This window comes from Salinicoccus sesuvii, assembly GCF_042648145.1.
Lineage (GTDB): Bacteria > Bacillota > Bacilli > Staphylococcales > Salinicoccaceae > Salinicoccus > Salinicoccus sesuvii.
In genome coordinates this window covers 55,552-168,867 of record NZ_JBHRWV010000002.1, presented here as the reverse complement: position 1 = coordinate 168,867, position 113,316 = coordinate 55,552, and the positions used below count along the sequence as shown (strand labels likewise).

Here is a 113,316-nt window from a genome sequence, read left to right as displayed (position 1 = left end):
AGGATTGTACTACAGCCTTTTTCACTCAATATCTGCATTCAATAACGCTGGTTTCTCAATCTGGTCTGACAGTCTGATGGTCTACGTCGGAGATCCAATAATTAACCTTATTATCACTTTTTTGTTCATCACCGGCGGAATTGGATTCACTGTGCTTATTGACTTGTGGCATAAGCGCAGTTATAGAAGACTTACACTCCATTCCAAACTGATGATTGTAGGCACTCTCATCGTAAATGTAGGTGCGATGTTGGTATTCTTCGTTCTGGAATACCAGAATCCGAATACACTTGGTACCCTCACATCATGGAAAGACCAGCTCTGGGCTTCCTATTTCCAAGCGGTCACACCAAGAACAGCAGGATTCAACACCCTTGATATTAGCAGTCTCAACGACTCGACGATTACCATGATGCTACTTTTAATGTTCATTGGAGCAGGCAGTGCTTCAACCGGCGGTGGCATCAAACTGACATCTTTTTTAATATTGGTGCTATCCATCATTCCCCTGCTACAGCAAAAAAGTCAGATTAATATCGGTCGGCGTTCAATAAAACCAGCCATCATATTCCGTGCGCTTTCAATCTCGATACTGAGCGTGCTGTTAATCCTGACTGCCATATTTATCCTGACAATCAGCGAGGATGCACCATTCATTAAAATCGTTTTCGAAGTGGTATCCGCTTTTGGTACAGTCGGGCTCTCCATGGGCATTACAGCTGAGTTATCGCCCCTTGGCAAACTCATTATCATTTTCGTCATGTTTTTCGGCAAATTAGGTCCATTGAACCTGGCTTTTTCACTCTCAAAACCGAAGCAAGATAAAGTCAGGTACCCTGCAGCGGACATCCTTACAGGGTGACAACTTTTTTGCATATCGCCAAGCAACAATGATTTTATTGATGCTTCTCCCTTCTCTTTATGGGTATAGTATTTTAAACAGTTTTGGGGGATGACCAGATGGATAACGGTACAGGAGAAGCAAAGGCCAGAAGAGAAGCAGCGAAACATACAGGCGTCGAAGGTAGCTACGAAAAGAAAAAAAGATCGGGTCTTACAGGGTGTCTGATCATTGCGATATCCCTCATTGTGCTGATAGCTGTTCTCGGTTCATGTACAGGCGTGTTCTATGGAGATGAACAAGACGAGGAAGTCACAGAAGATCAGGGACTACTACCAAAGGGAGCCGATTTAGACACTTCACAATTAATGTTTGACTCATACACAGAAATTACATTGGAAACAACAAAAGCCACCTTAAAGGTGGCTTTTGTTGTTTTAATAAAACTTTGTCACATCAATCATTTTTTTGCTTTAGTGTCTGAAGTGTATCGATAGCCACTTGTGCCATCGCTTCAATACCATATGGAATTGCCGCTTCATTGAATCTGAAGGATGGATTGTGAAGTGGTTTCTGACCCTCACCGACAGAGCTGCCGAGCCAGTAGTAGACACCTGGATACTTTTGCAAGAATCGACTGAAGTCCTCTCCCCCGAGACTTGGCGTCAGACTCGGCAGTGCTGCTTCGCCATACATGCGATCCACTGTAGAATACACCTGTGCCGCCCATTCTTCATCATTGACCGTTGCAGGGTATCCATCCATGTAATCAATCTCCACTGCCACACCCATGGCAGCTGCAGCGTTCTCGACCACGTCGAAGAAACGTTGCTTCACCTTATTTTTCATTTCATCACTCTGTGTTCGAATTGTGCCTTCAAGTTCCGCAGTTTCAGCAATAACATTGTATTGGAAACCGGCATTGAACTTCCCAACAGTGACAACTGCCGGGTCAAATGGATTGGCATTTCTGCTGACAATTGTCTGTAGCGTAGTGACAATCTGATTGGCGGCAACGATGGCATCTACTGTATCATGCGGCATTGATGCATGACCGCCAGATCCTGTAACTGTAATTTTGAAGCGATCCGAGTTACCCATAATCGGGCCTGCCATGACGCCAAACTGACCGACAGGGAGCTGTGGCCATATGTGCTGTGCAATCAGCACTTCCGGCTCATATTCGTCAAAAACACCATCTTCCATCATCTGTTTCGAACCACCGGTTGGCGACTTTTCTTCGGCCGGCTGGAAGATGAGCAGAATTTTCCCTTCGATTTCATCACGTCTCTCAAGCAGATATTTCGCTGTTCCAAAAAGCATTGCCGTATGGGCATCGTGTCCACAGGCGTGCATCACACCTGTCGCTTCAGAAGAGAATGTTTCACCTGAGCTTTCAGTGATGGGAAGCGCATCAATGTCCGCTCTGAGACCGATAGTCGGCCCTGGCTGGCCTCCTTCGATGACGCCAAGCACGCCTGTCTGTGCAAACCCTGTGCTGTAGGGGATTCCGATATCATCCAATTTTTCCTGAATGCGCTTTGATGTTGCATGTTCTTCGCCACTGAGTTCAGGATGGCTGTGCAAATGTCTTCTGAATTCAACAACTTCTTCTATTATTCGTGGATCAAGTGTCATGTCAAAACACCTTTCATAGGATATTTAAGAATTCACTTATAAATACTAACATACTATTATTATGAATTTTCATACGCATGTGAAAACTACATTTTCTTTTCTTGTATGAAGAATCCCGTCTCTCTGCCCCACTCCGCAAAAAAGACATTATCAAGAGCATGCCCTGTATCTTTCCTAATTTCTTTCCTGAGCCATTCAATATCACGGTCTATTTCGCCCAGAGCAGCATATTCCACCTTGCCTGCATCTACAAGCAGGTAGGTTATCTCATTCCTATCACAGCCCTTTTGATCTTTGCCAGACGCAGTAGATTCTTCTCTATCGTAACGGATTACAGAGAGCCTGCCGCTATTTTCCAGAATAGCATACTTGACACTCCTTAATGAAAATACATTCTGCATACGTAACAACTCTCTGACCTCATCGACGTCCATCATGTTCCTGTTCATCACTTTGACATTGAGCTCACCATTGTCAATCAGCATCTGCGGTGTACCTTTCGTAAGTTTTCTGAAGCGTTCATTTTTGAGCGCAACAATCTCTATGAAATAAATGAGGAGTGCCCAGTATGCCAGTGCGAACAGCATTTCATAAAAAGGCATTGTCGTCTCGTAAAGTGATTCTTCGATGATACTTCCCAAAATGAGTGCGTAGACGAAATCAAGGGGGGGATCTGCGCCAGTTCCTTTTTCCCAAGTAGCCTAAGAATATGACTCCAATGAGACCAGCAGTAAGCTTTACAGCATAAGTAGGCATATCATCCATATTTAATACAACACCTTCCATCCACGGAGGTTATATTCAATTATCCCCCACACAATATGTGCGGGGGATAACAATTGGTATGAAATTTTTCTATTCTAGACTCTGCTGTATTTTCTGTGGCGCGCAACTGGTCCGTTCTTTAACAAATAGATGTGGAAAAGATATTCTCCTACTACAATAATTACTGCAGAAATGATTGCTGCGACTGCTACTTCGCCTCCGGAAAGATCTGTCAACCATAGACCCATCAGCCATACTACAAGGAAAGTAAGCACCAGATCTGAAATTGTAGCGGTGATATTGCCGGCTGCTGGTAGAATAATCAAATCACCTGCAAAGTAAGACAAAATACCAAGTACGATGGTTGTGCCAAGAATCATCGGCCAGAATTCCATCCCATAAAAACCACCAAGAACAATCCATAATACCGCAAGCGTCATGATGACTTTAATTAGCATAGCTATCACATGTTCCATTGTTCATCCCCCATCCTTTGTTAGTGTTATTCTTCACTACACCCATCAATATATGCACAAAACATATTGTTTGATGGAGCGGCGTTGAGGATATACACCGAGTAAAGGATGGAGGGATATTATGAAAGAAGAACTATTGAAGTATACTGAGGGTCGGAATGCGCCACTGCCAGTGGGTTCTTGGACCATGTACCAGAGGTGGGAAGACTTGATGTGCATACATATTCCTATAGAGCCTGAAATGATTTAACCCCATGTCCCTGATGAACTCGAACTCGACATATATGATGGTGTTGCATGGCTTTCCATATTCTCCTTTAACGTACGTAACATGCAGTTTCGGGGAATCCCAAGATTTCCATACTTTCATCAATTCTTGGAGCTCAATGTCAGAACATATGTTAGGTATCGAAATATCCCCGGCATCTATTTCTTTAGCTTGGACGCTGCCAAAATCATTCCAGTCATTGGTGCACGGCTTGGTACATTGCCGTATTCCAAAGCCCAGATAAAAGCAACAAAACGAAACGGATGGACTCACTTCTCAAGCCATCGGCAACATGATACGTCTGCTTATTTCAAAGGGAGATATAAGTCCATATCGGCATCCACCATAAGCCCTGGAACCCTGCGTACGCCTCAGTTTATTACGAAAAAAGCGGTGTACGTTCCCTACTGCCCGGGGATATTGAAGGCGAACCTGTACTCGCCCACTATGTTGAGGCACTGGACGTCTTATTCTGGCCAATTAAAAATTCCAATCACTTTAGCCTTTGAGCCACTCGTAGGCCTGATCGACCTGAGCCTTATCAAACTGTTTGACTTCAATGCCCGGCAAGATACCGACCAGCTTTGCCCCAATTTCTTCCCATGCAACATCAGTGACAACCGCAAATTTCTTATACTGATTCCAATGACTGATATCCATCAGCGTACCCTTCGCCATGCCAACAGGGCCGACCCCTCCAAAATACTTAATGTAGACGAGTGCGCTGAGTGGCTTATCCTCTCCGTAATGCTCATTTATGAATGTCATGGACTTTTCTGCATCTTCTTTCGTCACTTTTCCGTCCACCTCAATCCGAATAACGTTTTCCAGCTCGGTCTCTTCAAGTGTAATCATATTGTGACCTCCATTCTGTATTTGTTATTCGCTACCCTATCAAATGATTGGGAAACATCAAAGTCTGCAGATTCATGCAGAGCCAATTATAAAGTAAAAGGGCGCAGGATTTATCCTGCGCCCTTTTACTTTGGATAGTAATATATATGCTCTCCATCAAAACTACTTCCTATAAAGGTATTTCCTTTAGTCATCATCCAATCTGTATCACTGAAATGAATCTTTTCTGCTTGCCCCTTGGGTTCGAATGGATGATTCAGACCTAAATGCATGATATGTCGTTTTTTTCCATTATACTTATAAGTTGTCTTAAGGATTTTGAAACCGAGACGGAACTTGTCTTTTAGACTCGGTATATTTTCAGGCATCACTGTTGTGAGTATATTCTCAAATCGCCTTTCCTTGCGCACTTTTTCTATTAGTTCTTTTCCCATCGCAGTCTGCATACCTCTCCCTCGCTTCCCAGGGTCGATAAAGGTGATTTCTGAGTAGATAACACTTTTCTTATCTTTTATACCGACATCGTCAGCAAGATGCCCTTCTTCACCCACTGAAGGCACATACATGGAACGAGAACCGACCAATCTGCCCGCTTCATAGGCACCAAGAATGAAACCTTGCTCGATAATCTGCGCGAACTCACTTTCGGACAGTGTTTGCAGTACTTCTTTATTCTCCAGAGCATCGTAAACTTTCAGTTGTAGTTCAAGCAATTCAGACAAATCCCCAGGGCTCAGTATTCTAAATTCCATCGTTTCATCCTTTCAAATTAAGTTGTACACAATCTAATACGTTTATTACTCCAGAATTCGGTTATATATTAGTAGAGGAGTTGGTGCATATGGCGATCTTGGTGAAGGTTAAAGACAGCACGAACGACAGGACGGATTTCACGGTCATACAAAATGACAAGATGAGCGAATTTAACAAGTCAGAGTACATACTCCAGGAGACTACACCTGACGAAGACAAATTCATCCAGTTCATCTATCCGGGACATACAGAGACATTTACACAATTTAAGATCCATTATATAAAAAGACGCTGAATAGGCGTCTTTTTTTAATGCAGTATTTCCTCGAGCCAACTGAACATAAGAGACGTCCATTGTGCTGCACGTGCATCCGCCATACCTGTCGTTTCAGTAGCCAAGCTCAAGCCATGGCTGCCGCTCTTAAAAGTATGGAGTTCCCAAGGGATTTGATAAGTTTCCAGTGTCTTGGCAAAGTCGAGAGAATTTTCTACAAAGACCAACTTGTCCTCTACTGTATGCCATATGAAGGTCGGTGGTGTATTTTCTGAGACATGTGCTTTAATATGCGCGCGGTCGACAATCTCATCTTCAATTGTCGGGCCAAAAACCATCCTCGAAGCAGTAGACATGTACTTCGGGTCACCGATGCCTCTTGATTCCGCAATTTCCTTATTGAGCATGTAGTCCAAAATTGGATAGGCAAGAATCTGGAAATTTGGACGGTACCATCTCGATTCCGTACCTGTCAGATCACGCAGCCACTGGGCATTCCAGTGGACACCTAAACTCGCTGCCAGATGACCGCCGGCGGAAAAGCCGATTGTCCCAATCCGGTCCGGATCCACATTAAACTCATGACAGTTTTCACGAATAAAAGAAATTGTCTCAGCTAATTCAAGAAGAGGGCCTGGAAACTCTGACCCGAGTACTGTATCCTGCTCGACCATTGCCGCAGCCTTATAGAGCTCATCTCGATTAATTCTACCCTTTTCTTTCTTCATAGTCGTCCCGATAGTTGAATATCTAAGTATGAATACACGATAACCTTTTGATAGAAACTCATAGCCGACGGGCTCTGCTTCCCTATCCGATACATACATATAACTGCCGCCCGGACAAATGACAACCGCCGGTCTGCCCTCTTTCTTATGAACAGCATCCTCTCCGAGCATCATGGTCACTTCAGCGTGTTTGTTGCCAATGTTAAAATGTTGCACATTCACGATTTTCCTCTCCTTTCCAGATGCGTCAGCCTATAAAGATAAATTTCGTTTCTGTACTCACCATCGATGAGCAAAGCATCAATTCGCTCTCCCTCTTTAAGGAAACCAAGAGCAGTGTATAACTCAATCATCTCTTCAAAGTCATCACGTATAGACAACTCAAGTCGATGTACCCCGTTTTCCTCTGCCCATACGATACCGGAATTAAGCAAGTTCCTGCCAATACTATTTTGTTGGTCTGTAGATACTATCCCTAGTGAAATATTTGCCCGGTGCTTTGTCATGTCGCGTTTATTGCCCGATAGACTAAGGTATCCCATCATTTCCTGTTGATTGATGGCAACAAATATTTGCCTTTTAGGATCCTGGAGAACAGAAGTCAGAAGTGCTTCTGTATACGAAGTATTAAGTACAGGTGTTTCATGCAGTCCCGCTTCACTCGGCGTACCGAGATCTAAAAGCAAATTGAGGAATGGTTCAATATCTCTCATTTCTATGGGTCTTATTTCCATATTCTAGCCTCTCTCCTTAAGAAGTACATTCATAATGAAGTCCAGTGCTGGTGGATTTTCTTGCTTGAGACCTTCGATGAAACCGTTGCGGTCATAAGGTACTTGTCTGTGAACAAGGTTGATAGATTCCTTATCGATTTCAAGAATTGTATAGGGCGCATATTCACTGAGTGTAATGCCAAGCGCCCCTGGATTGATAAAAACCTTTTGGCTTGATTCAAAATGATAATGCAAGTGGTCATGCCCGAACCCGAACATGATCATATCATAACTTTTATCTTTATATATGGCATCCAGTGCTTCCACTGAAGGAGACATATTGATTGAACAGTATGTATTATCTGGGTTCAGATGATAGTGAGTAAGTAGCATATCATAATTCGCAATTTTTTTATCCATGCTTAGTGGCATGGATTCAAGAAACGGCTTAAACCGTCCATCCAGATGCCTCGCTACCCATAGATGATGATTGTGCTCCTCTCCTGTTATCCGTGTCGGGGCACCCTTCAATACTTTTATCACTTCATCGTCGTGGTTGCCTCTGATTATGGAAAGGTTATCGAGCTTACACAGCATATCTAACACTTCATTTGTCTGGTGCCCCATAGAGATGATATCCCCCAAGCAGAAAATCTCATCCACTCCGAACTTTTCCATGTCTTCCATTACCTTAGATAGTGCATTGAAATTACCATGTATATCGGAAATAATCGCAATCCTTGTACTCAATCCACCTGACCCCCGTTTATTTCTTTTATAATTCATTCTACCAAAAGACTCCAATCCAACCCATCATTTCAATCTCATGGTATCATATATGTAAAATATGATTGAGGTGCATTATGACAAGACTTTGCCTAGTAAGACATGGATTGACGGAATTCAACCGATTAAAGAAGCTCCAGGGTGCATCGGATATCCCCTTGAATGAGGAAGGTGAGTATCAGGCGCGACGGGCCGCTGACAAGCTCAGAGAGGAACAATTTGATGCCATCGTCTCAAGTCCGCTTGGACGTGCCTATCGTACGGCCGAGATCATAAACGAATATCACAATCTGCCGATAGAGACAATGAATGAGCTGAAAGAACAGCATTTCGGTGAGCTTGAAGGTCATCATATCGATGACATTATGGAGAAGTACCCGCACGGAGAACTGCCAGGGGCTGAAACATTCGAAGCACTAGCGGAACGAGTGCAGATAGCACTCGATCATATACTTGAACATCATAGGAATCAATATGTGTTGGTGACGGCCCACTCCCGTACCATCAAATCCATTCTTTCACTTTTCAGCAAGGAGATTGATATGCTCGGTACAAAGCTTGACAACTGTAGTGTAAGTTATATTGAATATGTAGATTCCAAGTGGCAAGTACATGAATATAATATACCCACTTATACGGGCAACGAACAGATATGAAATAGATAGAGCATACCTCACGGTATGCTCTATCTATTTCATCTAATATGTGGTTTTTGACTCTGCCGAGATGGGATAATCGATGGGGAATGCTTCGGCCCCTACTGTCTTTTTATATACACTATAGAAATGCATACACCATAGAACAGTCAGTACTGCTCCGCCTGCATATGAAATATTAATGTCCAAGCCAAAGCCCATCTCTTCATAAAGAATGTACGTGAAGACATTGAATGTCATGAAAACAGCAGGAATCAATGCCACCCAGTAATTCTTTTTGGCAAGAAGCAAATACATCACCCCGATCCACAAAGCGATGACAGCTGTCGTCTGATTGGCCCAAGAGAAGTATCTCCATAAAATTGTAAAATCGATCAGCGTTAGACAATAACTGATGACAAGCATCGGTATCGTAATGCTAAAACGTTTCCACACTTTCCTTTGGGAAAATGAAAGATAGTCTGCAACAATCATCCTCGCACTTCTGAATGCCGTGTCACCACTCGTAATCGGCAAGATAATCACACCGAGTATCGCCAATGTGCCTACTACTGAACCAAGCAGCAGAATGGAGGCCTCAGGCACAACAAGTGCCGCTTCACCTTCGGCAAGGACTTGAGCCAATCCGCCATATCATCAAAAATGCTCATTGCTGCAGCGGCCCAGACCATTGCGATAATACCTTCAGCAATCTGCATACCGTAGAATATCTGACGTCCATTCGACTCCTTGGCAGTTGTCCGTGAAATGATTGGCGACTGTGTTGCATGAAATCCAGAAAGTGCGCCACAAGTAATCGTGAAGAAAAGGAGTGGGAAGATGGGCAGATTGTCAGGATGCATGTTGGAGAGTGTAAGCTCAGGGATCTGAGCCCCTGTCTGAACAAGCCTAAAGCCAATTGCTGCTGCACTGAACAAAAGAATCGCCCCAAAGAACGGTAGACCTTCCCGATAATCTTATCAATCGGCAGAACGGTTGATAGAATATAGTAGAGGAATATTACGCCGAGTATGAGACCGAGTGCTACCCTGCCGTCCATGAGCGAGTGCAAGAGTATAGCTGGAGAAGTGACAAAGACTGTCCCCACAAGTAAGAGCAAAAGTAGTGTGAATGCATTGACGATATGCTTCATCCCCTTGCCGAGAAACTTGCTTGCGAGCGCAGGAAGATGAGCACCCTGATTTCTAATTGATATCATGCCTGTGAGATAATCATGGACAGCTCCCGCAAAAATTGAATCAATGACAATCCAAATGAATGCTACAGGTCCGTAGTGCGCTCCCATGATGGGACCAAATATGGAACCGACACCAGCGATGTTAAGAAGTTGAATCAGTGAATTGCGCTCCTTTACCCATCGGAATAAAATCGACGTTGTCACGCTGATGATTTGCAGGCGTAGGACGATCATTTTTCGGTCCGAACATCCGATCGATATACTTGCCATATGTAAAGTAACCAAAAATAAGTAGGACAATAGATACAAAGAATGTTATTATCAAGCAACCTCCGCCAATAGAATATTTTAAAAACTAAAAAGAACAAACCAAATACTAAATGAGAGCGTTTTTAAATTCAACAAGGAGAAAATAAAATGCAGAAAATTAGCGCAAAAGTTCATACTTTCAGAGGCAGTCACTATGAGTACGGGATTGAGCAGGGAAGGCTGCTTGCTCAGACACACTATATGGATAACAGAAATTACGAATGGATTAAGCGACGCCCTAAATTTGCCTTAGACTTCCAAAAAACGAAAGCACTGTACATGCATTTTGCACCACATATCTGGGAAGAAGTCATGGGACTGCAGGAAAGCCTCAAACTCAATGATCAGGACGTACTGCTTAATCTCGCCCACTATCGCATTTCACCAAGAGACAGCGGGTGCAGCGTATACGTGGATGGTGACATCTTCATAAGGAATTATGATTACCATCCGAATACATACGACGGCATCTATAAACTTTTTCAACCGGACCAAGGCTACGCGCATATCGGCCCCGCTTCAAGAGTAACAGGTAGGATGGACGGGATGAACGAACATGGTCTAGTCATGGCCTATAACTTCATGAATAGAAAACAGCCTTCAGATGGTTTTACTTGCTTCATTATTGGCAGGTTCATTTTGGAACTATGCAGAACTGCAGAAGAAGCCAGGCAACTTCTTCTCGACCTTCCCCACCGTGGGGGGTTCAGCTATATCGTTCAAGATAGCGATAACCACTCTTTCCTAGCCGAAACTTCTGCCAGAGGACTGGCATTTAGAGATGCCAATATATGTACCAATCATTACGAGAGCCTCACCGATGAAAACAGGAGATATCTAGTCGATTCGAAGGAAAGGCTTGATATACTCCGAACACTCGACAGACCCACGCGCTCGGAACTATTGGAATTATTCACAGATCGCCGCCATGGACTTTTTGTAGACAACTATAAAAGCTGGGCAGGTACGATCCACACCTCGGCTTATGATAAACGTAATCTTACGGCAATGATAAAACTCGGTGAAAATGGATCTTTACATGAATTCGACTTCTCCCGTTGGATTCATGGAGAATCAATGGATCAAGAGGCCATCCATGGCTACCTGGGTACAGACCTTAAATTTACGAATGCTGATTGGCAGGGTAAAACCAAAATTTAGAATAAGCGGTGATAATTATGTCTTTCGACAATCTCATATTCGATAATTTTAGTGTCATTCTAAGGACCATACTCATCGGAATCATGGCCTATCTGTCACTGGTCGTCATTCTCAGAGTAAGCGGTAAACGTACACTGACCAAGATGAATGCGTTTGATTTCATCGTAACAATTGCGCTCGGTTCCATTCTTGCAAGTGTCATTACAAGCAAAGATATCACAATTGCTCAAGGTGTCACTGCCTTTTTGGTACTAGTGATTATGCAGTACATCATCACCAAACTGTCCGTAAAGAGCAAAACTGTCAGCAAGCTCGTCAAGTCACAGCCCGTACTCCTTTATTATGAAGGTGAATACTTGCTTGATAATATGAAAAAGGCACGAGTGCTGGAAGCTGAAGTCAGACAGTCGGCTCGGTCTAGTGGCAAAAGTGACCTCTCTCAAGTTATGGCAGTAGTTATGGAGACTGATGGCAGTATTTCGATTATCAGCAAACAATCTGAAGCGCAAAATCTCGATAAACTTTTCAGTGATGTAAAAAAATAAGAGCTTACGGTCTTATTTTTTTATGTCGAATATTTTAAGGTAAGTCAGCATCCTCCAGACCCATTCGAGAGGGCCGAAACGGAAATGCTTCATCCACAGATGGCTAATTATAATCTGTAAGGCGAAAGTGAGAAGAACAATCAACGGGAACCACACGGCATCTATTTTATCAAAAAGTCCGAAACCGAAAAATAGAGTGACCATCAATATGCTCTGTCCGATATAATTGGACAGTGCCATTTGCCCTACCGGCTGAAGGAGAGTTGCGAATTTACCGACACGCTTCATGATGAGTATCAGCAGCGCAACGTAACCCAATGACATGAGCGGTCCCCCAATCGTATAGGCAAGCATAGAGGCCATCGACCACATCGGATCTGCCATGCCGTACGTCATTGCGTAACCTGTCAGAATTTTTATTGGTAGGCCGATGAGTATACCGATGAGGGCCACTTTCCACAAAAGACCATTAATTGATTCGAGCCGTTCGAAGTAGCCTTTCTGTCCAACGTAGAGCCCAATTAAAAACATTGCTAAAACAAACGGTGCCATGATGATATTGCTTGTCGCCATCAACGAAAGTACCGAGAGGTTCAGACTGATGATATCCATATAAGAGCCACCAGCTACTGTCATCATGTCAAATCCACTACCTACGGCAGCCATTTCCCCCATATCCATGTCACGTACACTAAACATCAACAACGTCAAAAGTAATACGAATACAGTCCCAAGAATAAGAAGAACGACGGCTACAATGAGATTCACCACTGGCTTGAAACGATAGAAGAACATTAAGAATAGTCCAGTAACTGCATAAAGCGTAAGTATATCTCCATACCAAAGGAATACTGCATGGACGATACCGAAGCAGAGCAACACAATCATTCTTCTCGTAAATAATAAGTATGTAGATCCTGGCTTTTTCTCTGCTCTAGAGAGAAAGATAAAGAAACCAAGTCCGAAAAGGAAAGAGAACATTGTATAGAAGTTGGAAGTAACCAGTACATTTATCAGAAGAATGACGATGGCATTACTACCGGTGTAGATGTCGCTTGTCTCCATCGTCATCTGGCCCTCAATCTGAGGTCCGGCGAAGCTCATGATATTCATCATCAGAATACCGAGCAGCGCAAATCCACGCACCGAATCAATCTCATAAACTCTCTCAGATGACTGGATCGGTGTATAGTTATGTTGCATAAAGTACCTCCTGTAACAAGTATTTGCATTAATGATAACATAGAAGATATTATCCAAATTAAATTATTTCAATTTGGGTATAGCAAAGAAAAATTAGTACTGAATCATAAAGCATATTTAGAAGTCACTTCTTCATAGCACTAAAAAATTGTCGATATAAAACAGCAGAACGAAAAAAGACGCTCAAAGCCATTGAGCGCCTTTTTGAATCCAGTCCATATCAAAGAGTTCCATCGGGACTCCTGTTAGGTATGAATATATATAGTAGATCCCGAATGCTACAAGCGGTAGGAATACGAACACAAATAAGATGAGTTTTAGGAATTTCGTAAAGACACGATACAGCAGGCTGAGCACTATAAGTGCTACTGCGGTGATAGCCACCGAGCGGAAACTATAACCGACATCCGCCAAATCGAGGTAGTTGAGTCCATATATGACGAAGAACGAAAGTGCAATGACCAGTATCAGTCTGATGAACATTTGATCTCACATCCTTTATCTTGGCTTATTGAAATGATTGATCTGTTTCTTTGATAAACACAGTACATAACAGTCCGATGGCAATGATGAAGACACTCAGCCACGGTGCAAAGCTGATATCGAACCAGTTGATGTAAATACCGCCGATAACCGCTCCAATACCAATGCCGAGGTTCAATCCAGACATGTTCCAGCTGAAGACATTAGCTGCTGAACCCTGTACGTTTTCAACCAATCCACTTTGGACTGTCGGACTCGTACTCCACTGGAAGAGGCTCCAAAGGAAAAGATTCGTGTAGAATAGTCCTGGAACACTGTATAACAGTGGCATGAGCGCCATGGTCAACATGAACAGTGACAACATAATTGCCAATGTCTTTTTTGTGCCTATACGGTCCACCATGTTACCACCAAGTACCGTACCAAGCATGCCGCCGGCACCGGCAATGAGAAGTGCAATGGAAACACTGCCGAGGGTGTAGCCATTCGATGTCATAAGTGGGGAAATATACCCAATAACAATATAGTTACCAATCAGAACGGACATTGTTACACCTATGTAGAGTGCAATATTTTTCATATTCAATATTTTATCCGGTACCGGATCACCGAGGTCGTCACCCTTTTTATTGGGGGTCAAAAGAATGATGCCCAAACCGACAAGAACAGCAAGCAGTATGACCAGCCAGAAGATGACACGCCATCCGAACTGCTGACCGACCAGCGTACCGATTGGAATACCGAATACATTGGCTGCACTAAAGCCCATGTAAACTAAGGCAATCATACGCCCGCGTATGGCCGGCGCTGAGAGGAGCACAGTCATGTCCATAATCTTGACGATGAACACTGCAGCTGCCAATGCTGTTACAACACGACCCACAGCGAGCATCAGGAAGGTGCTGGAGAGCCCAAATATAAGATTGCCGATTATAAAAACGACAAGTGATGTCAAGATTACAGGTTTGGGTCTGAATTTTTCTGTCGCTTTGACAAGTATGGGGCCGAAAATGGCAAAACTCACTGCATAGACGGTAATCAATTGGCCCGTAAGTGCATTAGAAATGCCGAGGTCCGAACTCATAAGTTCCAATATACCCGAAATGATAAGTTCCATCATGCCAAGAAGAAATACCCCAATTGTAAAGGTTAATAGTAGTTTTCTATTCATTATAATCACCTATTCAAAAAAGTCAACTTGACCAGTATACATCATAATTCGACGCATATAAACATATACGTGTTAAAATACTATTGAGGTGGTATGATGAAGAAATTAATTCCTGTTTTAATATTCTTACTTCTTGCAGGCTGTGCTCAAGGCAATCAGGATTCACTCGATGACCTATATGAAGCTTTCGAGAGGAACCACGATTCTCTCCAAGCAGAATTTAGCGAACTAATGGGTGAAATGGAAGAAACAGAAGATCGAGAAGCTAAAATCCGCATTATATATGAAGAAGCACTTCCCAAAATCGAAGATCTAAGAAGAACCATTCACAATTACACTGTTACAGGCACGGAACACGAGCAGTTGAAAGAAGAAATGCTGACATATACCAATTCACTCGAAAATCTTGTTGAGTTATATGGTGAATTTAATCGAACCTTCGTCAACTATAACCCGCTCGGTGCTAGTGATTTCAGAGAAGAAGTGGATGAACGGCTTGACGAAATTGAATCTCAAGAAGAATTGGTTCGGCAACGTTATGAAAGCATCCAAGAAGACTACGCGCAATTGACTTCAGAAAGCAGTTCATAAAAAGACTTGTCTATGACAAGTCTTTTTCTACGTAGTTCGACAGGAAGTTCTCATGCGTCATCTTTCTCGCAAATGACTCCCCATAATGTTCTACCAATGCCTCAGCGAGATTCTGATACATACCGGCATCTTCAAGTTTTTCGACATATGAAGCAATGCCGTCGAAATCCGATCCAAGACCGATAGCGTCTTCTCCGACAAGATCGATAATGTGATCAATGTGTGGGAACAAATCTTCTATTCCGACAAATCCTTCTTTAATGAATGGCGGATTAAAGACAATATTAACCATCCCACCTTTACTCACCAGTGTTTTGATCTGATCGTCGCAGAGATTTCTTGGATGATCGAATACTTCCCTCGCATTTGAATGAGTGGCGATGACACGTTCTGCCTGGTTCATAACCACATCCACACCTTCCGGATTCAAATGACTAATATCCACAAGCACACCATGAGTGTTGCAACAGTCAATAAATTTAAGGCCAAACTCCGTCAGCCCCGTGTTCCGCGTCTCTCCTACGCCATCAGCCACGAGGTTGGCATTGTTCCAAGTCAATCCAACAGAAAGCACACCCAATCTAAACAGTGTACGTAGTTTCATCAAATCATTTCCAACAGCATCTGCACCTTCAAGCGTAAGTACCGCTCCAACCTCACCTTCACCGAGCCGATTGATTTCATCGAATCTTTTAATATGGATAAAGTGCTCCTGACTCAGGACTTCGTTATAGAAACAATCCACTTGCTCTAATGCGTGTTGCCATTTTTCATTATCCGGCAGCTGTGGTGGTATAAAGATGGCAAAAAACTGTACTTTAACCTGCCCCTTTATCAGTCTTTGTGCGTTAGTTTGAATCTCATTTCCATGCTTAAAATCAAGCAGTTTTTCCTCGAATGAATAAGTTCTTCTATAGTCCATCTGTAGTTTCATCAGTGCATCACAATGTGTATCGATAATATTCATAAAATGCCTCCCTTTTACTGATTATATCAATCCTTAGAATACTCTTGAAATAAAAAGGCGAGAATTAGATTGCATAACTATGAAGCGAAGTATAAAATATAAACAGCTTATGAAAACGGTTTTTAAATATTTGTGATTTACAACGGTTACTTGGCATGTATAATTATTAAATAAGGAGGTCTTTTTATGCATAGAACTGCAACTTTATTTAAATTTATTATCCCTTCGCTAATTGGGATATTAATGTTTCTTTTCCCAATAAAGGTTGATGGGGACACTACTATACCTGTTGCCTACCTCGCTAATGGGCTGATTGACTTATTGGGCGCCAATACTGTGATTCTTATACTTATAATACTTATAACCGTCTCTGCTCTGCTGAGCATACTGTTTAGCTGGGTGATTGAGCCTGATTCGGAGTTTTTAGGTAATCTGTTCCGAACAAATACTATTTGGGTCATTCTGCGTACCGTCGGTGCCATATTTGCACTGATGACCTATATTGTCATTGGACCAGAAGCCATCATTTCCGATGTCACAGGCGGAATGATACTTAATGATCTACTACCAACACTATTCGCTGTATTCCTATTTGCAGGCATCCTGCTCCCCTTGCTACTAAACTACGGACTGCTCGAGTTTGTCGGATCTATATTTGCAAAGATTATGCGACCATTATTCACATTGCCTGGTCGTTCCACAGTCGACAATCTGGCATCTTGGGTTGGCGATGGAACAGTCGGTGTACTTCTAACAAGTAATCAATATGAAAAAGGATTCTATTCTAAACGAGAAGCATCGGTTATAGCGACGACGTTCTCTGTCGTCTCCATCACATTCTCTATTGTCATACTAGATCTGATCGGATTGATGGACTACTTTGGCCTATTTTATATGACCATCATCATTGCAGGTGTTATTGCAGCATTGATAATGCCAAGAATTCCGCCACTATCGCGTATTAAAGACGACTACTACGTGGAAGGCAAAGAAGTCGATGAAGCAATTCCCTCAGGCTATAACCCTTTCAGTTGGGGCTTTAAAAAAGCTCTCGATCGCTCTGAAAAAGCGGAAGGATTTGTTGATTTTCTCAAAGATGGTGTCAAGACTGTTGCAGATATGTGGTTCGCGGTTCTACCAATTGTCATGGCAATTGGTACGCTAGGCACGATGCTCGCTGAATACACACCGTTATTCTCATGGATTGGCGCACCATTCGTTCCCCTTTTAGAACTAATGGGGATACCGGAAGCACAGGCAGCTTCAGAAGCACTATTCATTGGTTTTACAGACATGTTCCTACCAGCCATACTGATTGAAGGGGTATCGGCAGACATGACACGCTTCATCATCGGCGCACTGAGTATCACACAGCTGATCTATCTTTCAGAAGTGGGCGGTGTCATACTTGGATCTAAAATACCGGTTGGACTTGGAAAACTGTTTATCATCTTCCTACTTCGCACGGCTATTACACTTCCAATCATCACGCTTATTGCACATCTTATATTCTAAAAAAATGTTCTGTGGAAATCCACAGAACATTTTTTATGTCTTCAATTTAGAAACCTCGACCAGCGCCGCCACCGCCGCCGGAACCACCGCCAAACCCGCCGAATCCACCTCCGCCGAATCCGCCGCCGCGAGAACCGCCACCAGAAGGTGGGAAGAATACAACAGGTCCGCCTCTACGGCGCCTGCGACCGCCACCTCTTGGAGGTCTGCCGCCACCACCCATAATTTTGAAAAGTAGATAGATGACCGCCATCGCAAAGAGTAACCTGAAAATCGAACCTCCGGTACCCGTCGTTTCTCCTGTTTCCGCCTGTATAGATCCATCTGTCTGCGGGCTATCACGGGTAAATTCTCCATTTTCATACCCATATGCCTCAAGGGATTCCTGATACAGTGCTTCGTAGAGTTTTGAAAGTCCTTGAGCATAATAGGTAGCTGCTTCAGCAGAACCCTCGTCTGCTTCAGTTGCTGCAACAAAATCTTCTATTGCAACGTCATCGATAATCCTGCCGATTTTGGCGTCATTTAGGTATCCTTCGACACCATATCCCACTTGGACTTCCACACCCCGGTTATTGTACTCATTACCGTTATCCAGATTTAGTAGAATGACAATGCCATTGTCTGATTCCTCTTTGCCGACACCATATTCACGCAGTGCTCTGAGCGCGTAGTCCTGACGATGCTCCTGCCCAGTCGAAGGCATGGTGAGGAGGAGCATTTCTACGCTGGTACCTTCTTCGAGATATGCCCCTTTTTCGTTCAGCTCCTGCACTGCAGTGTCACTTAGTACACCCGCGTTATCCTGTACAAAGTAATGGGAGGTGTCCAAGGAAGGCAGGGCGACCCGTGCCTGTACCGGCATACTGAAAAAAACAAACAGCATCAGGACTAGTATGATCAGCCGTTTCATCACTCTCCGTCCTGTTCAGTGTTGAAGTCTACTTCAGGCACTTCTCTGGCTGAATCGTCCGCTTTGAAATATGGTTTTTCATTGAAGTTGAAAAGCCCAGCAATGACATTGCCCGGGAATCTGCGTGTATTCTGATTATATTCCTGTACCGATGCATTATAGTCTTGTCTTGCTACAGCAATACGATTCTCAGCCCCCGCGAGTTCATCCCGCAGACCTGTAAACTGTGTACTCGCCTGAAGGTCAGGATAATCTTCTGAGATTGCAATCAGCCGAGATAGAGCTGATGTGACTTCACCATTGGCTTCAGCCATCTCTTCTACCCCTTGCGCACCTGACAGTCGACTTCTTGCTTCAGCAATGTCAGTAAATATCTCTTGTTCTTGTGATGCATACCCTTGTACTGTGTTTACAAGGTTTGGAATCAAGTCTCCCCTTCTCTGTAACTGAGTCTCAATCTGCGACTCCTGCTGATTCACTTGTTCTTCCAAACCGATAAACTGGTTATATTTCGGAGCAAATATCATCGCAAGAATGATGAAAAATCCGATGATGACGCCTAGAGGTATCAGTAATTTTTTCATTTTATCTTCTCCTTTAGTAAACTTTTATTTCCTATATAATAGCATGAATGCAATAGTTTAAACATTGGTTATCATCAAAGCTATTAAAATGGAGCGGATGCGATGCATCCGCTCCATTACTATTTATGAGTATTTGACGACGTGGTATTTCTTTTTACCTCTTCTAATGACAGTGAATTCACCATCAAGCTTATCTGTTTCGTCTATCTCATAGTCTACATCTTGTTGGCGCTCACCATTAATGTAGATAGCACCATTCTTGATGTCTTCTCTGGCTTGTCTGCGTGATGACGAGATTCCAGTATCGACAATCACTTTGACAATATTCTTATCTTCATCTGTATAGGAAGCAGAAGGTACGTCTTTGAATGCATCTTTAATCTGATCCACAGAGAGTGATTTGATATCGCCATTAAAAAGCGCCTCTGTAATATTTTGTGCTTCTTCCAGAGCTGCATCTCCATGGATGAAAGCCGTAATGTTTTCCGCTAGACGTCTCTGTGCATTTCTGAAATGCGGTTCGTTTCTAACAGACTCCTCAAGCAATTCGATCTCTTCTCTATCTAAGAATGTGAATAGTTTGATGAATTTGATGACATCCGCATCGCTCTGGTTGATCCAGAACTGGTAGAATTCATAAGGAGAGGTCCGCTTCGGATCAAGCCATATATTACCTGACTCCGTTTTACCGAATTTCTTGCCGTCTGCTTTCGTAACGAGTGGAATAGTCATGCCTTCAGCTTCTGTTTCACCATAGACCCGTCTCATTAGGTCGAGGCCACTTGTGATATTACCCCACTGGTCTGAACCACCAATCTGCATCTTGCAGTTAAAGTGCCTATTCAGGTGTCCGAAATCAATTGCTTGTAAAATGGTGTATGTGAATTCTGTATAAGAGATACCTGTTTCAAGTCTTGACTGGATGGCGTCTTTGGCGAGCATATAGTTTAGGCTGACATGCTTTCCGTAGTCTCTTAAGAAACTGATGAGACTGATTTCCTGCAACCAGTCCTTATTGTTAACTAGGATTGCCCCATTTTCATCGGAAAAATCAAATATAGTTTCCATCTGACTCCGGATGCCAGCGACATTGGCATCGATCTGGTCTTCAGTTTGGAGGTTTCGCTCTTCACTTTTAAATGATGGATCTCCGATCATTCCGGTTCCGCCGCCAATCAGCACGATCGGACGATGGCCATGTTCCTGAAATCTTCTAAGCGTCAGGAATGGAACAAGGTGTCCAATGTGAAGGCTGTCTGCAGTGGGGTCTGCTCCACAGTACAATGAAAGCTGTCCACGATCTAGTAATTCTTCAATCTTTTCTTCGTCGGTCATCTGGTAAATGATGCCTCTGTATTTTAAATCTTCTAGCAATGTGCTCATTATTTTCCTCCCGGATATCCTTTATTTTGAAAATTGATATAAAAAAGCACCCCTACATTGAGTAAGGGTGCTGAATACACGGTACCACCAAACAGTTTCTCTCTATGGGCTAAAACGTCCGCCCAGACGTACGAATGTGTGATGCAGTGTATTCGTCTGGTTGCGTGCACTGATTCCCACCATCCATCAGCTCTCTGTATTCCGCCACACCAGCTACTTCTCTGCCACTCGAATAATATCAATTTATAGAAATGATATTATTCTGGTGGTGAAAAGTCAAGGCTTACCTAAGTATGTTAATTTTTATGACCTTTTACTGCTCAGAAATCAGCTTCATAAAACAGTCACAGCCGACCTTCAATCATTTACTCTAATTGTTTCGGATGTGTTATAATGACCGATGATAGGAGGTAACAATGAAGAAGAACAACGACTTTTTAAATTATATTAAAAACCTTTTTTCTCGCAGAGATACAGAAGCGAAAGCTGAGCCTATAAAAGGGGCCACTTTCAAAGAGAAATTCAATAGTGTCACTTCACGTTTCAAAAGGACCGGCTCCCCTCTTAGAATTTCATTCTTCACAGCGTATGACACTATCTGGAACATCATCCTGTTCTCGGTACTCGCACTTGCTCTGGTCGGAATACTCGGGCTCAGTATTGGCCTGGGCTATTTTGCAGCACTTGTTAACGATGAAGAGATTCAGCCTGAGGAAGAAGTGAGGACGGCTCTAACAGAGATGACGGAGAGTACGACGGTGGCCTTTGGTTCGGGAGAATCTCTCGGTACGCTTCGGGCGGATCTGATACGTGAACGAATCGACTACGATGACGTCTCACCGTATGTGATCCAAGCCTTGGTTGCGACAGAAGATGAATACTTCTACGAACATAATGGTGTCGTACCCAAAGCCTTCATGAGAGCCACCCTCCAGCAAGTAGCAGGATCAGGTTCAAGCACTGGTGGTAGTACGCTGACACAGCAACTTGTCAAGAACCAGTTGCTAACGGATGAAACCACTTTCGACCGTAAGGCAACAGAACTATTGCTTGCTTTTCGTGTTGAAAAAATGCTTTCGAAAGAAGAGATACTGGAAGCATATTTGAACGCCGTTTCATTCGGGCGTAATGCCAACGGACAGAACATCGCTGGTATCCAAGCGGCTGCGGATGGCATATTCGGCAAGGATGCTGCAGATTTGAATCTTGCAGAGAGTGCATTTCTTGCAGGTGTGCCACAAAATCCATACGCATACACACCATTCTTGCAAGGTGGTACTGTAAAAGATCCGGAATTGCTTGAAGCAGGTCAAAACAGACAGAGATTTGTACTGGAACGCATGCTCACTGAAAATGCGATTACACAAGAAGAGTATGAAGAGGCACTCGAATATAATCTTTACGACAACCTCACAGATAGTGTGACAGTGCCGAACCAGAACTATCCGTTCCTTACCGATGAGCTTGAAAGACGTAGCATTGAGATACTCAAGTACTATCTCGCTGAGGAAGACGGGCTGGCCAGAGAAGATGTCGATTCCACACCACTCATTAACCAGCAGTATACGAATGAAGCTAACATTGCATTGAGAAACCAAGGATACCATATCGAAACAACAATCGATAAAACAATCTATGATACAATGCAAGATGTTGTAAATAATTCCAACTATTACTATGGATCAAGAAGTATTGCAGATGCCACAGACGCAACAGATGAGGAGCAAGAGGAAGACGATGAGGTTCTGGAGCACGAAATTGGTGCTATAATGAAAGATAATGAGACTGGTAAAATTCTCGGCTTCGTCGGCGGACGCGATCATGAGCGTTCTTCAATCAATCATGCTACTCAGACAAGTCGTCAGGCAGGTTCCACAATGAAACCGCTGATTACTTACGGCCCGGCAATTGATAAAGGCATCATTGCACCAGATACTGTACTGTTAGATGAAATTTTTACCATTCCGAACCCTTATGGTGAGGATTACAGCCCGCGTAACTACGATGTAGATGAAGAATTCGGACTGGTATCTGCCAAGCATGCCTTAAGCAACTCCTATAACTTGAGTACGCTAAGACTATGGGCAGATGTAAGACAACAGAATCCACAGGAATATTTCGAGAGAATGAATCTCCCAATTGCAGATAATTTCTACTCAGATGAAAACACTTTGATTCCTTCAATGCCTTTGGGTTCAAACGATCTATCAGTTGAAGAAAATACAAATGCTTTCTCTACATTTGCTAACAATGGTGAACTGGTGGATAGCTATATGATTGCTTCCATCACCAGCCCGAGTGGCGAAGTCATCTATGAACATGAAAGTGAAACTACTCAAGTATTTAAAGATTCTACAGCATATCTGATGACAGATATATTGAAAGAAACGTTCCAGACCGGATCTGCCTACTACATCCAAGATTATTATAACAGTGTGAGCGACACTTATGACTGGGCAGCTAAAACCGGTACATCCAACGGCTTTGTAGATTCATGGTTCATGGGATATAATCCTAAGGTCACTTTAGGAGTCTGGATGGGTTACGACCGCAATATTCCTCAAGTTGAAAATGCCGATAGTGAACAACACATGCATATCTACAACTGGCGCGACCTTGCACAGGCTATCAGCGAAGTAGCACCTGAACAGCTCGGTGCCAACGAACGTTTCAGCCGTCCATCTTCTGTTAGGGAAGTTGAATATTGTGCACTGACCATGGAACTTGAAGACGACTGTGAACGCAACCTTGATCGACCTGGAGAAGGTCTGATTGCTGAAGACACACTTCTGAATGACAAAGATAGTCTCAGTGACCCTGAAATTCTTGCTAGAATGGGTNAGTGTCGGCAGCGGCAGCTCTTCGAATGATGACGATGATGATGATGACGACGATTGAATAAATTAAAAATGGCGGCCCTTTCCTAACATGGAAAGGGCCGCCATTTTATATATCTTTAGAAGAGGCCTCTAGAGTTACCATCAGCATCTACATCCATATGTACAGCTGAAGGCACTTTCGGCAGTCCTGGCATGGTCATAATATCACCTGTCAGTGCCACCACAAAACCAGCTCCGGTTTTTGCAACTACCTCCCTAACAGTTACCTTAAATCCTCTGGGACGACCGAGCAGAGCAGGATCATCACTTAGTGAGTACTGCGTTTTGGCCATGCAAACTGGGAAATCCCCCCAGCCATGACGATCAATTTCAGCTAATTGTTTTTTAGCTTTATCTGTGAAGATGACGCCATCCCCACCATATACCTCTGTTACTATCGTTTCTATCTTCTGATCGATAGACATTTCATCTTCATAAAGATGGTGGAAATTTTGAGGCGTTTCGAGCACTTCAAGTACTTTTTCTGCCAGATCTGTCCCACCAGCACCGCCATGCTCCCATACTTTTGTCAACGATACTCTGACATTCTGTTCTTTACACCAATTAAGTACAAAATCTCTTTCTTCGTCTGTATCGGTAACGAAGTCATTAAGTGCAACAACAGGCTCCACACCGAACTTACGTGCATTTTCAATATGTTTGTCAAGATTCACAATACCAAGTTTCAAAGCTTCCAGATTCGCTTCGCCAAGATCTTTTTTAGCTACACCGCCATTCATCTTCAATGCACGGATTGTCGCGACAAGCACAAGTGCGTCAGGTGCAAAATTTCCTTTACGCGCTTTAATGTTCATGAACTTCTCTCCACCAAGATCGGAACCGAACCCACATTCTGTCACTACGATATCCGCCAGCTTTCTCGCGGTATTCGTTGCGATAAGAGAATTACAACCATGTGCGATGTTGGCGAACGGTCCGCCATGTATAAGTGCAGGAGTACCTTCCATCGTCTGCACAAGATTCGGTTTCACCGCTTCCTTGAGCAACAGTGCGAGCGCACCCTCTACTTCAAGTTGCCCGACAGTGATTGGCTCCTTGTCGTAAGTGTAACCAATGACGATTTCAGAAAGCTTTTTCTTCAGATCAGTGAGATCACTTGCCAGACATAGCACAGCCATAATTTCGCTTGCAACTGTGATATCGAATCCATCTTCTCTTGGTACACCCCGCGTCACACCCCCGAGCCCAACAACAACCTGTCTAAGTGCCCGGTCGTTCATGTCCATAACACGCTTCCAAGTGACGCGTCTTGGGTCAATATTGAGTGCATTGCCGTGGTGTATATGATTATCAATAAATGCAGATAAAGCATTATTTGCTGTTGTAATAGCATGCAAATCTCCATTGAAGTGAAGATTTATTTCTTCCATGGGCAGTACTTGTGCACGCCCACCACCTGTCGCCCCACCTTTGATACCCATAACGGGACCAAGAGACGGTTCACGGAGTGCAACCATTACATTCTTGTCGAGTTGATTGAAAGCATCAGCGAGCCCCACTGTACAGGTGGATTTACCTTCACCGGCTTGGGTTGGGTTCATTGCAGATACAAGCACTACTTTCGCCTGCTGACTACTTCCTTTAATCTTATGTATATCTACCTTTGCCTTATACTTCCCATACATTTCTAGTGCTTCATAGGGAATCCCTGCTTTTTTAGCGATATCTTCAATTGGTCTGATGTCCGCCTGACTTGCGATTTCTTGATCTGTCATGTGTACCACAATATCATCTCCTCAATAGAAATTCGATTATCACAATTCCATTATGCCATAACAAATAAAAAATTGCCCCTGCAATTCGCAAGGACAATCTTTACTTTTCTCATATTTTCTTAATCATCGTCCATTGAAGAAAGATCACCAGCTGGTAGATCGAGTTCCCACGCTTTCAGCACTCGGCGCATGATCTTACCACTTCTTGTCTTTGGTAGCTTATCTTTAAACTCGATTTCTCTTGGAGCCGCGTGAGCAGCTAGACCTTCTTTGACGAATTTTCTTATCTCCTCTTTCAATTCATCTGTCGCTTCATATCCTTCTCTCAGAGAGATAAATGCTTTAACAATCTCTCCACGTAAAGGATCCGGTTTACCAATAACACCGGCTTCTTGAACCGCCGGGTGCTCCACGAGCTTGGATTCGATTTCAAATGGTCCGACACGTTCACCGGCCGTCATGATAACATCATCTACACGACCTTGGAACCAGTAGTAGCCATCCTCATCTTTATAGGCGGAGTCTCCTGAAATATACCAGTCACCGATGAAGTAAGACTGGAATTTAGCATCATTTTTCCATATTTTGCGCATCATGGATGGCCATCCACTCTTCATCGCCAAATTACCCATACGGTTTGCTGGAAGTTCGTTACCCTCATCATCAATAATGGCAGCCTCAACACCTGGCAACGGTTTGCCCATCGAACCACCCTTTATATCCATGGATGGCATATTAACAATCATGTGTGCCCCAGTCTCTGTCATCCACCAAGTATCATGAATTCTTAAGTTGAATACTTTCATTCCCCATTTAACGACTTCGGGGTTCAATGGTTCTCCTACAGAGAGGACATGGCGCAGGGAAGATAGATCGAATTCGTTTACAATCTCGTCCCCTGCTCCCATGAGCATACGAAAAGCCGTGGGTGCACTGTACCACACCGTAATGTCCAAATCCTGTATCGCACCATACCATGCTTCAGGGGAGAAGCGTCCCCCAACGACGACATTGGTTGCCCCATTTAACCAAGGTGCAAAGATACCGTATGATGTACCTGTCACCCATCCCGGATCCGCAGTACACCAGTAGACATCATCCTCTTTAAGATCTAAAACATACTGACCTGAGATGTAGTGCTGGACCATTGCATGCTGTACATGCAAAACACCTTTCGGTTGACCTGTGGAACCACTTGTGTAGTGCAGAATAAGACCATCTTCCTTATCTAGCCACTCTATATCGAACTCATCGGAAGCGCTCTCATAATACTTATTGAAATCTATTTGATCTGCTCCGACATCCTTCCCAACGACCACAACTTTCTCAAGGTTCGGCAACTCATCCACTGGAATTCTCGGCAAAAGTTCAGGAGTGGTGATGATGACTTTCGCTTCACTGTTCTCAAGACGGTCTCTGACAGCCTTTTCCATGAATGCTTCGAAAAGTGGTCCGACGATGGCACCGATTTTCAATGCACCAAGCAGTGAAAAGTAAAGCTCTGGGCTTCTTGCCATAAATATAAACACGCGGTCCCCTTTAGTTACATCGGCTTTATCTTTTAAAACATTGGCAGCTTTGTTCGATGCCTTCTTCAAATCATTGAATGTATATGAGCTTTTACTATCTCCATTTTTATAGTGAAGTGCGACTTTGTCTGCCTTCCCATTTTCGACGTGTTTATCTATGCATTCGTAAGCCATGTTGTACTTTCCAGTTTCATACCAGGAAAATTGTTTCTCCACTTCACTCCAGTCATGGTGCTTCACTGCCTCATCATAATCCTTCAAGTTAGGATTCTGATCTGTTGCTTCATAGAGATCTACCTTCATAATTTAACTCCCCTTTGTGTTTTCTCTTTTACATCTCTTATTATATAATAGAATAGAGCAATTTTTCAAAATAATTGAAATAAAATTTAGGAGGTCTTTTTTTGGACCATAGAAAGACTTATTATAAAGAGGAGTTTGAAACGGAAAGCCATTCTTTTGTCGTAGAGGGTCCTTTATCCGCTAAGGCACTTTCCAGTTTCACATTCGATGATGGGCTCAATGCCTTTCGCCCCCCTAAAGATCAGTTTGAAGCCATCATGGAAATTGCAGACCTTGACGAAGGGAGAATTATAATCGTTCGTAAAGCGTCCCATATAGTTGGTTATGTTACATTCCTGCATCCAGATCCTATGGAACGATGGTCTGATGGAAATCTGCCCTATATTATGGAACTCGGTGCTGTCGAGATCAGTCTGGACTACCGCAGTTTCGGTTTAGGCAAGAGCCTTCTCAAGCTCGCCATGCAAGATGATTATATGGAGAACTATATTATTATCACAACCGAATATTATTGGCATTGGGACCTTAAAAACAGCGGTCTTGATGTGTACGCATATAAGGAACTGATGATTGGTCTGATGGCAAGTGTAGGTTTTGAAGTTTTTCAAACCAATGATCCAGAAATTACAGGACATCCAGCAAATACTCTAATGGCACGCATTGGAAGTAATATTAAGGAAGAACATATAATGGCATTCGATAAACTAAGGTTTAAAAATCGATTTTTCATTTAGGAGGAATAACATGTTGGTCGAGAGAATTATGACCGCACCGGTCAAGACATTGACACCCGAACATACGATTGAGGATGCTCTTAATATGATGAGCAAGAATGCTTTCCGGCATATTCCAATTGTAGATCAAAACACACGACTCGTCGGCATCATTTCAGACAGAGACATTAAACTGACCTTACCATCGGTATTCTCGGAAGAAGATCCTGATTTCACACTAAATGTCCCTATCTCGAGAATTATGCGAAAGCGGGTAACCTACTGCCATCCGATGGATTTCGTAGAGGAGATTGCGCTTGATTTCTACCACTACTCTATTGGTGCGATACCTGTACTTAGGGATGATAAGGTGGTTGGCATTGTCACACAGAAGGATATGTTAAACACTTATCTTGAACTCACCGGGATGACAGAACCGGGTTCGATTATAGAAATAGATATAGAAGACCGTACTGGCGTCATCTACGATATCGGCAAAGTTTTTAACGAATTGAATATCAAGATTATCAGTATCTCAGTCTATAAAAATAAAGAAAAAAAAGGATACAAAACCATCCTGCTCAGAGTCCAAGCTATGAATCCGAGAAAAGCCATCGATACACTCAAAGATAGAGGGTTTACAGTACTTGAACCTTCACATATGGGCCAATGACCAAGCCCGTCTATATTTATGATGATGCTCTGCTCAAGTATCGATTCAACTCCACTCATCCCTTCAATCAGATGCGACTGAAGATGACCACTGATCTGTTGATGGCGTCGGGTCATCTTAAAACCACTGATATTATAAAACCACGTGAAGCAACGGATGATGAGCTTGGTCTTGTTCATAAGAAGGATTATATTGAGGCAGTAAAACTTGCAGGTAAAGGTGAACTGTCGCCAGATAAGCTCGAAAATTTTGGGCTTGATACAGAAGATACTCCAAGCTTTGAAGATATGCATGAAAAGAGTCGCATGTTGGTCGGCGCGACACTGACCGCTGTAGAGGCGGTGATGGAAGGTAAGTGCAACAAGGCACTCAACCTTTCCGGAGGCTTACATCATGGTTTCAGCGGACGAGCTGGTGGGTTCTGCGTTTATAATGACACTGCAGTCGCTATTGAGTATCTTAGAACAAAATATAATAAGCGCGTGCTCTACGTTGATACTGATGCTCACCACGGAGATGGTGTGCAGTGGATCTTCTATCATACCAATGAAGTGATGACCTATTCCATCCACGAGACAGGCCGATATTTGTTTCCGGGGACAGGCAGCCTGACAGAACGTGGCACCGAGGAAGGCTTCGGGTACGCTGTTAATCTTCCAATCGATGCCTTTACGGAAGACGATTCATTTCTACCGATTTTCAAAGCAACTCTTGAAGCGACCATAAAAAAATTTAAACCTGATATTATATTCAGTCAGAATGGTGTTGATGCACATTTTCGCGATCCGATGACGCACCTATCGTTGACTGCCCGTACTTTTGAGGAAATTCCCCGCTTTGTTAATGAAATGGCCGATAAGTACACAGAAGGCAAATGGATTGCGGTGGGTGGCGGTGGTTATAACATCTGGCAAGTTGTCCCACGAATGTGGGCGCAAGTATGGCTAGCGATGAACGACCAACAACCGCTCCGAGGCAGACTGCCTAAATCCTATATTGAGCAATATGAAGAAAAATGTCCGGTTGAATTCCCGCTTTACTGGGAAGATGATCTAAAAGATTATATGCAAATACCAAGACGCAACGAAATAGATGAAAAAAACCGCAGTATGATGTCTCGCGCCATGCGATATCTGGAACAAGAGTAATATACAAAGAGCCCCCTGATTATAATCAGGGGGCTCTTTGTACTTCCGAATAGACAACTACTTTGTTGTACCGCGGTATTCAATTCTATAGGGAAGGATGACGTTTGCTTCTTCCACAGTCTCTTCGTTCATATATTTTGTCAGCAGTCTCATACCGACTGCACCAATATCGTATAGTGGCAGTGCGATACTCGAAAGCTGTGGACGCACCATATTGACAAGGCGGGTATTGCTGCAACTCAATATTTCTAACTGATCGGGGACAGAAATACCTTCATCCATTGCCTTATGCAAGAGGCCGATTGCTGTTTCATCACTCATCGTGATAACAACATCTGCGTCCAATTGACGGATGGTATCATGTAATTCATTACCCGACTGGTAATCTGCACCGGTGGATAGGATATACTGCTCATCGAAAGCTCTGTCGTGTTCTTTATAGGCTGCCTTAAGCCCCTCTACAATATGACGCTCCAATTGCTCGGAATACGAGCCTTTGACAAATGCAATTTGTTTCGCGCCCTCTTGCAAAAACTTTGTTGCAACTTCTTTAATTGCCTCATTGTAGTCGATGTTAACCGAAGGCATATTCTCATCTTTCTCACTCGTCCCGCATATGACAACCGGAAGATGGGACTTTTTAATATCTTCCAAAGTCTTTTCATTTAATGCGCCACCGAGGAATACTATGCCATCAACCTGTTTGCTGACGAGACCAAGGAAAGCATCCCTTTCCTTATGTGGATCGTTATCAGTATTTGTGATAATGATTTGATAATTATACATTTCAGCAATATCGTCAAGACCTCTTGCCAATGCAGAATAATAAAGATTGGAAATATCCGGAATGATGACACCAACAGTCGTTGTCTTCTTACTTGCCAGACCACGTGCTACAGCATTTGGACGGTAGTCCAATCGCTCTATTACATCTTTAACCTTTTTCCTTGTTTCAGGCTTAACATTAGGGTTTCCGTTAAGCACTCTTGAGACGGTTGCCATAGAAACTTTAGCCTCTCTAGCAACATCATATATAGTAACCGTCATATTGCACCTCCGCACGCTTCTGAAAACGCTTTTTGTACTATAATAACATGACCAACGGTTTTAGTCATGAAAAAATCATTTCTACAATGAAATTAACATTCATCCGCTCTATGATTTGTCAAAAAAATAACCACATGAATGAACATGTGGTTATTCTTCATAATATCCTATCATGACTTCTTGTCAGCTTCAGAACTTTCAGCGAATTTCGACATATCTACAGAGTTCGCATTTTCTCTATGCGGTTCATTAACTTCTTCGTGGATCGCATCTTTCTGCGCCTTGACTGCAGATTCATCAAGAGATTTGACGCGCTTTTGCTCTTCTTTCTCACTCTTCTTCGCACTCATATCATCTTTCTTTTCTTCCACTTTACCACGAAGTTCGTCGGTCTTGTCCTGTACTTTTTCTTTTAAACCTTTATCTTCTCCATTGCTGTCGCTACTTGAACTCTTGGAGAGTTTCTGAGTTTGATCTGAAATGTCATCTCTTAGAGCGTCTCCGGACTTCGGTGCAAGCAGTAGGCCGCCTACCGTACCTACAAGAAGACCAACGATTAGGCCGACAGAGAAATCTCTGCCCGTAGTTTGGTTGATTTGTTCCTGGTATTCCTCAACTCCGTGAAGGTGGCGATCGCGATTATAGGTTTCCATACAAGAACCTCCTATTGATTTCTTTCGTCATTAAGTCCAGCGTTTACACGGTCTTCATCAATATTGTCATTTGTAGTTACGGAACGATTAACAGCAACCGGAAGATTGTCCGGGTCACTCTCAGCCGTCGTAGAATATTTCGTGTTGAATGCGCTATTACGCTTCTGACGCATCTGCCATTTGTCTGCAACTTCCATTGCAACATTCGACCATTGAACAACTTGGGAAATCTTTTCTTCGTTTTGTGATATGTTGTGGGTAATTGAGTTTGTAACTCTGTCGACTGAAGAATTCAAGTTGTTCATTGATTGTCCGATACCTTGTACAGCATCCACTACTGAATTCAATTTTGCAGATTTGCCCTGCACATCTTCTGCCAGACGATTCGTCTTATGCAGTAGATCAGTGGATTCTCTTGTGATGCCTTGAATTTGTCCTTCTACACCGTCAAGTGTCTTTGCAACATGATCTAGATTCTTCTTAACTGAGAACAGTACAATCGCTATCGCAATACAAAGAATCAGGAAAGCAATTGCGGCAACACCAGCGGCAATATATAAAATAATCTGCCAATCCATTATAACGCCTCCATCTATATCTATTTTTGTTATTCTCTCTATAAATTAACCCAATTGGATGTGCTATAAACATCTTTTACGATTATCAGGATAATAACTCTGTAAATCTCTTCTCATATTTTTGTATATCTCCTGCACCCATAAATATAATGACAGCGCCTTCGTGCTTGTTGAGTTTTGCAATGTCATCACTTTCCTCCAGTAATTCAGCACCCGGAATAAGCGCAACCAAATCGCGGCTTGAAAGCTCTCCTTCGTTCTCGCGAGCAGAACCGAATATATCCACAATATATGCTTTATCGGAAGCAGACAAAGTGTCCGCAAATTCATTCAAAAACTTCTGGGTTCTTGAGAATGTATGCGGTTGAAATACCGTGACTATATCTCGCCCACTATACTTCTTCCTCGCTGTTTCAAGCGTCGCGCGTATCTCTTTTGGATGATGCGCGTAGTCGTCAACAATAACCATGCCATTTCTAAATGTTTCGCTAAAACGTCTTTTGACGCCACCGAAAGTCATGAACGCTCTTTTGATATTTTCCATATCAAGGTTTTCCAGATAGCCTACAGTAATGACTGCGAGAGAATTGAGGACGTGGTGATCGCCGTACATCGGAATTGTAAACGTATCAAGAAGCCCTTCTCCAACATAAACATCAAACCGCGTCCCGTTAGAAACGGTTTCTATATTTGAAGCCCGGACATCAAAATCCCCGTCAATTCCGTAGAAGTAGACAGGTACTTTATAGTCCAGTTCTCTTGCATGTGCATCCCCTCCATAAGCTATGATGGCTTTCTTGACCTGATCCGCCATCTCCGAAAATGCATTGACGACGTCATCCAAATCCTTAAAATAGTCTGGGTGGTCGAAATCGATATTGGTTATGATAGCGTAGTCTGGATGATAGCTTAAGAAGTGACGCTTATACTCACATGATTCGAATGTGAAATACTTACTGTCCTCCAGTCCGAATCCGGTCCCATCACCAATGAGAAAGGTTGTATCCACATCGCCATTCATTACATGGCTGAGCAGACCGGTTGTAGATGTCTTACCGTGAGCGCCAGTTACGGCGATTGAGGTGAACTGGTTCATGAACTGGGAAAGGAATTCATGATATCGGATGACCGGATACCCTTTTTCAAGTGCTGCCTTGATTTCAACATGATTATCATCGAAGGCGTTGCCAGCGATATAAGTAAAACCCTCCACTACATTTTCAAGACCAAAAGGCAGTATGCGAATTCCTTTATCTCTGAGTTGGTGCTCGGTGAAAACTTCCTTTTCGATGTCGGCTCCCTGAACTTCATGACCAAGATCATGGAGTACTTGCGCCAGGGCACTCATACCTGCACCCTTGATTCCTATAAAATGATATTTATCCATGCGTTCACCATACTTTCATAAATTGTTTCGTCAGCTCATGCCTTTCAGATGGGAAAGGACATTTTCTTTTATTTTTTGATCCAGTATACCAGCATTCACTCTAAGTGGCTTATTGGATGTTGGAATCTGAATGAGCATATCATTGCCTTCTACCAGTTCGTCACTGTTATCCACTACACGTGATTTTTCATCTTTAAAGGAAATTCTAGTCTGCATCATTTGAAGTAGCTCAAATCGAATGCTTACATCTTTCCTAGAATGGTTCATTACCAGATGCATACCGAGTGGCTTACCCTTTTTTAAAATCTGTACGATACTCCGGATCGCTTCCGGGTTGTTATGCTCGAACAATTCGGCAAGATCGTCAATGACAACTATGATCATGCTTTTTCTTGCATCCGTTTTGACCCGTTTGTTGTAGCTATCGAGATTGCGTACATGTGCTCTTCTAAACTGGTTATGCCTGTCATTAAGCTCTTCTAGTACATCACTTAGTACATCCTTGTCTTTTAAAGACCTAGGTTCATTAAATGCATAAGGAAGCGAACCATATGCAATATGATCATCTTTGTCGGAAGCTACCATTATCTCAAGCTCTCTCGGACTATGGTTCATCATAAGGGAAACCAGAACATTATCAATGACTGAGGTTGAATGAATTTCTTCTCCACCATAAATCAGCATATGTCCGGCCTTCTGTAACGGGAAGCTGAATATCTGATCATCTACTGTTTTACCTATAACGAACTTAAAATCGTTCTTTCTAGATCCAAGAGAACTAGACTTGAAGAGTGTACTGAATGGTATCGGATGAATTACAGGCAAAGCAAACTCGACACCTATGTTGCTTGTACCGACAATCGGCGCAATAACTTTGACATTATCGAATGGAAGTACCTCGACCAAATGAGCCTTTAGCTTCCCAATGACATTTAGACGGAAGTTTCTTTCAAGCGAAAGCTCATAACGTCCGATAATACCATTCGTTCGATAGGCAATGACTTTAGTTGGCACACCAATGGCGTCAAAAGCAGCAACTACTTCGTCAGCGTATGACTCGCCTGAAGTTTCGTAAGCGCTGTCCTGACCTTCGCCCAGTATATGTAGGGGTGGCAAAGTATTCTTAGGGCCACTCCGCTTAACTGTATTCTGTTTGGATATATGCTTATTTTTATCGTAGGGTGTCATAATGACATTAAAAGGAGAAGTAGCCTTCTTACCTTCACTATTTTCTTCATTCTGATTCAAATCTGAAGGTTGTGGCTGTGCCGCTTCGGAAGGTCCTGGATCAAGAGAAGTTGCATGGGTTGGAATCGTCTTTTTTTCATTGCTTTGAAGACGTTGTTGTTTTCTTTTCTCACGGCTCTCCCGCTCTCGTTTCAACTGTTCGACAATTGGTGAAACATATCCTGGTGTTTTATCGTCTGCAGATGAATCTTTATGTTCGCCTACTCTTGAACCTGGATTCCCTTTTGAACCATGAATCGCCGAAGGCACCTGACGTGCTTTAGTAATAGTATTCTTTTTCGGCCGTTTACGATTGAAGCGAGTATCATCTAACAGTGACTGTTGCTGTTGTCTTCTTATTGGATCATTATCTTCTTTGATTCCAGCGTTAGACTCTTCTTGTACTTTTGTCGTCTCGTTTTGTATCGATTCATCCATGTTTAATGGGAATCTGAACCTTTCCTTATCGGAATGGTTCTCCTCAACATTATAACCGAACTGTCTTCTCCTTCTTGGTCTGTTCATCGAATCACCCTTATTTCACTTCGAATGGTTGTGCGACTTCATAGTTGTCATCAAGCACGTAGATGCCTTTGCTCCCGCCATCAGAAAGATTCAGTTCCTTTTTGGAACAGATCATTCCTTTCGAATCAACACCCCTTAATGTCGAAGGTTTAATATAGAGCCCATCGGGCATTATTGCGCCGACTTTAGCAACTACCACTTTTTGTCCGGAATCAACATTGGGTGCCCCGCAGACAATCTGCAACTCTTCATCCCCGACATCCACTTTACATATATTCAGTTTATCTGCATCTGGATGCTTCGATTTATCAATCACTTTGCCCACGACGAACTTTGGTGAGAGATCCGGTTGAATTGTATCGATGCTGCTAGCTTCTAATACCGCATTTATTTCTCTAATAATAGATTCGTCTGGTGTTACATTTACGTCTTCTGAGAGGGAGATTTTCTTTGAAGCATCGAATATATTCAATCCGATGATTTCATTACCTTCCCTAATGACTGTCACGCCTTCGTGATGCTCATATGACGGATTTTCTGTTTTTTTCAAAGTTACAAGCAGCACATCTCCAACATGCTGATGGTTATAAGTCAGTTTCATTCTTCTCTACCTCTTTTATGATTCTTTTGTTTACCCAGTATGAAGACCGGTTCCAGCTTTTTGTCACGATATGAAAATGACAAGGACGTAATCGGTGTTAGTCCTTCTGCAAAATACTGCATCATCATCTGAGCCATGATATCATATCCAACACTGTTCCTTACATTTGCGATAATAAGCACATCTTGATGCGGAAGGCCTACTAACATCTCACCGTCAAATTTTTCATGCATACTATCAAGCATTTCTTCGTTGAGAATGCGTGTAGCATCATAACCATCATTGTGATTGATGAAATAAAAATCATTCTCTTGTATAGTTTCACCTTTATGAGAGACAGGTAGCTGTTTCATATTTTGATCAGCAAGTTTACGAAGAGCCTCCTTGTCGAGACCCAGAGACTTAATCAGCTTTTCATCAATCAGTCTGTAGCTGTTTTGAAAATCTACTGCGTAATATATATTCGTTTCGTTAGTATGGTCATCGACGATGAATGCATCGCCGTTCTTGTTTTGCTTATGGAAGCTTGTAGAACGTATTACTGGATAGATGCTCGCCTCATCGAGTCCAATATCCTCTTCCTTCATACGGTCCAGCGTTTCATTTATATAATATACGATTTCTTCAATGAAATTTTCATCATTCTTTGCCTTGTCCACTGCTTTTGAAAGCGCAATGTCCAGACCTTTACCGTTATCTTTCCTCTCGACTCTGAGCATTTCCTCTTTGCGGTTGAAAGAAGTCAGGAAATCATCGCGTTTTTCTTCAAGTTTTTCCACAATTTTATTCTTCAATTGGAAAATATTCATCAGATTTCCTCCGTTCTAATCTTTTGCACCCAGTCTCAGTTTCTGGTCGCCTTCTTTGATTAATCCTGTGCGTTTCAGCAAAGTATAGAATACCAAAGTTACCACAACAGGTAAAACAATTTGGAACACAATAATAAGTATCCATACTCTTAGTGAAGGGCCCATTGTTTCGATGGTCATAATCTGACCAACAAATCCACTCGTACCCATACCAGCGCCCGCTGCATTGTTTTCCATTGGGAAGAAGACCGTCATAACAGGCGCAATTATGGCGCTAGCCAAGACAGGCGGTACTAGAATAAAGGGATTAAGCAACACATTTGGTACTTGTAGCATTGATGTTCCAAGACCGATGGACAAAACACCTGAAAAACCATTGTCCTTGTATCCGGTGGCTGCAAGTCCTACCATATGACAGCAACAACCGATAACAGCAGCGCCTGCTGCAAGCCCACTGATATCTAGCATAAGGGCAAGCGCCGCACTGGAGAGTGGCGCAGTAAGCGTAATGCCGAATATGACCGCAACAAGCATTCCCATAATGAAAGGACGTTGATCTGTTGCGAACACAATGATGTCTCCCATACTCGTCATAAAGTCTCCGATGACAGGACCGATAAAGCGCGCAGCCACATAACCGAGGACAATCGTGAATAATGGTGTAATGATGATATCAATCTTAGTTCTGCCTGCATAAAGTCTGGCAACTTCTATCGATATAATACTTGCGATGTAACTCCCGGCGGCTCCGCCCATATCATATGCCGCATAACTGACAACGATCACTGAAAATATGACCAGTGGCGAAGCTTTCAATCCGTACGCAATCGCGGCACCAATTGCCGCCCCTGTCATACCCATGGCAACTGCGCCAATTTCTTTCAGGTTTTCAAGGTATGGCACATAGGTACCGAGCGTATTTATAATCAGACCAATGATGAGTGAGGAAAACAGACCGAGCGCCATGAAACTCATGCCATCAATGAACCATCTTCTAAGGAATGCTTTCATTTACTGGCCTCTAAGTTCTATGACTTTATCATGATCTATTCCCCTAACCAGTTCAGTCAGCATCGCTTTAGCGTGCAAGTAATCTTCTGCATTAATGATCGAGTGGGAAGTATGGATATAGCGTGCAACAATCCCAACAACTGCACTGACGACTCCTTCGTTAGAGACGTGGATGCTTCCTGCATCTGTACCACCTGGAGATTGGTAATACTGGAATTTGATATCGTGCTCATCTGCTGTTTTAAGCATATAATCTCTCATCGGTTTCGAAAGTATCATCGTGCGGTCCACAATACGGACTAATGTCCCTTCTCCAATTCTACCAATATCATCCTTGTTACCGAGCATGTCGTTTGCTGGTGAGCAGTCCACTGCAAATGCAATATCCGGTTTGATCATATTCGAACTTACTTTGGCACCGCGCAGACCGACTTCCTCTTGAACGTTGGCACCGACATATAAATCGCAGTCCAGCTCTACATCAGCCAGAGCTTCTAGCGTCTCTATCGCAATCAGACAACCATATCGGTTATCCCAAGCTTTGGCGAGCAATTTATTATCTTGCTCAAGCACTTCAAAATTGACGTCCGGTACAATGGAGTCTCCTGGACGAATGCCCATCGTCTCTAGATCTTCTCTGCTATCTGCACCAACATCAAGTAACATGTCATCGAGCTGAACGGGCTTATTTCCTTCACCCTTTCTGAAGTGGACAGGTACACTGCCAATAACGCCGGTAATTTCCTTGTCTTCAGCCGTCCTTACTTTAAATTTATGGCTCAGTAGGACATCATTTGACCAGCCACCAAGTGGGGTGAACTTAATCATGCCATTTTCGGTAAGCTGTGTAACCATGAACCCGACTTCATCCATATGTCCTGCGATCATGACTTTCGGAGCATTTTCTACCTTGGATTTTTTCAGCGCAAAGAGGCCACCTAGCCCATCTTGGAGAATTTCATCAGCAAACGGTGCCATTTCTTCTTTCATATAGTTCCTTACCTGATCTTCAAACCCAGGTGCCCCATGCAATTCTGTCAATTTTTTCATTCTTTCTAGTGTCTTATCTACAAGTTTCATCTATATTCCCCTTTTATAATCATATGACTTAAAAATATGCTAAACTGAGTGCGATAGGAGGTCTTGCTCATGATACAGAAAATTATCAGAACCATACTTCTTTTGTCACTTCTAATAGCGCCTGCGTTTATTTGGTTTAAGCAGAATAGACATGTTCAACCCGAATCAATTATTAGCATGCTGCACAAAAAATATGAAGACATTACTTTCATTTCTATTGATCACGAGATCGACAGAAGTAAGTTCTTGGGTCTTGATCGCGATGTCTATAAAGGGCGCCTTCATATTAAGGCTGACAACGAAACTGCACGTTACCAGTTCACTGCCGATGCCTATACAGGAGAAATCATGGAAACTACCAAGTTGTAGAATCCGTGGTTTCTTCTTTATATATGTGTTATGCTCCCGCCCCCTTCTCAATTTTGGGCACGTTCTAGATACTCTTTCACTCTTTTATCGTAAGGTGACTGATTGCCCAGATTAGTTTCTTTATGCTTAAAAAGATGCTTTAGTACGCATCCTCATTTTATCATTCTTTCGTAATGAAATACATGACATAAAAAAAAGCATCTTTAAAAAGATGCTCTAATTCTATATATCTTATTTCCTTTAGCTGAAAACTTTTCTTCATACTCAGTCCGAATGTTGTCTTCCGGCTCATCAGCATGAAGATCGAGTTGCACTTCATGGAAGTGCATGCCTTTCGTATTCATACTAACAAGACTGAATTCAAAGAGGCCTCTATTGTCCGTCTTGAACTGTAGAATTCCTTCTTCTTTCAATATGGCACCGTACTTTTCAAGGAAGGTACTTGAAGTCAGGCGCCGTTTCTCGTGACGGGTCTTTGGCCAAGGGTCCGAAAAGTTGAGATAGATTCTAGATACTTCATCATTTCTGAAGTACGTATCTATCGCATTCGCATCCAGCAGAACCAACCTAACATTCCCAAGATTTGCTTCAATTACTTTCTCGACAACACGGACTATGACATTCTTATCCAGTTCAATCCCGACAAAGTTGATTTCTGGATGCCTTTTTGCCAATTCAGTTATAAATGTACCCATACCAGTACCCACCTCTATATGAAGTGGTCTTGTTTCGTCAAAGAAGGCTCCTACTCTTCCGGAGTAGGTGGAATCAATGTCTACGATATTATTGTTTTCTTCTAGAAAATCCATTGCCCATGGTTTGTTGCGCATTCTCATTATCTTTCTCCACCTGCTTGCTATCGCTTGAAAATTTAAAAACTAAATAAAACGGTCTCTCTGAATCACTTTATTAAGGAAAATGATCCAGTCGTTCATATCCTTGAAACGCTTATGGTCTTCATACCATTGAATCATAGTAATGGCTTGTACGAGGGTATACCACTTCATTCGTTTCATCAGATCGCGATCCAGCGGCTTACCATACTCACTAAGCCAGCTCTCCCACTTATCTATATCTACATACGTATAAAGTATCATGCCAAGGTCAATTGCAGGATCGGCAATCATGGCCCCTTCCCAGTCCACCAGATAAAGCTCATCTTGATCGGATAAAAGCCAATTGTTATGGTTGACGTCGCCATGGCACACTGTACAGAATGCCTCGTCTATAACCGGCATCTCATTTTCCAAATATTGAATTGCCGCACGGACAGTGTGGTGGGCATTTACCTTTGGAGACAGTGATGTCTGTATTTTATTCAGCAACAAATCAGGTAGCATGGGTTTCATTCCAAGCTTTTTCAGCATGGTGAGGAGTGGCCTTGACGAATGGATTTTCTTCATCAAAGAGGCCACTCTCTCCGAGCACATCTCTTCACGAGTCAGCTCCCGGCCATTTTTCCAATGTTGTGCTGTCACTACTTCTCCGGTCTCTATTCTTTTGGTCCAGACCAGTTTCGGTACAATACCTTCAGCAGACAGCGCTGCAAGGAAAGGGCTGGCATTACGTTTCAGGAACAGCTTCCTGCCATCTTGCTCTGCCTTATAGGCTTCACCAGATGCTCCACCCACAGGGTCAAGTGTCCAGCCGAGCTGATAGAAATGCTCCAAATTCCACACCTCTTTTCATCGTCAATGAAAAAAGCGCTAAATATTAGAAAATAAGATAGCGCCGATTTCTGTTCGTAGTTATAAATTTTATAGGGTTTTACCGTTTATTTCAAGGACTATTGTCCATTCATTTTATGACAACAGGGCGTTACGTGTCTACAAAACCATACACTGTAAGCGTTGAAGGACCATAAATAAATTAGGGTAATTTTTCAGGTTAACATTATTTAACCAGGTTTAATTTATGGATTCTCTCATTGAATCCTTCCTGCAAGGCATTTGTTACTTTGCCTTTCAATCCTTTTCCGATCATTTCGCCGTCTACTTCGATGACAGGTGTCACTTCTTGAGTGGTACTGGTGATGAAAACTTCTTCTGCTTCCATCAGCTCTTTAACAGTGAATGTCTTTTCTTCATATGCAATGTTTCGCAGCTCTGCCACCTTAAGTACTTCAAGTCTCGTAATTCCGTTCAGTATCATATTATCGGCAGGATGAGTGATCAACACACCGTCTTTGACAATGAATACATTTGTAGAAGAACCTTCAGTGACAATGCCTTGACGATTAAGGATGGTTTCATGGGCTCCTGCTCGTACAGCACGTTCTTTCTCCATGACGTTAGCTAATAGGTTGAGACTCTTGACGTGACACTTCAGCCACCTGTAGTCTTCCGCTGTAATGGCACTAATTCCCTCTTCCATTTGATCAGTTGGGCGTGCGGTTTCATTCATGTAAGCAAGAACGACTGGTTTTGTATCCAGTGGATAGGCATGGTTCCTCTTACCAATTCCTCTGGATACTTGGATATAGATAGAGCCATCGGATATATTGTTTTGCTTATTCAACTGAGTAACAATCTCAACCATTTTCGAACGGTCAAGGTCTTCAATGCCAATCTCCGACGCACTTCTTATGAGGCGGTCCATATGTTCATCCAGCGTAAAGAATTCATTGTTATAGACTCTTACGACTTCGTATACACCATCGCCAAAATAGAATGCACGATCGTTGTAATCTACCGTAATTTCATCATCATTTTTGAATTGTCCATTGTAATAACTAATCTTCATCCATCTCACCCTTTATACAGATTCTATGAAGTGCCTCCAGATAAATTTCTGTCGCCTTCAGCAGTTCTTCAACCTTCATGCGCTCATTCTTCTGGTGCATCGTATCAGCAGTATCTTTGAACATCGCTCCAAAAGCGACTCCCTTTTCCAAAGTGCGGGCGTATGTGCCACCACCGATTGTAAACGGCTCCGTGCGGTCATCTACATGATTACGGTATGCATCTGTTAGAATCTTTACTAATGGATCTTCCTTATCTACGTAGTGTGGAGGTTGATATTCCAGATCTTCGATGGTGAAGCCCTGTTCTGTTATATCTTCTTTCAACGCATCCATCTTCGCATCAAAATCAATGCCTTCTGGGTATCTCAAATTCACTCCAAAGATACCGCCATCAACTTCGGTGTAGTTGATCATACCGACGTTTACCGAAGTTTCACCCATCTCATCATGCGAATAGTCCATACCGAGTTGGGCACCATCCGTCCTACCCACAAACCTATCAACTGCAAATCCGGCAAATGCTTTCGCATTATTATCAAGGTCAAGACGTTTTAAAAATTGAATTAGGATTAATCCAGCATTCACTCCAGCCTCAGGCGTGGAACCATGCGCACTTTTACCCTGGATGCTCAACTTAAGAAAACCATTATCAACCTCATACGACCCTTCTGCTTTTGTTTCTCTCAGAAAGTCTTCGTACGACTGGATGACTTCACTCATGTTCTGCTGAATTTTCAACTTAGCTTCTGCATCTTCTGGCACCATATTATATCGTTCACCAGAGATGAGTGCCTTCAGTTCTATCTTTGGTTCATCCTCATCCAAAGCAGTCTGCTTCTGAACAAAATTGAATGTGGAAATACCCTTCTCTCCATGAATGAGTGGGAACGCTGCATCTGGTGCGAAACCGGCTTGAGGCATCTCTTCTGCGTTGAAATAGGCTTCTGTGCACTGCCAGTCGGATTCTTCATCTGTTCCTATAATTAGACGTGTACGGTACTTGAATGGCGCTCCCTGCTGATGCAGGATCTTCATAGCGTAGTACGCGGCCATGGTCGGACCCTTATCATCTTGGATGCCTCTGGCTACGATTTCATCACCAAGAATTTCCGGATTAAAAGGATCGGTGTCCCAACCTTTGCCAGGTGGAACCACATCAACATGCCCAAGTATGCCGAAAAGTTTTTCACCTTTTCCAGATTCAATATGACCTGCAATGTTCTCTACATTCAATGTGGAAAAACCGTCACGGCGGCCGAGTTCAAGCATATAGTCGAGGGCGCGTTTTGGCCCTTCGCCGACCGGAGCATCTTTTGAAGATTCTCCTTTGACACTCTCTATCTCAAGTAGTCCGAACAGATCTGCAACTAAATCATCTTTACAGGCTTCAACCAGAGCTTTATAGTCCATCAGTATGCTCTCCCATCTTATGTACGCAATCTTTTTTACAATGATAAAGAAAAAGAAATATAAAAACAAGGGAACAGTGCAATAATAGCACTGTTCCCTTGAGAAAACTGATTATTTTTTATTGTTATTCTTGTTTTTATTGCTGTTCGACTTGTTGTTGTCGGAGTTTTCATTGTCGCTGTCAGTTACTACGTGGATATTGTGGTTTTCATCCTTATCACCTTGGTCATCCACTACATCAACATCGTTGACGTTGTCTTTATTGAGACCACCGAAAGATACGTCATCCTGAAGATTCTCATCAGGGTGCAGACCACCTTCGGAAATCCACTCATTGTTCATCTGCTCAGCCGTAAGTTGGCCTTCAGCATCCATCCTATCAGGCTTTGTAGAATGTTCTTCACCATTGTCGTCTGTGCTGCTGTTGCCCTGGTTCAGTGAAATCTTGTCGTTTTGATTATTTTCTTCATTCTCATCATCAGAAGCCTGTTCAGACTCTGCGTTGTTCATTTTGGATTTAACCTTGTTCTGGGCATCGCTTGCATAGCCCTTCGGATCTTCTTTGGCCTTGTTAAATTCTTCCTTGGCTCTCTCTTGGTATTCACCAGCTTGCTTAGTAAATTTCTCCTGATAGCCTGAAGCTTGCTCAGTGACTTTGTCCTGCACGTTCTGAGCATAGCCTTTCGGATCTTCCTTTACTTTCCCATATTCGTTCTTGGCCATCTCCTGGTATTCACCAGCTTGTTTGGAAAGTTTGTCCTGCACGTTCTGAGCATAGCCTTTCGGATCTTCTTTCACTTTATTATATTCATTCACTACTACATCACGATTCTCTTTCTTGGACAATTGCTTTGCTGCTACTGCAAGTCCAAGCATTGCTGCTAACTTCAGTAATCCTCCGGTTTTTCTAGCCATATCCAACACCTCTTACGTTTTTTTTACTTACCTGATTCATATTTACCCATTACTCTCTGAGCTAAACTTTTTTAATAAGTTCCAACTCATTTTCGTTCAACCTTCTGTAGCCGCCTTTTGGCAGACTGTCATCAAGAACTAGGTTGCCAATATGGGTCCGATGAAGCCCAATCACTTCGTTTTCTAGATAACGAAACATTCTTTTGACCTGATGGAACTTGCCCTCGGTAATTGTAAGCCGTACCGTTTTTGCTGAGATTCTAGTTGCTTCTGCAGGTGCAGTAGTGAAGTCTTTCAGTGGAATGCCATGCTTTAGTTTCTCAATATCGGATTGAGAAACTTCTTCTCTTAATTCTGCCACATAAGTTTTTCCTACTTTATGTTTCGGACTCATTAGCTCGTGGGCAAACTTACCATCATTGGTGATTAAAAGCAGGCCCGTCGTATCCTTGTCCAGTCTACCTACAGGGAACAGCTCATCTTTCTGATGATGGTCGATTAAATCTATCACTGTAGATTCCTTGTTTTTTTCAGTTGAAGATATTACACCTTCTGGCTTGTTGAGCATCAGATAAATGTACTGCTCGAGAATTACGCGCAAGCCATCAAGTATCACTTCACTGTCATGGTTAGTAGTGGTCTTTGGGTCTTTTACAACTACCCCATCGACTTGAACCCGTTTATTTTTGATCATCGCTTTAACAGCACTGCGGCTGCCGACACCGGCATTTGACAGATACTTATCCAGTCTCATTTAGAGTACCTTCAGTTTTTTTCTTATTTTATCCGCTCGGCTGCCGAGTATCTCATCCGCTAAACCGCTTCTGAACGATAGTAGCATATAAACAATTCCCCCTGCTGGTACGGCAATAGCCATAATAAGAAGAGAATCCACTTTATGATCGACTTCGAGATTGAAGATGAGTGCGTAATAGATAAGTTCTACAACCAATAGCATAGCCAGACTGTAGACGACAATCTGGATGAGCGGTTTAAGCAGTGGTCTGAAATAGAATCTGCCGTAACGTTTGATGATGATGAAGTTGATGAGCGCACCAATGCTGAGAGCTATCCCTGTCCCCATAACAGCTCCAACTGTACCAAACTGAATGATTAGCGGTATATTGATGGCCGCTTTTATAACAAGCATGATAAGCACAACATACAGCGTCAAGTTCTGCTTATCTATTCCTTGCACGACGGAACATGTAATGGTGAACAGCGAGATTGCGATGCTGACAGGAGCATAGAACAATAGTATCTTTATGCCCATTTCGTTGAATTCATAAAACGATGTATAGAGCGGCGCAGAGAGTACCATCATACCAAGTGCCGCAGGGATAACGAAGAAGAGCAGCATGAGCACCATCATCTTAATCTGCTGATGAACCCCTTCCATATTCCCTTTTTGGTAGTTCTTCGTAATAAACGGAAGAATTGTAATTGCAAAGGCCGAAGCGAAGGCCGTCGGAATCATGACAAGTTTATGTGTTGTAAGGTTCAACATGCCAAACCATGCATCGTGGTACTCCTCTGGTACACCACCGAGTGCAAGTCCGTTATTATGCGTCAGCTGATCGATGAAAAGCGTCAATGGGATGCTGATACTGACAATGATGAAAGGAATGCCATAACGGATAATCTCCGCGTACATCTCACGGTAGGAAAAGTCATAATCGGTATCATCTGTAGCAATCATTTCATCGATATGTTTCTTTCTTTTTCGCCAGAAGTAGGATAACGTCAGCATGGAGCCGAGTACACCTACGAAAGCTGCGAATACTGCGACTTCATTCGCTCTCTGTACAGAACCGCCCCAGACGTTGAGGACAAGGTAAGCACCGGCAAGCAAGAAGACGATTCTCACTGCCTGCTCGATGACTGCGGAAACACTCGTCGGCCCAAATGATTCGAATCCTTGGAAGATACCGCGCCACGTCGCCATGAACGGCACAACAATGACGGCAACACTAACCACGCGAATGATTCGTGTAACATCTTCAGCCGACCATCGGTGTGCGCCCTCTCCGGCTGCAAGCATTTGTAGATCTGCGATGTAAGGTGCTGCGATGAAAAGCGCTATAAACGCAATAATACCTGATCCCATCATGACGATCAGGCTTGAACGGTACAATTTTTGACTAGTAGCGTAAGCTCCTAGTGCATTGTACTTTGAAATATATTTGGAAACCGCACCTGGAACACCAGCTGCTGCAATAGAAAGCATTATGGTATATGGTGTATATGCGTAACCATACAGAGCGAGATTTTCTTCCCCGCCCATAATGCTGTAAAATGGAATGAGGTACAGCATCCCGAGAAGCTTAGTTGCAAACGTAGCAATGGTGAGCAGGAAAGTACCCCGTACCAAATTATTCGAATCAGACATTTTATAACCCTCTTACATTAAGAATAATATTCATTATAATCGATAGCATACCAGTTTTAAACAAAAAGGAGAACATTTCATGTACCATACCATTATTGTCGGGGGCGGCGTGAGCGGTCTTATGGCTGCTTATGCATCCTCTGAGACCGGCCGGCGTGTACTGCTCATAGAGAAGAACAAGTCACTCGGAAAGAAACTTCTGATATCCGGGGGCGGACGCTGCAACGTGACCAACCGACTACCTTATGAAGAAATTATCAGTCATATACCGGGGAACGGGAAATTTTTGTATGGCCCCTTCAGTACATTTGATAACGAGAGCATTATCCGGTTCATCGAGTCACGCGGCATCGCACTCAAAGAGGAAGACCACGGACGGATGTTTCCAGTAACCGACAAAGCACAAGATATTTTGAATGTCTTTATGTCTGCGCTCGACGAAAATCAGGTGGAGATCAGAACCGAAACAACCGTTAAAGAAATTATGGTCGATAAATCACAAACAACAGGGATCAGACTGGAGGATGGCACTGTGATCGAATCATCCAATGTCGTCATTACCACTGGTGGAAAGAGTGTGCCACAGACCGGTTCGACAGGTGATGGTCACCGCTTCGCAGCTTCTGCTGGACATAGGATTACAGAACTGTTTCCAACAGAAGTTCCCATCACTTCTCCCGAACCCTTCATCAGGGAAGGTAGGCTGAAAGGTTTGAGCCTGTCTGATATCTCGCTTTCAGTGCTTAAAAAGAATGGTAGACCAAGAGTAACACATAGAATGGACATGATATTCACTCACTTCGGTGTGAGCGGACCTGCCGCCCTCCGTTGTAGCCAATTCGTCTACAAAGAGAAGAAAAGCCAGAAGAAAGAGCAGATTTCCATGTCCCTTGATTTTTTCCCTGACGAAAGTATTAACCAAATGCGTATTCTAATTGAAGAGAAAATCTCTAACAATCGTGACCGTTCGTTGAAGAATACATTGAAAACTCTAATGCAAGAGCGTCTTGTCCTTTTCTTGCTGGATTTCCTCGAGGTAGATGGTTCCGCCAATGGGCACCATGTAACAAGGGAAAGCATCGACAAAATTGTCAACTTTTTAAAAGATTTCCGATTCAAGGTTGACGGTACTCAGTCTATAGAGAAAGCTTTCGTGACAGGGGGTGGCGTATCTCTGAAAGAAGTCACACCCCAAACAATGGAAAGTCGCGTGACAAAGGGTTTATATTTCGCTGGAGAAGTTCTGGATATACACGGCTACACGGGGGGTTATAATATTACCAGTGCACTTGTGACCGGATATGTAGCTGGTCATAGTACCACCATGTGAAAAGACCTCCCGAACTCGGGAGGTCTTCTTTAGTTGGCAACAATATTGACGAGCTTACCTGGAACGACGATTACTTTCCTCACCGTCTTTTCCCGGATGGCCTCTTGTACACGATTTGACTCAATCGCGATACGTTCCAGATCTTCCTTGCTGGCTTCAGCTGGTACGTTCATCTTTTCTTTCACCTTGCCATTGACTTGAATGACAATTTCAACTTCATCTTCGACAAGTTTCGATTCATCGAAGTTAGGCCAAGTCGAGTAAGCAATGGTGCCGCTATGCCCAAGCGTTTCCCACAGTTCTTCCGCAATGTGTGGCGCTACAGGGGACAACAGTTTTACAAATCCTTCAACGTAATCGCGATTCAACTCTTCCTGCTTGTAGCATTCATTGATGAACACCATGAGCTGCGAAATAGCTGTATTAAAGTTCAAGGATTCGAAATCCTCACTCACCTTTTTGACAGTGGCATGATAAACCTTATCAAGTTCAGGTGTCGCACTTTCGATGATATGTCCTTTCAGCTGTCCATTCTCATCGACAAGCAGTCTCCACACTCGATCCAAGAATCGGCGTGCACCATCGAGACCATTATCACTCCAGGCAATTGAAGCATCGAGTGGTCCCATAAACATCTCGTATAGTCTAAGTGTATCTGCACCATGTGAAGCGACGATATCATCAGGATTAATGACATTGCCCTTAGACTTGCTCATCTTCTCATTACCTTCTCCAAGAATCATGCCTTGGTTGAATAGCTTCTGGAACGGCTCCTTCGTTTCTACGACACCTACATCATATAGTACTTTGTGCCAAAACCTAGCGTATAGTAGGTGCAGTACAGCATGCTCTGCCCCACCGATATAGAGATCGACAGGCATCCAGTGCTGGAGCTTTTCCTTAGAAGCAAGTGCTTCGGTGTTATGTGGGTCAATGAACCTGAGGTAATACCAGCAACTACCTGCCCATTGTGGCATCGTATTTGTTTCCCTGCGGCCTTTGACGCCATCTTCCCTAGTGACAGTTAGCCATTCTTTGTTATTGGCAAGCGGAGATTCCCCTGTACCTGAAGGCTTTATCTCTTCCATCTCGGGTAACATGAGCGGGAGTTCCGATTCATCAAGCACACTCATTGTGCCATCCTCCCAGTAGACAACCGGAATCGGTTCACCCCAGTAGCGCTGACGTGCAAAAAGCCAGTCGCGTAGCTTATAAGTTGTCTTTTGCTCTCCGGCACTTTGGGATTTGAGAATCTCTATCGCTTTTGTGATGGCCGTTTCCTTGTCGAGACCGTCAAGCGCACCTGAATTGATGTGCACACCGTCTCCGGTATATGCTTCCTTCTCAATGTCTCCGCCTTCCACAACCGCCTTGATTGGGAGATTATACGCATGTGCGAATTCGTAATCTCGCTCGTCATGTGCGGGTACTGCCATGATGGCACCTGTGCCATAAGAGGCAAGCACATAATCAGCAATCCAAATCGGCATTTTATCACCTGATAATGGATTGATAGCATAAGCGCCAGTAAATGCCCCCGACTTCTCCTTCGACAAGTCAGTACGTTCTAGTTCACTTTTTCTAGCAGCTTTCTCCTGATAAGCTTCAATCTCTGAGCGATATTCCTCTTTTGTAATGACATCAATCAGTTCGTGTTCTGGTGACAGAACGGCATAAGTGGCCCCATGGATGGTGTCTGGACGTGTTGTAAATGCAGTAAAGGATTCGTTTGTACCGTCTATCTTAAAGGTGATGTTCGCCCCTTCTGATCTGCCAATCCAGTTTCTTTGCATATCTTTGAGTGATTCCGGCCAGTCCAAATCTTCCAAGTCTTCAAGTAGGCGGTCCGCATAGGCTGTAATCTTGAGCATCCACTGCTTCATCGGCTTTCTGACAACCGGATGTCCACCGCGCTCCGACACACCATCGATGACTTCTTCATTGGCAAGTACTGTGCCTAGTGCTTCACACCAGTTCACCGGTACTTCATCAACGTAGGCGAGGCCCTTGTTGTAGAGCTGTATGAAAATCCATTGTGTCCACTTGTAGTAGTCCGGATCTGTCGTATTGATTTCACGGTCCCAGTCGTAGCTGAAACCGAGTTCCTTGATCTGGCGACGGAAGTTATCGATGTTCTTTTCATTGAACGCACGAATGTCATTCCCTGTATCGATGGCGTACTGTTCAGCTGGCAACCCGAATGCATCCCAGCCGATTGGATGCAACACATTATAGCCCTGCATCCGCTTCATTCTCGAAATGATATCTGTTGCCGTATAGCCTTCTGGATGCCCAACATGCAGGCCCGCTCCTGATGGATATGGAAACATATCGAGCGCATAGAACTTCTTCTTGTCATACTCTTCCTCTGTCTTGAATATCTTTTCTTGTTCCCAATGGGTCTGCCATTTCTTTTCAATTTCCTGATGATTAAACGCCATAAAAATCCTCCTTGAATATAAATAATCCCATGCCTGTATAAGCATGGGACGATCATATATCTATACGACCGCGGTACCACCCGCATTCACCGTTAAGTGCAACTTCATTCGATAAGATTAGTTTGGATTTGGACAAGTTCGTATACTTCTACTACTGGTTCACACCATCCACCAGCTCTCTTGAAATGCATCCGTATACTACTGACTCCAACACTTATAAATATAGATTATATTCATTCAATTGGCAAGGCGTATCTTCAAGTCCCCTTAATATCGACACCTTCCACCTGAAGCAACCCCCGCTTTTTATCAAGTCCCCCCGTATATCCACCAAGTGAACCATCCGAAGCAATGACCCGGTGGCATGGCACAATAATTGAGATGGGATTTTTACCATTGGCATTCGCAACAGCTCTTGAATGATTCGGTCCACCACAGTCTGCAGCCAATTGCTTGTAACTGATGGTCTCACCATAAGGAATTTCAGTAAGACGCTGCCATACTTTCTGCTGGAAAGGGGTGCCGGTAGTAAATCTGAGAGGCACAGAGAAATGCGTACGTTCCCGGTCGAAGTACTCATTAAGCTCCTCGACACATTGTCTGATTACCGGAGAGCTTCTGTTCGAATTATTTACTTCCGTTGCTTCCACTCGACCCGCGTGGTCAAGCCCGACAATATAATCCGTTTCGGAGCGAATTTTAAGCCATCCGATTGGCGTGTCCATATAATAAATGTCCGTCATAACCATCAGTCCTTATAAGTAATATTAAAACCAACATCGTATCTCCTAGCCACTTTGATGAGTACGAACCAAGAGGTAGCTACACATACAATCAGAAAACCGATGACAAGCATCGTACCATTACGTAGGCCGCCCTGTCCCATTGCGTCCATGTCTGCAAGAAAATTTGATAATGCAGAAACTAGCATGTAAACAAAAAATATTGTGAATCCGATGATGACGTTACTTAATATATCAAGGCGTTTCGACGGATTCTTACGACTGACGACCGGGTTGGCACTGCCGATCAGCATCCCGAGTGGCGTAGCAACGACGCAAACCAGCACAATACATAGAAGCACGTAAAGTAACATGTTCACGCTAGCTGTTGAAAAGTACCATACACCAGTGAAAATAACCATAAGAAAAGGCGCGGTCACCAGAAAATTGAACACATATTTTGAACATGCTATAAGCCGGCCGGACACAGGTAGTATGTCCAGGAAATGAAAGTGCTCTGCATCTCGTGCGGTATGGTGGGCACTTATATATAGTCCGGTAATCAGTGCACCACCGGCAGCTGTAGCGAGCAACTGGCTACCTTCGACGATCAAAGAGAGCGTCCCCTCCTCTGTTGTCGAAGAAATATACACAAGCACAAGCGGCAGCATGAATATAGGAAGCAATGCCGCGAGCTCTCTCGGGTTGCGGTATGACAGTTTTATATCTTTGACAACCAGCATGTGGACAGGATTTCTGATTTTATCTCGCCTTGCTTTTGAACTTTTGGATGAATGTCCCTCTATAATCCCTATTCTATCAACCGATTTTACTACGATAAACCGTGTTGCGATTACTGCACCGAGTGCTAGCACCAATAGAAGGCACGGCACAATGATACCGATTAAAATAGTATAGTCATATAGAAAACCGCTATAGGATACCGGCACCTCCGGGAAACTTGAGAATACATTACTCAATGCATCATTTGTGGCAAATAGGACAACATAGATCAGAAGGAATGATAAACCGCCCAGAAATGACAGTGTGTTACTAACCTTCTTAATTGGTAGTGCATTCGCCGTAAGAAACACAACACTAAAGGATACAGATGTAAAAATAATACCGAGTGCTATAAAATACGCTATACTGCTGATGACGAGCAGCCATTGATGGTCTCTTAAAGCGAGCGCCGCCCCTACGATTATCGACAATGGCAAGAGGATTGACGTAGCGTATAACGCATTGTGTTTGATAAACTTTGCCCAAAACAGCTCGCCTGATGAAATTGGATATGTTAAATAGAGCGCTATATGGCCATTTAAAATCACATCTTTGATAATGAAGTGAATGGACAGCAGGATAATTACGATACCACTGGCAAGCGTCAGCAGCAGCAGGTAAGTATCGATATTGACCTTGTCAACTGAAGTAGTGATTGAAAAAAGGACTATCCCCACAAAGGGCACGAAAAAAAGTAGAACTAACAAGCTGAGCAGTATGTAACCAATCCTGCGTCCATCGCCGAGTACTCTCCAGTAGTTTGAGAATATACGACGCTCTGTATCAAGTATCAGACGAATCATGTGGTTTCACCTCTGTTAACCCAAGGAAGATATCTTCGAGCCGAGCCGACTGATCTCCTATCGTTTCTCTGAGTGCTTTAAGTGTACCATGGGCCATTTTTTTGCCCTTGTAAATGATGAAGATATCTGTCGCTATCTCTTCGGCTAGCGACAGGTTATGCGTCGTTAAAAAGACAGTCCGACCAGACTTTACATATGCTCTCAGATAGTCCTTTAGATTACGGTTGCTTTTTGGATCAAGTCCCACTGTCGGTTCGTCAAGAAACAGAATATCAGGCTCGTGAATGAGTGCACCGATAAGTGCGACCTTCTGTTTCATACCGTGAGAGTACTCTTCTATCAGCCTATCGAGTTGCCCTTCCAAATCAAAAAGCGCTAAAAGTTCTCTTTTCCTTTCTTTAAAGGTGGTGGTATCGATTCTGTAGGCGCTCGCGATAAAATTTAGATACTCGCGGCCGGTCAATTTGCCCATTAGATCCGGCGTATCTGGAACGAAGCTTATTCGTTTTTTAAGATGCGTTTTATCAGGCGCCATCACCTCTTCGAATAGTTCTATGGAACCACTTGATGCCCTGAGCAGACCCGTTAGCATTCGTATTGTCGTCGATTTGCCTGATCCATTCGGACCGATGAAAGCAAACAGTTCCCCACCCCGAACCGTAAAACTCAAATCTTCCACTACGGGACTGCCACCATAACTTTTGTTCAAACCTTCAACTTTGAGCATAACTTCTCCTTAGTGTGATAAATTTTTTAGTATTTCGCTCCTCCATACTACAATAAATTTCCAGTTTTATAAACTGCCGTAAAATCCGTGCTTATATTAATTGGTATGCTGTCATACCATAATGATATGGTACAATGCCAGTTAGGAATAAGAGGTGACGATAATGACAGAATTCAAATACAGTTTTAACGATAAAAGATATCACACGCTGAATTATCATTTTAAAAATACATTCAATGAAAAAATCTTCAAAGTAGCACTGGATGCTGGTTTTGATTGCCCGAATCGCGATGGTACCGTAGCTTACGGAGGATGTACTTTCTGCTCCGTTGCAGGGAGCGGTGATTTCGCCGGTAGTCGCGTCGACCCAATCCCCGTGCAGTTCGAGACAATCAGAGGACGCATGCAACAACGTAAATGGAAGAAAGGTAAATACATCGCCTACTTCCAATCATTCACCAACACTCATGCGCCTGTCAGTGTGCTCAGAGAAAAATTTGAAGCAGCACTTGAAATAGATGGTGTTGTCGGACTCTCGATCGGCACGAGGCCAGACTGTCTGCCAGAAGACGTCGTCGAATATCTTGCCGAGCTGAATCAGCGTACTTATCTTTGGGTTGAACTCGGTCTTCAGACTATACACGACAGCACAAGCCGTCTAATCAATCGAGCCCATGATATGAAATGCTATCATGACGGAGTAAATAAGCTCAGAAGTCATGGTATCAAGGTATGTAGCCACATCATCAACGGACTGCCTGAAGAGGATTATGATATGATGATGGAGACTGCTCAAGCTGTTGCGGATATGGATGTGCAAGGCATCAAAATCCATCTGCTACATTTACTCAAAGGCACACCGATGGTCAAACAATACGAAAAGGGTAAACTTTCGTTCCTAAGCCAAGATGCATATATTAATCTCGTGTGCGATCAACTTGAGATACTGCCCAAAGAAATGATTGTTCATCGCATCACAGGCGATGGCCCCATCGATCAGCTCATTGGGCCGATGTGGAGTACTGATAAGTGGAATGTCCTAAACAGCATCGACGATGAACTGAAACGAAGAGGCTCGTATCAAGGGACTCACTACAAGGAGAAGACAAATGCTTAAACGTATTCTGCCGCAGGCAAAGTTTTTCGCTCAAGAAGTCATCAAGCAAGGTGACACCGTCATCGATGCGACCTGTGGAAATGGACATGATACCCACTTTCTTGCAGAATGCACCGGAGAGAGGGGCAAGGTCTACAGCTTCGATATCCAGGAACAAGCACTCGCCAATGCACGGGGCCTTTGTGAAGAAAAAAATAATATCGAATTCATCCTAGATTCCCATGCTAATGTCGATAAGTATATCGGAGAGGCAACTATAAAAGCAGCCATGTTTAACTTGGGTTATCTGCCTAAAGGCAATCATTCAATTACCACTAGCCACGTCTCCACGCTACCTGCCATCGATAAGATATTCAATCGACTTGAAGTGGGCGGGCGAATCGTCATCGTCGTTTACCATGGTCACCCGGCTGGAAAGACTGAAAGAGACTGTCTCCTTGATTTCTTGTCCAAGTGGCCCCAGAAAGATGCACAAGTGCTCAACTACCAATTTATTAATCAGAAGAACGACGCACCATTCATCATCTGCATCGAAAAAAACAGGCATACCTGAAGTTTCAGGTGTGCCTGTTTTCCTATCCTGTAAAACCGATTCTAAACAATTGTGCGTTCAAAAAACGCTCCAAATGATAGTAAGGTGTGTCAGTATCTTCCCTTTGGAAGATACTGTGCTCGATATGATTCAGCATGTGTAGAGAAAATTCCTTCGTATTCATTTGCTTGATGTATTTCGCAGAAAGGAACGGCTCAATAATTTCATTATCCCGGCTCAGCATGGCGAGTACAGGAACATCTGGAAAATCGTCCATGAATTCGGTCGTTGTCTTCATCTGATTGATGACCGTTCGGTACCAGTGGTAGCTTACTTTTCTGACGAGCAGTTCGTCATTTTCGTACTGCTTTAGAAAGAAATCATCCGCAGTGAACTGGCTGAAATGAATACCAAGATCAAAACGCGTTGTATCACTCGTTGTTCTTATGCTTGTACGTATCGTGTTCTTCCTATTCATGAATGACTGTTTGAATGCTAGCATCGGATTAAGTAGTATAGCACCGTCTGTATCAATGAGGTTCTGACGCAGTGCTTCTGTAATGATAAGTCCACCAAGCCCCTGACCGATGATAAAGGTTGGTAACCTATAGGCACGGGCTACTTCATACCATTCCCGCACACGGTCGGTGTACTGGCTGAAATCAGTAATATGTCCTTTGTTGATCCTTGTCGTCTGTCCATGGCCCGGAAGGTCTCCACTAACAACATGATATCCAGAATTTTTAAGCTGTGATACTAGTTGCATATAGTATTCATGATGCTCGAGCATATCATGTACAATCACGATGACACCTTTAGGCTGTCTATCCGTTTCCCATTTCCACATTGCCATACTCCTAACGTACTATAATTCTTTTTTATATGATAGACTTATTATATCAATCGAATTAAAGAAAGGACATGAGAAATGATTATCGACTATAAAGGACTTACCCCAAAAATAGATGAAAGCGCTTTTATAGCGCCGAATGCCACTGTCATTGGCGATGTTGAACTCGGGGCATATGCTTCCGTATGGTTTGGTACAGTATTGAGAGGGGATATTGCGCCGATTCGCATCGGCAACTACACAAATATACAAGATCTATCTGTTCTCCATGAAACACCCGATATGCCATTAGTCATAGAGGATTATGTGACAATTGGGCATAAAGTGACGCTTCACAGCTGTACCATCAAGAAAGGAGCATTAATCGGAATGGATTCCACGATACTTGATGGTGCGGTCGTTGGAGAGAATGCTTTCATCGGCGCCGGCAGCTTGGTGACACCTGGGACAGAGATTCCCAAAAACACTATGGCCTTTGGCAGGCCTGCAAAAGTCGTCAGGGAACTGACGGAAGCGGATAAAGTGGAAATGAAAAGGATAAATGAAACTTATGTTTCGCACATTCCCCACTACAAATAACAGATTTTACACAGATTTAAGTTGTCAAAAAATTATGATCAGGAGTAGAATATAGAGTGTAAGAAGATTCAGGAGGTAGAACATGCCATTATTAAGAGATATTTTCATCGCATTATCGGAGAATGACACATTGAACGATGCAAGTAAGAAGGTTGGTTTGAAATTCGGAGCCAGTAAAGTTGTTGCTGGAATTACCGTAGAGGATACTATTGAAAGAATCAAGGACATCAATGCTCAAGGCATGAGTGTCAGCTTCGACAATCTTGGGGAGTTTATTACTGAGAAGACAGATGCACTTGAAGAAAAGAACATCATTCTCGAAATGATCCAGGCAATCGGGGACAAAGGTCTTGACGCTTCGGCATCCATCAAATTGACCCAGATTGGACTGCATATCGATTATGACTTCTGTCTGGAAAATATCAGAGAGATTGTCCAAGCTGCAAAGATGCAGGATATGTTCGTCAATATAGATATGGAAAACTATGCATCCTATGGCGACACCATCCGTATCGTAGATACGCTAAACGAGGAGTACGATAATGTAGGGACAGTACTGCAATCCTACCTCTTCACTGCCAAGGATGATGTCTATAAATACAAAGACAACAGAATTCGTTTTGTCAAAGGTGCTTATAAAGAATCACCGCAAGTGGCATTACAAGAGAAGGAGGATATCGACAAGGCGCTCGAACTATTAATTAGATTGCACTTGACCAACGGTAGCGGCTTTACTTCGATAGCCACGCACGATCACAACATCATCGAGAATGTCATCGAATTCATCAAGGAAAACGATATTCCGAATGATCGATTTGAATTTCAGATGCTTTTTGGGTTCCGTAAAGAGCTGCAGAGGGAGCTTGTAGAAAGAGGCTACAATGTATGTGTCTACATTCCTTTTGGCAGTGACTGGTATGCCTACTTTATGAGGAGGCTTGCAGAGCGCCCTCAGAATATAAACCTTGTTCTTAAATCAATTACTAAAAGTCCAACATTCAAGACCGGAGCAACTGCTGCTGGAACTGTAGTGGCCGGACTCGCACTGTTGAAACTATTTAAAAAGTAAAGAGAGAGGCAACGGTCGTTGCCCCTCTCTATTTTGTTTGTGCATAGAACTGTTTCACAATCTTTTCTGCACTGCGATTTAGTAGATGCACAGATTGAGAGAGATAGTTCGAACCGTATGTCAGTGCTCCAAGTACGAACATCTCCCGAACTGTTCCTGTTCTTGCGCTGATGATATGATGATTCTGATCGACAAGCAAACCGCCGAATTCATCTGGTGATGCAAGAAAATGTTCTAGGATGCTACCGATGACACCACCATCATCTTTTTGAACCTTCACAGAAGGTCCAGTCGCATTAATAATGATATCCATATTAAACTGCCAGCCGTCTGCAGTTGATACATCGAACCCATCAGATGCATCGATGTTATTTATATTTTCTATAATGCGAAGCTTTCCAGAATCCATCCACTCGACAAGGCCCTCCGCCACAGGGGCCGGCATCGGTGAATGGTTCTCTTCGATTAAGGGATGGTATTTGCTGAGAAATTCACTCTTGTCAGAGTGAGAAAGATACTGAAAAATATCACTAAATAACGGATTCGCTGCAGATATCAGATACTGCAACTTACCAACAGCCTCAGGATGTTCAAGGTCGTACTGGAGATCTTGCCTAGTGTTTCCAGTTCGCCTAAAAAATAGACGCCAGTCAACCCCTTGATGCGCAAGCTCTCTTACAAAAAGCGCCTTCAGTTCCAATAGACTGATTTCGTCATTATGAACCAACTTATGCAGTCTTTCAGATGTAAAAAACTGAAGTGTTATTTCGCTGTATGTCCCTCTTACCGACGGCATCTCACCACTTCTTGAAAAAGCATGGACTTCCTGAGTATCTGTCTCAAGTAATAAGTAACGGATACAGTCGATGGCAGAAAGCCCACAGCCGAGTATACCGATTGCTTTTTCACCAGATCGAGGCAGATTATCTGTTACGGGATATGGATCGAATATATAGTTGGTAATTCCTTTAAGGTTGTAAGGATCACTATATTCCAATTGCCCGACAGTCAGGAACACATGAGTGTATACCTTCTTTTGTCCTTCTGAGTATAGTGCAAAGCATCTTGTTGATGAATCGTATTGGAGATCCTCGATCATCGCATATCTCACTTCTATGTTTTTATACGACGCACATATGTGATCGAGTCTACTTCTCAAATATCTCCCGAAAAGACTTCTGCTCGTATAAGTATCTGTAGCATACCCATTCGACTGAAGCCAGCTCTCAAAGTTCGGCGCTTTATCACCAAAAGCCATATCTGGAGTGGGTATATTTAGTAACAGATGCATACTATCCTCCTGATAAGCATGACCATTTCCCATCATCGACCTTTTGTCATATATATCAATTTCTAAGCTTTCATCATATTCTGAATTACTAACTAGATGATCTAAAAGAGAGATACCTGAGAATCCCCCGCCCACAATCGCTATTCTCTGATGTGTCATTTTACATTATCTCCATTTATAAGTATGTGATACCATTATAAGTGTACCACTATAAATTGGCTTGTGACCAGACTATTTTCGCGGGGGTTCAGTTTGAAAAAATACTTATACATATCGCTCGGTGCTATGATTGGCGCTATACTTAGGTTTTCCATTTCGATAGTCGCAGCATCCTTAGCACTTCCATTTTTTGCAGGCACTCTTATCGTCAATATGTCGGGCGCTTTTGGTGCCGGCCTACTGCTCGCTAAACTTAAAGAACAAGACGTATATTTAAGAAATTTCCTGGTGACAGGACTACTCGGCGGCTTCACCACCTTTTCATTGCTAGCCTATGAACAATACGTTCTTGTTTCCAGCGGTGACTACATCATTTTTGGCGTCTACAGCGTAATAAACATGTTTGGTGGTATGACCTTGGCTATGTTTGGATATAAGGCAGGTGGGATTAGGTCATGATAAACATCGTACTCATTTCAATCGGTGCAGCGCTTGGTGCCTCGTTGAGAGGGTTTATTACTTCTCTTACCCTTTTCACCCGCTTCAAACGGCCGCACGGTGTATTCACGGTAAATGCCACTGGCGCTCTACTCATGGGACTCGCCATGTCCATGATGATCCAAGGTAGCACTCCCTATTTTATGGTCGTCTTTGGTTTCCTCGGTGCTTTCACGACTTACTCTGCATTTACTACTGAGCAGTTGCAACTGCTTGAATCTCATGGTGTTAAGGAAATGGTAAAGTATACATTCATGATGACTTTCTTCTGCCTTGTTTCACTCGCCCTTGGACTATTAATTGGCGTATCAATAGTAAGATAACCAAAGGGGCCGCAACCAATCGTTGCGGCCCCTTTAGAATATTATATTTTCATTGAAGTAATTTTTGTTTCCAAGTAAGGTTCTATACCTTCTGGCCCACCTTCACGACCGATGCCACTTTCCTTCAAACCACCAAATGGTATCTGTGCTGCGCTCGGTTTACCGTTATTCCATCCAAGTACACCAAAGTTGAGGCCTTCTTGCAACCTGACCCCATCACGGTAGTTCTCAGTAAAGAAGTAGGCCGCAAGACCATACTCGGTATCATTCGCCTTTTCTATGGCATCCTCAATGTCCGTAAATGTCTGGATTGGTGCCACAGGTCCGAATGTTTCTTCATTCATGACGAGCATATCATCGGTTGCGCCTGTAATGACTGTTGGTTCGATGAAATAGCCGGAATCCTTGTTACCCTCTCCGCCTGCTATGATCCGACCGCCCTTATCCTTCGCATCATTGATATGCTTGATTACTTTGTCATAGCCTGCTTCATTGATCATCGGGCCTATTTTAACATCTTCGTCCATACCATTCCCGACCTTCAATGTTTTCACCTGTTCAGCGAACTTCTCACTGAATGCTTCAGCAATGTCTTCATGGACATAAAATCGATTGGCACATACGCAAGTCTGGCCGGAATTTCTGAATTTGGCTGCGATAGCATGCTCCACTGCAACATCGAGGTCAGCATCCTTATGGACAACCAGCGGTGCATGCCCACCAAGCTCCATTGTGATGTTCTTCACTGTAGAAGCTGCACCTTCCATCAATGTCTTACCCACAGCAGTCGATCCGGTGAATGTTAATTTCATGACTTTCTCAGATTTAGAGAATACTTCGCCTGCATCTTTCCCGGAAGCAGTAACATATTGGATTACTCCTTCTTCAAAGCCTGCTTCCAGTGCGAGATCGAGGAATTTAATCGCTGACAGTGGCGTTTCGCTTGCCGGTTTGACCAAGAACGTGCAGCCTGCAGCAACCGCCGGCGCTGCCTTTCTGGCCATCATGGCGACAGGGAAGTTCCACGGCGTAATTGCTGCTACTACACCAATTGGCTGCTTGGTCACAACGAGGCGCAAATCATCTTCGTGTTGCGGTATAGTACGCCCATAAATTCTTTTTGCTTCCTCAGCGTAGTAATCGATATAGCTGCATGCATACTCCACTTCTCCGGCCGCTTCTTTAATTGGCTTTCCATTCTCTTTTGTAATCAACTCTGCGATTTCATCCTTGTGCTCACGGATGAGTGTCGCCCATCTTACCATCAGTTCACTGCGATCATGAGCATTCTTCTTTTTGTATTGCTTGAACATCTCATGCGCCTTGTCAATCTTCTGTTCGATATCTTCTCTACTATCTTTTTTGATTCGATCAACCTCTTCACCAGTTGCGGGATTGAGTACTACAATTTCTTCAGACATCATGACGCCTCCTTTAGATAAATAAAAGCCCTATAAAAAAATTATAGGACTTTTTAATCTTCAAAACAAAGATTAGGATTATGGATTCAGTTGAAAGATTGCTTCTGCGATTTCATCCAGATCTTTGACAGTATACTGGAAACGGCCATGGAAAACGTATTTCATGAAGAAATTTTCGAGTTCCTCTTCTCCTACCAGCACTTTTATAGACGGGTCTGTAGAATAGTTAGAAATTGAATAGTTTCCATTGTCCTGAGGATTGAAGTAGATCATTGGAACAACATCATATTGAAGTTTAAAGATATTCTTTAACTTCTCAGCAGAGACTTTTGTTTCCTCGATGGTATCGTTATAATAGTTCACTGACACATTCGTATCATCGGACTTTTCAAAAATTAAAGTCTGCTCCTTTGACTTATCTAGCTCAAGGAGATCGAAGAAAGATTCAATATAAGGAAGCGCTTCGAAGTTGCTCTCGCTTACTCCATGTAGAATATGTCCCTTCCAGTACTTGGAATCGATTAGATAAATGCCAGTACGTGTGAGTACAAGATGATCGATTTTTCGTGTATTGGTATAATTTCTAGATGGTAGGTAGACATTCGATAAAATATACATATCCGTTTCCCGAATCTTTTCACTGCGAACCAGACGTTCTTTTAGCTGAATCAGAGCAAGATCCGTGAGGTATTCACCCTTGTCCACCGTAAACTGACGAAGACTTGAGAGCTTATTATTCAGAAGCGTCGTTTCGTTGTGGTAGTTTTCATTTAGAGTAGATACTTCTTTTTTATGTTCGAGACGCTGTGCTTCGTTATCGGATTCGTACTTTTCGACAAGATTATCTTTTTCCTTTTCATAATCCTTCTCGAGCGTATTCACTTTGTTCCTATGTTTCAAATAATAGACCAAGAAAGCAATGGCAATGATGACGAGCAGTGCTGCCAATGCAATAAAAATTGGATCTGTGAAAATTTCCGTGTTCATGGCTTTATTTCATATCCTTCCGTATTAAAATGGGTCATCTTGACTCAAGCTCTGTTCATTATATCAAAATAACATCAATTTACGATTAAAATAAATAATTTTGTAGATATTGACTCCCCTTTTGGTATCTATTATATGAAGAAAATTTTTAGTAACACTTTCATCAATTCGGATAATTTTACTTTTATACAGATTCGTAGGTTACTTCATGTTTTATTATCGTCCGCACGGGTAATACTTTACTAACTTGCTAGTAAGATTAGAGAGATAGCGAGTGCCAGAAATTGGCCCATAGTTAAAAACTAGGAGGAATAATCAATGGAACTCAAAAAGTATCTAATGGCGGGCGGCTTTGCATCTGTACTTGTACTCGGTGCATGCGGCGGTGACGACTCAATGGAAGAAGATACCATGGAGGAGGACACAATGGAAGAAACAACCATGGAAGACGAAACGATGGAAGATTCAACAATGGAAGACGACATGGAGATGGAAGATGACAGCATGGAAGATGACATGGAGATGGATGATACCGACTCCGACAGCTAATACCACTTCCGAATATAAAGGATCTCGGCCGGGCCGAGATCCTTTATTTGCTTTAATTCACTTTAAGGCTTGATAGAGACGTTTTCAATTGTGGAGCTTTATCAAGCTTTTCCCAAGGAAAATCATGGTCGCCACGACCAAAGTGACCATAGCTGGCTGTATTTTTGTAAATCGGGCGACGTAGATTGAGCATATCTATAATCCCGTCCGGAGAGAGATTGAATGTCTCGCGTATGACGTTGACAATATCAGATTCTCCGTAGTCCGAAGTACCGAAGGTATCCACTGAAATCGACACAGGTTCACTTACTCCGATTGCATAGGCTAGCTGAATCTCACATTTGGATGCGATATCTGCAGCCACAATATTCTTTGCAATATATCTGGCCGCATATGCTGCAGAACGGTCGACTTTTGTAGGATCTTTACCACTGAATGCACCACCACCATGACGGGCATATCCGCCGTACGTATCTACAATGATCTTTCTGCCTGTTAAACCAGCATCCCCTTGCGGACCCCCTATAACAAATCGGCCGGTCGGATTGATGATATATTTTGTGTCTTCATCTAGCAGCTCAGTAGGGACCACTTTTTGAATCACTTGCGCAATAAGGTCTTTGCGGATCGTTTCGGTTTCTATTTCCTCATGATGCTGGGATGAAATGACGATAGTATCCACTCTTTTGACGGCGCCTTTTTCATCGTACTCTACGGTAACCTGTGTCTTTCCATCAGGTCTCAAGTAGTCTATGGTTCCGTCTTTTCTCACTTGCGTCAAGCGCCTCGACAATTTGTGAGCCAGTGATATTGGCAACGGCATGAGTTCTTCCGTTTCATTACATGCAAAGCCGAACATTAAACCCTGATCGCCGGCGCCTGTAGAAATGGCATCGGTCTCCCTTGTTTCGACAGCATTGTTGACACCTTGCGCAATATCAGCCGACTGCTCATCTATTCCAGTCAATACGGACATTGTTTTGTAGTCATAACCATACTTGGCACGGGTGTAACCAATCTCCTTGACAGTTTCTCTTACTATTTTAGGTATATCAACATAAGTATTCGTACTTATTTCTCCGACGATCATTGCCATACCGGTGTTAACAACCGTTTCACAGGCAACTCTTGCATTCTCATCCCCTTTTAGTATTTCATCCAGTATTGCATCGGATATCTGATCCGCAATTTTGTCGGGATGCCCCTCAGTTACGGATTCAGAAGTGAAAAGTCTACGTTCTGCCATTGCATATTTCTCCTTTATGATTATTAGCTATCTCCCGTTACCAAAAAATAAAGCCTTTTCCCAATAATACGAGAAAAGGCTCCGCTCTTCCCCTTATCGATCAGAATAACTTCTGCATCCTTTAGCACCTTTCTTTATAGAAAAGAGGTTGCTGGGCTTCATCGGGTATGTTCCCTCCACCGGCTCTTGATAAGAGATAACTTAGACTATAATATACTAGATGATTGCGTCCAAATCAAGTGAATATTATTTTTGTAAATATTATGTTACGTCATTTATCAATGTGTTATACTAATTCGTGAAAGCTACATCTACTTTGAAAATACATAAAATGGGGGCGATGATTATGACAGACCATAGAGGACTTATCGAAAATTTGGTAACTAGAAAAAATTCACATATCCAGCTTTCTACATCTCAACTGGTTGAAAAGTCTTTGGAAAGAAAAGAAGGTAAGCTTGCAGCAACGGGTGCGTTGCGCGCTGAGACTGGTAAGTATACTGGGCGTAGCCCGAAAGACCGTTTTATCGTCAAAGACGCGGTATCGGAACATAAGGTAGACTGGGGAGAAGTCAATCAGCCTATCTCACAAGAAATTTTCGACAACCTTTTCGAGAAGGTCATCAATCACCTTGGAGACAAGGAAGAAATTTTTGTTTTCAACGGCTATGCCGGCGCGGATGAAAAGACGCGTCTTGATCTTAGTGTCATAAATGAGTTCAGCTGGCATAACATGTTTGCCCGCACTATGTTCATCCGTCCCGAGAGTGAAGAAGAAGCTCGCACCATAGAGCCACAATTCACTGTAATTTCTGCACCGACATTCAAAGCTGACCCTTCGACCGATGGTACGGAGTCGGAAGCTTTCATTATCGTTTCACTTGAAAAGGGAGTTATTTTAATCGGAGGAACCGAGTACGCTGGTGAAATGAAAAAATCCATTTTCTCCATTATGAACTATCTGCTGCCTGAACAAGGCGTTATGAGCATGCACTGCTCTGCGAACGTTGGAGAGAACAAGGACGTTGCGCTGTTCTTTGGACTCTCTGGTACGGGTAAGACGACACTTTCTGCTGATTCTCAAAGAGAACTGATCGGTGATGATGAACATGGCTGGAATGAAGACGGGGTATTTAATATTGAAGGCGGATGCTACGCTAAGACAATCAACTTGTCTGCAGAGAAGGAGCCTGAAATCTTTAAAGCCATCAAGTTCGGCTCTGTGCTTGAGAATGTTGTCATTGACGAGTCAGGCATACCTGACTACGACGACAATACACTTACCGAGAACACCCGTGCAGCCTACCCGATCGACCATATAGACAATGCACGCATCCCATCTGTCGCTGGCCATCCGACGACCATCATTTTCTTGACTGCGGATGCATTCGGTGTACTTCCCCCTATCTCAAAGCTGACTAAAGAACAGGCCATGTATCACTTCCTGAGCGGATTTACTTCGAAGCTTGCCGGTACAGAACGAGGTGTGACCTCGCCGCAGCCAGTATTCTCAACATGCTTTGGTTCTCCTTTCTTACCATTGCACGCAACGACCTATGCAAATATGCTTGGTGACCTGATTGATGAGCATGGAGTCGACGTCTATCTGGTTAACACTGGCTGGAGTGGCGGCGAGTACGGTGTCGGCAAACGTATGGATCTTAAATATACCCGTTCGATGATCAGAAGAGCCATCAGCGGAGAACTGCTACTCAATCCGTTTGAAGAGGATTCCACTTTCGGGCTAAGTATTCCGGCTTTTGTTACCGGTGTACCTAAGGAAATTCTCAACCCGAGAAATATTTGGATTTCAGAAGAAGCTTATGATGAGAAAGCCTACAATTTGAAGCAATCCTTCATAGAGAACTTTAAGAAGTTTGGGACAGAATCTGAAAGTATCGCGAAAGCAGGCGGCTTTAAACTCTAGCAGAAAAGTAAATACGCCGGATACCGAGCTCGGTATCCGGCGTATTTACTTGAATGTTTCGTGGGCTTTGCTCATCTGGTACAAGTAGTCTATACAGCAATCATCGAGAAGAAAACTTCTTTTGTCTTCTGGTATTTCCTCCACCGTACTACAGACGATGGGGCCATATGTTTCGCCATATTCACATATGAAGGAGATATCATTCACTTCGGCAAAATAGACTCCCTTTGTGAATGGTTCTGTATCATGAACTGTATATGCTCCGATATAAGTTACTACATCAAGGCTCGCACCTGTCTCTTCGAATACTTCCCTGCGCAGCGCATCTTCAGCTCTTTCCCCTACTTCGATCTTACCGCCGGGAAATTCAATACCGCGTACTTTATGATCGGTTAGAAGATATTTGCCGTCGATTCTGCAGATTCCAAGTACGTGGTCAAGCGGGACAGCATGACCGAGCAGAAGCGTAACTCTTCTGTTTTTATGATCTTTGAATTCAAGCATCCTATCATCTCCAAATTTGCTTAAATCCAGTGTACCCTATATCATGGTAGTATTAAATGCTGGAGCAGTGATTATATGAAAACAATCCTTCTATGGCTAATGCGCTTCTATCAGAAGGCGATTTCTCCTATGTTCCCACCTAGTTGCCGGTTCAATCCGACATGCTCTAACTACGGCATAGAAGCAGTACAAGAACATGGTGCACTAAAGGGTGGCTATCTTACAACCAAACGTATCCTTAAATGCCATCCATTCCATCCGGGCGGATATGATCCCGTCCCTCTCAATCCCGATAACTACAAAAAGAAGCAGTGATCACTGCTTCTTTTTTTCGTCATAAACCTTCTGATTACGCACTCTTGAGACTTTGCCTGTGGAAGTCATCAAGATTTGTGACATCCTTATAATTTCTTTTGGTCTTTTATATTTTGCAACCCGACCCTCCAAATGCCTCATGATCTCAGCATCTTTGATTGTCATCCCATAGCGCGTCTCTATAAGTAGCACAGGTACTTCGCCCCACTCTTTGTCTTTTCTTTTTACGACAACAGCATTTGCCACTTCAGGCATCATCATGATTACATCCTCAATTTCCTTAGGGTAGACATTCTCTCCCCCGCTGATGATCAAATCCTTGCGCCGATCCAATATATAGAGGTAACCTTCTGCGTCGATATAACCCATATCACCGGTCCTGAAGTACCCGTCTGATAGTTCCATCTCTGCATTGAGATAGCCGTTCGTCACTGGTGCACCATGTACTAGCAGCTCCCCATCATTGGTTTCGTCTATTTGTATACTAATGTTCTCGAGCGGTCGGCCGACAGTGCCTTCAAGGATTTTAGGATCATCATGGCCGATTGAAACAATCTGAGAACATGTTTCCGTCATACCAAATGAATTGTAGACCGGCAATCCAGCATCAAGCGCGTCACTCAGCACCTGCCGGGTTACACCCGCTCCACCAAGTAGTACACCCTGAAGGTTGTGAGCAGGAATGGGATGGTTTAGCAACCGGGATAGCATGACTGGCACCATGCTGGTATGCGTTACACTGTGTTCAGTTATTCTCTTCCACACCGTACTTTCGTCGAACTTTTCCACAAGCACCATCGTACACCCGCGGATTACCGATCTTAGCAGTACTGAGAAACCGGAAATATGGTAGATCGGGTTCACGTTCATCCATATGCTTTCTTCCGAATAGCCGAAACGATTCTCGCATCCTCGGGCAGAAGCATAATGGTTACGGAAAGTCTGAGGGACTGCCTTCGCTCTGCCGGTCGTCCCGGAAGTGAACATGATCGAGAGAACATCATCACCTGATATGCCTGACTTGTCGACAGGCAAGGCAGTAAGAGTCAAAAGCTCTTTCAATTGGTAGATGTTATATCCGTCTAGTTCGAGTGGCTCAGTAGCCACTATAGTGTCGACAGAGATATCCTCAAGCTGGGCGGTAATCTCATGTGGTGTCAGCCGTGTATTGATCATGACAACTTCGATTTTAGCTAATATGGCTGCATGGATGATGTAGATTGCGTCCAGAGTATTGCCGATATATAGAGCGATACGTTTGCGCTCGAGAGATTCAACGTGCGCTTTCAGTCTCTTCGATTCATCATATAATTTTGAGAAAGTTACCGTTTCTTCATTAAAAACCACAGCCGGTTTATCGGGCAGGCGCTGTGCCTGGAGTTCCAGCCAATTATACATATTTTACGCCACCTTTAAAAAAGCCCATCTTTCGATGAGCTGATGAATGCTTATGGGAATCTCGGGAACTGTCCGAAATCCGGCTTTCTTTTTTCCTTGAATGCTTCTCTGCCTTCTTTGGCTTCGTCTGTTGTATAGTAAAGCAACGTTGCATCCCCCGCCATCTGCTGGAGGCCTGCAAGACCGTCCGTGTCAGCGTTCATGCCAGCTTTCAGCAAACGGAGCGCCGTTGGAGAGTGTGCCATCATTTCTTCACACCATTTGACTGTTTCATCCTCAAGTTCGTCAAGCGGTACAACAGTATTCACGAGTCCCATATCAAGTGCTTCTTCAGCATTGTACTGTCTGCATAGGTACCAGATCTCGCGTGCCTTCTTATGCCCAACGATGCGCGCCAGGTAGCCGGCACCATAGCCAGCATCGAAAGAACCCACTTTCGGACCTGTCTGGCCGAATCTTGCATTATCTGCTGCGATTGTCAGATCACATACGACGTGGAGCACATGGCCCCCACCGATTGCGTAGCCTGAAACCATGGCTACAACAGGTTTTGGAATGACGCGAATGAGTCTCTGCAGGTCGAGTACATTCAGACGTGGGATATTATCTTCACCGACATAACCACCGTGCCCGCGTACTTTCTGGTCTCCACCGGAACAAAAGGCCATATCGCCCTCACCTGCTAAAACGATGACCGCAACATTCTGATCATCTCTCGCTCTCATAAATGCATCAATCATTTCAGTGACAGTCTGCGGTGTAAATGCATTACGCACTTCCGGACGATTAATCGTCACCTTTGCAATTCCATTGTAATATTCATATTTAATTTCATTATATTCCTTAAGCGTCTGCCATTCTCTTGACATACTTCATCCTCCTAATAAGAAATCTATCATCATTGTACCAAATTTTTTCGGAGATTCCATATGGACGTTGTGCCCTGCACCTTCAATAACTACAAGTTGTGCATCAGGCAACATCTCCGCCATCTTAGAATTGATTGATTTGAACTTTGTATCCTGCTCCCCGACTACAAGCAACACAGGTATAGTTATGTGCTTTAACCTCTGCCAGTAGGATGGTTGTACGCCGGTACCATACTTGAGCAGGCTGTCCGCCACTTCCTTTGGCACTTGGGCGAGTCGGTTGCGACGTTGGCTTGATCGCTCCTCGCTCATCAGGTGTTTCTGACTATCAAATAGTGCCATTGTTTCCCATGCATCAATAAAGACGGTGTAGTTAGCGGTGATATCGTCTGCCCTTTTTCTGTCGATCAATAGACGCGCTTGCCTGTCCTCCAAAGAAGCAATACCCGGTGAAGCGCTCTCGATTATAAGACGTTCTACCGCCTCGGGGTAATTAATTGCAAAAGACAGCGCCACCCGCCCCCCCATGGAGTACCCTAGTATATCTACCTTTTTAAGACCAAGCTCTTTGAGGAGGGACTGTAGACCGTCTGCAATCGTCTCAATCGTATAGTCGATATCTGTACTCCGGGTGCCACCAAAACCGGGCAAGTCGACCCGCAAGATATTGAAGTGCGGCGAGGCAGTTCGGGCAATCTGCGCCATGCTATCCATATCCGAAATAAAACCATGAAGAAGCAATAGTGTCCGCTCTCGACCGCTGCTGCTGAAGTCATAGTTAAATCTCAACGGATTTCACCACATCTTCAATCTGTCTGCGGAGCTTTTGATGGGAAGCGACATTGACTGCCCGATCCGTTTTGATTTCAATAATGTTTCTGCCGCTTCGATTCATCAGCTCACTCGTTACATCTTGGACTCTATCAGCACTGGCATAGTTGAAACCATATAGTTTCGCAACATGGCTGAAGTCCAGATCAAGCGGCGTGCCAAAAAGCCGTTCGAAATGGTCTTTATCTTCACTTTGCGGTAAGAAACTGAATATGCCACCCCCATTGTTATTGAAAACAATGATGGTGATATCTATGTCTTCGAGCTTGGATATGACGAGTCCATTCATATCATGATAAAGCGCAATATCCCCGATGATTAAAGTGATGCGCGTTTTCTGCGCCATACCGAGTGCGGTTGATACCACACCATCAATCCCATTCGCCCCTCTATTGGCATAAATCTTCTGCGTGTTAGCGAGATCATAACGCTCACCATCTCTGATTGGCATACTGTTAGATAAAAACAGCGCACGGTCGGGATCCGTGTACCTGATGATTTCGTACATGAAACGACCTTCATCTTCATAATCACTTATATAGGCTTCAATACGGTTACCAATACGGTGATCAAGTTCAGTCAGCCAGTGTTTCGGGCCCGCACCATGTGCTGTAAACACAGTATTCTCAAACAATGCACCAATCGGCCCAATATGAACCGCTTGTGGTGTTAATGGGAAGGTTTTCAGCTGCTGGTACTCACTGAAGAGATATTGCGCGATATGTGTTTTTGTCAGGAACTGGTTAGTTACTTTCGACGTCAGGGGTTCACCGATTCTTATGATGAAGTCGACTTCAGCTTCAAGACGCTCAAACTGTGCATCGTTCATGTTGCTGAAGATTAAATCATGATGCGTAATAACACCTGGAAGCATACGTCGCATATGCTGGCGTGGATCGGCAACGACTGTAAGATTTTCACGATCAAGAATTGAGCATATATTTTCGAGATTTTCAGTTGTCTCGCCGATGAACACTAGCCCCTGTCCCTCAAAACTCAAGTTGGATGACAGTGTGATACCATGCTGGGCTACAGTCTTTGCCGTCCTATGGAAAAGATCTGTACGTGCCATATCCGGCATAAGCGGCTCCCTGATTGGTATGTTGATATGGACTGGACCGCAATCTACTCCGCTGAAAAATTGCGAACACTGCAAAATTTTCGTCTCCAACATATCCGAGTGGGATGGATGACCATCCGCAATTGGCAGTTCTGTATAGTATCTGACGTAGTTGGCGTACATATTCTGCTGATTAATCGCCTGTGGAGCACCGACATCCCTTAGTTCATGGGGACGATCTGCTGTCAGTGCGACAAGCGGAATATGGCTGAGGTCCGCTTCTGCCATCGCCGGCGTATAATTGGCTGCTGCAGTACCAGAGGTACAGATCAGACCGATTGGTGATCGATCATTTTTGGAGAGTCCCAGCGCAAAGAAAGCTGCACTCCGCTCATCGGGATGAATATAAGTTCGGATATCGGGATGAAGTTCTGCTGCCAGAGCAATCGGCGTCGAACGAGAGCCCGGGCTGATTACCACTTCCCGCACGCCGTGAGACTGCAGGAGGTCCATCAATGTAAATACCTGATACGTCAATGTTTCCTGGTGATCCAGTGGCATCATCTAGGTCCAACCCCCAGTACATTCAGCATTGGTGTAAACTTGACACGTGTTTCCTCAAACTCCTTCTCGCTTGAAGACCCTTTGACGATGCCGCACCCTGCAAACAAGGTTGCACTATTTGCATGTAGCAGCATAGATCTTAGAGCAACGACAAATTCACTTTCGTTATCTTCATGAATGATCCCGATGGGGGCAGCATAAAGCCCTCTCGTCCCATATTCTTCTTCCATGATATACTCTTTGGCACGATCTTTAGGCATGCCGCCGACAGCCGGTGTTGGATGAATCGCATCGAGCAGTTCGAATATACTCGTTTCCTCAGTCAACTCTGCTTTAATCGGTGTATGAAGATGATAGATATATTTATTCTCTAAAACATCCGGTTCCGGAGCAAATTCTACCCAGTCGGTGTAAGGCGCCAAGTCTTCCACAATCGATTCCCTTACCAGTTCGTGCTCATAGCGGTTCTTTTCATCCTTCAAAAGGAAAGATTTCTGTTCTTCATCTCTGACTGCTTCACCAGTACGTTCTGAGGAGCCGGCAATCGCGTTGGTTCTTAAGGTATTGTTTTTTATATCGAACAGCTTCTCAGGCGATTTAGAAATGAACAGGGACTTTCCTTTTTCGTAGTATATTGTGTAAGTATTCGCCTCGTCGTTCAATCTTTTCAGAAGAAAAAGAGGATCAACCCGGGATTTAAAAGTGAGGAGACGCTGTCTGGCAAGTACCACTTTTCTAAAATCATCGTCATCCAGTATGTCCACAGTATGATCCACAAGGGCTTTCCACTCTTCAGGAAAGATATCCTTTTCCATATTGATTTGCGGCGCCTCAAATGTACGAGGCGAGGCTGCCGAAATATTCTCAAGTTCATCTGATATTTCCGTAAGAACAGAAGTGATATCTACCGTTTCAAGCGGAACTGAATAGAAAAGTTCCTTATTGGCAAGATCAAACTGCCACTTGGGAAGGTGAAAGTCCACCATCGCGAAGTCATTCCACTCATCGGAAGTATCCTTACTGTCAAAGCGCGTTCCCCCGAACAAGCTAAGTGCGGAGCGCATTCCACCTTCCATTGGGATCTGCTGTATCTTCTCATATAGTGAAGATTTCTGGACGGAGAGTGCTTTTGCAGAGTATTTGTCTCTCCTGATACTTTCCAGATACTCTATACCGATTGTGTTGTATCGCTCATCTTTAGAACGGAACCAGTACCTCTCACCCTGAGATTCATGGAAATATGAAAAAATCTTCTGTTCATCTAGATCATACCCATGAGTAGGTAGCTGCAGACTGAGGTACGTACTCTCAGAATCCAGCCTGACGTCGTCCAGAATATATTGATATGCTTCCAAGTTCATTAATACACACTTCTTTCTGCATAATTAATGCTATTTTATCATTTATTCATTTAGCTGTGTATGATATATGATCAAATGTGCTAAAATTGTTTCATGATTAATTGAAAAGGAAGATGGACATGCAAGGAACAGATACACATACCGGTATTAGGAAGTATATCAGCCTGACCAGGCCCCATACCCTGACGGCAGGTTTCATACCGGTGCTGGTCGGAACAGCCAGCGTACTATTATTTTCATCCATCAGGTGGGATATGTTTTTCGCAATGCTCATCGCAACATTGCTCATCCAATCTGCAACCAATATGTTCAATGAGTATTTCGACTATAAGAAGGGGCTCGATAGTGCTGAGTCGGTAGGTATCGCTGGGGCAATCGTGAGAAACGGCATGTCACCCGCTGCTGTAATGAACATTGCAGTCGCTTTCTATATAATCGCTGGATTGATCGGTATCTATATCACTGTGAACAGCTCTTTTTGGGTCATTATCGTTGGCGCGATATCGATGGCAGTGGGGTACTTCTATACAGGGGGGCCCTACCCGATATCCTGGACGCCTTTCGGAGAAATCTTTGCCGGCTTTTTCATGGGGACCGTCATAATAATGATTACGTTCTTCATCCATACCGGCACACTCCACTACTTCCCCCTCATGATGTCCATTCCTGTTGCCATAACGATCGGTCTGCTTAACATGGCCAATAACATCAGGGACAGAAAGAAAGATAAGGAAAGTGGCCGAAGAACGTTTGTCATACTGGTCGGAAAGCCGGTCGCAGTCATTACTACAACTCTGCTTTTGGCATTCGCGTATGGTTTTATCGGATGGATTGCGCTATTCAAACCTTACGGGTCGGTCTTCATGCTTTTAGTATTTTTGTCGCTACCGATTTTTATAAAAACAGTCAGATTGATGTGGAAAGGCAGTACGCCAAAGGAACTGATACCTGCCATGGCTTCCATGGGTAAGCTCAATACCATTTTCGGTTTGCTACTTACAATCGGACTCACACTGAACGGACTTACAGGCATTTAAATAAAGACCTTGGCGAAATTCGCCAAGGTCTTTATTTAAATCTTTTATTCTCCATCACATTCGAATGGAAATCTTGGAAGCACTGAAAGTGGTTTGGATTTAGGTTTCGGAAAGTGCGGCTGCGTATCGCACCTCTCTCGTTCAGTACCTTCAAAAATAGAATGCCTTTCTCGAAGTTCGATAGGCTGTTGGTGGAATAATCAAATTCCAACTCCCTGATGTCTTCTAGCTTGAACTGGGTGATTTCCCAGTCCGCTTCTTCACTGAACCCCTTTATGATAGAAGTATGTACACCGATTATTTCATCATCGAGCAGGAAATACATTCCGGTTCGTGTCAAGTTGACCTTACAGCAACCGATGCAATGCACCGGTTTGAACCGGTAAACCTCATAGTCTATACTGTCTTTAAAGTGATGCCTTGCGGCTCTGAAGAACTGCATTTCTTTGCCTTCCAGTGCATACTGCATTGTCAATATTTGTTCTAAGCTCTGTGGCAACTCCAAGGCATCGAGGTACTCGTTGATTTCATGATAAGCTATCATATGCATTCTCCGTACTGTATCGATATTATTTGTATCTCTATTATACTACAAAAACGTAAAAAAATGATTATTTCATAACTCGTAATAATATTGATTATTCTTAAAACTATATTATAATTAATGTGTATCTATAATTTTAGGGGGAAATTTATATGAGTCTAAGAAAATACTTGCTCGCAGGCGGACTTTCCACAGTTCTGCTTCTTGGGGCATGTAACGAAAATGGTGATTCCGAAGAGGAGTCGACTGAAGAAGAGACAGTAGAAGGAGAAGATAGCGAAGAAGCATCCACAGAAGAAGAGGCAACAGAGAATGAATCCACTGACGATTCAACTGAATCCGACGAAGTCTCATTCTCAGGGGAGTACGGGGATTACAACATGACCGAGTTCGGTCAGTACACCATGGAAGCAGAACCTTCTGAAGAAGAAACAGAAGAAGGCGCTGAAGAGGCGGGACCGACTGAGCTTGTGACAATCGAGTTCGAATTCACAAATAATTCCGATGTTGCGACTTCTCCACAAGAAGCATTTGGCCTCGACCTCGCTGTAAGACAGATGATGGAAGGTGGGGCGACGACACTAGAGAACATGACGATGGATCTACCTGAAGACTTCGAAAAGAGTGCAGAAGTAGATGCATCCTCAGAAATGATTGAATCCGGTGAAACGGTAACTGCCGTTGTTGCATACGGTCCGGTGGATCCTGAAGTGGAAACTGTGCTACAGAGCCGCGAGAATCCGATGGCTGACGAAGAAGTTGAACCGCTTGATTACACCATTGAAATGGAAGCGTCTGAAGGTGCAGAAGAGGAAACTACAGAAGAAGATACCATGGAAGATTCCGAAGAATAGTATCGTGGTTTCATATGATCGGAAGAACAATGACCTTGGCCATCATGGCCAGGGTCATTATCATTAAGGAGTAGCGCATGATAGTAACAACAGGCGGCAGAACCGACAATATTACAATTGATCGTGCCAAAAAAATCGCACTTTCAAATGAGTGCCCTTATGTAGAACGCAAGAAAAAATCAATCAGTATGCTCAAAAAGACATACAGGCAGGACATCATCATTGTAGGTAGAAGCCATATTTCTGTTAATCCCTTGGATCAGGAAGCACCGATGACATTTCATCCCAATATGGCCATGATACGTATTCGAAGACTCATAAAAAATGAATTGGACCCTTTTATCTCGGCAACCACACTCAAACCAGGCATGCGTCTACTCGATTGTACGATGGGGCTTGCTTCAGATAGCATCGTTGCAAGCCTCCAGGTGGGTAGTGACGGTCATGTCACTGCCCTAGAAGCAGATCCCCTCCTCCACCTCATGGTTTCTGAAGGTCTAAAGACCTACGATACAGGCATTGATGAGATGAATAAAGCCATGCAACGGATTACTACGGCGAACATAGATCATTATGGCTACCTCAGTCAATTACCGAATGACGCATTCGATGTAGTCTATTTCGATCCAATGTTCGATGAGAGTATCGAGGCATCAGATGGTATTCAGAACATCCATTCTCAGACTCATCAAACAGAACTTTCAATCGGAGTCATCCGTGAAGCAAAACGTGTTGCTAAAAGACGTATCGTACTTAAAGATCATTGGAAAAGTCCCAGATTTACTCAATTGGGATTCACACAATTGAGAAGAAAAAGTAGCCTCTTCCATTATGGATATATCGATGTTTAGTTTAAACCGTAATGGGAATCAGATGTATGTATGGTTTCAAAAAACAAATAGGAGTGATTCTTTATGGCACACGAACAGCACCAGCAGCTCATTAGTACACTACACGACTGCATGGCAGCCTGCAACCACTGTTTCGACGCTTGCTTGAAAGAAGAAGATGTCAAGATGATGGCAGAGTGCATACGACTAGACAGAGAATGTGCGGACATATGCAATTACCTTGAACAGGCTATCGCAAGAAATTCACCATTCGTCAAAGAGCTGGCCCACGTATGTGCAGCTATATGCGAAGCTTGTGGCAAAGAATGCGAAAAACACGATCACGACCACTGCCAACAGTGTTCACAAGCATGCTTTAAATGCGCAGAAGCCTGCAGAAACGTTGCGTAAACAAGATGAAAGGAGGAATCTTGCACCTTCCTCCTTTCTTACATAATTATTAATTGATGATAAAATGCATAGTGTTTCAATCACTGGAAACTCTTATATCGCAAAAAAAAACACACTCCATCAAAATCGATGGGGTGTATTTTTTACTGATACATGAAATTACGGACAGTGAGGGACTTAGAACATTTCCCGCAACCTATCATAACAGTTTAAAGTGTTGATTTAATAGTGTTTTCTTATAACTTATAGCCCGTAACTCATTATAGTTTGCCAGATAAAATGGCACAAGAATGGCACAAGAATGCTACACTATAATTAACAAATTATAGGGGGTTACATAAGTTGAATAAGCACTTTTTATTGCTCAGTTTGATTTTTGTCATTATGTTATTTGGTTGTGTGAGATATGAGGATGGTGAACCCGTCGAGAAAACTGTTGCTGTTGACGAGGAAGACACGGATGAAGAAACTGTAGAGGAGCCAACAGAAGAAGTCTCAGAAGAGTCTACCGAAGAGATAGCTGAGGAAACTACGGATTCTGCCACGACAGAAGATGAAACTGAAGCACTGCCTGAAGAAATTGCGGATCTCAATCCAACTGACGTGCGTAATGATAATACTGGCGAATGGCAAGTGGTTGTTACTTCTAACAATGTGCGTATGCCAGATAATGCACAAGCCTACTACGAGGAGTACATGGATGAAGATGGCAACCACTACATAGTCAGCTTCGCTACGAATACGACAATTAACTTGAACGCTATGGGCAATATGCTCTTTGTAACCGTCACTGAATACCAGGATGGAGAAGAACACGATGCTAATGCTTTGGCTTCAGGCATGCTGTTGCAGGATTATATTGTTTATCTGGATACCGGAGAAATTGAACAGTTATAAAAAATAAGCCACCCATTGAGGTGGCTTTATTTGTATCTGCGTTTAGTCCAGGGCGCATCTTTTATACTGCGCTTATTTACTCCCAATAATTCAAGCAGCTCTCGTACAGTCATTTCTTCGTCGCAAAAAATTCTAGGTGTATGGTGGGAATAGCCGAATACCGATTTGCCTTCTCTATTTATGTACACTTTGTCATGCAGCATTGCTCGACCGTCGAGCATGTCCTGCCTGACTTGTTTGTAGATGGTATAATTTCCATGATCATAAAGCCTCACTATTTCATCACCTCAATAAGATATTATGCTAATAGCAAAGAAATAGGAACACACTCACCCAAAATATTCTGGGGAGAATAGAATTTCGTAAATATGATCAAATGATATGGCAAACATCTCGTAATTCTTACAAACGATTACTGTACGTGCCCCATTATCGACGTACTTGATTTCACACTCTAGGTGTAATTCGAAGCCTTCAGCCCAATAACGGAGTACGACAATCTCCCCTACCTGCCGACGAACCTGCTCCTCTAGCCTGACGAGAGTCTCTTCATCAAAAGATGGTGGGTCACACTTTGCTTGGTCCTCAATCATACGTGCAATGCGCTCATACTGCTCCGGCATTGTCGCAAACGGTTGCCACTTAATCATGCCCCGACCTTGCGGTATATTTGAATTCAGCTTTTCAACAGGTATTTTTCTGTAATCCGTTTCTTGATTAACTCTTGTACTCATCGCCATCACCTCTTAGGATGATTATAGCGAACACTTGTTCGTAATGTAAAGTAAAAAAAGACACCCATATAAAGGGCGCCTGTTATTCAGATTCTTCTTTTGTGTCTTTATTACTCTTAGACCTGTTACCAGTGCTTTCTGTGAAAGAACCTATCATAGAAAGAGCAGTGAACCCACCAAAAATTGATCCGACGATTGTATAATCATTGACTATTAAATAGAAACTACCACCAAGTATACTCATTCCTACTATGAATGCAATTGTGTTTTTGAAGTAAAATCTTGAAGCAAAGTGTTTCAGTTGATCATTCTCATAATTACGTCTGTGACTGGACTCTTCTACGCCATTATCAATTATTTTTTGAGCAGCGCCTTCGTAAAGAGACTCATATCCACCTAATATTTGCGGATGAGGGATTGGACCGTGATGCATTTCCATTGTAGCTATAACCTCTTCGCGTTCATCCGGCTCGAGCTTTTCAAGCTTTTTGACTACCTCTACAACCTCTGCGATTTGATCCTCATTCTCCATATCGAGCAATTGCCTTTCTCATGTCTCTACCAATTTTAATATTATCCATCCTGATTTTTTCTCTGTCTTTTTCAAGTGGATTTTTAACCTCTGTTTTGATTTCTTCAGAGACACTTATAATAATTGTATAAGTGGATTTGCCTGTGTTGTTTGCGATTTTCTGTGTGTTACTTACTACTTCATTACTTAACGACATGACCCGCTTAGTTAAACTTTGACTAATTATATTTACAAAGTTAAACATGTTCATCACTCCTAATGTGATTTTAATTATAAAGCACAAATTATGATAATACAATTCTATGTGCTTTTCTGGTCATATTATCTTATACCCGAAAATGAAATTATAAAATATGTATCCTCGCTCGAATGAGGGGGGGGCATTTTTATTAACTACACGCCATTAGTATTACTATGCTCGTTTATCTCATGGAGCAAGAAGTTGCTAATCAATTGGGTTTATTTCCAATGGATTCATTTTTGAATAAGTAAGCACTCCATCAGGTAGCACAATATTATTAAAACGATTATTACTCAAATATGCAGTCCCTATTCTAGGCATACCTATCATTCTCAGTAGGCCGCTTACCCCAACATCTAAGCTATGAGGCAACATGATACGTTCAATGCTATTGTAAATATTTTCAGAAGACCCTTCACTCAGCAACTCAAATATCTCGAGCGTAAGATCATACTCTTCTCTTCCATCAAACTCGAAAGCACTGACCATTAATGTGTAAGAATTATAATCTAAATTTTCTTCGTCTAAATAGTTCGGGAGAAATATAACCAATCTTAGTGTCCTGTAATTTTCGACCAATATTTTAGTGACATTAATGAAGTCTATTTCTTTTTCTACCAATGGAGTTCTATCCATCTTTTTACACCATCCTCTCTATCAATAATTGCTTTCATGCGCCTTTCTGAAGTCTTTTTTGCATCTGATCCTTTTATCCTTTTGTATCTCAATGTGGGGTCCCACTGGGAGGATACAGACCAGTAAGCCTTAAACTTAGGGTTATTCTGCTGCTCTTTTTTAAATTCATCTTTCAAATTTGCTTTAGTCAATAGAGCATCAAACTTATGTGTCTTATACTTACCTTCCTCAGCACTTAAGTTAAAATTGTTACGATGACATAAGGCTGCCTTTAAGGCATATTCTATAACGTAGCCTGAATCTCTAATGACATTCCGGTATATTTCAGCGTTCATTGCTTCATGTAAATCTTCCAAATGGTCTTCAGTTAGTGCTTTCCAAAACTCTCTATAATTCATAGCTACCTCCAATACGTATTTGTATTAAAAGTAGCAGAAATAAATTTAATAAAATAGTCAGAACATTCATTCTGTATGTATAAGGGGCACTGTGCCCCGAAATTTACATTAACTGATTCACTCTTGATCTAACTTTAGCGTATGTTGCATTACCTACGCCGAGCCATTTCTGTCTAGCAGCATGACCTTTTGGCACTCTTGGGTTGTTAATGACTTCCCTCGCCATTTCGTTGATGGATCGCTTTGGCTTAGAAACGCCAGCACGTCGGTTCACTTCTGCTTTAACTTTATTGTAAACAGTCTGAGTGACTCCGAGAGAAATTCTGCGGTTGTAGTGGCCGTCACCATGTTTGCCGGATTCGACTTCATCGGCCATCTGACTAACAAACTTGGACTTCGGCTCGGTCGCTTGTTTAACTGGTTTGGCACCACTCTGCAGCTTTTTCAGGAGCTCGATGTTCTGTGCTTCTGTGCCCTGGTAATTTTTAATGCCGTAAGTCTTGGCCAGTCGCGCACGGTTGTTGTAACTGGAGTCCATCTTTCTGTCATCCAGGTAGTTTACGACTGAGGTGTATTTACTAGATGACGCTGGCTTGGCTGCAGGCTTTGGTGTAGGTGATGCCACAGGCTTATCGGTATTACCTTTGAAACTTTTCAATCCAAGATATTGTTCAACAGCTCTCCCTACTGCCTCGCCCTGAGCCTTCAGTTTGCTTTCATCACGCATTGCTACAATATCTTGATTAGAGTCCATGAATCCACCTTCGATTAGCATCGCAATCTGATGGGGTTCGCGTGTCTCATGCAGATTTGTTACCTTTACACCACGGTTCGCAAAACCCATCGCCTTGGCAATCAACGGCGCTGCAATACGGGCAAGTGCTGCAGCTTGTGGTGCGTTCGGTCTTACGTGTACTTCAGATCCACCCCCGTTAAACCAGATGCCTTGATACGCGTTGTGGTGGAAAGCGATGTAGATATCGACTTCGTATTTATTCGCAAGGTTTGTTCGTTCAACAAGCCCTGTATCTACTTCTCCAGACGGATCGGCCACTTCAATAATTTCAACGTTATCGAATTTCGCCATGTAACGAATAAAAGCGTTGGCGACAACGTTATTGAAGTACCATTCTCTTTCACCTGCAGGGGATCTTTTGCCAGCTGTGTATTTACCGTGCCCTCTTGAAACACCAATCTTCAAAGTCATTTAAAACACTCCTTAAATTTTTGTATTAAAAAAGACACCCAAGTTATTGAGTGTCTCTGAATCCTTGATTCGTTTTTGTTGCCAAATCGTAAATGCCACTGGCAGATAGACCACTGATTGCACCAGCCAATAGGTGACCACCTATAGACAAGTCTGAAGTAATCTCAGGCACCACTAGGGCGATTGCCCCGACGAGCAGTCCGACGAATAGTGATATTAACGGCATCAACTTATCCGGTATGGTTGTGGTCTTTTTAATCAGCTGCACCAATGCCACTGTCAAAACGGATATGACACCAGCAAAAATAATGATTGTTTCCATCAGTCTTCACCTCCCTTCAAAGCTTCATCCAGTTGTTGCTTCAGTTCGGCATTCTCCTGTTTCACTTCGCTTTTCTGTTGCCTCAAAATCCGATTTTCTTTACAGAGTTTCACGTTACGCTTCTCACATTCCTCATTCAGCTTTTCATACTGCTGAAAAATAACGTTGATCTTCCCCATGGTGTTCTCTTCATTTTTCGGCCGGTTTGTAATGACATTGCTGACCCACCCACCAGCTGCAGCGATAAGCCCGGTTAAAATGAGTACGAGGTTGCTTTCGTCCATGCGCTACACCCGCCTTGTCAGTCGGAAAGTTAAGAAGGTCATCAACGCAGCGAAGATCCATATCGTGTTCGGTGGCGGGGAAAAAATGAAAGCAACCGTAAACATGCTCCATACCGCCAACAACAATATTGAGGTGAAAAGTAGTAGCCTCCGCCGATCGGCTTGGAAGGCCAAAGCCATGAGGAAAGGCAGGATGATGAATACTGCTCCAATTTCCCAATGCGGGACGAAGTCACTAATCATGGCATATACAGAATAGGTTTCTAGTATTTGCGGAAACAGGGACAGCTGAATGCCATACAACATTGATGCGACTAAAAGTGGGTATAGACTGGCTTTGATTTTTTCTCTTTCTAAAATGTTCCGGACCCCTTGTGCGACGTTTCTTTTGTCTTTTTCACTCACATAGAGCCACATCCTTTCGTTTCAAATTAAAAAAAGAATCTACAGAGTAGATTCCTTATCTTTTATAAAAGCTATGCGTTCTTGATGTTGCAGAATACTTCAGCGTTGCTGGAGTAATCGATGGGATCATCACCTGTACCGTGTTCAGTCCAAAGCTGTCTGTTGTGACCTGATACTGATAATGGCTATTGTTGGTATCCCCGCGTATATTCTCACGCGTCACTGTCGCTGTGGCACCACTGTACGTCACTTTCAACACGTCCTGTATTAATCCGCGTCGGCTATCGACAATATCTAAATAAATAAATGCGTCGGATCTGCCTGCAGATGGATTGTTTTCTATCTTCAGCACATCGACTGCAGACCGGTCATTCCTGTACGGTAGCTGAATGGTGCCTTCGTGCGCTTGCGTACTGCACAGTGGCGTCTCTCGAATGTCATACTTAACCGATTTATCGGTAACCACAGTGGCTGCTTTATTGTCTCTGAGATTAACAACATACTTCCGCAACTCCGCCTCATTGTAATTTGGTTTGTGAACAAGAATATCTGCATTGGCGCTAGAGTTCCCAAGTCTGCGAACACTGTTATCGGTAATATCGATAATAGCGGATATCGGTAATGGAACATCATCCGGCACACCCATGAAAGTACCATTGTTGAGCGACGGCCGGTGAATGATGCCCCCTTCTTTATGAGTAATCGTATTCTTTTTAATGGAACTCGTACCGAGTAATACAGACTGCGCAAATATCCCAATCGTCACATTTTTCATGATGTTCGTCTCTACGATGGCATCGAACATGGTGTTACTCATGACAACGCCATAGACAACAAGCACATCCGTTCGGACATCGATGACATTATTCGTAAATGTCTGCGATCGAATATGTGACTTATAGGTGCCATGACCAAAGCGCATGGCTTCGAGTATGCGGCCTTCTGGTTTATTCGGCGCAATCCAGTTGACGTCATCGGTGAAGACAAAGTAATTACTGTCAACCAGAATTCGATCGGTATCGTAATAACTATGCAAGCAATGGCTATTCGGATTAACGAAGGTATTGGCTTTGACTTCCAGATTGCTGACAAAGTGTAAGCTGAGCATATCTTGTGCCGATCCCTCGAATCGGTTGTTGAAAATACGGCCATCGATCAAATGATTTCTAACGACTGTATTGTTGTTGATAACAACGTTGTTCCAGGTACCGCCATGGAAATCGCACCCCTGAATATCAATCCGGAAAGCTCTGACTTGGTTATACATGACCTGTACCAAGTGATAATACTTGTAGTAATCTCTACTCTTGTCCCCGACCGTTGGTGCTACATAGTTCCACACTTCACCATTTACGATATCCTGTTGCCCTTCCGGATTGCCATCCACTTCAAGGTTGTACATGATGACATCGCAATCGACATAGAAAAAGACAGAATGAAAATCTCTGAAGAGATTCATGCCGTCTTGTTTGTTCCGATCGACTCTGTCTCGATTGTCGTTGTGGAAGAGTGTTGAGTTATCCATGACGCGGATTTTAGTTGTTGTTGCAGACTCCCCTCGGATGATAATATTTTTATTGATAAAAATGACGTAGTCGGTCAAATAAAGACCGGAGGGGAAATGCACGACACTCCCCTCTGGGGCGATGTTCACGACTTCCTGAATGGCATCTCGCTCGTCCTGACTACCATTTCCGATTGCCCCGTGGTTTGTAACGTTAACCACTAATCGGTTCAATGGAATACTATCCACGATATCTTGTCTGAACTTCTCCTGGTCAATCGGTTGATAATTCAAATCCCTTTTAACATCTTCTCTAATCTTATCTTCATCCACCGTGTAGTCATCCAGATTGATACGGCTGACTGCTGCGTCTACAACAGACTCGAAACCGTATAATGAAATACGTTGGTGTTCCGAGTAAAGACTCGAGTTTTTAAGAATAATCTTTGTTTCGTCATTTGCCGGGAACACAACGCCGGCTGTTGTTTTAATTTCTAGGTAGTACGTACCTGGCACCATGTCGGTTGGCAAATGGAACAGCACTTGATTGTTCTCTACCCGGTATACATCAACAACCGCGTATTGCTTATTTTGATAATGATTGAGTCGGATATACCGGATATCTTCGTCAGTCAAGTCGACAGCTGCACCGGCAGCATCCCTGAAACGATAACTCAATTCTGTTGTCTCATCGTTGTGTCTGAGGACATTCCCGTTGATACTCTCCACTCGATTAAGTTCTTTATACATGTTACATATCACCTACCTTTTCTACGCGACTAAACGTAACGATGGCACTGGACGGATCGGTTAATCTCCCAGCCAAACCACTGACTTTCGTACGATATAGACTTTGCTCATATTCGTTGCGAATAATTAACCACTGATGCAGCCGGTATATCTCATGCTGCATGTCTTCCTGGTTATCCAACCGCCTGACTTCTATCTGCCATTCCAGGGCGTGTCGATTTCGCTTTCTAAGCTCGGCCAGACCCAGTACGCGTAAGCGCTCTGTTAAGGCATAACCACTCAGTTCAGCCGTCATCTGTGGCTCATAGACGTCCTGGACATGTTGACCGTTCCGGTTATATATCTCGTATGCAGCCGGATCATTCACTGTGACATGCAAACGATCCGTCGTCCCTTCAACTTCAGGCCCCAGCACATACAGCTGCGTAAACACTTGTGAGTAATTGATGTTCTTCGTCAGTCGTTTAAGGTCCCGTCCGAACTTGACTTCCTTTCCGGATAGTTCAGCATTATCAATTACGAAGTCCACATACCGTGTGATGGTATTCTGTTCCTCATTGACGACGATACGGAATCGCACCTCATGACCAATCAGATTTGAAGCTTCTCTCAGAAGATCATATGCCGACTTAATGCTCTCAGAAGAAAAAGACCGTTGATTGGCTGTATAGTCGACCCTGCCACGCTGCCATCCGGAATCGTACAGGATGTAGTCCATAATTGCTGATAGTGTCCGAGCGCTCAAGCTGAACGGTGGGAGGAAGTGAATGACTTTCAGATCATCGTGTGCGGGATAAGCTTTCACACTGCGATAGTTATTCTGACCATAGTGGACATCCACTTCCTGAACGATGAACTCGTACCAGTCCTCCATGAACTTTACAAGGAGTCGACTCTGTTGTTCCAGCACTTCAGTACGTGCATTGGCCTCGATATCAAATGTCAATTCATGAGTATTATCCTCATTGATCGAAATATGCGCACCGATGTGTTTTTTAAGTTCATCGAGCATTTCCTCGCCGTCTTGAGAGACCAAATAAATACTTGTCATAGGTATCGCTCCCTAAATGTTTGATGGCCACTCTCAATAACACTCCAAGGGGCAACAGAAATAGTGTTCTCGCCTTTTTGAAGATCAAAATAATCACTCCGTAGGGTTTTAAGAAACTTAGGTTCCCCGTTAATGGTTAAGAGGTTCCTGTCATGGCATACCATGACTTCATCTCCTGCGACAAAGATATATGGCCTACGATTTGTATTATCAGCGAATTTAAGCAGTTTGAAATACGACGTATTGAATTTCATCTCCGGATAGTTTGGCGCTCTAAGGTCTTGCATGTGCGCAAACACAGCTGGTCGGTTGTATTCTTTACTGTAATCAATGTATTTCTCTGTCACGCGGCTAGCATGAGGATTGAAGCGTTGTCGCGTGACTGGATTGAAGTCCACGCCGACATAGCAAGTGTATTCATCTTTTCGTTTCGTCATCTTTAAGACGAGGCCTCTTTGTCGCCATTGAGAAGTGGTGTGAAACATAATCTGTGTACGTTTCAGTCCATCATATAGGCTCATGATCACCGTGATGTTACTGTTTGTACTGGATTGGTTCCTGACCTCTATCAACGCTAAAGGATTTTTCAGTTCATCGAGCAGCATAAACTGTTTCCGTCCTTTAGCAGATGAAGACGGCGGTGGCGTGATTACTCTGGTTTCCCATTCCCAGTCACCGGACAGTTGCCGGCTCAGTTGCATCTGTTTCGCCGGGCCGATCCAGTCCGTCTTACCGGTACGGTCCCCGAAGGTATCTACAAATATAAATTCATCTGCCTGCATATAGCGCCCTTGGGCCGTACCGACAACCGGCAGGTTACTTCCTGCGCGAATGTTCGGCCAGTTGATGAGAGAAGTAGAGAAAGCATTTAACAATCGCTGGTCCGTCTCAGGACGTTCATTCTCAGACAGCATTTCAGCGCCAAACTCCACCGACTCTTGTGTGGTTTCATTTGTAATGACCATGTGTGTCGTCGGTTCTTTGATTTTGAACTGCTGTGTAGGCGGTGTCTTGATTCCGGCATTATACGCTGTCAATGTGCCTGCTGCGAAGTCATCTCTGTTAGGTTGACCTACGCGTTCATAGTAGTACATAGATGTCTGCACAGTAACTTCAATGACTGCGAAGCCTCTAACTGTGGGTTTTAGTTCAAATGGTCCTGAAACTGTACACATAAGCATTTTGTTAGAAAAAGAAAACTCTAGCGGCGCCTCCTCCTCAACAAAAAAAAAGTCTGCTAGAGCTTCTTTAATTTCATCTGTACTCTTTTTGTTTAGAAAACTATTCCGGATAATTAGCGGTAGCGAGAATTCAAAGTTTTCAATTTGATACCCTGTGTACATCGCTCCGTTAATATTCTCATGTGTTTCGTACTTGCCTTTGACATTGAAAGAAGGAAGTACGAACGCTTCCTCAATGACCAACCATTTAGGTGGCTGTTTATTATTGAATTTAAAATCAAGCACCGTACCCCTCCTATTGTGAATATCTATTTCTCAACCTATGTTTAGATTGTATGAGTTTATCAAATTCGTTTGAAAGTGACCTTGCGTCCAATACATTCTCTTTTTGTTCAATGTTTTGGCTAGAGGTTAGCATCATACCCATCAACTCAATCAGCTGGTCAAGCTTATTCTCTAAGTTACGTGTATCACCCCCACCACCAGTTGGAGTTGGCAACTGCCTTGTCTGCTTACTTTTACCAGTAAGCTCCTTACCTGCCAAGGCAAGTAATTTCATCGCCTCAGTCGGCTTTTTAGGATTGATGATATACTCTCCGCCATGCAGGTTGAAAAGTCCGTCAGTGAGCGTTCTTCCACCTAGCAAATGACTATTGGCCTTCTGTAGTAGCGGTAGCGGATTAATAGCGAATCGGTTACCGATGCCGCCCTTCATTGCTTGTGTGTGCAAGTGATAACCGGTTGTTCTTAATCCAGTGTTACCCGTTATACCTAGACTGGTTGAACCAGCCTTGACCATGTCGCCAACCTTACGTGCGATACTCTGCATATGCATAAACCACCACGTCAGGTCACCAGCAGATATCTGTATGGCGTTTCCGCCAAACTTGTCATGCCATACTCTGCTGACTTTACCTGATACAGGAGAAGTCAGCTTCTCGTATCTGTGGGCGGTATCCAATCCGTAGTGGTCAGTTACACCGAGTTGTCTTGCAATGGCAGCTGGATACTTACCAAACTTCGCAGTGATCTTACGTCCGAGAATGCTGCTACCATTCACTTCTCCGCCTTCATTGTCTTTGAATATGCCAGTCAACCAGTCGAGCGCTTTATCTTTGGCAAACCCAAACGCGCCTTTAGCAGCAGTCTTCGCAAATCCACCAAGGCTAGACCAATCTGGAGAAATGCTATCCACAATGGCGCTCAGCGCCTTGCCCGGATGCTTGATGTAGTCCCAAGCATTCGACATTACATCGCCAATTGTGCCCCACAGTCCTTTTTTCTTCTTTGGTTCATTCTTCTTGTCTGTGCCGGACCCAATACCTGTGCTGAATCGTGGCAACATACCAGACATCTTCAAGGCTTGGACAGTCGCACCGTTGTGAACGGTATCGCCTTTGCCAAGGCCAACAAGTACATCTCTGCCTTTTGGCATTTCCAACTTTCCGTCTCTGCGTTCGATGATTTCCTGAACAAATCCATTTCGACCGTTACCTGGACCTTTATCGTTGACGATGGCCATGGTGTCTCGTGTGAGCTCGCCGCCCGTGCTGAGTCGTGCAGCTTGATATCCGCCGGCGCTCGCACGTGACCTTGAACCGTTGGACCCTTTATTAAGTGTGACATTACCAATAAGATCTTTGATTCCCAGTTTGCCGAGTACATTGTTCATGCCATCAATCAAGAAATTTATGACTTTTTCCAGTTGAGAGAGCATGGAAGAGCCGAGTGACTTGATGCCGTCTACGGCTTTGCCTTTCGCGTTGGTGATGGCGCTACCCATCTTCCCTGGCAATTCTCGAGCGCCCTTGACGATATCGCCGAACCGATCCGAGACATTGTCTTTTAAATCAGTGACCATTTTTGTCGCTCGCTCTTTCAATCGAGTGAACCCATTGACCGCACCTTCGCGCAATCTGGAGACACTATTCGATACAAATTCGCGCATCGCAGAAAACGGCCGTTGGACGCCTGAGCGAATATTGCCGGCTGTCACAGTCAAATTGGTGTGCAGATTCTTGAAAAATTGAACGACTCTGCTGACTAAATTACTCGCTGTCTGAGTGACACCCGTTCTCATGCCAGTCATTCTCGAAGCGACTCCATCAGCCATACCCTTGAAGAATCCAACGACACGCGTCCATAATGACCGTATAGAGCCCGCGAATATTTTGACCAGTGAACCGACACCCTTAATAATCCTTCCGTAAAAAAGCAACTGGAAGCCGTTCCAGATCAACTGTATTGACCCTTTAAAAGTTTGTTTTACGCCCTCCCACATTTTGGAGAAATCGCCAGTAAAAATACCTGTGAAAACTTTCGTCAGACCCATCACAATATTGAGCCCGCCTCGTATTATGCCCTGGATATTTTGCCACACCATTTTCACAATTGAGAGCGTTAATTTAAGCGCCACGGATACCGTTTTTTGAATGTAGGGCATCGCAAAACTGACTCCGGATTTAATAAGATTTATCGCATTGCCAAAAGCAGTCATCGTTTGCTGACCGTCTGACTGCCAAAATGATTTGATCTGGCCAAACATGTCAGATGCAAAGCTACCGATACTTGAAAAAGCAGCACTGATACCCTGCTTCAAGTCATGGAAGAATCGCTTTACCTTGATGACGCCATTTTGTACCTTGAGTATTTGGTCGTCACCCATGCCCATTTTCTGCAATATAGACATGCCGGCCATCCAATCGTTCTTGAACATGGCTGTAATGCCGGACACTGCTTGAAGTACTTTGTCTTTAAACTCCATGACACCTTTCCAGGCATCAACGAACTTCGGACGTAAGTCTCTAATAAAATTACGGAATGTTTCAGACCGTTGGTAAGCAACCATAAACGCTGTTGCTAAACCTGCGATAACACCGACAGTTATACCAACTGGTCCAGTCAACCCTATAAAAGCGAAACGAAGGTATTTTAGTAATCCGCCTGCCTTAGCTATGTTAGTCATGACTGGCGCTAAGGTTTTTAATATACTACCGAAGAAAATGAGCAAGCTACCGCCGACCACAAGTAATGGGCCAATGGCGGCTGCGACTCCCGCAAATACAACACCGAGTGTTTTCGCTCTCGGCGATAGGTCATTAAGCCATTGAATGGCGTTCAAAATCTTTTCGGACATTTTCTCAAGCGTAGGCAACATGGTTTCGTATACTGAGATGGAAAAACCTTCAATACCAGATTTTATCTCACGCCATACGCCCCCCAGTGTACCTTCCATAGTATCTGCCATTTTCTTCGCTGCACCTTCGGAATTGGAGATTTTATTGCCTAAGTCATCGAAGGAATCGCCAGTCGTGTTTATGACAGCGAGCGCGCCTGACATTGCTTCTTTTCCGAAGATGGTTGCGGCTGCTGAAGCCTGTTGCTCTTCGTTGAGTCCACTGAACGAACTCCTAAGATCAACCATAATCTCGTCAAAGGTTTTCATTGAACCGTCTGTATTCGTCAAGCTGATACCAAGATTGTCCATTTCTTCCTGCATCGCTTTTGTAGGCTTTGCAAGGTTTGTCATCATCGTCCTCAATGCTGTACCGGCCTTCTCACCTTTAATACCGCTATCACTCATCAAACCAATTGCTTTGGCTGTATCTTCTACTGTATATCCCATTGCACCAGCAACCGGAGCAACATATTTAAAGGCGTCACCAAGACCAGTGACATCTGTGTTTGCGTTGGCAGAAGTCTGCGCCAACACGTCTGCAAAGTAACTACTATCCTTCGCTTCCAGCCCAAATGCGGAGAGTGAGTCAGTCACAATATCTGATACAGACCCAAGGTCTTCTCCAGATGCGGCTGCAAGGGACATAACGCCATCGAGACCGCCAAGCATTTCTTCAGTGCTCCACCCGGCAAGCGCCATGTAGTTCAAACCGTCTGCAGCTTCAGATGCGCTAAATCGTGTGGACTCACCCATATCTTTCGCTTTCTGTCTAAGTGCTTCTAGATCATCGCCTGTTGCACCAGATACGGCAGCAACCTTTGCCATGGAATCATCAAAGTCTACACCAGTCTTTATGGCAGCCGCAGCAAAGCCAAGTATCGGGGTTGTGACAGCCAATGACACCTTCTTTCCGACATCCTGCATACCACGCCCAACTTTTTGAGTTTTATCCCCGAACTTGTCCATCGACTCGCCCGCTTTGGTCCAGCGGCTTTCGGCAATACGCTGTGCTTCGTTGAATTCTTCAAACTCTGATTTAACGTTGCTCAATTCGTTTTCCAATCGATTAAGATTATCAGCCTGTTTATTGTATTCAGTTGCGAGGGTTTGTGCCGCTTTAGATGAAGCCCCTTGATCTTCAACTACGTCTTGATATCTTTTCCCAAGTGCTTCCACGTTCTTTCGTTGTTTCTCCGTGGTATCTGACAAAGAGTCAATAGTACTCTTGTAGGTCTTTGCATCTCTGGAACCATACTTGAAGTTGTTACTTGTCACCTTTGCTTCAGAATTAAGCCCACGAAACGACCGTTTGATTTCGGACATGGACCTAGTTATCTCTGTTGATTCCATCCCTAAACCAACGGAAAGTCCTTGTATTCTTCCTTCTGCCATGAGTTACCTCCTTTCTGACAAAATAAAAAGCACTCCTGAAGAGTGCTAAATTGAGTCGAGGAAACGATCGAGTGCTCTTTCCTCGTCCTCTGGCGCCATCGCCTTATTCTTTTCATCCAGGATGGACAACATGAAGTTCATCGGCATTTTCAACATTTCGTTTATATCTTTGCCCTCCTTCACGCCTTCCTTGAAGACTTGTTCCAGGTGTTCGCGTTGTCTGCGCCAAGAAAAGTCTTCAGCGTTTAGCTTTGACTCTCCACGAACTTTTTTGTTGCTGCATCCTGTTGTCCCATAGCAATGAACTCGACTTGTTTCTGTAGTCCCTCAACAAAATCCGGAGCATGATATTTTTTCCTGATATCCTTCTTGTCGAATTGTCCGTCGTAAATCTTGACTACGGCGTCAGTGAGCAATTCACCTTGCTTTTTCATCATTCGTGCGCTCGACATTAAGTTTCCAGCTTCCCCAGATTCTTCGGCAGCCTTACGCTCTGCGTTCATTTTCTCTTCCATTGTTTCTACTTCGTCCAAAACATCCATGCACTCGTACCATATATCAGCAGGAATGAAGTGTGGTGTCAGAAATGTTTCAAATTCCGGTTCGCCGTTTTCTTTAACACCTGTCACCAGTTGGATATAGTTTCTTTTCAGTTTGTTCGCCATTTAAATTCTCCTCTATGATTTGATGTATAAAAAAAGAGAGCAGGTTCCCCTACTCTCCCTTGACCTTAATCAGTACTTCTTTGCGCTTGTTCTTTGTGGTGGACAACTCTTCTACACGAACTGGATCTGCTTTCTTATTATTACGCGGATAAACATGTCCTTCTTTGTAGATATGATCGTTGTCTTTTAGGTCTTTAAAATCTTTAACGACTACGTAACGAAGATCTTTCGCTTCTTCTGTCTTTTTGTTTTCTTCGGCTTTTGCCATGATTAATCATCCTTTTCAATTAGATTTATGATTTACGCGCCTGCAGGATCTGCTACATAAGCATCGCCGAGTAGACGTTGGAAGAATGTGTCGTCGTTGAATGTGCCTGTTTCTCCAACTTCACGAGAATCGGCCATAACTTTCTTCGCATCCGACCCATCGACTTTCATGATACGTCCTTCAATCGATTTGTCGCCGAATTCGATTGTGCCCTCTTTTGCTGAGCGTTCTTCTTCAGGTGGCGCGAAGAGTACCTTTTTAAATCCGGTCCAGCGATAAGTACCGTCGAGACGTTCAGACTTGAACCATACGGCAACTGGCGTTGGCTGATGTCCCCACTTCTCTTCGGCAATGCCATCCTGGTCAAACGTCACATTGAAAATCATCTTCTCGATTTCTGGAGACAGTTCGTGTAGGCCGAATGTCAGGGAAGGTTCTCCGTCTCCGACTGCAGATTCAATCGGCGCACCGTCAGCCCATGCAACGGCGATTTCTCCACCTGCAGGCAGACCTACTGTCTTCATGCCTCGTGTCTGAATTGGTGAGCCGTAAGTGACAGTCGTTCCATCTTCTCCGGTAATCGGCGCAAAACCGAGATCCTTAATATTGATATATGCTTTTGGTGTTTTTGCTTGTTCCATAGCCATTAATAATCACTCCTATAATAGTTTGTTTCGAAACTTCTCGTTTCGCGATAAAGCTTGTGGTCCTTGTCATACTCAGGCGCAAAGTTCGCGGTTTGGCCATAGTGATGGTCATCGAGAATATCTGCGATGCGCTCCATGATGTTCTGGATAATTAATCGTGGATTGTCTGATGTGATGGCTGAGGCTTTAAGTAGCATATCAACACGGGCAGACTTGGCATCTGCAATACGTTTGCCATCGGCATAACTGACAGGCGTGCCATTGACGACAGGTGTAATGACAATATAAGCAGTATCGATGTCGGAAACATCCGGCATCACGTTGTACTTGTAGTTCGAGCCGACATGTTCAACAAGCGGTGGGTCGTCTTTAATCAGGTTGTAGATGTCGCTTAAAATATCCACTCAGTCACCCCGCAATCTGCCGTTGCAGTTCATCAGCCACAATCTTGATATATTCTACTCTATTGGCAGCCAGTACATTTTCAATCTGTCCATAGCCCTCTGGTTTCTTAAAATTACCGCTACGATCGTAGAAGCCATTTTCGATTAAATGTATGACACGGTATCTGTCTTTATTTCCACGCCAGTGCAGCGTAATTACACGCTCTCCATCAATCCATTGCGGTTTGCTAAACGTCAGCTCATCTCGCGCCGCTCCTGTATCCTTGGTCTGATCGAGCATGATATAGAGCTTGTCCTTCAAGAATTCGGCACCCTTGGTGAGCGCCTTGTCTTTAGCTTTGAGTAATGCTGCAGGACTGAAGTGCGCTTCCAGGTCCTGAATCGTCTGTTCAACGCCTTTCAATTCAAACTTGAACATCGTGCGACACCTACTTTCTATTAGTCATGAGATTCACCAATCACCTTCATGAAACCTGCTTCAGAAGTGTCAGGCGCCACATCTATGACCTGGTAGTCTCTGGGATACTTGTAGTGGTTGATTCTGAAACTGTGCGTATTTTGAGGAAGGTATCCCCCGACTGTATCGCGAATTTTTATCGTCACCATTTTCCGAGCGCTGGAAACATCATTGCGTGTAATGTCTTTCATTGATGATTCGTACACATCTGCCATGCAGTGATAGAGCAATTCTTCGCCACCACTTCCATGCGCTTCAGGTCCACTCGATGTTTTGATCACAAAAAAATCAACAGGCTTGTCAAGATCACCTGTTGATATCTGCGGCACTTTAAACTGTTTCATCTTCCAACACCACCAATGACATCCCGAATGCGTGCAATCGTCTCACGAAGTTTGGTTCGAAAAACTCGACAGAATCGTAATAAGCGTACCTGGCACGTTCGAATACGAGTTCCTCGCCTTCGATATTGTTTTTGATGTCGAATTTCCCACATGTCGACTGGACCGCTGCATAAGAAGAGGACAACAACCGTCTAAGGTTCTTGTCCTCCGTCTTGTGAAATATTCTCATGCGCGCTTTGAAGTCTTCGAGCATTTCTACTGGAACCTCTTCAGGTTTCATTCTGGATCACCCGCTTTCTTTGTGCATTGCTTCATCTGCAATTACGCGCCGGTAGGTGTTTCTTCCGGCGCCGGCATACCGTCGATTGCGAGGTCGTAAACTGCTGAAGACTTGTTATCCTTTGGCTCGCCATAAGCGAACTGTTTAGTGGTGTAGAGGTCACAGTCTTCAATGGCAAGCGTCTGGTCATAAACGCGCGTAATCCTGTCACCAGCGATACCCATCGTGTATCTGTTTTTAACGAATGGTACAGCCTTACCTGAAGCGACAAACTCATTCTCTACGAACACGACATTAAATGGCGTTGGGGCCACAAATGCGGCGTTGTTGTTCAATCTCATGAAACTTGCTTCTGCATACAGGGAATCTGTCGGATTGACAGCAATGACAACATTGCCTTTAACCCTTACTGGCTTTCCTTTTTCACTTACAGAGAGGTTCACCAGGATGTCGCGCATCTCAGTGATAGAAGTATCTGCATCAGCAAAAGTCAGTGTGCCTGATACCGCTTTGTCTTCTACTGCACCGGTTTCACGGTTAATGTTTTTCATCATGCCGACAGGTTCGTTGACATTGCGCCCATTACCGAGGATGGCCATCTTTTCGAATGCGACTGCATATGCTTCGCGGATCTGTGCACGAACAAAAGCATCCACCCAGGTTACGCCAGAATCTTTCAGATCTTTAGGCACCACAACATAGCAAGTTGCTTTGGAAAGTGTAAGGTCTTTTTCAGTAAAGACTGCATCCAGCTGACCTTTAATCTCTCCGAAGAGTTTGCCCCAGACGACCTGGCCTTCCGGTTCAGATTCGATAATGCGCGTTTTAATTCCCATATTCTGAATGTTGATTGCGCCCAAGAATGGGTGCTCCGTTTCAATCTCTTCGAATACGCGGCTGATAATTGTTTCTGGTAGGAGCTTGTCATCTTTGTAACCGACGTCAGTTACCAGTTCGTTATAGAACTTTTTCTCTTCGTTCGTAAGCTGATTTACTCCGCGAGCGATAAGAACGTTGGAATCATAATTTTCATCGGCGATTCCAGCTTTAACTTCTTGAGTAAGGTCTGCAGTCAGAGCGTCCATCATTTCGCCGAAGGCTTCGTCCTGTTTCTCTTGGTCTGCCCCGTTTTTCACTGTGTCTGCAAAAGCTTTCTTCTTATCTTGGTAGTTTTTCATTTTTTCTCCGAATTTAATAACCATTAATAATTCCTCCTATAAATTAAAATAAGTACCTCTCAAAGCCTGTTTTGGCTTGAGGTTCCTTTTGTTTGGGATCTTCAATTTTATTTTCTGTAAGCGTTGCAATCTTTTCGTTCATGGCATCGAACATTTCCTTTAGTTCGTCGGACATTTCATGTTTCGCTGTTGCTGTAACTCCTTCGTCTTCTTCAGGTGTCTCAACCATTTCAGGCGCGCGTCTGCTAGATTTACGGTCTGCAAAGCCTTTATTGACTGCTTCATCAGCAGTAAACCAGGTTTCACCAGTAAGCAGTCCATCGAGCTCTGACTTCTCGATGCCTGTGCGTTCGTTGTAGATATCGACTAGGGAACCGTCGATTGTCTCGAGCGCATTGATCGCTTTCTTCAGTTCGACTTTGTCACCCCAAGCGAAAGTGGAGGCCTGGTGAATCATCAGGGAAGACCCTGTATCCATGATCACTTCATCGCCGGCCATCGCAATGATAGAAGCTGCGCTTGCTGCCAAGGCCGTGACTTCTACAGTAACTTTGGACTGATGATTTTTGAGATAGTTGTAGATCTCGATACCTTCAAACACGTCTCCGCCCCCACTATTGATGCGAACCAGAATGTCTGTTTCAACATCGTCGAGCGCGCTGGCAACATCTTGAGCATTAATTGTTTCGGTTTCCATAATCATGTCCCAAAGGCTCGGTTTAGCTACGACGCCGGAGAGCGTGAGAATGTGCTGCCCATCCTGCACTTCATTCTGAAATTTGTACTTCATCCCATTTTTAATGAGCTGCTCCTTCTTCATTCATTCTCACCCCCTCTCGATGTCATTTCATTTACTTGTTGGTAGTTCTTCGTCATGTAGAACTCATCCATTTTTGGATCATCCACCTTATCCTTCCCAGCTTCTTTCCGCACTTCATTCGGCGTAAATGCACCACTGGAAATTAGTTTGTCAATCGCTTCTGCACGTTCAAATATGGATTCTATCGATAGCGGTCGAATGTCTATCCCGTCTCCATTGAGAATTTCTGTTTTCTCGAAGAACGTCGAGTTGAATTCATCTTTGATCTGTTTGACCAGCGGATTGATACAGAAGCGCATGTAATTCTTACTGGCTTCCTTCGTGTCCGCCATGTCACCATAGATCAGTGACTTCGGTATGCTAAGCGCCATGGCGACCTTATCGACAAAGCCATTTGTCGCCTTGTTGATCTCTTCGACAGATTGCGTTTTCGAGTTCCCAGAATGCTCCTTATAATCCATTCCGTCCTGCAAAGGCGCTACTGCAAAAGCATTGTTACGAAATGACTCCGTAATCTTGTTAAGGTAGGATTGAGCTTTCTCCTTCGCATCATCACCCTTGCCCGCAATCATTTTAATTGGTAAAGTGGCACGGATCTGATTGGCGTGCATCTGATGTGCAATCATTCTTCCAAACAGTTCTCCATAGTTTTCGAACAAACCATCGATGATGCCAGACATCTTTTCGTTGGCGTAATCTAAGTAAATGACCTCGCTCATCCGAAAAGTCCGTTTGTATTCATAATTCTTCGCAATAACGTTCTTAAATGTATCTTCAAAAAGTGCATATTCCGTTTGCTCAAATTCGTCTGCAATCAACAGTTCTTCGTCGTCAGTAACTATGACCAAAACTTCATTGTCATAGACAAGCTTGTAGATGAATCTTTGCCAGAATCGGGTGGCGTTCATATTCTTATTCGCTCGATGGTTCAGCAGGTATATCAGGCCATTCCGATTCTCTTCGTCATCGGTAGTCACTTCGAATTTTGATTGACTGATGGTGCTTGCAATTTTATTGATGCAGATTTGTATGGCTAAATTCTTCAAGTACACCTGGTCCGACTTTTCACCCAGAAGCTCAAGATCGTACATCCAATCCAGTTCGCTATTTCGTTTAAATACATCATCTAAAAATCCCAATATTTCACCTCCTAGAACACGAGCTCATCGAGCATAAATTCCGATTCTTCTATGTCCAAATGTTCTGCAGACAGATAAAGCGCATGAATCAGTGCCATAAAGCCATCCGTTTTTCTGCGATGCTCATCCTTTTTCAAATACTCACGATTGCCGTCTTTCTTCACATTTACGTACACGTTCCATGTGTACCAGCGCATGAGTGGATTCTCTCCGTAAATGATTTTATGATTCGCAAACATATCCTCTACACGAGACGATAGGAGCGCGTGACTGGCACGCGGATTGCGTATTGTATTGACTTCAAAGCCTTCCGCTTCAAGTAATGGCCGGATGAACTCCATTTTGTAGTTATCCGCGCATATGATATTGATGCCGGTCTCTTCGCGCATTTCTACAAACCAGTTGACGACGTGGCGCGGATTAATTGATGGCTCTTCCAGAATCGTCAGCAAGCCCTCATGCGCCCACTCTTCAATCGGCGGTTCAAGCTTTGCTGCATCCAGATAGTTTCGTAGCGCAAACGAGTGTGTCTTCCAGATATAGTCGCCGGTATTGTTGTCTTTGAAAAGCGCACCGACTGCAGCAAAGTCGCGAATACTTGCGAAGTCGAGAGAGAAGACCCCAGGCATATATGTCGTATCCGGAATCGGGCGGGCGGTTGCATCCATCTCGTCTTTGCTTGCTACCGATTTCTGCATGTCCACTTCCGGCAGGTTCATACGTTTGGAGATGAATGCCAGGCGGCCACTTGGTGCCCGCTTCAACTTTTTATAATCCCGCATGATCTTGCCTTGAAGTATTCGAGCATAGGATGTATCTTCATCCAGCATCGGGTTTGCCTTCGACCAGAGTTCCGGCTTTTCCATCTCCTTTACATTGTCCAACCGAGAGATGAATGGGAAGAGACGCTCGTCCAAAACTTCTCCTTTGAGTATTGCCATGGACCGTTTAAGCATTTCATCATAGTAGCCTTCGCGCAGTGTACCGTTCGTACCGACCTTGAATTCTCGACCACCGGAGACCTTACCAAGACCACCGGAGAAGACATCCACTATTTCACCATTCTCAAAGAAATGAATTTCGTCATAAAAAATAGCACCCTCACGCCCGCCATCCTTTGTCTTTGCGTTGGATGTGCGGAAGCGCAATGTGCTATTCGTATCATAGTTCCTGATAATGGACTTTTTGTTGTAGTAGATGTCATCCAGACTGTTGTCGTAAATCATCTTGTGCACTTCGTCAAAGCTAGTACGCGCCTGGTCCTCACTGTTGGCCACGATGGATATATCGTAATTCTCAACGCCGTGAAGGTCTGAAATCAGGAACCCACCAAGCGATGATAGGAAGCCGTTCTTGCCGCCGCCCCGACCGATGGTAATGAAGAATTCATCGAAGTATGGTTCGCCGGTATCCTCTTCATACAAAAATATAAAGGGGACGATGAATCTCTGATAGGCAGCTGTCTTGAAGAAGAACTTTTCCGTATATGCGATATAGTCATCAATTTTCTGTTCATCGAAGTACAAGTCGTCGCGCGTCATAATATTTTTTTCGAGATACGCGATCAATAATATTCGTTCTTTGTTGAGTACAATCTTTCCGGTTTTCCAAGCCTTGACATAATCATCGAAAAACCTATGTTGAATCAAGTAACCCACCCTTGCGTCTCTTCGTTGGCCGTTCCTCTTCATTCTCTTTATCTTTCAGCTTGCGATGGAAACCGAAAGATTCTTCGATACTCAACAGTTCTTTGTTCAATTTGATTTTCTGCTCGATGCCAGGGTGGGGTTTTATGAAACGCTGCGCACCATTTTCCGTGACGACCATACGCTTTTGGTTTTCGATATCTTCGTCAATCTCATGGAAGAGTTTCAGAAGCGATATATATCGATCAACTTTATCTGCATGTAGCGTGTTATCTTCGCCGAGTTTTTTTATGAGATACTCGCGCAGGTCTTCAAACTTTGTTTCCGATGGCATGCCCACCCCCCCTGTCTAAAATAAATTTTTTCGTAATTTTCCGCGGAGAAGACCCTCCCACCGGTATCCAGGCCTTCATTTCTTTTCGAAACTTTTGGCCGGGGGTGTGCAGTTCTCTACCACATTTCGTCGTCCCACTTTTTTCGTTTGCTTCTTGCACGACCGTGATGTGCTTCATGACATTCGAAGCAGATGGTGATTAGATTATTATCATCCAGTCGAAGATCCGGTCTGTGTTCCAGCTCTTGAATGTGATGGACAATAAGTATTACTGTCTTCTTACCTTCACTATCACGACGGCCGACATCCATCTTGAGCTTGCCTTCTGCCTTACACCATTGGCACTCGTTGTTATCGCGACCTTTTATATCGTCGCGCTTGCGTCTCCAAGGCATGGAGTTGTAGAAGGCTTTACGATCAGTCAGCTTATTGAAATCGAAGTTCATTCAATCAGTCCCTTGATACCCAGCGACTCACTGGAAGATATGGATCACCTCCGTTGTTTATATTCATTGTATTCAACGATGAGTCATCCCTCCTATTGTGCATAATAAAAAGACGCTCGACTGAGCGTCTTTGACTGATACCATATTCTTATTGCTTATCTGTTGTTGAATCACTTGCAAGAACATTATAACCAGAAAGATAATAAAAATAATAAATGCGTTTCCTATGTCTCCTTTGTATCCTTCTTCTCCTTTATTTCCTTTGTATCCTTTTTGACAGACTGTGCATTAAAGAGCACTATAACAACCTGGTCTATCCGCTCATAGAGATTACGGTTACCTATGTTCAACAGCACCTTGATGCGTTGCTTACTCTCACCCTGCTTGAGCAGCTGCAATATGTGGAAGTTCTTATCACTGTTTATATACTTCTCATGTGTATCAATAAACGACACTTCTTTGATTAGTTTATCTAGCTTCCGACTCTCACGATCATTACGTACGACCATAGATGAAACCTTGTCGCCAGTCTCTCCTTGGCCTTTTGGCATAGATGATTCAATGCCGTATTGTGCAGTGGATGTGCTGTCTGTATCGTAGACTTGAGATTGAATGAGCCGTTTCTTCCAGTGATAGTCGTTTATGATTTGTCTTATGTCGTTTATCAAATACAACGGCGACCATCCTTTCGTATTGGTATATATCATAGAGATGTAATAGAGCGACTGTGAGCGACGTCACATCGCTCCGCTATATTTTTTGGTCATAGTATAACCTTTTCGCTTCACAGTCCCCCAATTGTGAAGCAGAAAGAATATGTTTTATCCTTCGACTTGCTCCATATCCAACGCCACTTGTTCATCCTTCTTATCCTTCTCGACATATCCGCGAGCAGGATCGTACTCCTGTCCCTCAAATATATCGTCATTAATCTTTTCTTCATCCTCGATAAATAGCTCGTCTCTCATATAGAACAACCTATTGAGTTGCTCCAAGACAAACTCATCGTCTCTCTCTTCAAGTGTGAACTTGGGTTTAACTGCCTTCTCAGTAATCGTCGCTTGCATAAGAGCATCCTTATGAGTCCATTCTAGATTAAACGTGAGATGCTTGTCGGTAATGTCCATCTTGTTAAACTTAACCTCGTCGTAATCTACACCGAAAGTTCTTGTGATGAGTTCCTCAGTTTTGCTTATATCTCTCATTTTAGTATCTGCCATTATCTTTATCCCCTTTTCTTTTTATTCGCTTCACGTTTGTTAGCAGCTCTTACCTTTATCAGTGCATCATATTCAATCCACCCAAACCGATCACCCCACTTCTTACTCTTAGCAATCCAGATGATTTGTTTGTCCGGATGGAGATATTCAGCAATCTTGCGTTTCATCTTTGCAGTTTCGGTCGCCATACCTTTAATATCAATGTATACTTCAACGCCGTCACTGTAGAGAATGCGGAAGTCGAGCTTATATACCATCTTCTGTCGCTTCTTGCCGTAGTAGTCATACGCTGGGAATAGATCGAGAACAGGTTGTAGTTCAATTTCTTTGATGATACCTGCTGCCTGCTTGCGTTCAAGTAGCTGATAATATTCAGCTTCTTCGTTGGAATCGAAGATGATGCCTTTGTATTCAACCTTCTTAGTGTTGTAGTAGTCTTTAACTGCCATTTAGTTATCTCCTCTATTTTCTAGCGATTCCATTTCCCAGAAGTTATGGCTAGAAGACGCGTGTTTCACGTTGGCTCTGGCAATCTGATATACGACCGCCTCTATTTCATCCACGAGTAACTCTTCGATGTATGTTCCCCGTACTGGCAGATCGTCTACGCATAAAGGATAAGGAATAACCAAGTCCATATCTTCAGCCATGTTAGCTACGAGCCTTGCCCGTCCTCTGTCCGGACACAGTATATACACCCAATCTTTATTAGACATCTTGATGAGTTCAGTCGTTTTTCCCTTGTTTCTTCCACCACCTATAATCATGACTTATCTCCCCATTTCTCCTCGAAATGATAGTTCATTCTGATGTTTTGAATATTAACTACGATATTTTCATCAGTATCGTAGACATATCCTTCTTCTGTAACAACGCTGTCGAAGTATTCTACGAACTCGTTCCACGCCTTCCCCTTTTTCTCCAGCTCATCAATACGTGCATTTTTTTCTTTAATCGTCTTTTGTTGCTGATCTAGGCGTTCTCCACATGTACCATTGCAGCGGTGAGTATATGCTTCCATTCAACCCACCTCCATCATTCCAGCACGGACCAGACTCTCAGCGACCTTGCGTCGTACTACTTTCTGACCAGCGTTCAAAAGTAGATCAATGTAATGGTCGTTGAACATGCCGAGTGCTTGAATGTCATGCTTCGTGAGTGGCTCGTCATCCATGATCTTATCGACGATGGATTTCTCCTCTACAATAATCATTTATTCTGGACCTCCTATTCGATAATCGTCTCCGTTGAGTACGATTGTTTCGGTGTTTGCCATCATTCGTGAAAAGATACGGCTCAGACCGATACTTGCAGTCATGTCACTACTCTTTAGGTTGGTTGTATAGATGGTGCACTTGCCGTTTCTAGCATCGACCAGGCGGAATATCTCGGACACTTCCCAGTCTGTCATCCGGTTGGCACCGACATCGTCCAAGATAAGCAGTTCTGCATCGACAGCCATCTTGTAGATTGGATAAGTGGTATTCGCGTTATCGAATTCTGCTTTGACCTTGCCCAGGTAATCAGGAAGAGATAGGAATAGCACTTTGTAGTTTTGATCCCGCACGACTTTCCGGATTGCTGCAGCAAGATGTGTTTTGCCTGTCCCTGGTCTACCCTGGAAGTATAGGTTCTGCTTCTTCTTCAGCATTTCGTCAAAGGCTTCTGCATATCGCTTAGATAATTTCAGCGCCCTGGCTTGTGCTTGGTCTGCAGCACGGTAGTCATTAAATGTCTTCTCTGCATAATCACCATGGAGTGCAGATGCTTTTTCATAGGACTTGGCATTGATCGCACGTTGCTTATCATTTGCGTATCGTTTGGCTTCACACCTGCAGCCGGTCTCTTTCTCAGAGCCGTCGTCAAACTTGATAAGTCGCACGTTACCTCGACAGTCTTCGCATTGCCCAAGATGTTCAGAGCCAATAGGCCGTTTGAGTGGCGGTCTGTCTTCTGAGTTGTCTACTGCATGCTGCATAAGGTTTGCTATCTGATGGGATGGATTCTTCATAGTGGACCTCCTAGAATCCGAGTTTCTTCTCTAACTCTTTTTGTTCGTCTGTGAGCGGCTTCTTGCCATTCTTTTTTCGTGCTTGATGTTCCGATAACTTCTGATACGTGTCCTTACCTTCAGACATCCAGTTATCGATAATAGAGAGGAGATAAGGTGCAGTTTTTGCTCCGTTTCTTTCTGCGATATCGATGGCTTCGTGCAAATACTGGATATCATCAATACCACTCATTCGTTGGCTGATAGAGAAACAAGCCTGTGACTTATTCATATTGATGCCACGATCAGACAGGATATCGAATACTTCTTGATTGTGAGAAGGAGAGACATGGTCTTTATCTCTCTCTTTCTCTTTATCTCTTTCTTTATCTAATTCTTCTTCTCTTTCTTTCTCTTCTTCTGTTGCGTGACTGTCACGTGACTTTTGTGACTGTCCTGTGACTTGTCCGTCAGTTTTACTATTACCAAGTTGTTTCTGACGATCCTTTTCACGCTGCTTCTGTTTTCTGATGCGATTCTGTTCTCTGATTTTCTCCATGCCATCAACGTTTTGATGTGTATCCCAATTCTTTATTTTGATTGCATCAGCATCACGTTCAACCATTCCATATCGCTCAAAAACCTGTAATGCATAGCGGACTGTATTTAATGGCCGACCGAAGATTGTTGCCAACTCTTCTTCATTCATCGGTATATTTTCTGTGAGCATGATATAGCCACTCGAGTTTGCTTTACCTGCGTAAGTGAGCAACTTGATCCAGATAACCAGTATGCTGTCTGCATCGGGCATGGCTTCAATCAGTTTAATTTTTTCATTGTCGAACATGTCGACCTTCAGCTTAATCCACTGGATATCAGCCATCTATCTCACCTCCCACCTTTCTTCTGTGCACTTGAAAACTACACGATTGTGTTTGATTCTTTCTCTCGATGATAGAGACGCATAATATCTGATTGTAACTGGACTGAGGTTCAATGCCTCAGCCAGTTCATTTTTAGTACCAGTAGCGACGACACGACCATCTTTATAAAAGTTATAGATCTGAACGACTTCTCCAACGCGTTCAATTGTTTCTATTTTCGGCAGGTGCGAAGCAGGGAACGCAGGTTTCTCCATTTCGATGAGATAATAGAGCTGCCGCTCGGATAGCTTCAGTTTGTCCGATAGATGTTCGACTGTCCCCTTCGCAATCAGTTCCCCGCCGTAGTAGTAGGCGTATAGGCCTTTCCTCCTTGCCATAGATTCACATCCTTGTAATACATTCAGCCTTTTTTATAAGACTTGGTCCAAAGTCATTTGTCCTTTGAATATCTGTTCTTTCCTCGGGAAGAGCAACTCTTTAAATATCGCTTCGAGTACATCTACGACAATGCTATTGCCAGCTTGATGGTACAGTGCGCTGTTCAACATACCAGGGCGACCAGGATGAACACCTAAAGCATTTTGGAAGTCTTTATCCTCAAACCCCATTAATCGCCAACATTCTTTTTCAGTTAGATATCTGAACCGATCATCATCCATTCGAACAACCCCACTGTTGGGTACGCGCATCTGTTTAGTAGTAATCGTATAAACGTAGTCAATCACTTCGTCCAACATACGCCCGCCAAAGATATCTTTGTTTATAGGCATATCTGGCAACCTGCTCACCATCGACGGTTGAGTGACAAAATAATGCTCAGGTACATCCTCTTCTAAAAACTCGCTAATCGGGCGCATTTTCTTGCACTCTAAGTTGTTAAAATTAAAAGGCTTATCATCCAATGTAGATACTGTGAAAATACGTTCCCTGGCCTGTGGTATTCCGAAATCACGTGCATCAAGTATTTCGTAACTATTTCTGTACCCCAACGTTTCCATATCTTTTAAATATCGACTGAAAGCACCTACCATCTTTCCGGACAGAACATTTTTAACGTTTTCCCAAATGACTGCATGCGGCTTCCATCCACCTAACCCTTCAATTATCTTGAGTGTTTCGAACATCAAAGAGCTACGTGTACCATCGGCAATATTCCCGCCATATTGTTTGCCACCTATACTGAAGTCTTGGCAAGGTGATCCGTGAATCAAGATGTCAGGCTTCAGGCTATAACCGACGATGCTTTCAGGTTTGTACCTGTTATCAAACATTGCATTGTAGCTACGTACTGCTTTCTCATTCCATTCAACATAGTCAATTGCTTTATGCTCGATGCCGAGATTAATCAATGCTTTTCGGGGTGCACCGATGCCACCGAATAGCTCCAATATTTTAATCACATCTACTCCGCCCCCGCTATTTTGACCGGCACTCCGGTCACTTTTTGTATTTCGTCCTTGAATCGATTCCGTAGACCATTGTCTTTAGAAATGTGAATCAAATGGATCTCCTTCAACTGGTTCAGGTTGCACTTTTTGAGATATTTTATTGCATTCTCAAGGTTCAGGTGAGATTTCATAATTCGGTTGGCCAGTGCCGGATGCAATGCACCACTATCGACACGCCCCTGCATATAGTCGTAATCATGGTTCACTTCCAGCAGCATGTGCGTAACTTCCGGGAACTTATACTTGATGTAGTACGTATCTGTAGCAAAAAGCAGTTTAGAGCCGTCATCGCTCTTGACAAGATAGCCGCATGGTTCCGCAACATCATGCTGGGTTTCGTAAGGCATGATGACCAGTGATCCGATCCGTGTAGTCTTCCTGTATTTCAGTGTGAAGAGCCTGTGATGATTGAGCTTGAGTGCGTCCTTTGTGCCTGGTGTCATATAGACATTGAGACCGTTCTTTAAATATTCGGCAGTATACTTTGAGTGATCACCATGCTCATGAGTGACGAACACACCTTTGACTCTACGCGTCTGGAACTTGAGCGCCTTCTGCACCTTGTCGAACTTGATTCCGGCTTCTAGTAGGATGGCGGTACTGCTATCCTCTACGAGGTAACAGTTGCCGCTGGACCCGCTGCCTATGGTTTGGATTTTCATTTAGAACGGAGTATCCTCATCATCGAATGACGCTTGCTGCACTTCACCAGTTTCCGGATCATAAGCAGGTGCAGGCTCTTTTTCCGGTTCGGTGTATTTGGCTTCTTCGAAGTCAGGAACGTCTGGTTCTCTTGGAATGTCCAATTCTTCGGTTGCCTGGTTGCCTTCCACTTCGGCATCAAAGACTTCTTTGCGCTGGCGCTTGTCGTATTCCTGGACCTGCTTGGATAGAATACTTTCATCGTCACTGGAGTTTCTCAGTTTTTTGGTCGTGCGATTTATGACTGTTTTCTTTGCCATTTCAACAGGGAATTTTCTGTGCGTACTGTGATCCTTTATATTGCCTTGGTAGACCGTTGGAGATTGCTTCCAGGCTTGCTCGATCTCTTCCCAGGTCATGATATCTGTATAGTTCATACTTTCGTCATCGAACACAACCGTAGCGTAAGCGCCGATGATTTGTTTTGAGTCCCTGTTTCCAAACTTAGTCTTATGCTTAAGATTGACGATCTTACCGTTTTCCGTTTCATACTCCACATCGTCACCTTCAAAGATTACTTGAGCGTTCACTTCTTTGGCTCCAGTGACACGTTTGGTAATCATCATATTTCCGAGGTAAGAAGGCATCATCGTCAGCTTCTGACCATGCACGATGAAGTAGCACTGATTTTTACCTGGGTTCAGTCCGAGTGTCACCATATCCTGAAGTGCATAAGCAACGCTTTCTTTAGTAACGACGTCGAGCGCGCGCTTCTTATCTTTGTCCTGCGTTTCAAGGATTTTCAGCCATGCCTGCTTGATGGCGTTCTCTGCTGAATAGTTTTCCGGCAGATCCAGGTTACCCTGAGCCTGCATCACATGAAGTTTGTTCATTACAGTGTCGGAAATGTTTTTGTCCTCTACAAGTTGCTGTTCTACTTTTTGCAATTTAGTTTTTTCGGTCATTTTAAAAGCTCCTTTATTTGGTATAATTTAGTTAAAATATTTCGAGGTGATATGAATGCGTTTGGATAGTAAATTGATATATCGAATCTTAGAAGAAGCAAGTAATTTTCAATCTCCAGAAATAGATCCTACAGAGTTATGGACAACAATCTCCCAAACATACGGCTACGAAGATGAGCAAGTATTTGGTTACACTTTGAAGAAAATGCACGAAGGTGGTTTGATCACTAATCCTTTTATCAGAACAAAAACACACATTTTAAATCGTGATTTCGAAATCGAATATGAAGGTCACATGTTCTTAAATGCGTTAAATGATGTTCCGAAAGAAAAGCTAAATAAATTCTTCATTGAAACAGCAAAGATGTCTGTTCCTGCTATGCTTCAAGCAGCTAAATCACAATTCGGTCTTTAACTTTAATTTATCGTCCTGTTCGCTAACAATTAACTGAATCTGCTGCGCCGGTACTTCTTTCAACTGAGTCACTGACTCACTGTTGTCAATGAAGATCGGCGCTTCTACGTTGAAATGGTTACTCAATGTCTCAACGATATCCAACCCAACATTGATTCGTGCTGCGTTATTCAACCCACCATCGTAAGTCACGCCATCCACCATAATTTCGCATGTCTCTTTGATGTCTCCATTTACTTGCTGATGGAAGAGCTTGAAACGTGCCAGGTCGAACATCTGGTTCACCTTTTCAGTAATCAGATTGACTTTGGTCTTCGTGAACTCATCGAGCAAATACTGGTCATACTTAAGTTTCTCAATCAGATCGAGCAGGCGTTCTTCTTCTTGGTGGTACTCTTCAATTGATCCTTTAAGACGTTCGGTCGCCTTATGACTGGCCAGTGCCTCGCGTTGCTTGCCGAGATCCGTTTGAATTTTTTGGACGCTCGCTTCGATATCTGCAACCCACTCTTTAACTGCTTCTTCTTCATCACCGAGCTTTGCCTGCAGAACCTCAATATCTGACTGAAGGGCTTTATACCTGTCGTCATCCTCGGCGCGCACGTCGTCTCCTGTGACTTTCTCGAGCTGCTTCTGAACCTTCTCGATTTCCTGCTGAGTATTCGATATTTTGCCGTCGAGGTCAGCAATCTTTGACTTGTTTACTTCAATCGATTGGGCAATGCTTTTTCCGGAATTGACCTTGCGCTCAAGATCTTGATTCAGCTGCTCGAGCTTTCGAGATTTTTTTTGATTAAACTCTGCTTCCGCATGCTCCCTGGCTTCTTGTACCTTATACTTCTGCAGTGGCTGACCACACGTCGGACAAGTATCATCAACGTCCGCTTTAAATTTTTGAATCTCAACCGCGTCTCGTTCCTTTTTAAGCTCACGGTATTCTTCCAGGGCGCGTTCTTTTGAAGTGACCAAGTCCTCGATATCTCTTTCAGTGCGCTGCTTCTGCCCTTTGAAGATATCTATGTCACTCTCGAAGAATGGCACCTCGCGCTGCAGACCGTTCTTCTTGTCTTTAGAACTCCCTTCGATATCACGCTTGAGGGTATCCATCTCGTATTGCTTGTCGGATATCTGGCGTTTGATGTCGAGTGTCGCACCACCGTTTCGGGCTTCACTCTTCTTCTCCTCCAGAACAGATAGCTTACCTTCTAGGCGCTCAATCTCTTGAAGGACCTCGTCAACCTTTAGATTCGATGACTCTTCCTGCAGCTGGTCATTGAGCGTATTTATCTTGACTGGAATATGTTCCAGATTTTCTTTCGCTCTGCTCAGTTGTTCTTTGATGACTTTCTTATGATCCTCTATTTCTCGTTTGCCGATGATATCGAGCAGTGGCTTTAGTTCCTTTGAGGACTCAATGACCTGAATGTCTGATACGCCGCCGGCAATCTCGAACAGCATCTTGCGCTTGTCTTGCCAGTGAAGCTGTGGGAAAGCATCCGGATTGGTGACGAGTTTGAACACCTCTTCGTCGATGATCTTGTTGATTTCGGTTTTGTATTTCGTAACTGCGAATGGGACATCGTCGATATACTGTTTGTTGGTCCTGGAGTTTTTGTAGTGTTTCTTGGTGGAGCCTTCGACCTTCTCGTAGTTAGGATGCGATTCGCGCTGCAACTTAATCTGGTTGCCGTCCATGTCGAAGACTGCTGAGACGGTTGGGACACGTTCGTGGATATGGTGGTTGTGTTCATCCTTCGGGACAATGTCTATCTTTTGTCCTTCAAGACCCTTGTCGAAGAGCAGCCAATTGATTGCGACTGCAGTGGTGGTTTTACCTGTAGCATTATCCCCAAAAATCTTGGCATCCTTACCATCGAACTGGAAGGATTCTTCTTTAATGCCGGCGAAGTCTTTGATCGTGAGTTCATATAATTTCAATTTCATCTATACGCGCTCCTTTATTTCGTGATATAGTGTTGTTGATTATTTTTCTGACGCACCTATTGCCGTAGGTGTGTTTTTTATTTGAGTCCATTACCTTCATATTTTGCAAAGAAGGAGTTAATTTCTTTTCCGCAGTCCTTGCAGATTTGATAGCGTCGCTCTCCGTTTAGTGCAGAGAAGTGACTTGCACCAACCTTTTTAAACCAACCATTATTTTTATGGCTACAAAAGAACTGTCCGATTCTCCCTTTTTGTTTAATCCCCATCTACCTCACTCCCTCCAGCTGATGTCCAGGTATGCTGATCGTCTTTTCACCGGTGTAGAAAATAGCATGACCAGTCTTGGTGTAAGTCTGTAGCTCACCGTTCTGGAAGAGTTCGACTGACTTGATCTTATTGCGCTTGTCCCGATTTACCTTGTGCAATTCGAAATGTTCCAGTGTGCCAGTGTCAGCGTTTAGTGCTTCTATTTCTTTAAGCACGCTCTACCTCCCCTGCCCCCATCGTTCTTTTAGTTCTGCGTATTTCGTTTCTGACTCCTCCAGCTGTGACCGTAACTTTGCATTCTCTTTTTCTGATTCGTAGTAATCAGATTTATTCTGTTTGCTCTCTTCTTTAAGCTCAGTGATTCGATCTCTCATTCTGTCGTAGCTCTCCAGGGATATGGTCACTGTATCGACTGCCATCAGTATTCAGTCCCTCCAGAAAGTATTTTGTTTCGGATGCGCTCGCTTTCTTGCTCTTGCTTCCTGAATGCACGGTGCTGTCTTAGTGATAGAATGGGTTCTCCTGCTTCTATATCGTGGTATTCAATCCCACCTAATCGAACATTTTCTTTTTTGCTACGTTTCGCTAGGTATGCAATGCTTGCTGCAACAACTGCCAGTGTGATTAGTTTTTTCATCGGCTCGTCCTCCTAATAAATTGAATAGTTTTCACTCAGTATTTCTTTCGCACTCTCGCCGGTCTCATATCCCCACTGAATTCTATCGGCAAGCAACTCTCCTGACATGTCGTAATCAGCACCGCAGGAACAACAGTTGGTGAAACGGCTACACTCTACTTCTTCCTGGCAGTTATCGCAGTTGATGAACAGGACATTTCTTGTCACTAATCTGCCGAGCTCATTTACCATTTGAATGTTTTCATATCTCACTTATCTCACCTCCCTTAATTTGCTGACCTTAACTTCCATGCTGCAGACTTCGAAGGTCGCTTTGCATGTCTTGCAATAACCTGTGAAATAGATCAGCGATTGCTTGCTCGGTTTAACGCCAAGACCCCGGTGACATTTAGGACAGTTCGTGATGTGTGTCATTTCTCCAGCCGCTTTCGTTCGTTGAGCCATATGACCGAAGTAATGACAGCAAGAATGAAGCTGAGTGCTACCAAGCCATTCGGCTGAAGTACTTCCGAAATAAATAGCATGAACAGGACACCAGCGAGCATAAACGGTACGTAGTCGAGTCTGTCCATTACAGTCACCTTCTTTCCAGTTCTCTAAGGATCGACTCCAATTTCTTCAATCCTTTAGTGACGTGGATGTAATACTTGTTGCCCGCCCGATAAACACATTCTTTAAAATTTGGATGCCCTAGCACGTTGTCGCGGAACCAGGTCCCTCTCATACCGCTGATGCTGAGGAACTCATTGATGGTTGCGTACTCCTGATATACACGTTCTTCTTGCTTCGGCAGTGCGTCTTTCACAGCTTCTTGAATTAGTGTGCGGAAGGCTTGTTCGTCTAACAGCATTTAAGTCACCCAACTTCCTGTTCAATCATAGGCAAATGTTCATTGTCTTTGAGCAGAACGTAGAGGAAGAGCCTGCCCTTTTGCGTCCACTTAGTATTCATCTTGATTGAAGTAGTACCATCACTGTGAATGACCTCAACAGGTTCAGAGGACGTATAACCTTTATCTTGGTATTTGGCATATAAGAACCATTGATTTGATTGTTTATACTGAACACCCAGTTCGTTTAATAGTTTGTTCATTGCTTGCGATGACATGCCGTAGTCCTTAGCAATAGAAGTCATTGTAATGAGGCTTTTGTTCTTTAAAATAATGTCGTAGTAAGTGGCTTTGGGTTCAAGTTCTTTTAAACGCTGCTCTGCGATTAATCGCTGGTGTTTTTCCTGTTTATAGTTCTCCAGTAATTGTATGGCCGTGTCTGGGTCACTAAGCATCGACTCAACAGTATGAGGTGTAGCGTGCATTCCGTGTTTCCGTATATCTGGGAGCACTTCTGATGTGACCCATCGTTTGAAACGTTTAGCAGAATCCAACTTGCTTGAAAATATCAAACTGTATAGGCCGGATTCGTTAATGAGTGTCATATTTCTGTTTTGACCTGATGCACTAATTTGGTGCATCAGCTTATCTTCATCGTCCACGTGCTTTCTTATTGCATTGTCTGGCCTGGTATATCCAAGTACATCTGCAACATCTTTACCTACAAAGTAAGGCACATTTTCGACAACTACAGTTCTTACGTTCTGATTTTCAAAATCGAATATTTTTAATTCATTCATCACATGTACACCCCTTCATCCATTTTCAAGATCTCTACAATTTGTTTTCTACGCTTAATTGATTTGCGATGTCCTTTGAGAATGTCGTTTAAATGACCAACTGAAATATCCATTTCATTAGCAAGAGACTTAGCAGTTTTGTCTCGAATAATCAACGCGATCTTAACCTTCTTATGAAAGTCTAGTTGTGCGTACACTTTTGCAATATCCATGTCCTACCTCCTTTTAAAATACTTTTTGGATAATTATTGATTTATTTTATCCAATATGATATTTTTAAAGCATAGTTAAATAAGCATACAAATAGACCTATACTATTTGTAATACGTTGGGGAACGTGGTTTATTAAACTAATAACAATGGCACTATCTGTTGCCATTCAACTAAGCTAACCAAAGTATATTATCCTATTGGATATTTGTCAAATATAATTATCCAATAATATATTTTGTTGAAGGAGATCAATATGAATATCGTACAAAGAATTAGGAATTTATGTAGTAATCAAGGAATTACTGTAGCTGAACTAGAAAGGCGGATTGAGCTATCTAACGGGCAAATCTCAAAATGGGGGAAACAGAAGCCTGGGATAGATAAGGTTTCTAAAGTTGCTGATTACTTCGACGTATCTATTGATTATCTATTAGGCAGAGAATTAAAAAAAGAAGAACAAACTTTTATTGACCATAAAATTAATCCTGATAGTGCATTTTTCCGATCATTATTGAATGAATACGAATTAGAAAGCGAAGAAGCAAGTGAGATTAAGGATGAGTTGGAAGACTATCTGAAAATTAGAGCAGACAGATTGAAAAGGAGACGTAAATGATAAGCCTCGAAACACCTCTTCATATAATTACAGCCGAGAGTCTCGCAAGAAAATTAATAAAAAGAGACGAATTAGACGTTAAGTTTTTCAAAGCCTCTAATTACTTTAAAGAAATTTTTGATCACTTCGACTGCGAAGTCATAAACTTTCCTATGAATACTAGAATTTCTGGTATGACTCAGAAAGATGAATTAGGTCTATCGGTCATGATTAACCCTAAAATCCCGACGGGGATGATTAATTTTACGTACGCTCATGAGATTGCTCATATAGTACTGCACATTGATAATGGTATTAAGCCTGAGATAGACACTAGCAAAACAACTTCTTTTAAAAGTAGAAATAAAATTGAAGTAGAGGCAAATCAGTTTGCTGCACAATTTTTAATACCAGATATTGCGTTGAAAAATCAAGTGCTTTCAGGTTATACACTCTACAACATAAAATACTACTCCAATGTCTCTGTTGATGTAATTAAATGGAGGTTAATCAATGTATTAAAAAAAGAACACGGTCTTCACAACGATGATGCAATTATCGTTTTTAATAATTATAAAGATTGTAGAACTCATGATGAGGTAAGAAGATCAGAACTTCGTGAGGCTATGCACGCTTTAAAAGTCTGATTAAAGTTGATATTTTTTGGGACAAAAGATTAGTGCGAGGAAATTTTTAAATAAAAATAACCACCTTG

Annotated in this window: 131 protein-coding genes, 3 pseudogenes and 1 riboswitch (1 of these 135 only partly in view); of the genes and pseudogenes, 34 read left to right on the top strand and 100 right to left on the bottom strand. The window is 43.3% G+C overall.

Going from position 1 to position 113,316, the window contains the following annotated elements:
• Together ACFOJ8_RS03540 and ACFOJ8_RS03535 are read left to right on the top strand one after the other, a co-directional pair.
• Positions 1-862, top strand: partial view of a TrkH family potassium uptake protein gene (locus tag ACFOJ8_RS03540; protein WP_380653376.1) — the 3' portion only. It extends 464 nt beyond the left edge of the window; 862 of the gene's 1,326 nt are visible here — the last part of the coding sequence; the start codon falls outside the window, past its left edge; it ends in the stop codon at positions 860-862.
• 98 nt (positions 863-960) lie between these two features.
• Positions 961-1,338 (top strand): hypothetical protein, encoded by a 378-nt coding sequence (locus ACFOJ8_RS03535; protein ID WP_380653374.1) that lies wholly within the window; start codon positions 961-963, stop codon positions 1,336-1,338.
• Here the strand turns inward: ACFOJ8_RS03535 and ACFOJ8_RS03530 are convergent.
• From ACFOJ8_RS03530 to ACFOJ8_RS03515, 4 genes and pseudogenes are all read right to left on the bottom strand, one after another.
• Positions 1,298-2,479 carry a M20 metallopeptidase family protein gene (locus ACFOJ8_RS03530; protein ID WP_380653371.1) on the bottom strand — a complete coding sequence of 394 codons (1,182 nt, stop codon included), beginning with the start codon at positions 2,477-2,479 and terminating at the stop codon, positions 1,298-1,300. The genes ACFOJ8_RS03535 and ACFOJ8_RS03530 overlap by 41 nt on opposite strands.
• 86 nt (positions 2,480-2,565) lie before the next feature.
• Positions 2,566-3,018, bottom strand: coding sequence for a DUF421 domain-containing protein (locus tag ACFOJ8_RS03525; protein ID WP_380657016.1), 453 nt, complete (start codon positions 3,016-3,018; stop codon positions 2,566-2,568).
• 6 nt (positions 3,019-3,024) lie between these two features.
• A pseudogene (locus ACFOJ8_RS03520) lies at positions 3,025-3,135 on the bottom strand (DUF421 domain-containing protein); the annotation flags it as partial.
• 204 nt (positions 3,136-3,339) lie between these two features.
• Entirely contained in the window at positions 3,340-3,720 is a 381-nt protein-coding gene (locus ACFOJ8_RS03515) for a DUF2512 family protein (RefSeq protein ID WP_380653369.1), read from the bottom strand.
• A gap of 121 nt (positions 3,721-3,841) precedes the next feature.
• On the opposite strand from ACFOJ8_RS03515, the gene ACFOJ8_RS03510 reads away from it, so the two are divergent.
• Together ACFOJ8_RS03510 and ACFOJ8_RS03505 are read left to right on the top strand one after the other, a co-directional pair.
• The gene (locus ACFOJ8_RS03510) at positions 3,842-3,970 is read left to right on the top strand and encodes a hypothetical protein (RefSeq protein WP_380653366.1); all 129 of its coding nucleotides are present in this window, start codon (positions 3,842-3,844) and stop codon (positions 3,968-3,970) included.
• A gap of 12 nt (positions 3,971-3,982) precedes the next feature.
• A pseudogene (locus tag ACFOJ8_RS03505) lies at positions 3,983-4,339 on the top strand (DUF2071 domain-containing protein); the annotation flags it as partial.
• Positions 4,340-4,486: 147 nt separating this feature from the next.
• Here ACFOJ8_RS03505 and ACFOJ8_RS03500 read toward each other — a convergent pair.
• Both ACFOJ8_RS03500 and ACFOJ8_RS03495 read right to left on the bottom strand, forming a co-directional pair.
• Positions 4,487-4,843, bottom strand: a complete 357-nt coding sequence (locus ACFOJ8_RS03500; protein WP_380653364.1) for a SpoIIAA family protein — start codon at positions 4,841-4,843, stop codon at positions 4,487-4,489.
• A gap of 125 nt (positions 4,844-4,968) precedes the next feature.
• Positions 4,969-5,595 (bottom strand): N-acetyltransferase, encoded by a 627-nt coding sequence (locus ACFOJ8_RS03495; RefSeq protein ID WP_380653361.1) that lies wholly within the window; start codon positions 5,593-5,595, stop codon positions 4,969-4,971.
• Between the two features lie 89 nt (positions 5,596-5,684).
• Here ACFOJ8_RS03495 and ACFOJ8_RS03490 point away from each other — a divergent pair, with 89 nt between their 5' ends.
• Complete coding sequence (locus ACFOJ8_RS03490; protein WP_380653358.1) at positions 5,685-5,891, top strand: hypothetical protein; 207 nt, start codon at positions 5,685-5,687, stop codon at positions 5,889-5,891.
• A 14-nt stretch (positions 5,892-5,905) separates the two neighbouring features.
• Here ACFOJ8_RS03490 and ACFOJ8_RS03485 read toward each other — a convergent pair whose 3' ends face one another.
• Genes ACFOJ8_RS03485 through ACFOJ8_RS03475 form a run of 3 tightly spaced genes read right to left on the bottom strand, consistent with a single transcriptional unit; the run spans position 5,906 to position 8,097 of the window.
• On the bottom strand, positions 5,906-6,820 hold the full coding sequence (locus ACFOJ8_RS03485) for an alpha/beta hydrolase (RefSeq protein ID WP_380653355.1): 915 nt from the start codon (positions 6,818-6,820) through the stop codon (positions 5,906-5,908).
• Entirely contained in the window at positions 6,817-7,332 is a 516-nt protein-coding gene (locus ACFOJ8_RS03480) for a GNAT family N-acetyltransferase (RefSeq protein ID WP_380653352.1), read from the bottom strand. The genes ACFOJ8_RS03485 and ACFOJ8_RS03480 overlap by 4 nt, the downstream gene beginning before the upstream one ends.
• A gap of 3 nt (positions 7,333-7,335) precedes the next feature.
• The gene (locus ACFOJ8_RS03475; protein WP_380653350.1) at positions 7,336-8,097 is read right to left on the bottom strand and encodes a metallophosphoesterase family protein; all 762 of its coding nucleotides are present in this window, start codon (positions 8,095-8,097) and stop codon (positions 7,336-7,338) included.
• A 77-nt stretch (positions 8,098-8,174) separates the two neighbouring features.
• Here ACFOJ8_RS03475 and ACFOJ8_RS03470 point away from each other — a divergent pair, with 77 nt between their 5' ends.
• Positions 8,175-8,753, top strand: a complete 579-nt coding sequence (locus tag ACFOJ8_RS03470) for a histidine phosphatase family protein (protein ID WP_380653347.1) — start codon at positions 8,175-8,177, stop codon at positions 8,751-8,753.
• A gap of 42 nt (positions 8,754-8,795) precedes the next feature.
• Here the strand turns inward: ACFOJ8_RS03470 and ACFOJ8_RS03465 are convergent.
• Positions 8,796-10,252 (bottom strand): annotated as a pseudogene (locus ACFOJ8_RS03465) (carbon starvation CstA family protein).
• A 95-nt stretch (positions 10,253-10,347) separates the two neighbouring features.
• Here ACFOJ8_RS03465 and ACFOJ8_RS03460 point away from each other — a divergent pair.
• Both ACFOJ8_RS03460 and ACFOJ8_RS03455 read left to right on the top strand, forming a co-directional pair.
• Entirely contained in the window at positions 10,348-11,400 is a 1,053-nt protein-coding gene (locus ACFOJ8_RS03460) for a C45 family autoproteolytic acyltransferase/hydolase (RefSeq protein WP_380653344.1), read from the top strand.
• A gap of 17 nt (positions 11,401-11,417) precedes the next feature.
• Positions 11,418-11,945 carry a DUF421 domain-containing protein gene (locus ACFOJ8_RS03455; RefSeq protein WP_380653341.1) on the top strand — a complete coding sequence of 176 codons (528 nt, stop codon included), beginning with the start codon at positions 11,418-11,420 and terminating at the stop codon, positions 11,943-11,945.
• 12 nt (positions 11,946-11,957) lie between these two features.
• Here the strand turns inward: ACFOJ8_RS03455 and ACFOJ8_RS03450 are convergent, their stop codons facing one another.
• The 3 genes from ACFOJ8_RS03450 to ACFOJ8_RS03440 all read right to left on the bottom strand — a co-directional run bounded on the left by ACFOJ8_RS03450 (position 11,958) and on the right by ACFOJ8_RS03440 (position 14,802).
• Positions 11,958-13,148: a DUF418 domain-containing protein gene (locus ACFOJ8_RS03450; RefSeq protein ID WP_380653338.1), complete on the bottom strand. Its 1,191-nt coding sequence runs from the start codon at positions 13,146-13,148 to the stop codon at positions 11,958-11,960.
• A gap of 183 nt (positions 13,149-13,331) precedes the next feature.
• Positions 13,332-13,631, bottom strand: coding sequence for a hypothetical protein (locus ACFOJ8_RS03445; protein ID WP_380653336.1), 300 nt, complete (start codon positions 13,629-13,631; stop codon positions 13,332-13,334).
• A 25-nt stretch (positions 13,632-13,656) separates the two neighbouring features.
• On the bottom strand, positions 13,657-14,802 hold the full coding sequence (locus ACFOJ8_RS03440) for an MFS transporter (protein WP_380653333.1): 1,146 nt from the start codon (positions 14,800-14,802) through the stop codon (positions 13,657-13,659).
• A gap of 96 nt (positions 14,803-14,898) precedes the next feature.
• Here ACFOJ8_RS03440 and ACFOJ8_RS03435 point away from each other — a divergent pair, with 96 nt between their 5' ends.
• On the top strand, positions 14,899-15,393 hold the full coding sequence (locus ACFOJ8_RS03435; RefSeq protein WP_380653330.1) for a hypothetical protein: 495 nt from the start codon (positions 14,899-14,901) through the stop codon (positions 15,391-15,393).
• A gap of 10 nt (positions 15,394-15,403) precedes the next feature.
• Here the strand turns inward: ACFOJ8_RS03435 and ACFOJ8_RS03430 are convergent, their stop codons facing one another.
• Positions 15,404-16,360: a dipeptidase gene (locus ACFOJ8_RS03430; protein ID WP_380653327.1), complete on the bottom strand. Its 957-nt coding sequence runs from the start codon at positions 16,358-16,360 to the stop codon at positions 15,404-15,406.
• A 186-nt stretch (positions 16,361-16,546) separates the two neighbouring features.
• Between ACFOJ8_RS03430 and ACFOJ8_RS03425 the strand changes: the two genes are divergently transcribed.
• Entirely contained in the window at positions 16,547-17,875 is a 1,329-nt protein-coding gene (locus tag ACFOJ8_RS03425; RefSeq protein WP_380653324.1) for a YjiH family protein, read from the top strand.
• Positions 17,876-17,921: 46 nt separating this feature from the next.
• On the opposite strand, the gene ACFOJ8_RS03420 is transcribed toward ACFOJ8_RS03425, so the two are convergent.
• The 3 genes from ACFOJ8_RS03420 to tyrS form a co-directional block, all read right to left on the bottom strand.
• On the bottom strand, positions 17,922-18,788 hold the full coding sequence (locus ACFOJ8_RS03420) for a TPM domain-containing protein (RefSeq protein ID WP_380653321.1): 867 nt from the start codon (positions 18,786-18,788) through the stop codon (positions 17,922-17,924).
• Positions 18,788-19,372 (bottom strand): LemA family protein, encoded by a 585-nt coding sequence (locus ACFOJ8_RS03415; protein WP_380653320.1) that lies wholly within the window; start codon positions 19,370-19,372, stop codon positions 18,788-18,790. Before ACFOJ8_RS03415 ends, ACFOJ8_RS03420 begins: the two co-directional genes overlap by 1 nt.
• 123 nt (positions 19,373-19,495) lie before the next feature.
• Positions 19,496-20,758: a tyrosine--tRNA ligase gene (gene tyrS, locus ACFOJ8_RS03410; protein WP_380657014.1), complete on the bottom strand. Its 1,263-nt coding sequence runs from the start codon at positions 20,756-20,758 to the stop codon at positions 19,496-19,498.
• A 413-nt stretch (positions 20,759-21,171) separates the two neighbouring features.
• Here tyrS and ACFOJ8_RS03405 point away from each other — a divergent pair, with 413 nt between their 5' ends.
• On the top strand, positions 21,172-23,625 hold the full coding sequence (locus ACFOJ8_RS03405; RefSeq protein WP_380659880.1) for a transglycosylase domain-containing protein: 2,454 nt from the start codon (positions 21,172-21,174) through the stop codon (positions 23,623-23,625).
• Between the two features lie 86 nt (positions 23,626-23,711).
• Here the strand turns inward: ACFOJ8_RS03405 and ACFOJ8_RS03400 are convergent, their stop codons facing one another.
• Entirely contained in the window at positions 23,712-25,379 is a 1,668-nt protein-coding gene (locus ACFOJ8_RS03400) for a formate--tetrahydrofolate ligase (RefSeq protein WP_380653316.1), read from the bottom strand.
• 110 nt (positions 25,380-25,489) lie between these two features.
• Positions 25,490-27,202 carry an acetate--CoA ligase gene (acsA, locus tag ACFOJ8_RS03395; protein WP_380653314.1) on the bottom strand — a complete coding sequence of 571 codons (1,713 nt, stop codon included), beginning with the start codon at positions 27,200-27,202 and terminating at the stop codon, positions 25,490-25,492.
• 101 nt (positions 27,203-27,303) lie between these two features.
• Between acsA and ACFOJ8_RS03390 the strand changes: the two genes are divergently transcribed.
• From ACFOJ8_RS03390 to ACFOJ8_RS03380, 3 genes are read left to right on the top strand one after another with little or no spacing between them, the layout of a single operon-like run.
• Positions 27,304-27,936: a GNAT family N-acetyltransferase gene (locus ACFOJ8_RS03390; RefSeq protein ID WP_380653312.1), complete on the top strand. Its 633-nt coding sequence runs from the start codon at positions 27,304-27,306 to the stop codon at positions 27,934-27,936.
• A 10-nt stretch (positions 27,937-27,946) separates the two neighbouring features.
• The gene (locus ACFOJ8_RS03385; protein WP_380653310.1) at positions 27,947-28,588 is read left to right on the top strand and encodes a CBS and ACT domain-containing protein; all 642 of its coding nucleotides are present in this window, start codon (positions 27,947-27,949) and stop codon (positions 28,586-28,588) included.
• Positions 28,585-29,736, top strand: coding sequence for an acetoin utilization protein AcuC (locus tag ACFOJ8_RS03380; RefSeq protein ID WP_380653307.1), 1,152 nt, complete (start codon positions 28,585-28,587; stop codon positions 29,734-29,736). The genes ACFOJ8_RS03385 and ACFOJ8_RS03380 overlap by 4 nt, the downstream gene beginning before the upstream one ends.
• 57 nt (positions 29,737-29,793) lie before the next feature.
• Here the strand turns inward: ACFOJ8_RS03380 and ccpA are convergent, their stop codons facing one another.
• The 9 genes from ccpA to ACFOJ8_RS03335 form a co-directional block, all read right to left on the bottom strand.
• Positions 29,794-30,783 (bottom strand): catabolite control protein A, encoded by a 990-nt coding sequence (ccpA, locus tag ACFOJ8_RS03375; RefSeq protein WP_380653304.1) that lies wholly within the window; start codon positions 30,781-30,783, stop codon positions 29,794-29,796.
• Between the two features lie 170 nt (positions 30,784-30,953).
• Positions 30,954-31,436 (bottom strand): YtxH domain-containing protein, encoded by a 483-nt coding sequence (locus ACFOJ8_RS03370; protein WP_380653301.1) that lies wholly within the window; start codon positions 31,434-31,436, stop codon positions 30,954-30,956.
• 11 nt (positions 31,437-31,447) lie between these two features.
• Positions 31,448-32,014 carry a DUF948 domain-containing protein gene (locus tag ACFOJ8_RS03365; RefSeq protein WP_380653298.1) on the bottom strand — a complete coding sequence of 189 codons (567 nt, stop codon included), beginning with the start codon at positions 32,012-32,014 and terminating at the stop codon, positions 31,448-31,450.
• 85 nt (positions 32,015-32,099) lie between these two features.
• Positions 32,100-33,401 carry a UDP-N-acetylmuramate--L-alanine ligase gene (gene murC / locus ACFOJ8_RS03360; protein ID WP_380653296.1) on the bottom strand — a complete coding sequence of 434 codons (1,302 nt, stop codon included), beginning with the start codon at positions 33,399-33,401 and terminating at the stop codon, positions 32,100-32,102.
• 30 nt (positions 33,402-33,431) lie between these two features.
• Positions 33,432-35,153 (bottom strand): DNA translocase FtsK, encoded by a 1,722-nt coding sequence (locus ACFOJ8_RS03355; protein WP_380653294.1) that lies wholly within the window; start codon positions 35,151-35,153, stop codon positions 33,432-33,434.
• 10 nt (positions 35,154-35,163) lie between these two features.
• Positions 35,164-35,754, bottom strand: coding sequence for a YtpR family tRNA-binding protein (gene ytpR, locus ACFOJ8_RS03350; protein ID WP_380653291.1), 591 nt, complete (start codon positions 35,752-35,754; stop codon positions 35,164-35,166).
• Positions 35,751-36,563, bottom strand: a complete 813-nt coding sequence (locus tag ACFOJ8_RS03345; protein WP_380653288.1) for a DUF1444 family protein — start codon at positions 36,561-36,563, stop codon at positions 35,751-35,753. Before ACFOJ8_RS03345 ends, ytpR begins: the two co-directional genes overlap by 4 nt.
• 15 nt (positions 36,564-36,578) lie before the next feature.
• Positions 36,579-37,574, bottom strand: a complete 996-nt coding sequence (locus tag ACFOJ8_RS03340; RefSeq protein WP_380653286.1) for a PTS transporter subunit IIC — start codon at positions 37,572-37,574, stop codon at positions 36,579-36,581.
• Positions 37,575-38,654 (bottom strand): M42 family metallopeptidase, encoded by a 1,080-nt coding sequence (locus ACFOJ8_RS03335; protein ID WP_380653283.1) that lies wholly within the window; start codon positions 38,652-38,654, stop codon positions 37,575-37,577.
• Between the two features lie 69 nt (positions 38,655-38,723).
• Between ACFOJ8_RS03335 and ACFOJ8_RS03330 the strand changes: the two genes are divergently transcribed.
• Positions 38,724-39,023 carry a hypothetical protein gene (locus tag ACFOJ8_RS03330; protein ID WP_380653281.1) on the top strand — a complete coding sequence of 100 codons (300 nt, stop codon included), beginning with the start codon at positions 38,724-38,726 and terminating at the stop codon, positions 39,021-39,023.
• 203 nt (positions 39,024-39,226) lie between these two features.
• On the opposite strand, the gene trmB is transcribed toward ACFOJ8_RS03330, so the two are convergent.
• The 7 genes from trmB to ACFOJ8_RS03295 form a co-directional block, all read right to left on the bottom strand.
• The gene (trmB, locus tag ACFOJ8_RS03325; protein ID WP_380653279.1) at positions 39,227-39,859 is read right to left on the bottom strand and encodes a tRNA (guanosine(46)-N7)-methyltransferase TrmB; all 633 of its coding nucleotides are present in this window, start codon (positions 39,857-39,859) and stop codon (positions 39,227-39,229) included.
• A gap of 42 nt (positions 39,860-39,901) precedes the next feature.
• On the bottom strand, positions 39,902-40,693 hold the full coding sequence (locus ACFOJ8_RS03320) for a phosphotransferase (protein ID WP_380653277.1): 792 nt from the start codon (positions 40,691-40,693) through the stop codon (positions 39,902-39,904).
• A gap of 223 nt (positions 40,694-40,916) precedes the next feature.
• A complete protein-coding gene (gene dat / locus ACFOJ8_RS03315) occupies positions 40,917-41,765 on the bottom strand; it encodes a D-amino-acid transaminase (RefSeq protein ID WP_380653274.1) in 849 nt (282 codons plus the stop codon).
• Positions 41,755-43,176, bottom strand: a complete 1,422-nt coding sequence (pepV, locus tag ACFOJ8_RS03310) for a dipeptidase PepV (RefSeq protein ID WP_380653271.1) — start codon at positions 43,174-43,176, stop codon at positions 41,755-41,757. The genes dat and pepV overlap by 11 nt, the downstream gene beginning before the upstream one ends.
• A 111-nt stretch (positions 43,177-43,287) precedes the next feature.
• Complete coding sequence (locus ACFOJ8_RS03305; protein WP_380653268.1) at positions 43,288-44,091, bottom strand: hypothetical protein; 804 nt, start codon at positions 44,089-44,091, stop codon at positions 43,288-43,290.
• Between the two features lie 61 nt (positions 44,092-44,152).
• Positions 44,153-44,845, bottom strand: a complete 693-nt coding sequence (locus tag ACFOJ8_RS03300) for a pseudouridine synthase (protein WP_380653266.1) — start codon at positions 44,843-44,845, stop codon at positions 44,153-44,155.
• Complete coding sequence (locus ACFOJ8_RS03295; RefSeq protein WP_380653264.1) at positions 44,846-46,480, bottom strand: putative polysaccharide biosynthesis protein; 1,635 nt, start codon at positions 46,478-46,480, stop codon at positions 44,846-44,848. It abuts the gene before it with no gap.
• 79 nt (positions 46,481-46,559) lie between these two features.
• Between ACFOJ8_RS03295 and ACFOJ8_RS03290 the strand changes: the two genes are divergently transcribed.
• Positions 46,560-47,810, top strand: coding sequence for a BaiN/RdsA family NAD(P)/FAD-dependent oxidoreductase (locus ACFOJ8_RS03290; RefSeq protein ID WP_380653262.1), 1,251 nt, complete (start codon positions 46,560-46,562; stop codon positions 47,808-47,810).
• A 29-nt stretch (positions 47,811-47,839) separates the two neighbouring features.
• On the opposite strand, the gene leuS is transcribed toward ACFOJ8_RS03290, so the two are convergent.
• From leuS to ACFOJ8_RS03270, 4 genes are all read right to left on the bottom strand, one after another.
• On the bottom strand, positions 47,840-50,251 hold the full coding sequence (leuS, locus tag ACFOJ8_RS03285) for a leucine--tRNA ligase (RefSeq protein ID WP_380653260.1): 2,412 nt from the start codon (positions 50,249-50,251) through the stop codon (positions 47,840-47,842).
• Positions 50,252-50,508: 257 nt separating this feature from the next.
• Positions 50,509-50,994, bottom strand: a complete 486-nt coding sequence (locus tag ACFOJ8_RS03280) for a methylated-DNA--[protein]-cysteine S-methyltransferase (RefSeq protein WP_380653258.1) — start codon at positions 50,992-50,994, stop codon at positions 50,509-50,511.
• A gap of 5 nt (positions 50,995-50,999) precedes the next feature.
• Complete coding sequence (locus tag ACFOJ8_RS03275; RefSeq protein ID WP_380653256.1) at positions 51,000-52,559, bottom strand: hypothetical protein; 1,560 nt, start codon at positions 52,557-52,559, stop codon at positions 51,000-51,002.
• Complete coding sequence (locus ACFOJ8_RS03270) at positions 52,540-53,286, bottom strand: ABC transporter ATP-binding protein (RefSeq protein ID WP_380653254.1); 747 nt, start codon at positions 53,284-53,286, stop codon at positions 52,540-52,542. The genes ACFOJ8_RS03275 and ACFOJ8_RS03270 overlap by 20 nt, the downstream gene beginning before the upstream one ends.
• 163 nt (positions 53,287-53,449) lie before the next feature.
• On the opposite strand from ACFOJ8_RS03270, the gene ACFOJ8_RS03265 reads away from it, so the two are divergent.
• Both ACFOJ8_RS03265 and ACFOJ8_RS03260 read left to right on the top strand, forming a co-directional pair.
• A complete protein-coding gene (locus ACFOJ8_RS03265; protein ID WP_380653252.1) occupies positions 53,450-54,403 on the top strand; it encodes a TIGR01212 family radical SAM protein in 954 nt (317 codons plus the stop codon).
• Complete coding sequence (locus ACFOJ8_RS03260) at positions 54,396-54,956, top strand: class I SAM-dependent methyltransferase (protein WP_380653250.1); 561 nt, start codon at positions 54,396-54,398, stop codon at positions 54,954-54,956. The genes ACFOJ8_RS03265 and ACFOJ8_RS03260 overlap by 8 nt, the downstream gene beginning before the upstream one ends.
• Positions 54,957-54,978: 22 nt before the next feature.
• Here ACFOJ8_RS03260 and ACFOJ8_RS03255 read toward each other — a convergent pair whose 3' ends face one another.
• On the bottom strand, positions 54,979-55,782 hold the full coding sequence (locus tag ACFOJ8_RS03255) for an alpha/beta fold hydrolase (protein ID WP_380653247.1): 804 nt from the start codon (positions 55,780-55,782) through the stop codon (positions 54,979-54,981).
• An 81-nt stretch (positions 55,783-55,863) separates the two neighbouring features.
• Between ACFOJ8_RS03255 and ACFOJ8_RS03250 the strand changes: the two genes are divergently transcribed.
• Together ACFOJ8_RS03250 and ACFOJ8_RS03245 are read left to right on the top strand one after the other, a co-directional pair.
• A complete protein-coding gene (locus ACFOJ8_RS03250) occupies positions 55,864-56,364 on the top strand; it encodes a gamma carbonic anhydrase (RefSeq protein ID WP_380653244.1) in 501 nt (166 codons plus the stop codon).
• Positions 56,365-56,446: 82 nt separating this feature from the next.
• Entirely contained in the window at positions 56,447-57,433 is a 987-nt protein-coding gene (locus ACFOJ8_RS03245; RefSeq protein WP_380653242.1) for a proline dehydrogenase family protein, read from the top strand.
• Positions 57,434-57,461: 28 nt separating this feature from the next.
• On the opposite strand, the gene ACFOJ8_RS03240 is transcribed toward ACFOJ8_RS03245, so the two are convergent.
• Entirely contained in the window at positions 57,462-58,883 is a 1,422-nt protein-coding gene (locus tag ACFOJ8_RS03240) for an FAD/NAD(P)-binding protein (RefSeq protein WP_380653240.1), read from the bottom strand.
• Between the two features lie 63 nt (positions 58,884-58,946).
• Here ACFOJ8_RS03240 and ACFOJ8_RS03235 point away from each other — a divergent pair, with 63 nt between their 5' ends.
• Together ACFOJ8_RS03235 and ACFOJ8_RS03230 are read left to right on the top strand one after the other, a co-directional pair.
• Positions 58,947-59,342: a fluoride efflux transporter FluC gene (locus ACFOJ8_RS03235; protein ID WP_380653237.1), complete on the top strand. Its 396-nt coding sequence runs from the start codon at positions 58,947-58,949 to the stop codon at positions 59,340-59,342.
• The gene (locus ACFOJ8_RS03230) at positions 59,339-59,704 is read left to right on the top strand and encodes a fluoride efflux transporter FluC (protein WP_380653234.1); all 366 of its coding nucleotides are present in this window, start codon (positions 59,339-59,341) and stop codon (positions 59,702-59,704) included. Before ACFOJ8_RS03235 ends, ACFOJ8_RS03230 begins: the two co-directional genes overlap by 4 nt.
• A gap of 41 nt (positions 59,705-59,745) precedes the next feature.
• Here the strand turns inward: ACFOJ8_RS03230 and ACFOJ8_RS03225 are convergent, their stop codons facing one another.
• Positions 59,746-61,125 carry an NAD-dependent succinate-semialdehyde dehydrogenase gene (locus tag ACFOJ8_RS03225; RefSeq protein WP_380653231.1) on the bottom strand — a complete coding sequence of 460 codons (1,380 nt, stop codon included), beginning with the start codon at positions 61,123-61,125 and terminating at the stop codon, positions 59,746-59,748.
• A 78-nt stretch (positions 61,126-61,203) separates the two neighbouring features.
• On the bottom strand, positions 61,204-62,112 hold the full coding sequence (locus ACFOJ8_RS03220; RefSeq protein WP_380653229.1) for a nuclease-related domain-containing protein: 909 nt from the start codon (positions 62,110-62,112) through the stop codon (positions 61,204-61,206).
• Positions 62,113-62,430: 318 nt separating this feature from the next.
• Here ACFOJ8_RS03220 and ACFOJ8_RS03215 point away from each other — a divergent pair, with 318 nt between their 5' ends.
• Positions 62,431-62,661, top strand: a complete 231-nt coding sequence (locus ACFOJ8_RS03215; protein ID WP_380653226.1) for a hypothetical protein — start codon at positions 62,431-62,433, stop codon at positions 62,659-62,661.
• A gap of 52 nt (positions 62,662-62,713) precedes the next feature.
• Here ACFOJ8_RS03215 and metK read toward each other — a convergent pair whose 3' ends face one another.
• A complete protein-coding gene (gene metK, locus ACFOJ8_RS03210) occupies positions 62,714-63,907 on the bottom strand; it encodes a methionine adenosyltransferase (protein ID WP_380653223.1) in 1,194 nt (397 codons plus the stop codon).
• A 90-nt stretch (positions 63,908-63,997) separates the two neighbouring features.
• Positions 63,998-64,103: riboswitch (SAM riboswitch) on the bottom strand.
• Between the two features lie 150 nt (positions 64,104-64,253).
• On the opposite strand from metK, the gene pckA reads away from it, so the two are divergent.
• Positions 64,254-65,834, top strand: coding sequence for a phosphoenolpyruvate carboxykinase (ATP) (gene pckA / locus ACFOJ8_RS03205; protein WP_380653221.1), 1,581 nt, complete (start codon positions 64,254-64,256; stop codon positions 65,832-65,834).
• A gap of 45 nt (positions 65,835-65,879) precedes the next feature.
• Here the strand turns inward: pckA and ACFOJ8_RS03200 are convergent, their stop codons facing one another.
• Positions 65,880-66,338 (bottom strand): NUDIX domain-containing protein, encoded by a 459-nt coding sequence (locus ACFOJ8_RS03200; RefSeq protein WP_380653219.1) that lies wholly within the window; start codon positions 66,336-66,338, stop codon positions 65,880-65,882.
• A 75-nt stretch (positions 66,339-66,413) separates the two neighbouring features.
• Here ACFOJ8_RS03200 and yidD point away from each other — a divergent pair, with 75 nt between their 5' ends.
• Positions 66,414-66,653 (top strand): membrane protein insertion efficiency factor YidD, encoded by a 240-nt coding sequence (yidD, locus tag ACFOJ8_RS03195; protein ID WP_380653216.1) that lies wholly within the window; start codon positions 66,414-66,416, stop codon positions 66,651-66,653.
• Here the strand turns inward: yidD and menE are convergent, their stop codons facing one another.
• From menE to ACFOJ8_RS03170, 5 genes are read right to left on the bottom strand one after another with little or no spacing between them, the layout of a single operon-like run.
• A complete protein-coding gene (gene menE, locus ACFOJ8_RS03190) occupies positions 66,654-68,051 on the bottom strand; it encodes an o-succinylbenzoate--CoA ligase (protein ID WP_380653213.1) in 1,398 nt (465 codons plus the stop codon).
• 50 nt (positions 68,052-68,101) lie between these two features.
• On the bottom strand, positions 68,102-68,920 hold the full coding sequence (gene menB / locus ACFOJ8_RS03185; protein WP_380653210.1) for a 1,4-dihydroxy-2-naphthoyl-CoA synthase: 819 nt from the start codon (positions 68,918-68,920) through the stop codon (positions 68,102-68,104).
• Positions 68,921-68,923: 3 nt separating this feature from the next.
• The gene (gene menH / locus ACFOJ8_RS03180; protein ID WP_380653207.1) at positions 68,924-69,709 is read right to left on the bottom strand and encodes a 2-succinyl-6-hydroxy-2,4-cyclohexadiene-1-carboxylate synthase; all 786 of its coding nucleotides are present in this window, start codon (positions 69,707-69,709) and stop codon (positions 68,924-68,926) included.
• Positions 69,699-71,375: a 2-succinyl-5-enolpyruvyl-6-hydroxy-3-cyclohexene-1-carboxylic-acid synthase gene (menD, locus tag ACFOJ8_RS03175; protein WP_380653204.1), complete on the bottom strand. Its 1,677-nt coding sequence runs from the start codon at positions 71,373-71,375 to the stop codon at positions 69,699-69,701. Before menD ends, menH begins: the two co-directional genes overlap by 11 nt.
• Positions 71,372-72,736, bottom strand: coding sequence for an isochorismate synthase (locus ACFOJ8_RS03170; RefSeq protein WP_380653201.1), 1,365 nt, complete (start codon positions 72,734-72,736; stop codon positions 71,372-71,374). Before ACFOJ8_RS03170 ends, menD begins: the two co-directional genes overlap by 4 nt.
• Positions 72,737-72,855: 119 nt before the next feature.
• Between ACFOJ8_RS03170 and ACFOJ8_RS03165 the strand changes: the two genes are divergently transcribed.
• On the top strand, positions 72,856-73,773 hold the full coding sequence (locus ACFOJ8_RS03165; protein ID WP_380653199.1) for a 1,4-dihydroxy-2-naphthoate polyprenyltransferase: 918 nt from the start codon (positions 72,856-72,858) through the stop codon (positions 73,771-73,773).
• Between the two features lie 31 nt (positions 73,774-73,804).
• Here the strand turns inward: ACFOJ8_RS03165 and ACFOJ8_RS03160 are convergent, their stop codons facing one another.
• Positions 73,805-74,317 carry a hypothetical protein gene (locus ACFOJ8_RS03160; RefSeq protein WP_380653196.1) on the bottom strand — a complete coding sequence of 171 codons (513 nt, stop codon included), beginning with the start codon at positions 74,315-74,317 and terminating at the stop codon, positions 73,805-73,807.
• 152 nt (positions 74,318-74,469) lie between these two features.
• Between ACFOJ8_RS03160 and ACFOJ8_RS03155 the strand changes: the two genes are divergently transcribed.
• The 4 genes from ACFOJ8_RS03155 to ACFOJ8_RS03140 all read left to right on the top strand — a co-directional run bounded on the left by ACFOJ8_RS03155 (position 74,470) and on the right by ACFOJ8_RS03140 (position 77,309).
• Positions 74,470-75,171, top strand: a complete 702-nt coding sequence (locus ACFOJ8_RS03155; RefSeq protein WP_380653193.1) for a DUF5067 domain-containing protein — start codon at positions 74,470-74,472, stop codon at positions 75,169-75,171.
• Between the two features lie 77 nt (positions 75,172-75,248).
• Complete coding sequence (locus ACFOJ8_RS03150) at positions 75,249-76,022, top strand: class I SAM-dependent methyltransferase (protein ID WP_380653190.1); 774 nt, start codon at positions 75,249-75,251, stop codon at positions 76,020-76,022.
• Positions 76,023-76,085: 63 nt separating this feature from the next.
• The gene (locus tag ACFOJ8_RS03145) at positions 76,086-76,412 is read left to right on the top strand and encodes a four-helix bundle copper-binding protein (protein ID WP_380653189.1); all 327 of its coding nucleotides are present in this window, start codon (positions 76,086-76,088) and stop codon (positions 76,410-76,412) included.
• A gap of 342 nt (positions 76,413-76,754) precedes the next feature.
• The gene (locus ACFOJ8_RS03140) at positions 76,755-77,309 is read left to right on the top strand and encodes a hypothetical protein (protein WP_380653187.1); all 555 of its coding nucleotides are present in this window, start codon (positions 76,755-76,757) and stop codon (positions 77,307-77,309) included.
• A gap of 26 nt (positions 77,310-77,335) precedes the next feature.
• On the opposite strand, the gene ACFOJ8_RS03135 is transcribed toward ACFOJ8_RS03140, so the two are convergent.
• From ACFOJ8_RS03135 to ACFOJ8_RS03095, 9 genes are all read right to left on the bottom strand, one after another.
• On the bottom strand, positions 77,336-77,584 hold the full coding sequence (locus ACFOJ8_RS03135; RefSeq protein ID WP_380653184.1) for a hypothetical protein: 249 nt from the start codon (positions 77,582-77,584) through the stop codon (positions 77,336-77,338).
• A gap of 54 nt (positions 77,585-77,638) precedes the next feature.
• Positions 77,639-78,043, bottom strand: coding sequence for a YolD-like family protein (locus tag ACFOJ8_RS03130; RefSeq protein WP_380653182.1), 405 nt, complete (start codon positions 78,041-78,043; stop codon positions 77,639-77,641).
• 82 nt (positions 78,044-78,125) lie between these two features.
• Positions 78,126-78,575 (bottom strand): DUF2335 domain-containing protein, encoded by a 450-nt coding sequence (locus tag ACFOJ8_RS03125; protein WP_380653180.1) that lies wholly within the window; start codon positions 78,573-78,575, stop codon positions 78,126-78,128.
• A complete protein-coding gene (locus ACFOJ8_RS03120) occupies positions 78,565-78,819 on the bottom strand; it encodes a hypothetical protein (RefSeq protein ID WP_380653177.1) in 255 nt (84 codons plus the stop codon). The genes ACFOJ8_RS03125 and ACFOJ8_RS03120 overlap by 11 nt, the downstream gene beginning before the upstream one ends.
• Positions 78,820-79,020: 201 nt before the next feature.
• A complete protein-coding gene (locus ACFOJ8_RS03115; RefSeq protein ID WP_380653174.1) occupies positions 79,021-79,437 on the bottom strand; it encodes a hypothetical protein in 417 nt (138 codons plus the stop codon).
• Positions 79,431-79,850: a hypothetical protein gene (locus tag ACFOJ8_RS03110; protein WP_380653171.1), complete on the bottom strand. Its 420-nt coding sequence runs from the start codon at positions 79,848-79,850 to the stop codon at positions 79,431-79,433. The genes ACFOJ8_RS03115 and ACFOJ8_RS03110 overlap by 7 nt, the downstream gene beginning before the upstream one ends.
• Positions 79,851-79,953: 103 nt before the next feature.
• Complete coding sequence (locus tag ACFOJ8_RS03105) at positions 79,954-81,057, bottom strand: N-acetylmuramoyl-L-alanine amidase family protein (protein WP_380653169.1); 1,104 nt, start codon at positions 81,055-81,057, stop codon at positions 79,954-79,956.
• 43 nt (positions 81,058-81,100) lie between these two features.
• Positions 81,101-81,379, bottom strand: a complete 279-nt coding sequence (locus tag ACFOJ8_RS03100) for a holin (RefSeq protein ID WP_380653167.1) — start codon at positions 81,377-81,379, stop codon at positions 81,101-81,103.
• On the bottom strand, positions 81,379-81,663 hold the full coding sequence (locus ACFOJ8_RS03095) for a hypothetical protein (protein WP_380653164.1): 285 nt from the start codon (positions 81,661-81,663) through the stop codon (positions 81,379-81,381). The genes ACFOJ8_RS03100 and ACFOJ8_RS03095 overlap by 1 nt, the downstream gene beginning before the upstream one ends.
• On the opposite strand from ACFOJ8_RS03095, the gene ACFOJ8_RS03090 reads away from it, so the two are divergent.
• Positions 81,662-81,922, top strand: coding sequence for a hypothetical protein (locus ACFOJ8_RS03090; RefSeq protein WP_380653161.1), 261 nt, complete (start codon positions 81,662-81,664; stop codon positions 81,920-81,922). The genes ACFOJ8_RS03095 and ACFOJ8_RS03090 overlap by 2 nt on opposite strands.
• Before the next feature lie 201 nt (positions 81,923-82,123).
• On the opposite strand, the gene ACFOJ8_RS03085 is transcribed toward ACFOJ8_RS03090, so the two are convergent.
• From ACFOJ8_RS03085 to ACFOJ8_RS02940, 30 genes are all read right to left on the bottom strand, one after another.
• The gene (locus tag ACFOJ8_RS03085; RefSeq protein ID WP_380653158.1) at positions 82,124-84,322 is read right to left on the bottom strand and encodes a glycosyl hydrolase family 28-related protein; all 2,199 of its coding nucleotides are present in this window, start codon (positions 84,320-84,322) and stop codon (positions 82,124-82,126) included.
• A gap of 1 nt (position 84,323) precedes the next feature.
• Positions 84,324-85,373, bottom strand: a complete 1,050-nt coding sequence (locus ACFOJ8_RS03080) for a phage tail spike protein (RefSeq protein WP_380653155.1) — start codon at positions 85,371-85,373, stop codon at positions 84,324-84,326.
• On the bottom strand, positions 85,370-86,839 hold the full coding sequence (locus ACFOJ8_RS03075; RefSeq protein WP_380653153.1) for a phage distal tail protein: 1,470 nt from the start codon (positions 86,837-86,839) through the stop codon (positions 85,370-85,372). The genes ACFOJ8_RS03080 and ACFOJ8_RS03075 overlap by 4 nt, the downstream gene beginning before the upstream one ends.
• 10 nt (positions 86,840-86,849) lie before the next feature.
• Positions 86,850-91,124 (bottom strand): phage tail tape measure protein, encoded by a 4,275-nt coding sequence (locus tag ACFOJ8_RS03070; RefSeq protein ID WP_380653151.1) that lies wholly within the window; start codon positions 91,122-91,124, stop codon positions 86,850-86,852.
• Positions 91,125-91,169: 45 nt separating this feature from the next.
• Positions 91,170-91,307 carry a phage tail assembly chaperone GT gene (gene gpGT, locus ACFOJ8_RS03065; protein WP_380653148.1) on the bottom strand — a complete coding sequence of 46 codons (138 nt, stop codon included), beginning with the start codon at positions 91,305-91,307 and terminating at the stop codon, positions 91,170-91,172.
• Positions 91,308-91,369: 62 nt separating this feature from the next.
• Positions 91,370-91,789 carry a phage tail assembly chaperone G gene (gpG, locus tag ACFOJ8_RS03060; protein WP_380653145.1) on the bottom strand — a complete coding sequence of 140 codons (420 nt, stop codon included), beginning with the start codon at positions 91,787-91,789 and terminating at the stop codon, positions 91,370-91,372.
• 49 nt (positions 91,790-91,838) lie between these two features.
• The gene (locus ACFOJ8_RS03055; protein ID WP_380653142.1) at positions 91,839-92,057 is read right to left on the bottom strand and encodes a hypothetical protein; all 219 of its coding nucleotides are present in this window, start codon (positions 92,055-92,057) and stop codon (positions 91,839-91,841) included.
• A gap of 32 nt (positions 92,058-92,089) precedes the next feature.
• On the bottom strand, positions 92,090-92,704 hold the full coding sequence (locus ACFOJ8_RS03050; RefSeq protein ID WP_380653139.1) for a major tail protein: 615 nt from the start codon (positions 92,702-92,704) through the stop codon (positions 92,090-92,092).
• Positions 92,704-93,108 (bottom strand): hypothetical protein, encoded by a 405-nt coding sequence (locus ACFOJ8_RS03045; protein WP_380653137.1) that lies wholly within the window; start codon positions 93,106-93,108, stop codon positions 92,704-92,706. The genes ACFOJ8_RS03050 and ACFOJ8_RS03045 overlap by 1 nt, the downstream gene beginning before the upstream one ends.
• Positions 93,109-93,112: 4 nt before the next feature.
• The gene (locus ACFOJ8_RS03040; protein ID WP_380653136.1) at positions 93,113-93,526 is read right to left on the bottom strand and encodes a hypothetical protein; all 414 of its coding nucleotides are present in this window, start codon (positions 93,524-93,526) and stop codon (positions 93,113-93,115) included.
• Positions 93,527-93,546: 20 nt separating this feature from the next.
• Complete coding sequence (locus ACFOJ8_RS03035; RefSeq protein WP_380653133.1) at positions 93,547-93,909, bottom strand: hypothetical protein; 363 nt, start codon at positions 93,907-93,909, stop codon at positions 93,547-93,549.
• Complete coding sequence (locus ACFOJ8_RS03030) at positions 93,896-94,189, bottom strand: phage gp6-like head-tail connector protein (RefSeq protein WP_380653130.1); 294 nt, start codon at positions 94,187-94,189, stop codon at positions 93,896-93,898. The genes ACFOJ8_RS03035 and ACFOJ8_RS03030 overlap by 14 nt, the downstream gene beginning before the upstream one ends.
• A 41-nt stretch (positions 94,190-94,230) precedes the next feature.
• Positions 94,231-95,391, bottom strand: a complete 1,161-nt coding sequence (locus ACFOJ8_RS03025) for a phage major capsid protein (protein ID WP_380653127.1) — start codon at positions 95,389-95,391, stop codon at positions 94,231-94,233.
• Between the two features lie 19 nt (positions 95,392-95,410).
• Positions 95,411-96,187: a head maturation protease, ClpP-related gene (locus tag ACFOJ8_RS03020; protein WP_380653125.1), complete on the bottom strand. Its 777-nt coding sequence runs from the start codon at positions 96,185-96,187 to the stop codon at positions 95,411-95,413.
• Positions 96,184-97,326, bottom strand: coding sequence for a phage portal protein (locus ACFOJ8_RS03015; protein WP_380653122.1), 1,143 nt, complete (start codon positions 97,324-97,326; stop codon positions 96,184-96,186). The genes ACFOJ8_RS03020 and ACFOJ8_RS03015 overlap by 4 nt, the downstream gene beginning before the upstream one ends.
• An 11-nt stretch (positions 97,327-97,337) precedes the next feature.
• Positions 97,338-98,975 (bottom strand): terminase TerL endonuclease subunit, encoded by a 1,638-nt coding sequence (locus tag ACFOJ8_RS03010; protein ID WP_380653119.1) that lies wholly within the window; start codon positions 98,973-98,975, stop codon positions 97,338-97,340.
• Complete coding sequence (locus ACFOJ8_RS03005) at positions 98,962-99,306, bottom strand: terminase (RefSeq protein WP_380653116.1); 345 nt, start codon at positions 99,304-99,306, stop codon at positions 98,962-98,964. The genes ACFOJ8_RS03010 and ACFOJ8_RS03005 overlap by 14 nt, the downstream gene beginning before the upstream one ends.
• Positions 99,307-99,422: 116 nt before the next feature.
• Complete coding sequence (locus ACFOJ8_RS03000) at positions 99,423-99,752, bottom strand: HNH endonuclease (RefSeq protein WP_380653113.1); 330 nt, start codon at positions 99,750-99,752, stop codon at positions 99,423-99,425.
• Between the two features lie 224 nt (positions 99,753-99,976).
• Positions 99,977-100,420, bottom strand: coding sequence for a hypothetical protein (locus ACFOJ8_RS02995; RefSeq protein WP_380659879.1), 444 nt, complete (start codon positions 100,418-100,420; stop codon positions 99,977-99,979).
• Positions 100,421-100,573: 153 nt separating this feature from the next.
• Entirely contained in the window at positions 100,574-100,972 is a 399-nt protein-coding gene (locus ACFOJ8_RS02990; protein WP_380653107.1) for a hypothetical protein, read from the bottom strand.
• A gap of 5 nt (positions 100,973-100,977) precedes the next feature.
• The gene (locus tag ACFOJ8_RS02985) at positions 100,978-101,421 is read right to left on the bottom strand and encodes a DUF1064 domain-containing protein (RefSeq protein ID WP_380653104.1); all 444 of its coding nucleotides are present in this window, start codon (positions 101,419-101,421) and stop codon (positions 100,978-100,980) included.
• Complete coding sequence (locus ACFOJ8_RS02980) at positions 101,422-101,739, bottom strand: hypothetical protein (RefSeq protein WP_380653101.1); 318 nt, start codon at positions 101,737-101,739, stop codon at positions 101,422-101,424.
• Positions 101,736-101,993 (bottom strand): hypothetical protein, encoded by a 258-nt coding sequence (locus tag ACFOJ8_RS02975; protein ID WP_380653099.1) that lies wholly within the window; start codon positions 101,991-101,993, stop codon positions 101,736-101,738. The genes ACFOJ8_RS02980 and ACFOJ8_RS02975 overlap by 4 nt, the downstream gene beginning before the upstream one ends.
• The gene (locus ACFOJ8_RS02970) at positions 101,994-102,185 is read right to left on the bottom strand and encodes a hypothetical protein (RefSeq protein ID WP_380653096.1); all 192 of its coding nucleotides are present in this window, start codon (positions 102,183-102,185) and stop codon (positions 101,994-101,996) included. It abuts the gene before it with no gap.
• Positions 102,186-102,983 carry an ATP-binding protein gene (locus tag ACFOJ8_RS02965; protein WP_380653093.1) on the bottom strand — a complete coding sequence of 266 codons (798 nt, stop codon included), beginning with the start codon at positions 102,981-102,983 and terminating at the stop codon, positions 102,186-102,188.
• 10 nt (positions 102,984-102,993) lie between these two features.
• Positions 102,994-103,845: a phage replisome organizer N-terminal domain-containing protein gene (locus ACFOJ8_RS02960; RefSeq protein WP_380653090.1), complete on the bottom strand. Its 852-nt coding sequence runs from the start codon at positions 103,843-103,845 to the stop codon at positions 102,994-102,996.
• Positions 103,846-104,223: a hypothetical protein gene (locus tag ACFOJ8_RS02955; RefSeq protein WP_380653087.1), complete on the bottom strand. Its 378-nt coding sequence runs from the start codon at positions 104,221-104,223 to the stop codon at positions 103,846-103,848. It abuts the gene before it with no gap.
• Positions 104,224-104,256: 33 nt separating this feature from the next.
• The gene (locus tag ACFOJ8_RS02950) at positions 104,257-105,246 is read right to left on the bottom strand and encodes a DNA cytosine methyltransferase (RefSeq protein WP_380653084.1); all 990 of its coding nucleotides are present in this window, start codon (positions 105,244-105,246) and stop codon (positions 104,257-104,259) included.
• Positions 105,247-105,248: 2 nt separating this feature from the next.
• Complete coding sequence (locus ACFOJ8_RS02945; protein ID WP_380653081.1) at positions 105,249-105,956, bottom strand: MBL fold metallo-hydrolase; 708 nt, start codon at positions 105,954-105,956, stop codon at positions 105,249-105,251.
• Positions 105,957-106,901, bottom strand: a complete 945-nt coding sequence (locus ACFOJ8_RS02940) for a recombinase RecT (protein ID WP_380653078.1) — start codon at positions 106,899-106,901, stop codon at positions 105,957-105,959.
• A gap of 55 nt (positions 106,902-106,956) precedes the next feature.
• On the opposite strand from ACFOJ8_RS02940, the gene ACFOJ8_RS02935 reads away from it, so the two are divergent.
• A complete protein-coding gene (locus tag ACFOJ8_RS02935; protein ID WP_380653075.1) occupies positions 106,957-107,316 on the top strand; it encodes a hypothetical protein in 360 nt (119 codons plus the stop codon).
• On the opposite strand, the gene ACFOJ8_RS02930 is transcribed toward ACFOJ8_RS02935, so the two are convergent.
• From ACFOJ8_RS02930 to ACFOJ8_RS02885, 10 genes are all read right to left on the bottom strand, one after another.
• A complete protein-coding gene (locus tag ACFOJ8_RS02930; RefSeq protein WP_380653072.1) occupies positions 107,299-109,260 on the bottom strand; it encodes an AAA family ATPase in 1,962 nt (653 codons plus the stop codon). The two genes, ACFOJ8_RS02935 and ACFOJ8_RS02930, sit on opposite strands and share 18 nt — an antisense overlap.
• Before the next feature lie 77 nt (positions 109,261-109,337).
• Positions 109,338-109,526: a hypothetical protein gene (locus ACFOJ8_RS02925; RefSeq protein ID WP_380653069.1), complete on the bottom strand. Its 189-nt coding sequence runs from the start codon at positions 109,524-109,526 to the stop codon at positions 109,338-109,340.
• Entirely contained in the window at positions 109,527-109,742 is a 216-nt protein-coding gene (locus ACFOJ8_RS02920; protein WP_380653066.1) for a hypothetical protein, read from the bottom strand.
• A gap of 3 nt (positions 109,743-109,745) precedes the next feature.
• Positions 109,746-109,946 carry a hypothetical protein gene (locus ACFOJ8_RS02915; protein ID WP_380653064.1) on the bottom strand — a complete coding sequence of 67 codons (201 nt, stop codon included), beginning with the start codon at positions 109,944-109,946 and terminating at the stop codon, positions 109,746-109,748.
• The gene (locus tag ACFOJ8_RS02910) at positions 109,946-110,164 is read right to left on the bottom strand and encodes a hypothetical protein (protein WP_380653061.1); all 219 of its coding nucleotides are present in this window, start codon (positions 110,162-110,164) and stop codon (positions 109,946-109,948) included. The genes ACFOJ8_RS02915 and ACFOJ8_RS02910 overlap by 1 nt, the downstream gene beginning before the upstream one ends.
• 12 nt (positions 110,165-110,176) lie before the next feature.
• Positions 110,177-110,416, bottom strand: a complete 240-nt coding sequence (locus tag ACFOJ8_RS02905; RefSeq protein ID WP_380653059.1) for a hypothetical protein — start codon at positions 110,414-110,416, stop codon at positions 110,177-110,179.
• Positions 110,417-110,574: 158 nt separating this feature from the next.
• Complete coding sequence (locus ACFOJ8_RS02900; RefSeq protein WP_380653057.1) at positions 110,575-110,736, bottom strand: hypothetical protein; 162 nt, start codon at positions 110,734-110,736, stop codon at positions 110,575-110,577.
• Positions 110,737-110,741: 5 nt separating this feature from the next.
• Positions 110,742-111,014 (bottom strand): hypothetical protein, encoded by a 273-nt coding sequence (locus ACFOJ8_RS02895; protein ID WP_380653055.1) that lies wholly within the window; start codon positions 111,012-111,014, stop codon positions 110,742-110,744.
• A 5-nt stretch (positions 111,015-111,019) separates the two neighbouring features.
• Entirely contained in the window at positions 111,020-111,793 is a 774-nt protein-coding gene (locus ACFOJ8_RS02890; protein WP_380653052.1) for a phage antirepressor, read from the bottom strand.
• A complete protein-coding gene (locus ACFOJ8_RS02885; protein ID WP_380653050.1) occupies positions 111,793-112,005 on the bottom strand; it encodes a hypothetical protein in 213 nt (70 codons plus the stop codon). Before ACFOJ8_RS02885 ends, ACFOJ8_RS02890 begins: the two co-directional genes overlap by 1 nt.
• 254 nt (positions 112,006-112,259) lie before the next feature.
• Here ACFOJ8_RS02885 and ACFOJ8_RS02880 point away from each other — a divergent pair, with 254 nt between their 5' ends.
• Positions 112,260-112,622, top strand: a complete 363-nt coding sequence (locus ACFOJ8_RS02880; protein WP_380653048.1) for a helix-turn-helix domain-containing protein — start codon at positions 112,260-112,262, stop codon at positions 112,620-112,622.
• Positions 112,619-113,248, top strand: coding sequence for an ImmA/IrrE family metallo-endopeptidase (locus ACFOJ8_RS02875; protein WP_380653046.1), 630 nt, complete (start codon positions 112,619-112,621; stop codon positions 113,246-113,248). Before ACFOJ8_RS02880 ends, ACFOJ8_RS02875 begins: the two co-directional genes overlap by 4 nt.
• Positions 113,249-113,316 lie beyond the last annotated feature (68 nt).

Coding starts and splice junctions, on each gene's coding strand:
- ACFOJ8_RS03535 (WP_380653374.1), top strand. CDS start 961: ATGGATAACGGTACAGGAGAAGCAAAGGCCAGAAGAGAAGCAGCGAAA.
- ACFOJ8_RS03530 (WP_380653371.1), bottom strand. CDS start 2,479: ATGACACTTGATCCACGAATAATAGAAGAAGTTGTTGAATTCAGAAGA.
- ACFOJ8_RS03515 (WP_380653369.1), bottom strand. CDS start 3,720: ATGGAACATGTGATAGCTATGCTAATTAAAGTCATCATGACGCTTGCG.
- ACFOJ8_RS03510 (WP_380653366.1), top strand. CDS start 3,842: ATGAAAGAAGAACTATTGAAGTATACTGAGGGTCGGAATGCGCCACTG.
- ACFOJ8_RS03500 (WP_380653364.1), bottom strand. CDS start 4,843: ATGATTACACTTGAAGAGACCGAGCTGGAAAACGTTATTCGGATTGAG.
- ACFOJ8_RS03495 (WP_380653361.1), bottom strand. CDS start 5,595: ATGGAATTTAGAATACTGAGCCCTGGGGATTTGTCTGAATTGCTTGAA.
- ACFOJ8_RS03490 (WP_380653358.1), top strand. CDS start 5,685: ATGGCGATCTTGGTGAAGGTTAAAGACAGCACGAACGACAGGACGGAT.
- ACFOJ8_RS03480 (WP_380653352.1), bottom strand. CDS start 7,332: ATGGAAATAAGACCCATAGAAATGAGAGATATTGAACCATTCCTCAAT.
- ACFOJ8_RS03475 (WP_380653350.1), bottom strand. CDS start 8,097: ATGAATTATAAAAGAAATAAACGGGGGTCAGGTGGATTGAGTACAAGG.
- ACFOJ8_RS03470 (WP_380653347.1), top strand. CDS start 8,175: ATGACAAGACTTTGCCTAGTAAGACATGGATTGACGGAATTCAACCGA.
- ACFOJ8_RS03460 (WP_380653344.1), top strand. CDS start 10,348: ATGCAGAAAATTAGCGCAAAAGTTCATACTTTCAGAGGCAGTCACTAT.
- ACFOJ8_RS03455 (WP_380653341.1), top strand. CDS start 11,418: ATGTCTTTCGACAATCTCATATTCGATAATTTTAGTGTCATTCTAAGG.
- ACFOJ8_RS03450 (WP_380653338.1), bottom strand. CDS start 13,148: ATGCAACATAACTATACACCGATCCAGTCATCTGAGAGAGTTTATGAG.
- ACFOJ8_RS03445 (WP_380653336.1), bottom strand. CDS start 13,631: ATGTTCATCAGACTGATACTGGTCATTGCACTTTCGTTCTTCGTCATA.
- ACFOJ8_RS03440 (WP_380653333.1), bottom strand. CDS start 14,802: ATGAATAGAAAACTACTATTAACCTTTACAATTGGGGTATTTCTTCTT.
- ACFOJ8_RS03435 (WP_380653330.1), top strand. CDS start 14,899: ATGAAGAAATTAATTCCTGTTTTAATATTCTTACTTCTTGCAGGCTGT.
- ACFOJ8_RS03430 (WP_380653327.1), bottom strand. CDS start 16,360: ATGAATATTATCGATACACATTGTGATGCACTGATGAAACTACAGATG.
- ACFOJ8_RS03425 (WP_380653324.1), top strand. CDS start 16,547: ATGCATAGAACTGCAACTTTATTTAAATTTATTATCCCTTCGCTAATT.
- ACFOJ8_RS03420 (WP_380653321.1), bottom strand. CDS start 18,788: ATGAAACGGCTGATCATACTAGTCCTGATGCTGTTTGTTTTTTTCAGT.
- ACFOJ8_RS03415 (WP_380653320.1), bottom strand. CDS start 19,372: ATGAAAAAATTACTGATACCTCTAGGCGTCATCATCGGATTTTTCATC.
- acsA (WP_380653314.1), bottom strand. CDS start 27,202: ATGAAGGTAGATCTCTATGAAGCAACAGATCAGAATCCTAACTTGAAG.
- ACFOJ8_RS03385 (WP_380653310.1), top strand. CDS start 27,947: ATGTTGGTCGAGAGAATTATGACCGCACCGGTCAAGACATTGACACCC.
- ACFOJ8_RS03380 (WP_380653307.1), top strand. CDS start 28,585: ATGACCAAGCCCGTCTATATTTATGATGATGCTCTGCTCAAGTATCGA.
- ccpA (WP_380653304.1), bottom strand. CDS start 30,783: ATGACGGTTACTATATATGATGTTGCTAGAGAGGCTAAAGTTTCTATG.
- ACFOJ8_RS03370 (WP_380653301.1), bottom strand. CDS start 31,436: ATGGAAACCTATAATCGCGATCGCCACCTTCACGGAGTTGAGGAATAC.
- ACFOJ8_RS03365 (WP_380653298.1), bottom strand. CDS start 32,014: ATGGATTGGCAGATTATTTTATATATTGCCGCTGGTGTTGCCGCAATT.
- murC (WP_380653296.1), bottom strand. CDS start 33,401: ATGGATAAATATCATTTTATAGGAATCAAGGGTGCAGGTATGAGTGCC.
- ACFOJ8_RS03355 (WP_380653294.1), bottom strand. CDS start 35,153: ATGAACAGACCAAGAAGGAGAAGACAGTTCGGTTATAATGTTGAGGAG.
- ytpR (WP_380653291.1), bottom strand. CDS start 35,754: ATGAAACTGACTTATAACCATCAGCATGTTGGAGATGTGCTGCTTGTA.
- ACFOJ8_RS03345 (WP_380653288.1), bottom strand. CDS start 36,563: ATGAATATTTTCCAATTGAAGAATAAAATTGTGGAAAAACTTGAAGAA.
- ACFOJ8_RS03340 (WP_380653286.1), bottom strand. CDS start 37,574: ATGAAAGCATTCCTTAGAAGATGGTTCATTGATGGCATGAGTTTCATG.
- ACFOJ8_RS03335 (WP_380653283.1), bottom strand. CDS start 38,654: ATGAAACTTGTAGATAAGACACTAGAAAGAATGAAAAAATTGACAGAA.
- ACFOJ8_RS03330 (WP_380653281.1), top strand. CDS start 38,724: ATGATACAGAAAATTATCAGAACCATACTTCTTTTGTCACTTCTAATA.
- trmB (WP_380653279.1), bottom strand. CDS start 39,859: ATGAGAATGCGCAACAAACCATGGGCAATGGATTTTCTAGAAGAAAAC.
- dat (WP_380653274.1), bottom strand. CDS start 41,765: ATGAAGATTAGTTATTACAATGGACAATTCAAAAATGATGATGAAATT.
- pepV (WP_380653271.1), bottom strand. CDS start 43,176: ATGGACTATAAAGCTCTGGTTGAAGCCTGTAAAGATGATTTAGTTGCA.
- ACFOJ8_RS03305 (WP_380653268.1), bottom strand. CDS start 44,091: ATGGCTAGAAAAACCGGAGGATTACTGAAGTTAGCAGCAATGCTTGGA.
- ACFOJ8_RS03300 (WP_380653266.1), bottom strand. CDS start 44,845: ATGAGACTGGATAAGTATCTGTCAAATGCCGGTGTCGGCAGCCGCAGT.
- ACFOJ8_RS03295 (WP_380653264.1), bottom strand. CDS start 46,480: ATGTCTGATTCGAATAATTTGGTACGGGGTACTTTCCTGCTCACCATT.
- ACFOJ8_RS03290 (WP_380653262.1), top strand. CDS start 46,560: ATGTACCATACCATTATTGTCGGGGGCGGCGTGAGCGGTCTTATGGCT.
- leuS (WP_380653260.1), bottom strand. CDS start 50,251: ATGGCGTTTAATCATCAGGAAATTGAAAAGAAATGGCAGACCCATTGG.
- ACFOJ8_RS03280 (WP_380653258.1), bottom strand. CDS start 50,994: ATGACGGACATTTATTATATGGACACGCCAATCGGATGGCTTAAAATT.
- ACFOJ8_RS03275 (WP_380653256.1), bottom strand. CDS start 52,559: ATGATTCGTCTGATACTTGATACAGAGCGTCGTATATTCTCAAACTAC.
- ACFOJ8_RS03270 (WP_380653254.1), bottom strand. CDS start 53,286: ATGCTCAAAGTTGAAGGTTTGAACAAAAGTTATGGTGGCAGTCCCGTA.
- ACFOJ8_RS03265 (WP_380653252.1), top strand. CDS start 53,450: ATGACAGAATTCAAATACAGTTTTAACGATAAAAGATATCACACGCTG.
- ACFOJ8_RS03260 (WP_380653250.1), top strand. CDS start 54,396: ATGCTTAAACGTATTCTGCCGCAGGCAAAGTTTTTCGCTCAAGAAGTC.
- ACFOJ8_RS03255 (WP_380653247.1), bottom strand. CDS start 55,782: ATGTGGAAATGGGAAACGGATAGACAGCCTAAAGGTGTCATCGTGATT.
- ACFOJ8_RS03250 (WP_380653244.1), top strand. CDS start 55,864: ATGATTATCGACTATAAAGGACTTACCCCAAAAATAGATGAAAGCGCT.
- ACFOJ8_RS03245 (WP_380653242.1), top strand. CDS start 56,447: ATGCCATTATTAAGAGATATTTTCATCGCATTATCGGAGAATGACACA.
- ACFOJ8_RS03240 (WP_380653240.1), bottom strand. CDS start 58,883: ATGACACATCAGAGAATAGCGATTGTGGGCGGGGGATTCTCAGGTATC.
- ACFOJ8_RS03230 (WP_380653234.1), top strand. CDS start 59,339: ATGATAAACATCGTACTCATTTCAATCGGTGCAGCGCTTGGTGCCTCG.
- ACFOJ8_RS03225 (WP_380653231.1), bottom strand. CDS start 61,125: ATGTCTGAAGAAATTGTAGTACTCAATCCCGCAACTGGTGAAGAGGTT.
- ACFOJ8_RS03220 (WP_380653229.1), bottom strand. CDS start 62,112: ATGAACACGGAAATTTTCACAGATCCAATTTTTATTGCATTGGCAGCA.
- ACFOJ8_RS03215 (WP_380653226.1), top strand. CDS start 62,431: ATGGAACTCAAAAAGTATCTAATGGCGGGCGGCTTTGCATCTGTACTT.
- metK (WP_380653223.1), bottom strand. CDS start 63,907: ATGGCAGAACGTAGACTTTTCACTTCTGAATCCGTAACTGAGGGGCAT.
- pckA (WP_380653221.1), top strand. CDS start 64,254: ATGACAGACCATAGAGGACTTATCGAAAATTTGGTAACTAGAAAAAAT.
- ACFOJ8_RS03200 (WP_380653219.1), bottom strand. CDS start 66,338: ATGCTTGAATTCAAAGATCATAAAAACAGAAGAGTTACGCTTCTGCTC.
- yidD (WP_380653216.1), top strand. CDS start 66,414: ATGAAAACAATCCTTCTATGGCTAATGCGCTTCTATCAGAAGGCGATT.
- menE (WP_380653213.1), bottom strand. CDS start 68,051: ATGTATAATTGGCTGGAACTCCAGGCACAGCGCCTGCCCGATAAACCG.
- menB (WP_380653210.1), bottom strand. CDS start 68,920: ATGTCAAGAGAATGGCAGACGCTTAAGGAATATAATGAAATTAAATAT.
- menD (WP_380653204.1), bottom strand. CDS start 71,375: ATGATGCCACTGGATCACCAGGAAACATTGACGTATCAGGTATTTACA.
- ACFOJ8_RS03170 (WP_380653201.1), bottom strand. CDS start 72,736: ATGAACTTGGAAGCATATCAATATATTCTGGACGACGTCAGGCTGGAT.
- ACFOJ8_RS03165 (WP_380653199.1), top strand. CDS start 72,856: ATGCAAGGAACAGATACACATACCGGTATTAGGAAGTATATCAGCCTG.
- ACFOJ8_RS03160 (WP_380653196.1), bottom strand. CDS start 74,317: ATGATAGCTTATCATGAAATCAACGAGTACCTCGATGCCTTGGAGTTG.
- ACFOJ8_RS03155 (WP_380653193.1), top strand. CDS start 74,470: ATGAGTCTAAGAAAATACTTGCTCGCAGGCGGACTTTCCACAGTTCTG.
- ACFOJ8_RS03150 (WP_380653190.1), top strand. CDS start 75,249: ATGATAGTAACAACAGGCGGCAGAACCGACAATATTACAATTGATCGT.
- ACFOJ8_RS03145 (WP_380653189.1), top strand. CDS start 76,086: ATGGCACACGAACAGCACCAGCAGCTCATTAGTACACTACACGACTGC.
- ACFOJ8_RS03130 (WP_380653182.1), bottom strand. CDS start 78,043: ATGAGTACAAGAGTTAATCAAGAAACGGATTACAGAAAAATACCTGTT.
- ACFOJ8_RS03125 (WP_380653180.1), bottom strand. CDS start 78,575: ATGGAGAATGAGGATCAAATCGCAGAGGTTGTAGAGGTAGTCAAAAAG.
- ACFOJ8_RS03120 (WP_380653177.1), bottom strand. CDS start 78,819: ATGTTTAACTTTGTAAATATAATTAGTCAAAGTTTAACTAAGCGGGTC.
- ACFOJ8_RS03110 (WP_380653171.1), bottom strand. CDS start 79,850: ATGAATTATAGAGAGTTTTGGAAAGCACTAACTGAAGACCATTTGGAA.
- ACFOJ8_RS03105 (WP_380653169.1), bottom strand. CDS start 81,057: ATGACTTTGAAGATTGGTGTTTCAAGAGGGCACGGTAAATACACAGCT.
- ACFOJ8_RS03100 (WP_380653167.1), bottom strand. CDS start 81,379: ATGGAAACAATCATTATTTTTGCTGGTGTCATATCCGTTTTGACAGTG.
- ACFOJ8_RS03090 (WP_380653161.1), top strand. CDS start 81,662: ATGCGCTACACCCGCCTTGTCAGTCGGAAAGTTAAGAAGGTCATCAAC.
- ACFOJ8_RS03095 (WP_380653164.1), bottom strand. CDS start 81,663: ATGGACGAAAGCAACCTCGTACTCATTTTAACCGGGCTTATCGCTGCA.
- ACFOJ8_RS03085 (WP_380653158.1), bottom strand. CDS start 84,322: ATGTATAAAGAACTTAATCGAGTGGAGAGTATCAACGGGAATGTCCTC.
- ACFOJ8_RS03080 (WP_380653155.1), bottom strand. CDS start 85,373: ATGACAAGTATTTATTTGGTCTCTCAAGACGGCGAGGAAATGCTCGAT.
- ACFOJ8_RS03070 (WP_380653151.1), bottom strand. CDS start 91,124: ATGGCAGAAGGAAGAATACAAGGACTTTCCGTTGGTTTAGGGATGGAA.
- gpG (WP_380653145.1), bottom strand. CDS start 91,789: ATGGCGAACAAACTGAAAAGAAACTATATCCAACTGGTGACAGGTGTT.
- ACFOJ8_RS03055 (WP_380653142.1), bottom strand. CDS start 92,057: ATGGCAAAAGCCGAAGAAAACAAAAAGACAGAAGAAGCGAAAGATCTT.
- ACFOJ8_RS03050 (WP_380653139.1), bottom strand. CDS start 92,704: ATGGCTATGGAACAAGCAAAAACACCAAAAGCATATATCAATATTAAG.
- ACFOJ8_RS03040 (WP_380653136.1), bottom strand. CDS start 93,526: ATGTTCAAGTTTGAATTGAAAGGCGTTGAACAGACGATTCAGGACCTG.
- ACFOJ8_RS03035 (WP_380653133.1), bottom strand. CDS start 93,909: ATGAAACAGTTTAAAGTGCCGCAGATATCAACAGGTGATCTTGACAAG.
- ACFOJ8_RS03030 (WP_380653130.1), bottom strand. CDS start 94,189: ATGAAACCTGAAGAGGTTCCAGTAGAAATGCTCGAAGACTTCAAAGCG.
- ACFOJ8_RS03025 (WP_380653127.1), bottom strand. CDS start 95,391: ATGGTTATTAAATTCGGAGAAAAAATGAAAAACTACCAAGATAAGAAG.
- ACFOJ8_RS03020 (WP_380653125.1), bottom strand. CDS start 96,187: ATGAAGAAGGAGCAGCTCATTAAAAATGGGATGAAGTACAAATTTCAG.
- ACFOJ8_RS03005 (WP_380653116.1), bottom strand. CDS start 99,306: ATGCCATCGGAAACAAAGTTTGAAGACCTGCGCGAGTATCTCATAAAA.
- ACFOJ8_RS03000 (WP_380653113.1), bottom strand. CDS start 99,752: ATGAACTTCGATTTCAATAAGCTGACTGATCGTAAAGCCTTCTACAAC.
- ACFOJ8_RS02990 (WP_380653107.1), bottom strand. CDS start 100,972: ATGGCAGATACTAAAATGAGAGATATAAGCAAAACTGAGGAACTCATC.
- ACFOJ8_RS02985 (WP_380653104.1), bottom strand. CDS start 101,421: ATGGCAGTTAAAGACTACTACAACACTAAGAAGGTTGAATACAAAGGC.
- ACFOJ8_RS02980 (WP_380653101.1), bottom strand. CDS start 101,739: ATGATTATAGGTGGTGGAAGAAACAAGGGAAAAACGACTGAACTCATC.
- ACFOJ8_RS02975 (WP_380653099.1), bottom strand. CDS start 101,993: ATGGAAGCATATACTCACCGCTGCAATGGTACATGTGGAGAACGCCTA.
- ACFOJ8_RS02970 (WP_380653096.1), bottom strand. CDS start 102,185: ATGATTATTGTAGAGGAGAAATCCATCGTCGATAAGATCATGGATGAC.
- ACFOJ8_RS02965 (WP_380653093.1), bottom strand. CDS start 102,983: ATGAAGAATCCATCCCATCAGATAGCAAACCTTATGCAGCATGCAGTA.
- ACFOJ8_RS02960 (WP_380653090.1), bottom strand. CDS start 103,845: ATGGCTGATATCCAGTGGATTAAGCTGAAGGTCGACATGTTCGACAAT.
- ACFOJ8_RS02955 (WP_380653087.1), bottom strand. CDS start 104,223: ATGGCAAGGAGGAAAGGCCTATACGCCTACTACTACGGCGGGGAACTG.
- ACFOJ8_RS02945 (WP_380653081.1), bottom strand. CDS start 105,956: ATGAAAATCCAAACCATAGGCAGCGGGTCCAGCGGCAACTGTTACCTC.
- ACFOJ8_RS02940 (WP_380653078.1), bottom strand. CDS start 106,901: ATGACCGAAAAAACTAAATTGCAAAAAGTAGAACAGCAACTTGTAGAG.
- ACFOJ8_RS02935 (WP_380653075.1), top strand. CDS start 106,957: ATGCGTTTGGATAGTAAATTGATATATCGAATCTTAGAAGAAGCAAGT.
- ACFOJ8_RS02930 (WP_380653072.1), bottom strand. CDS start 109,260: ATGAAATTGAAATTATATGAACTCACGATCAAAGACTTCGCCGGCATT.
- ACFOJ8_RS02925 (WP_380653069.1), bottom strand. CDS start 109,526: ATGGGGATTAAACAAAAAGGGAGAATCGGACAGTTCTTTTGTAGCCAT.
- ACFOJ8_RS02915 (WP_380653064.1), bottom strand. CDS start 109,946: ATGGCAGTCGATACAGTGACCATATCCCTGGAGAGCTACGACAGAATG.
- ACFOJ8_RS02910 (WP_380653061.1), bottom strand. CDS start 110,164: ATGAAAAAACTAATCACACTGGCAGTTGTTGCAGCAAGCATTGCATAC.
- ACFOJ8_RS02900 (WP_380653057.1), bottom strand. CDS start 110,736: ATGGACAGACTCGACTACGTACCGTTTATGCTCGCTGGTGTCCTGTTC.
- ACFOJ8_RS02895 (WP_380653055.1), bottom strand. CDS start 111,014: ATGCTGTTAGACGAACAAGCCTTCCGCACACTAATTCAAGAAGCTGTG.
- ACFOJ8_RS02890 (WP_380653052.1), bottom strand. CDS start 111,793: ATGAATGAATTAAAAATATTCGATTTTGAAAATCAGAACGTAAGAACT.
- ACFOJ8_RS02885 (WP_380653050.1), bottom strand. CDS start 112,005: ATGGATATTGCAAAAGTGTACGCACAACTAGACTTTCATAAGAAGGTT.
- ACFOJ8_RS02880 (WP_380653048.1), top strand. CDS start 112,260: ATGAATATCGTACAAAGAATTAGGAATTTATGTAGTAATCAAGGAATT.
- ACFOJ8_RS02875 (WP_380653046.1), top strand. CDS start 112,619: ATGATAAGCCTCGAAACACCTCTTCATATAATTACAGCCGAGAGTCTC.